The 113939-nt window shown below is 71.2% G+C and carries 102 protein-coding genes (2 of these 102 running past the window's edge); 66 read left to right on the forward strand and 36 right to left on the reverse strand.

Translation table 11 applies throughout. The features are described 5' to 3' along the window. A protein-coding gene (locus ACWC0C_RS03645; RefSeq protein ID WP_450861300.1) for a ferrochelatase crosses the window boundary here: on the forward strand, window positions 1-76 show its end. 1052 nt of this gene lie to the left of the window's left edge; 76 of the gene's 1128 nt are visible here — the last part of the coding sequence; its start codon lies off the left edge, out of view; it ends in the stop codon at window positions 74-76. A gap of 8 nt (window positions 77-84) precedes the next feature. Then, window positions 85-900: an inositol monophosphatase family protein gene (locus ACWC0C_RS03650; RefSeq protein ID WP_450861302.1), complete on the forward strand. Its 816-nt coding sequence runs from the start codon at window positions 85-87 to the stop codon at window positions 898-900. Between the two features lie 80 nt (window positions 901-980). Here the strand turns inward: ACWC0C_RS03650 and ACWC0C_RS03655 are convergent, their stop codons facing one another. Continuing rightward, window positions 981-1154: a hypothetical protein gene (locus ACWC0C_RS03655; protein WP_449200464.1), complete on the reverse strand. Its 174-nt coding sequence runs from the start codon at window positions 1152-1154 to the stop codon at window positions 981-983. Between the two features lie 415 nt (window positions 1155-1569). Between ACWC0C_RS03655 and ACWC0C_RS03660 the strand changes: the two genes are divergently transcribed. The 4 genes from ACWC0C_RS03660 to ACWC0C_RS03675 all read left to right on the forward strand — a co-directional run bounded on the left by ACWC0C_RS03660 (window position 1570) and on the right by ACWC0C_RS03675 (window position 5098). Beyond that, a complete protein-coding gene (locus tag ACWC0C_RS03660) occupies window positions 1570-2223 on the forward strand; it encodes a response regulator transcription factor (RefSeq protein WP_351208943.1) in 654 nt (217 codons plus the stop codon). Window positions 2224-2229: 6 nt separating this feature from the next. After that, on the forward strand, window positions 2230-3462 hold the full coding sequence (locus tag ACWC0C_RS03665; RefSeq protein WP_449200465.1) for a sensor histidine kinase: 1233 nt from the start codon (window positions 2230-2232) through the stop codon (window positions 3460-3462). Window positions 3463-3876: 414 nt separating this feature from the next. After that, window positions 3877-4173 (forward strand): DUF4193 domain-containing protein, encoded by a 297-nt coding sequence (locus tag ACWC0C_RS03670; protein ID WP_003997302.1) that lies wholly within the window; start codon window positions 3877-3879, stop codon window positions 4171-4173. 13 nt (window positions 4174-4186) lie between these two features. Next, entirely contained in the window at window positions 4187-5098 is a 912-nt protein-coding gene (locus tag ACWC0C_RS03675; RefSeq protein WP_450861305.1) for a hypothetical protein, read from the forward strand. Window positions 5099-5195: 97 nt separating this feature from the next. Here ACWC0C_RS03675 and ACWC0C_RS03680 read toward each other — a convergent pair whose 3' ends face one another. Then, window positions 5196-5660 (reverse strand): DUF3093 domain-containing protein, encoded by a 465-nt coding sequence (locus ACWC0C_RS03680; protein ID WP_450861307.1) that lies wholly within the window; start codon window positions 5658-5660, stop codon window positions 5196-5198. Window positions 5661-5718: 58 nt separating this feature from the next. Between ACWC0C_RS03680 and ACWC0C_RS03685 the strand changes: the two genes are divergently transcribed. The 8 genes from ACWC0C_RS03685 (at window position 5719) to ACWC0C_RS03720 (ending at window position 13110) form a co-directional block, all read left to right on the forward strand. Next, window positions 5719-6303, forward strand: a complete 585-nt coding sequence (locus ACWC0C_RS03685; protein ID WP_449200468.1) for a PaaI family thioesterase — start codon at window positions 5719-5721, stop codon at window positions 6301-6303. Continuing rightward, window positions 6300-6851: a dUTP diphosphatase gene (dut, locus tag ACWC0C_RS03690; RefSeq protein ID WP_449200469.1), complete on the forward strand. Its 552-nt coding sequence runs from the start codon at window positions 6300-6302 to the stop codon at window positions 6849-6851. The genes ACWC0C_RS03685 and dut overlap by 4 nt, the downstream gene beginning before the upstream one ends. A gap of 1 nt (window position 6852) precedes the next feature. Then, window positions 6853-7617 (forward strand): DUF3710 domain-containing protein, encoded by a 765-nt coding sequence (locus ACWC0C_RS03695; RefSeq protein ID WP_449200470.1) that lies wholly within the window; start codon window positions 6853-6855, stop codon window positions 7615-7617. A gap of 185 nt (window positions 7618-7802) precedes the next feature. Further along, window positions 7803-8498, forward strand: coding sequence for an ABC transporter ATP-binding protein (locus ACWC0C_RS03700; RefSeq protein WP_450861309.1), 696 nt, complete (start codon window positions 7803-7805; stop codon window positions 8496-8498). A gap of 124 nt (window positions 8499-8622) precedes the next feature. Beyond that, the gene (locus ACWC0C_RS03705) at window positions 8623-11178 is read left to right on the forward strand and encodes an ATP-binding protein (RefSeq protein ID WP_450861311.1); all 2556 of its coding nucleotides are present in this window, start codon (window positions 8623-8625) and stop codon (window positions 11176-11178) included. Continuing rightward, the gene (locus tag ACWC0C_RS03710) at window positions 11175-11861 is read left to right on the forward strand and encodes a response regulator (protein WP_450861312.1); all 687 of its coding nucleotides are present in this window, start codon (window positions 11175-11177) and stop codon (window positions 11859-11861) included. The genes ACWC0C_RS03705 and ACWC0C_RS03710 overlap by 4 nt, the downstream gene beginning before the upstream one ends. 94 nt (window positions 11862-11955) lie before the next feature. Beyond that, window positions 11956-12354, forward strand: a complete 399-nt coding sequence (locus tag ACWC0C_RS03715) for an OB-fold nucleic acid binding domain-containing protein (protein ID WP_076095565.1) — start codon at window positions 11956-11958, stop codon at window positions 12352-12354. A 3-nt stretch (window positions 12355-12357) separates the two neighbouring features. Next, window positions 12358-13110, forward strand: coding sequence for a DUF3159 domain-containing protein (locus tag ACWC0C_RS03720; protein WP_449202197.1), 753 nt, complete (start codon window positions 12358-12360; stop codon window positions 13108-13110). A 78-nt stretch (window positions 13111-13188) separates the two neighbouring features. Here ACWC0C_RS03720 and ACWC0C_RS03725 read toward each other — a convergent pair whose 3' ends face one another. Next, window positions 13189-13860, reverse strand: a complete 672-nt coding sequence (locus tag ACWC0C_RS03725; RefSeq protein ID WP_449202196.1) for a potassium channel family protein — start codon at window positions 13858-13860, stop codon at window positions 13189-13191. Further along, complete coding sequence (locus tag ACWC0C_RS03730; protein WP_449202195.1) at window positions 13860-14531, reverse strand: NAD-binding protein; 672 nt, start codon at window positions 14529-14531, stop codon at window positions 13860-13862. The genes ACWC0C_RS03725 and ACWC0C_RS03730 overlap by 1 nt, the downstream gene beginning before the upstream one ends. 436 nt (window positions 14532-14967) lie before the next feature. On the opposite strand from ACWC0C_RS03730, the gene ACWC0C_RS03735 reads away from it, so the two are divergent. Further along, complete coding sequence (locus ACWC0C_RS03735) at window positions 14968-17019, forward strand: APC family permease (protein ID WP_449202194.1); 2052 nt, start codon at window positions 14968-14970, stop codon at window positions 17017-17019. 100 nt (window positions 17020-17119) lie between these two features. Further along, window positions 17120-18448: a class I SAM-dependent RNA methyltransferase gene (locus ACWC0C_RS03740; RefSeq protein WP_450861313.1), complete on the forward strand. Its 1329-nt coding sequence runs from the start codon at window positions 17120-17122 to the stop codon at window positions 18446-18448. A gap of 109 nt (window positions 18449-18557) precedes the next feature. Here the strand turns inward: ACWC0C_RS03740 and ACWC0C_RS03745 are convergent, their stop codons facing one another. Beyond that, window positions 18558-19988 (reverse strand): endo-1,4-beta-xylanase, encoded by a 1431-nt coding sequence (locus ACWC0C_RS03745; protein ID WP_450861315.1) that lies wholly within the window; start codon window positions 19986-19988, stop codon window positions 18558-18560. 599 nt (window positions 19989-20587) lie between these two features. Between ACWC0C_RS03745 and ACWC0C_RS03750 the strand changes: the two genes are divergently transcribed. Next, entirely contained in the window at window positions 20588-22012 is a 1425-nt protein-coding gene (locus ACWC0C_RS03750) for a non-reducing end alpha-L-arabinofuranosidase family hydrolase (RefSeq protein WP_450861317.1), read from the forward strand. 72 nt (window positions 22013-22084) lie between these two features. Beyond that, window positions 22085-22492, forward strand: coding sequence for a CHAT domain-containing protein (locus ACWC0C_RS03755; RefSeq protein ID WP_450861713.1), 408 nt, complete (start codon window positions 22085-22087; stop codon window positions 22490-22492). Window positions 22493-22943: 451 nt separating this feature from the next. On the opposite strand, the gene ACWC0C_RS03760 is transcribed toward ACWC0C_RS03755, so the two are convergent. From ACWC0C_RS03760 to ACWC0C_RS03790, 7 genes are all read right to left on the reverse strand, one after another. Beyond that, window positions 22944-23090 carry a hypothetical protein gene (locus tag ACWC0C_RS03760; protein ID WP_450861319.1) on the reverse strand — a complete coding sequence of 49 codons (147 nt, stop codon included), beginning with the start codon at window positions 23088-23090 and terminating at the stop codon, window positions 22944-22946. A 267-nt stretch (window positions 23091-23357) separates the two neighbouring features. Then, on the reverse strand, window positions 23358-24140 hold the full coding sequence (locus ACWC0C_RS03765; protein ID WP_450861321.1) for a hypothetical protein: 783 nt from the start codon (window positions 24138-24140) through the stop codon (window positions 23358-23360). A 72-nt stretch (window positions 24141-24212) separates the two neighbouring features. Beyond that, window positions 24213-24560 carry a DoxX family protein gene (locus ACWC0C_RS03770; RefSeq protein WP_450861323.1) on the reverse strand — a complete coding sequence of 116 codons (348 nt, stop codon included), beginning with the start codon at window positions 24558-24560 and terminating at the stop codon, window positions 24213-24215. After that, window positions 24557-26593 carry an acetoacetate--CoA ligase gene (locus ACWC0C_RS03775; protein WP_450861325.1) on the reverse strand — a complete coding sequence of 679 codons (2037 nt, stop codon included), beginning with the start codon at window positions 26591-26593 and terminating at the stop codon, window positions 24557-24559. The genes ACWC0C_RS03770 and ACWC0C_RS03775 overlap by 4 nt, the downstream gene beginning before the upstream one ends. Then, window positions 26590-28215, reverse strand: coding sequence for a bifunctional 3-(3-hydroxy-phenyl)propionate/3-hydroxycinnamic acid hydroxylase MhpA (mhpA, locus tag ACWC0C_RS03780; protein ID WP_450861327.1), 1626 nt, complete (start codon window positions 28213-28215; stop codon window positions 26590-26592). The genes ACWC0C_RS03775 and mhpA overlap by 4 nt, the downstream gene beginning before the upstream one ends. Next, window positions 28212-29150 (reverse strand): fumarylacetoacetate hydrolase family protein, encoded by a 939-nt coding sequence (locus ACWC0C_RS03785; RefSeq protein WP_450861329.1) that lies wholly within the window; start codon window positions 29148-29150, stop codon window positions 28212-28214. Before ACWC0C_RS03785 ends, mhpA begins: the two co-directional genes overlap by 4 nt. Continuing rightward, a complete protein-coding gene (locus tag ACWC0C_RS03790) occupies window positions 29147-30292 on the reverse strand; it encodes a VOC family protein (RefSeq protein ID WP_450861331.1) in 1146 nt (381 codons plus the stop codon). Before ACWC0C_RS03790 ends, ACWC0C_RS03785 begins: the two co-directional genes overlap by 4 nt. A 138-nt stretch (window positions 30293-30430) precedes the next feature. On the opposite strand from ACWC0C_RS03790, the gene ACWC0C_RS03795 reads away from it, so the two are divergent. Beyond that, the gene (locus ACWC0C_RS03795; RefSeq protein ID WP_450861333.1) at window positions 30431-31069 is read left to right on the forward strand and encodes a TetR/AcrR family transcriptional regulator; all 639 of its coding nucleotides are present in this window, start codon (window positions 30431-30433) and stop codon (window positions 31067-31069) included. On the opposite strand, the gene ACWC0C_RS03800 is transcribed toward ACWC0C_RS03795, so the two are convergent. Continuing rightward, complete coding sequence (locus ACWC0C_RS03800; RefSeq protein WP_450861335.1) at window positions 31035-31397, reverse strand: hypothetical protein; 363 nt, start codon at window positions 31395-31397, stop codon at window positions 31035-31037. The two genes, ACWC0C_RS03795 and ACWC0C_RS03800, sit on opposite strands and share 35 nt — an antisense overlap. A gap of 276 nt (window positions 31398-31673) precedes the next feature. Here ACWC0C_RS03800 and ACWC0C_RS03805 point away from each other — a divergent pair, with 276 nt between their 5' ends. Then, on the forward strand, window positions 31674-32201 hold the full coding sequence (locus ACWC0C_RS03805; RefSeq protein ID WP_450861337.1) for a DUF2690 domain-containing protein: 528 nt from the start codon (window positions 31674-31676) through the stop codon (window positions 32199-32201). Here ACWC0C_RS03805 and ACWC0C_RS03810 read toward each other — a convergent pair. After that, on the reverse strand, window positions 32185-32685 hold the full coding sequence (locus ACWC0C_RS03810) for a peptidoglycan-binding domain-containing protein (RefSeq protein WP_450861339.1): 501 nt from the start codon (window positions 32683-32685) through the stop codon (window positions 32185-32187). The genes ACWC0C_RS03805 and ACWC0C_RS03810 overlap by 17 nt on opposite strands. Window positions 32686-32824: 139 nt before the next feature. Here ACWC0C_RS03810 and ACWC0C_RS03815 point away from each other — a divergent pair, with 139 nt between their 5' ends. The 4 genes from ACWC0C_RS03815 to ACWC0C_RS03830 all read left to right on the forward strand — a co-directional run bounded on the left by ACWC0C_RS03815 (window position 32825) and on the right by ACWC0C_RS03830 (window position 36703). After that, window positions 32825-33778, forward strand: coding sequence for a DUF2690 domain-containing protein (locus ACWC0C_RS03815; protein ID WP_450861341.1), 954 nt, complete (start codon window positions 32825-32827; stop codon window positions 33776-33778). Between the two features lie 847 nt (window positions 33779-34625). Next, a complete protein-coding gene (locus ACWC0C_RS03820; RefSeq protein ID WP_450861343.1) occupies window positions 34626-35777 on the forward strand; it encodes a lactate 2-monooxygenase in 1152 nt (383 codons plus the stop codon). Continuing rightward, window positions 35774-36457 (forward strand): TetR/AcrR family transcriptional regulator C-terminal domain-containing protein, encoded by a 684-nt coding sequence (locus ACWC0C_RS03825; protein WP_450861345.1) that lies wholly within the window; start codon window positions 35774-35776, stop codon window positions 36455-36457. The genes ACWC0C_RS03820 and ACWC0C_RS03825 overlap by 4 nt, the downstream gene beginning before the upstream one ends. A 54-nt stretch (window positions 36458-36511) precedes the next feature. Continuing rightward, entirely contained in the window at window positions 36512-36703 is a 192-nt protein-coding gene (locus ACWC0C_RS03830) for a hypothetical protein (protein ID WP_450861347.1), read from the forward strand. Between the two features lie 26 nt (window positions 36704-36729). Here ACWC0C_RS03830 and meaB read toward each other — a convergent pair whose 3' ends face one another. The 4 genes from meaB to ACWC0C_RS03850 form a co-directional block, all read right to left on the reverse strand. Beyond that, a complete protein-coding gene (gene meaB / locus ACWC0C_RS03835; protein WP_450861349.1) occupies window positions 36730-37734 on the reverse strand; it encodes a methylmalonyl Co-A mutase-associated GTPase MeaB in 1005 nt (334 codons plus the stop codon). Window positions 37735-37741: 7 nt separating this feature from the next. Continuing rightward, window positions 37742-39916, reverse strand: a complete 2175-nt coding sequence (gene scpA, locus ACWC0C_RS03840; protein ID WP_450861351.1) for a methylmalonyl-CoA mutase — start codon at window positions 39914-39916, stop codon at window positions 37742-37744. Next, entirely contained in the window at window positions 39916-41715 is a 1800-nt protein-coding gene (locus ACWC0C_RS03845; RefSeq protein WP_450861353.1) for a methylmalonyl-CoA mutase family protein, read from the reverse strand. Before ACWC0C_RS03845 ends, scpA begins: the two co-directional genes overlap by 1 nt. A gap of 85 nt (window positions 41716-41800) precedes the next feature. Then, the gene (locus tag ACWC0C_RS03850; RefSeq protein ID WP_450861355.1) at window positions 41801-42310 is read right to left on the reverse strand and encodes a MarR family winged helix-turn-helix transcriptional regulator; all 510 of its coding nucleotides are present in this window, start codon (window positions 42308-42310) and stop codon (window positions 41801-41803) included. A gap of 91 nt (window positions 42311-42401) precedes the next feature. On the opposite strand from ACWC0C_RS03850, the gene ACWC0C_RS03855 reads away from it, so the two are divergent. After that, on the forward strand, window positions 42402-42917 hold the full coding sequence (locus ACWC0C_RS03855) for a YceI family protein (RefSeq protein WP_450861357.1): 516 nt from the start codon (window positions 42402-42404) through the stop codon (window positions 42915-42917). 2 nt (window positions 42918-42919) lie between these two features. Here ACWC0C_RS03855 and ACWC0C_RS03860 read toward each other — a convergent pair whose 3' ends face one another. After that, complete coding sequence (locus tag ACWC0C_RS03860) at window positions 42920-44629, reverse strand: hypothetical protein (RefSeq protein WP_450861715.1); 1710 nt, start codon at window positions 44627-44629, stop codon at window positions 42920-42922. A gap of 250 nt (window positions 44630-44879) precedes the next feature. Between ACWC0C_RS03860 and ACWC0C_RS03865 the strand changes: the two genes are divergently transcribed. The 4 genes from ACWC0C_RS03865 to ACWC0C_RS03880 all read left to right on the forward strand — a co-directional run bounded on the left by ACWC0C_RS03865 (window position 44880) and on the right by ACWC0C_RS03880 (window position 47834). After that, on the forward strand, window positions 44880-45299 hold the full coding sequence (locus ACWC0C_RS03865) for a cell division protein SepF (RefSeq protein WP_449194846.1): 420 nt from the start codon (window positions 44880-44882) through the stop codon (window positions 45297-45299). A gap of 285 nt (window positions 45300-45584) precedes the next feature. Continuing rightward, window positions 45585-46763, forward strand: coding sequence for an AAA family ATPase (locus tag ACWC0C_RS03870; RefSeq protein WP_450861359.1), 1179 nt, complete (start codon window positions 45585-45587; stop codon window positions 46761-46763). After that, window positions 46715-47131: a nucleotide pyrophosphohydrolase gene (locus ACWC0C_RS03875; RefSeq protein ID WP_449194844.1), complete on the forward strand. Its 417-nt coding sequence runs from the start codon at window positions 46715-46717 to the stop codon at window positions 47129-47131. The genes ACWC0C_RS03870 and ACWC0C_RS03875 overlap by 49 nt, the downstream gene beginning before the upstream one ends. 166 nt (window positions 47132-47297) lie before the next feature. After that, window positions 47298-47834 (forward strand): DUF6099 family protein, encoded by a 537-nt coding sequence (locus tag ACWC0C_RS03880; protein ID WP_450861361.1) that lies wholly within the window; start codon window positions 47298-47300, stop codon window positions 47832-47834. Between the two features lie 61 nt (window positions 47835-47895). On the opposite strand, the gene ACWC0C_RS03885 is transcribed toward ACWC0C_RS03880, so the two are convergent. Then, window positions 47896-48042 carry a hypothetical protein gene (locus tag ACWC0C_RS03885; RefSeq protein WP_449194842.1) on the reverse strand — a complete coding sequence of 49 codons (147 nt, stop codon included), beginning with the start codon at window positions 48040-48042 and terminating at the stop codon, window positions 47896-47898. Between the two features lie 185 nt (window positions 48043-48227). Here ACWC0C_RS03885 and ACWC0C_RS03890 point away from each other — a divergent pair, with 185 nt between their 5' ends. Together ACWC0C_RS03890 and ACWC0C_RS03895 are read left to right on the forward strand one after the other, a co-directional pair. Next, entirely contained in the window at window positions 48228-49151 is a 924-nt protein-coding gene (locus ACWC0C_RS03890; protein WP_449194841.1) for an LLM class F420-dependent oxidoreductase, read from the forward strand. Between the two features lie 134 nt (window positions 49152-49285). Further along, window positions 49286-49804 carry a hypothetical protein gene (locus tag ACWC0C_RS03895; protein ID WP_450861364.1) on the forward strand — a complete coding sequence of 173 codons (519 nt, stop codon included), beginning with the start codon at window positions 49286-49288 and terminating at the stop codon, window positions 49802-49804. Here the strand turns inward: ACWC0C_RS03895 and ACWC0C_RS03900 are convergent. Further along, window positions 49755-50675, reverse strand: coding sequence for a D-alanyl-D-alanine carboxypeptidase family protein (locus ACWC0C_RS03900; RefSeq protein WP_450861366.1), 921 nt, complete (start codon window positions 50673-50675; stop codon window positions 49755-49757). The genes ACWC0C_RS03895 and ACWC0C_RS03900 overlap by 50 nt on opposite strands. 109 nt (window positions 50676-50784) lie before the next feature. Here ACWC0C_RS03900 and ACWC0C_RS03905 point away from each other — a divergent pair, with 109 nt between their 5' ends. The 10 genes from ACWC0C_RS03905 to ACWC0C_RS03950 all read left to right on the forward strand — a co-directional run bounded on the left by ACWC0C_RS03905 (window position 50785) and on the right by ACWC0C_RS03950 (window position 62337). Next, complete coding sequence (locus ACWC0C_RS03905) at window positions 50785-50997, forward strand: hypothetical protein (protein WP_450861367.1); 213 nt, start codon at window positions 50785-50787, stop codon at window positions 50995-50997. Further along, window positions 50987-51628 (forward strand): hypothetical protein, encoded by a 642-nt coding sequence (locus tag ACWC0C_RS03910; RefSeq protein WP_450861369.1) that lies wholly within the window; start codon window positions 50987-50989, stop codon window positions 51626-51628. The genes ACWC0C_RS03905 and ACWC0C_RS03910 overlap by 11 nt, the downstream gene beginning before the upstream one ends. Window positions 51629-51709: 81 nt before the next feature. Next, a complete protein-coding gene (locus ACWC0C_RS03915; protein WP_450861371.1) occupies window positions 51710-53185 on the forward strand; it encodes a 3' terminal RNA ribose 2'-O-methyltransferase Hen1 in 1476 nt (491 codons plus the stop codon). Next, window positions 53182-55725: a polynucleotide kinase-phosphatase gene (locus ACWC0C_RS03920; protein WP_450861373.1), complete on the forward strand. Its 2544-nt coding sequence runs from the start codon at window positions 53182-53184 to the stop codon at window positions 55723-55725. Before ACWC0C_RS03915 ends, ACWC0C_RS03920 begins: the two co-directional genes overlap by 4 nt. Window positions 55726-55794: 69 nt before the next feature. After that, on the forward strand, window positions 55795-55926 hold the full coding sequence (locus ACWC0C_RS03925) for a hypothetical protein (protein WP_449194835.1): 132 nt from the start codon (window positions 55795-55797) through the stop codon (window positions 55924-55926). A gap of 2 nt (window positions 55927-55928) precedes the next feature. Next, window positions 55929-57776: a RiPP maturation radical SAM C-methyltransferase gene (locus ACWC0C_RS03930; protein WP_449194834.1), complete on the forward strand. Its 1848-nt coding sequence runs from the start codon at window positions 55929-55931 to the stop codon at window positions 57774-57776. Continuing rightward, window positions 57773-58303, forward strand: a complete 531-nt coding sequence (locus ACWC0C_RS03935) for a DUF5825 family protein (protein ID WP_450861375.1) — start codon at window positions 57773-57775, stop codon at window positions 58301-58303. The genes ACWC0C_RS03930 and ACWC0C_RS03935 overlap by 4 nt, the downstream gene beginning before the upstream one ends. Window positions 58304-58398: 95 nt before the next feature. Next, the gene (locus ACWC0C_RS03940; RefSeq protein ID WP_450861377.1) at window positions 58399-59622 is read left to right on the forward strand and encodes an arginine deiminase; all 1224 of its coding nucleotides are present in this window, start codon (window positions 58399-58401) and stop codon (window positions 59620-59622) included. Window positions 59623-59719: 97 nt separating this feature from the next. Further along, the gene (argF, locus tag ACWC0C_RS03945) at window positions 59720-60748 is read left to right on the forward strand and encodes an ornithine carbamoyltransferase (RefSeq protein ID WP_449194831.1); all 1029 of its coding nucleotides are present in this window, start codon (window positions 59720-59722) and stop codon (window positions 60746-60748) included. A gap of 140 nt (window positions 60749-60888) precedes the next feature. Next, window positions 60889-62337: an amino acid permease gene (locus tag ACWC0C_RS03950; RefSeq protein ID WP_450861380.1), complete on the forward strand. Its 1449-nt coding sequence runs from the start codon at window positions 60889-60891 to the stop codon at window positions 62335-62337. Here ACWC0C_RS03950 and ACWC0C_RS03955 read toward each other — a convergent pair. After that, the gene (locus ACWC0C_RS03955; protein WP_450861381.1) at window positions 62294-62749 is read right to left on the reverse strand and encodes an ATP-binding protein; all 456 of its coding nucleotides are present in this window, start codon (window positions 62747-62749) and stop codon (window positions 62294-62296) included. The genes ACWC0C_RS03950 and ACWC0C_RS03955 overlap by 44 nt on opposite strands. A 295-nt stretch (window positions 62750-63044) precedes the next feature. Here ACWC0C_RS03955 and ACWC0C_RS03960 point away from each other — a divergent pair, with 295 nt between their 5' ends. Genes ACWC0C_RS03960 through ACWC0C_RS03970 form a run of 3 tightly spaced genes read left to right on the forward strand, consistent with a single transcriptional unit; the run spans window position 63045 to window position 66677 of the window. Next, complete coding sequence (locus tag ACWC0C_RS03960) at window positions 63045-63872, forward strand: enoyl-CoA hydratase family protein (RefSeq protein ID WP_449194828.1); 828 nt, start codon at window positions 63045-63047, stop codon at window positions 63870-63872. A gap of 6 nt (window positions 63873-63878) precedes the next feature. Beyond that, the gene (locus ACWC0C_RS03965) at window positions 63879-66146 is read left to right on the forward strand and encodes a bifunctional salicylyl-CoA 5-hydroxylase/oxidoreductase (protein ID WP_450861383.1); all 2268 of its coding nucleotides are present in this window, start codon (window positions 63879-63881) and stop codon (window positions 66144-66146) included. A gap of 30 nt (window positions 66147-66176) precedes the next feature. Further along, window positions 66177-66677 carry a hypothetical protein gene (locus ACWC0C_RS03970; RefSeq protein ID WP_449194826.1) on the forward strand — a complete coding sequence of 167 codons (501 nt, stop codon included), beginning with the start codon at window positions 66177-66179 and terminating at the stop codon, window positions 66675-66677. 10 nt (window positions 66678-66687) lie between these two features. Here ACWC0C_RS03970 and ACWC0C_RS03975 read toward each other — a convergent pair whose 3' ends face one another. Beyond that, window positions 66688-67500 (reverse strand): PaaX family transcriptional regulator, encoded by an 813-nt coding sequence (locus ACWC0C_RS03975; protein ID WP_450861385.1) that lies wholly within the window; start codon window positions 67498-67500, stop codon window positions 66688-66690. A gap of 15 nt (window positions 67501-67515) precedes the next feature. Next, window positions 67516-69108, reverse strand: a complete 1593-nt coding sequence (locus ACWC0C_RS03980) for an AMP-binding protein (RefSeq protein ID WP_450861387.1) — start codon at window positions 69106-69108, stop codon at window positions 67516-67518. A gap of 317 nt (window positions 69109-69425) precedes the next feature. Here ACWC0C_RS03980 and ACWC0C_RS03985 point away from each other — a divergent pair, with 317 nt between their 5' ends. Beyond that, entirely contained in the window at window positions 69426-70559 is a 1134-nt protein-coding gene (locus tag ACWC0C_RS03985) for an acyl-CoA dehydrogenase family protein (protein ID WP_450861389.1), read from the forward strand. Further along, entirely contained in the window at window positions 70556-70954 is a 399-nt protein-coding gene (locus ACWC0C_RS03990) for a RidA family protein (RefSeq protein ID WP_450861391.1), read from the forward strand. The genes ACWC0C_RS03985 and ACWC0C_RS03990 overlap by 4 nt, the downstream gene beginning before the upstream one ends. 68 nt (window positions 70955-71022) lie before the next feature. Here ACWC0C_RS03990 and ACWC0C_RS03995 read toward each other — a convergent pair whose 3' ends face one another. Next, complete coding sequence (locus ACWC0C_RS03995) at window positions 71023-71217, reverse strand: DUF5999 family protein (RefSeq protein ID WP_449194821.1); 195 nt, start codon at window positions 71215-71217, stop codon at window positions 71023-71025. Between the two features lie 234 nt (window positions 71218-71451). Between ACWC0C_RS03995 and ACWC0C_RS04000 the strand changes: the two genes are divergently transcribed. Further along, entirely contained in the window at window positions 71452-71877 is a 426-nt protein-coding gene (locus tag ACWC0C_RS04000) for a DUF6299 family protein (protein ID WP_449194820.1), read from the forward strand. A 126-nt stretch (window positions 71878-72003) separates the two neighbouring features. Here the strand turns inward: ACWC0C_RS04000 and ACWC0C_RS04005 are convergent, their stop codons facing one another. After that, on the reverse strand, window positions 72004-72804 hold the full coding sequence (locus ACWC0C_RS04005) for a GntR family transcriptional regulator (RefSeq protein ID WP_450861393.1): 801 nt from the start codon (window positions 72802-72804) through the stop codon (window positions 72004-72006). Between the two features lie 294 nt (window positions 72805-73098). Here ACWC0C_RS04005 and ACWC0C_RS04010 point away from each other — a divergent pair, with 294 nt between their 5' ends. The 9 genes from ACWC0C_RS04010 (at window position 73099) to ACWC0C_RS04050 (ending at window position 83166) form a co-directional block, all read left to right on the forward strand. Continuing rightward, window positions 73099-74379 (forward strand): extracellular solute-binding protein, encoded by a 1281-nt coding sequence (locus ACWC0C_RS04010; protein ID WP_450861395.1) that lies wholly within the window; start codon window positions 73099-73101, stop codon window positions 74377-74379. Window positions 74380-74460: 81 nt separating this feature from the next. Then, window positions 74461-75459, forward strand: a complete 999-nt coding sequence (locus tag ACWC0C_RS04015; protein ID WP_450861397.1) for a carbohydrate ABC transporter permease — start codon at window positions 74461-74463, stop codon at window positions 75457-75459. After that, window positions 75456-76286: a carbohydrate ABC transporter permease gene (locus ACWC0C_RS04020; protein ID WP_449194816.1), complete on the forward strand. Its 831-nt coding sequence runs from the start codon at window positions 75456-75458 to the stop codon at window positions 76284-76286. The genes ACWC0C_RS04015 and ACWC0C_RS04020 overlap by 4 nt, the downstream gene beginning before the upstream one ends. A gap of 8 nt (window positions 76287-76294) precedes the next feature. After that, window positions 76295-77806, forward strand: coding sequence for a glycoside hydrolase family 3 protein (locus tag ACWC0C_RS04025; RefSeq protein WP_450861399.1), 1512 nt, complete (start codon window positions 76295-76297; stop codon window positions 77804-77806). Window positions 77807-77903: 97 nt separating this feature from the next. Beyond that, window positions 77904-78944 (forward strand): phytanoyl-CoA dioxygenase family protein, encoded by a 1041-nt coding sequence (locus ACWC0C_RS04030; RefSeq protein ID WP_450861401.1) that lies wholly within the window; start codon window positions 77904-77906, stop codon window positions 78942-78944. Further along, window positions 78941-80230 carry a DUF6271 family protein gene (locus ACWC0C_RS04035; RefSeq protein ID WP_450861402.1) on the forward strand — a complete coding sequence of 430 codons (1290 nt, stop codon included), beginning with the start codon at window positions 78941-78943 and terminating at the stop codon, window positions 80228-80230. Before ACWC0C_RS04030 ends, ACWC0C_RS04035 begins: the two co-directional genes overlap by 4 nt. Further along, complete coding sequence (locus ACWC0C_RS04040) at window positions 80227-81495, forward strand: type III PLP-dependent enzyme (protein WP_450861404.1); 1269 nt, start codon at window positions 80227-80229, stop codon at window positions 81493-81495. The genes ACWC0C_RS04035 and ACWC0C_RS04040 overlap by 4 nt, the downstream gene beginning before the upstream one ends. A gap of 1 nt (window position 81496) precedes the next feature. After that, window positions 81497-82000, forward strand: coding sequence for a GNAT family N-acetyltransferase (locus ACWC0C_RS04045; RefSeq protein WP_450861405.1), 504 nt, complete (start codon window positions 81497-81499; stop codon window positions 81998-82000). Then, a complete protein-coding gene (locus tag ACWC0C_RS04050) occupies window positions 82000-83166 on the forward strand; it encodes an MFS transporter (protein WP_450861407.1) in 1167 nt (388 codons plus the stop codon). Before ACWC0C_RS04045 ends, ACWC0C_RS04050 begins: the two co-directional genes overlap by 1 nt. 18 nt (window positions 83167-83184) lie before the next feature. Here the strand turns inward: ACWC0C_RS04050 and ACWC0C_RS04055 are convergent, their stop codons facing one another. Both ACWC0C_RS04055 and ACWC0C_RS04060 read right to left on the reverse strand, forming a co-directional pair. Then, a complete protein-coding gene (locus ACWC0C_RS04055) occupies window positions 83185-83814 on the reverse strand; it encodes a TetR/AcrR family transcriptional regulator (RefSeq protein WP_450861408.1) in 630 nt (209 codons plus the stop codon). A gap of 138 nt (window positions 83815-83952) precedes the next feature. Then, window positions 83953-87981: a type I polyketide synthase gene (locus tag ACWC0C_RS04060; RefSeq protein ID WP_450861410.1), complete on the reverse strand. Its 4029-nt coding sequence runs from the start codon at window positions 87979-87981 to the stop codon at window positions 83953-83955. A 207-nt stretch (window positions 87982-88188) separates the two neighbouring features. Here ACWC0C_RS04060 and ACWC0C_RS04065 point away from each other — a divergent pair, with 207 nt between their 5' ends. Together ACWC0C_RS04065 and ACWC0C_RS04070 are read left to right on the forward strand one after the other, a co-directional pair. Continuing rightward, complete coding sequence (locus ACWC0C_RS04065) at window positions 88189-89391, forward strand: hypothetical protein (RefSeq protein WP_450861412.1); 1203 nt, start codon at window positions 88189-88191, stop codon at window positions 89389-89391. Window positions 89392-89525: 134 nt separating this feature from the next. Beyond that, a complete protein-coding gene (locus ACWC0C_RS04070; RefSeq protein ID WP_449194808.1) occupies window positions 89526-90365 on the forward strand; it encodes a zinc-binding dehydrogenase in 840 nt (279 codons plus the stop codon). A 74-nt stretch (window positions 90366-90439) separates the two neighbouring features. Here the strand turns inward: ACWC0C_RS04070 and ACWC0C_RS04075 are convergent, their stop codons facing one another. After that, the gene (locus ACWC0C_RS04075; protein WP_450861414.1) at window positions 90440-92038 is read right to left on the reverse strand and encodes an FAD-dependent monooxygenase; all 1599 of its coding nucleotides are present in this window, start codon (window positions 92036-92038) and stop codon (window positions 90440-90442) included. A gap of 123 nt (window positions 92039-92161) precedes the next feature. Here ACWC0C_RS04075 and ACWC0C_RS04080 point away from each other — a divergent pair, with 123 nt between their 5' ends. The 5 genes from ACWC0C_RS04080 (at window position 92162) to ACWC0C_RS04100 (ending at window position 98012) form a co-directional block, all read left to right on the forward strand. Beyond that, a complete protein-coding gene (locus tag ACWC0C_RS04080) occupies window positions 92162-93712 on the forward strand; it encodes an MFS transporter (protein WP_449194806.1) in 1551 nt (516 codons plus the stop codon). A gap of 154 nt (window positions 93713-93866) precedes the next feature. Then, window positions 93867-94934, forward strand: coding sequence for an aldo/keto reductase (locus ACWC0C_RS04085; RefSeq protein WP_450861416.1), 1068 nt, complete (start codon window positions 93867-93869; stop codon window positions 94932-94934). A 163-nt stretch (window positions 94935-95097) separates the two neighbouring features. Beyond that, window positions 95098-96174, forward strand: coding sequence for a ScbA/BarX family gamma-butyrolactone biosynthesis protein (locus ACWC0C_RS04090; protein WP_450861418.1), 1077 nt, complete (start codon window positions 95098-95100; stop codon window positions 96172-96174). Beyond that, window positions 96171-96893: an HAD family hydrolase gene (locus ACWC0C_RS04095; RefSeq protein WP_449194803.1), complete on the forward strand. Its 723-nt coding sequence runs from the start codon at window positions 96171-96173 to the stop codon at window positions 96891-96893. Before ACWC0C_RS04090 ends, ACWC0C_RS04095 begins: the two co-directional genes overlap by 4 nt. A gap of 84 nt (window positions 96894-96977) precedes the next feature. Next, window positions 96978-98012, forward strand: a complete 1035-nt coding sequence (locus ACWC0C_RS04100; RefSeq protein ID WP_450861420.1) for a 3-oxoacyl-ACP synthase III family protein — start codon at window positions 96978-96980, stop codon at window positions 98010-98012. Between the two features lie 280 nt (window positions 98013-98292). Here the strand turns inward: ACWC0C_RS04100 and ACWC0C_RS04105 are convergent, their stop codons facing one another. The 4 genes from ACWC0C_RS04105 to ACWC0C_RS04120 form a co-directional block, all read right to left on the reverse strand. Continuing rightward, a complete protein-coding gene (locus ACWC0C_RS04105; protein WP_450861422.1) occupies window positions 98293-98598 on the reverse strand; it encodes a putative quinol monooxygenase in 306 nt (101 codons plus the stop codon). 128 nt (window positions 98599-98726) lie between these two features. Next, a complete protein-coding gene (locus ACWC0C_RS04110) occupies window positions 98727-99176 on the reverse strand; it encodes a MarR family winged helix-turn-helix transcriptional regulator (RefSeq protein WP_449194800.1) in 450 nt (149 codons plus the stop codon). Window positions 99177-99222: 46 nt separating this feature from the next. Beyond that, window positions 99223-99672 (reverse strand): hypothetical protein, encoded by a 450-nt coding sequence (locus ACWC0C_RS04115; RefSeq protein WP_449194799.1) that lies wholly within the window; start codon window positions 99670-99672, stop codon window positions 99223-99225. 6 nt (window positions 99673-99678) lie between these two features. After that, on the reverse strand, window positions 99679-100713 hold the full coding sequence (locus ACWC0C_RS04120; protein ID WP_449194798.1) for an aldo/keto reductase: 1035 nt from the start codon (window positions 100711-100713) through the stop codon (window positions 99679-99681). A 203-nt stretch (window positions 100714-100916) separates the two neighbouring features. Between ACWC0C_RS04120 and ACWC0C_RS04125 the strand changes: the two genes are divergently transcribed. Beyond that, the gene (locus tag ACWC0C_RS04125; protein ID WP_450861424.1) at window positions 100917-101711 is read left to right on the forward strand and encodes a helix-turn-helix domain-containing protein; all 795 of its coding nucleotides are present in this window, start codon (window positions 100917-100919) and stop codon (window positions 101709-101711) included. 372 nt (window positions 101712-102083) lie between these two features. Here ACWC0C_RS04125 and ACWC0C_RS04130 read toward each other — a convergent pair whose 3' ends face one another. Then, on the reverse strand, window positions 102084-103613 hold the full coding sequence (locus ACWC0C_RS04130; RefSeq protein WP_450861425.1) for a helix-turn-helix domain-containing protein: 1530 nt from the start codon (window positions 103611-103613) through the stop codon (window positions 102084-102086). Between the two features lie 219 nt (window positions 103614-103832). On the opposite strand from ACWC0C_RS04130, the gene ACWC0C_RS04135 reads away from it, so the two are divergent. Further along, entirely contained in the window at window positions 103833-104522 is a 690-nt protein-coding gene (locus ACWC0C_RS04135) for a hypothetical protein (RefSeq protein ID WP_450861426.1), read from the forward strand. A gap of 221 nt (window positions 104523-104743) precedes the next feature. Then, window positions 104744-107461, forward strand: coding sequence for an aconitate hydratase AcnA (gene acnA, locus ACWC0C_RS04140; RefSeq protein WP_449194795.1), 2718 nt, complete (start codon window positions 104744-104746; stop codon window positions 107459-107461). 250 nt (window positions 107462-107711) lie between these two features. On the opposite strand, the gene ACWC0C_RS04145 is transcribed toward acnA, so the two are convergent. Beyond that, a complete protein-coding gene (locus tag ACWC0C_RS04145) occupies window positions 107712-110405 on the reverse strand; it encodes a SpoIIE family protein phosphatase (RefSeq protein ID WP_450861428.1) in 2694 nt (897 codons plus the stop codon). A 303-nt stretch (window positions 110406-110708) separates the two neighbouring features. Then, window positions 110709-113939: the 3' portion of a GH92 family glycosyl hydrolase gene (locus tag ACWC0C_RS04150; RefSeq protein ID WP_450861430.1), read on the reverse strand. 576 nt of this gene lie beyond the right edge of the window; 3231 of the gene's 3807 nt are visible here — the last part of the coding sequence; its start codon lies off the right edge, out of view; its stop codon occupies window positions 110709-110711.

The following is a 113939-nucleotide window of genomic DNA, read 5'->3' on the forward strand; positions in this document are numbered from 1 at the left end:
CCTCTGCCCTGTCGGCTGCTGCCCGGCCCGCGCCCCGCACCCGGCCGCCGCAGGCGCCGACAGCCCCTACGCGTGAGGAGACCCGTGACCGACGCCCTGCACCGGGAACTGCTGGAACTGGCCCAGGAGGCAGCCCGCCGCGCCGGAGACCTGCTGCGCGACGGCCGCCCGGCCGACCTCGCCGTGGCGAGGACCAAGTCCAGCCCGATCGACGTCGTCACCGAGATGGACATCGCCGCGGAGAAGCTGATCACCGATCTGATCTCCGGCCGGCGGCCCGACGACGGCTTCCTCGGCGAGGAGGGCGCCTCCGTCGAGGGCACCAGTGGCATCCGCTGGGTGATCGACCCGCTCGACGGCACGGTGAACTACCTGTACGGGCTGCCGACCTGGGCGGTGTCCATCGCGGCCGAGCAGGACGGCGAGACCGTCGTCGGGGTCGTCGCGGCTCCGATGCGCGGCGAGACGTACCACGCCGTGCGCGGGGGCGGCGCGTGGGCCACGGGCGCGTGGGAGGGCGAACAGGCGCTCGCCTGCCGTCCCGCGCCCCCGCTGGACCAGGCGCTGGTCTCCACCGGCTTCAATTACGTCTCCGAGGTCCGTGCCCATCAGGCGGCGGTGGCCGGCCGGCTGATCCCGCTGCTGCGGGACATCCGGCGCGGCGGGTCGGCGGCGGTCGACCTGTGCGATGTGGCCTGCGGCCGGCTCGACGGGTACTACGAGCGGGGGCTCAACGCGTGGGACTTCGGCGCGGGGGATCTCATCGCCCGGGAGGCGGGTGCGCTGGTCGGCGGGCGGCCCGGGGAGCGGCCGTCGCGGGAACTGACCGTCGCCGGGTCGCCGGGGGTGTTCGAGCCCCTTCAGCGGCTGCTGGAGGACTTCGGAGCGTGGCACGACTGAGCGCAGCCGGCCCGGCCGCTGAACGCAAAGGGACCCCGGCGCTGGATTCGCCGGGGTCCCCTCTTGCGCTGTCGGGCCGATCAGACGCGGTACGCGCCGACCTCCACACCGTGTTCGGCGGCGAGGCGTCGCAGGTCGTCGAGCTCTGCCTGCTCCACTTCGACGAGGAAGTCGTCACCCTCGTCACGAGCCCGCGACAGGTCGGACTCGGTCGTCTTTATGCGCTGCAGAAGTCCTGCGGTGAAAGCGTCCATGCTGCGCCCCCTCGTCCTGGGTCGTGGGTCGGTGGCACGGGGGTGTGCCGGTTGGGAAAGGGGCGATCACGTCTCTCACGGGTGCCCAGCGCTGCCCTGCTGGGCGGCGACGGTGCCGGACACCCGCGCCCGCTCTGCCGAAGCGGATCGCGGAGTACCGCATGGTGCTGCGGCACATGCAGAGCGTGATCGCGGGGTGTAAAGCCGTCCTCCCCCCGCTCCCTGTCCTGGAAACCTCAACCGGAGGAGAAAATCTCGTATTCCTGCCCCGGAGCGTCGGTCTGTGCGGTCCGCAACCCGCCTTACAGCCGACTTACGGCCGAAAAGGGCAGGATGGAGGTCACACCCCACGAACACCCCTGCCCGCGTGAGCCCACGGAGCGCTACGCGAGTGGACACAGGAAGGACAAGCGACGTGCGCGTACTCGTCGTCGAGGACGAGCAGCTGCTCGCCGATGCGGTGGCCACCGGACTGCGCCGGGAGGCCATGGCCGTCGACGTCGTGTACGACGGTGCGGCCGCCCTGGAGCGCATCGGCGTCAACGACTACGACGTGGTCGTCCTCGACCGCGACCTCCCGCTCGTGCACGGCGACGACGTCTGCCGCAAGATCGTCGAGCTGGGCATGCCCACGCGCGTGCTCATGCTCACGGCCTCCGGCGACGTCAGCGACCGTGTCGAGGGCCTGGAGATCGGCGCCGACGACTATCTCCCCAAGCCGTTCGCGTTCAGCGAGCTGATCGCGCGCGTGCGCGCCCTCGGCCGCCGTACGAGCGTGCCCCTGCCGCCGGTCCTGGAGCGTGCCGGCATCAAGCTGGACCCCAACCGTCGCGAGGTCTTCCGCGAGGGCAGGGAGATCCAGCTCGCGCCCAAGGAGTTCGCGGTGCTGGAGGTGCTCATGCGCAGCGAGGGCGCGGTCGTCTCGGCCGAACAGCTGCTGGAGAAGGCCTGGGACGAGAACACCGACCCGTTCACCAACGTCGTGCGGGTGACCGTGATGACCCTGCGGCGCAAGCTGGGCGAGCCGCCGGTGATCGTCACCGTCCCCGGCTCCGGCTACCGGATCTGATCCGCCATGGCCGCCACACCCGCACCGCCGCAGGCGCCCCCGAAGCCCACCTGGGACCCCGGAAGGCCGCAGCCCCCCTTCCCGTGGCTGCGCCCGACCATCCGCATACGGCTCACGCTGCTGTACGGCGGCATGTTCCTGATCGCCGGCATCCTGCTGCTGTCGATCATCTACCTGCTGGCAGCGCACGCGCTGAACGTGGGCAGTGAGCTGCCCTTCAAGATCCTTTCCGGCTCGGTGAGCAGCAGCAGCTGCAACTTCCCGTCCCAGCCGTCGGCGTCCGAGCTCAACAGCGCCATGAACGACTGCGTCAACCAGCAGCGCCAGCACGCCCTGGACGACCTGCTCAGCCGCTCGCTGCTGGCCCTGCTGGGCCTCGCCGTGATCGCCTTCGCGTTCGGTTACGCGATGGCCGGCCGGGTGCTGTTCCCGCTCGGCCGGATCACCCGCACCGCCCGCCAGGTGGCCGGCTCCGACCTGTCCCGCCGTATCGAGCTGGACGGACCGGATGACGAGCTGAAGGAGCTGGCGGACACCTTCGACGACATGCTGGAGCGGCTGCAACGGGCCTTCACCGCCCAGCAGCGCTTCGTCGGCAACGCCTCCCACGAGCTGCGCACCCCGCTCGCGATCAACAGAACGCTCCTGGAGGTCCATCTGTCGGACCCGAACGCTCCGGTGGAGCTGCAGCAGCTCGGCAAGACCCTACTGGCCACCAACGAGCGCAGTGAGCAGCTCGTCGAGGGCCTGCTGCTGCTCGCCCGCAGCGACAACCAGATCGTCGAGCGGGGGCCGGTCGACCTGGCCGAGGTCGCCACCCAGGCCGTCGACCAGGTGCATGCCGAGGCCGAGGCCAAGGGTGTGAAGATCCGCGGCGAGCGCAAGCCCGCCGTGGTGCAGGGCAACGGCGTGCTGCTGGAGCGGATCGCGCTGAACCTGGTGCAGAACGCCGTGCGGTACAACGTGGCAGAGGCGGGCTGGGTCGAGGTGAACACCGAGGTCCAGCACGGGCAGGCGGTGCTGACCGTCACGAACACCGGGCCGGTGGTGCCGGCGTACGAGATCGACAACCTCTTCGAGCCCTTCCGGAGGCTCCGCACGGAGCGCACGGGCAGCGACAAGGGGGTCGGTCTCGGCCTGTCCATCGTCCGGTCCGTGGCCCGCGCGCACGGCGGCCACATCGCGGCGCGGCCCCGCGAGGGCGGCGGCCTGGTGATGCGGGTCACCCTGCCGCTGTGATCAATAACCGGACCGCCGCAAGACGGAATCGACACACGCGGAGGGTGTTCGCTTCGCGCGGAATTTTTCAGCCGCCGAATGAGCTTCCTGTTGTGTGATCGATCACATGGGCGGATTTTCGGCCATGTACTCTCTGTGATCATGAAACATGACGGAAAGCCGGGAAAGTCCTGGTTTTCAGGGCACTTGATCACGGGAAGTACACGGTGAGGCGCCTTTGAGGTGCGGCATTCGAACCGTGTACGGTCCTCACCGCCATCCAAGCCGATCACTCTTGAGGGGTCGGGTTGGGTGTCGATTGAGTAACAGACCTTGATGTGAGGCAAAATCTCCGCCTCAGGTCGGGCACAAGTCCGGCCTCTCACGCGTTACGTGCGCTGGAGACACCGCAGACACCCAGAGGGGGAGAGCGATATGGCAACCGATTACGACACTCCACGCAAGACCGACGACGACGTCGACTCGGACAGCCTCGAAGAACTGAAGGCCCGGCGGAACGACAAGTCCACCTCGTCCGTCGACGTCGACGAGTTCGAGGCCGCCGAGGGCCTCGAGCTGCCCGGAGCCGACCTCTCGAACGAGGAGCTGGCCGTCCGGGTGCTGCCGAAGCAGCAGGACGAGTTCACCTGCATGAGCTGCTTCCTGGTGCACCACCGCAGCCAGCTGGCCCGTGAGAAGAATGGTCAGCCGATCTGCCGCGACTGCGACTGAGGACGGGTCGGCCGTGTCTGGCTCGACCCCTCCCCGGAAGCGCCGCTTCCCCCTGGGGAAAGCGGACGAAGGGCCGTTCGACGGCCCGCACGGCGCACGTGACGACGGGCGGGGCGCACCGGAAGCGGTGGCCCCGCTCGAACCGGCAGACCGGGCTGACCACCCGGCGCCGGTGCGGCAGCCCGCGCCCGTCGCCCGGCGACGGGTCGCGGTGATCCGTGACAAGGCCCGGGACCTGGCCCGGGAAGGGGCCCGCAGGGGCGGCAGCCGCGCCCGCGCGGGCCTGGCATATCTCGCGGACCGGATCATCGAGATCGCCCCGCGTATCCCCGTACGCGACCTCGCGGCCCTGCGCGCGCAGTTCCCCGGCCTCGGGCCCGAAGAGCTCGCCGACAAGCTGGTGGCGGGCGCGGCGGCCGGGACCTCCACCGTCGGAGCCGGGATCGGAGCGGCGGCGATGCTGCCGGTGCCGCCGGCCCTGCCGACCGAGCTGGCCGCGGAGATCACCGGGGTCGCCGCGATCGAGCTGAAGCTCATCGCCGAACTGCACGAGGTCTACGGCGTACGGCCCCCCGGGAACCTGAAGACCCGCAGTACCGCGTATCTGTCCTCCTGGTCGGGGGAGCGCGGCATCGACGTGATGAAGCCGTCGACGTACGACGCGGCCCTCAGCGTCCGCATGAAGCGCGAACTGCGCCAGCAGATCATGAAGCGGATGGTCCGCGACCTGCCCAACCTCATGCCGTTCATGGTGGGCGCCGCGGTCGGGGCGGTCATGAACCGCCGGGACACCAAGAGGCTCGCCGCGCGCATCCGGGACGACCTGCGCAAGATCCAGGTGCCCTGGAAGGAGCTGGACGAGCTTCCGCCGCTGGAAGAGCCGGCGGAGCCCCTGAGACTGCGCGACCTCCCCGAGGAGCTCTAGGGCCTGTCCGGCGGTTCATGCAGGAGACGCGGGGGCCTGCTCGGCTTCTCCCCCGACTTGATCCGCCGGACAGGCCCTCTAGGCACCCCGGGCGGCTCTAGGCGTGCGCCGTGCGTGCTGCCTCGATCGCCGCCGCCAGCCGCTCCGGCTCCCGCGTCGACAGGTACAGGTACGGCGTCGGGTCCTCGGGGTCGGTGACCTCCACCCGCAGCGCCGTGGGGATGTAGGCGCGCAGCAGCAGGAAGGCGCGGGTGTCGGCCTTGTACGTCCGCCAGGCGCGGGCCTCCTCCGCGTCCAGCACCTCCGACCCGCCCAGCGCCGACACCGGGATCTTCGCCTCGCCCGCGATCAGCGAGTCGCCCACGACACGGATGCGCGGGGAGCCGTACGCGCTGGCGACGACCGCCGCCGCGGCCGTACCGCCGACCAGGCCGCCGAGCAGCGGCAGGGTGCCGAACGGAAGCAGGATCAGGGCGAACGAGACGCCCACGAGAAAGCTGATCAGCCACCAGGACCGGGGGGCGGTGAGGCGTTCTTCGTAGGGGGTGGCGGAGAGCTGCATGGGGCCAAGCTTGGCACGGGATCCTGATATCTCCGACGCGCGGGTAAGGTCTGCGGCTGTGAGTGGTAGTTCCGCAAGCCTTCAGCCTCCTGCCGACGCGGTGAAACCGGTACGGCATCCCGACGCGCCCGCGCCCGGAGAACTGCTCGGCGCCCACTACGAACACTGTTTCGGGTGTGGCCCCGGGCAGCCGCACGGGCTGCACCTGGAGGCCCGCGCCGGCGAGGGCGTCTCGCTGACCGCCGAGTTCACCGTCCAGCCCGCCCACCAGGGTGCGCCGGGCCTCGCGCACGGCGGCGTACTGGCCACGGCCCTCGACGAGACCCTCGGCTCGCTGAACTGGCTGCTGCGGACCATCGCCGTCACCGGCCGGCTGCAGACCGAGTTCGTACGGCCGGTCCCGGTGGGCACCACGCTGTACCTGGAGGCCGAGGTCACCGCCGTCGACCGACGGAAGATCTACTCCACCGCCACCGCACGCATCGGCGGCCCCGACGGCCCCGTCGCTCTCCGCGCCGACGCCCTCTTCATCGAGGTCAAGGTCGACCACTTCATCGACCACGGCCGCAAGGAGGAGATCCAGGCCGCCATGAGCGACCCGAACCAGATCCGGCGCGCCCGCGCGTTCGAGGTGAACCCGTGAGCCGTAACCCCCTCGACGTGCTGATCCGGCGCATCGACCCCGATGTACCGCTTCCGGAGTACGAGCACCCCGGCGACGCCGGGGCCGATCTGCGCACCACCGAGGCGTGCGAGCTGAAGCCCGGGGAACGGGCCGTGCTGCCCACGGGTGTGTCGATCGCCCTCCCGGAGGGGTACGCGGCCTTCGTGCACCCGCGTTCCGGCCTCGCCGCCCGCTGCGGTGTCGCCCTCGTGAATGCCCCGGGGACGGTTGATGCCGGGTACCGTGGGGAGATCAAGGTGATCGTGGTGAATCTCGACCCGCGCGAGTCCGTGCGGTTCGAGCGCTTCGACCGGATTGCCCAACTGGTCGTCCAGCAGGTCGAGAGGGTCCGCTTCCAGGAGGTGGCGGAGCTTCCCGGCTCGGCGCGGGCCGAAGGGGGCTTCGGGTCCACCGGTGGCCATGCCGCGGTGGGCGACGAGAGCGGCACAAGCGGTCGGTCCGCCGAGGGCGGCCCGACGGGTGGGAATCGATACGCTTCGGTCGTATCCGACCGGGAAGGACAGTGACGTGTTCGGACGTCGCAACAAGAAGGGTGCCGCCGAGGACGCGGCCGGCGAGGCCGAGCAGGTCGTCGACAGCGTCGACACCGAGGCGGACGAAGAAGAGGAGGCCGAGCGCGAGCGCGTACGGCTGGAGCCCGGGCCCCGGCCCGACGGGCCGTGGGACAGCGGCGAGGTGCGCGACCCGGCCGAGGGCCGCGTGGACCTCGGCGGACTGTTCATCCCCGGCGTCGACGGCATGGAGCTGCGGGTCGAGGTCGCCGGTGACGCCATCGTCGCCGCGACCGTCGTACTGCGCGACAGCGCCATCCAGCTCCAGGCCTTCGCCGCGCCCAAGCGCGAGGGCATCTGGGGCGAGGTCCGCGAGGAGATCGGGTCCGGCATCACCCAGCAGGGTGGCATCGTCGACGAGGTCGAGGGCCCGCTCGGGTGGGAGCTGCGGGCGCAGGTTCCCGTGCAGCTGCCGGACGGCACCGGCGGCTTCCAGGTCGTGCGGTTCGTCGGTGTGGACGGTCCGCGCTGGTTCCTGCGCGGTGTGATCTCCGGGCAGGGTGCGGTGCAGCCGCAGGCCGCGGGGCTGCTGGAGCAGATCTTCCGGGACACGGTGGTGGTGCGCGGCGAGGGGCCGATGGCACCTCGTGACCCGATCGTCCTGAAGCTGCCCAATGACGCGCAGATGGTCCCCGAGGGCGTTCAGCAGGAGGAGGGCTCGCGCTTCTCCGGGGGGATGGGGCAGTTGCAGCGGGGGCCTGAGATCACCGAGGTCCGCTAGGCGCTCCGCTGGGTTCAGCAGTGGTACACGGGCCGTGCCTTTGAGGGGTGCGGCCCGTTCTTCTGCGGGGCCCGCCGTTGGGGAGCCTGTTCATTGCCGGGTGCGGGGCCGTTGTGGTTGCTCGCGCCGTTCCCCGCGCCCCTTGCGGGGCGCCATACTGGCGCCCTGTCGGCGGGGGAGGCGGTATGGGCGCTGCGGTGGTCACCGAGACCATGGTCAGGGTCGAGGACGTTCACAAGTCGTACGGGCGGGGGGCCGCTGCCGTGCATGCCCTGCGGGGGGTCTCGCTGGAGGTGCGGCGGGGTGAGCTCGTGGCGCTCAAGGGGCGCTCGGGGTCCGGGAAGACCACGCTGCTGAACATCGTCGGGGGGCTGGACACGCCCGACCGGGGGCGGGTCGAGGTGGACGGGCGGGAGCTCGGGGAGCTGGGGGAGGGCGAGCTGCTGCGGCTGCGGCGGGACCGGATCGGGTTCGTCTTCCAGTCCTTCGGGCTCATTCCGATCCTCACCGCGGCCGAGAACGTCGGCGTATCGCTGCGGCTGCGCCGGGCCGACCCGCGCGAGCGCGAGGAACGCGTCGACCTGCTGCTGTCCCTCGTCGGGCTGGCCGGGCACGCGGCCCAGCGGCCCGGCGAGCTGTCCGGCGGCCAGCAGCAGCGGGTCGCCATCGCCCGCGCCCTCGCCAACCGCCCGGCCCTGCTCATCGCCGACGAGCCCACCGGCCAGCTCGACGCCGAGACCGGGCACGCCGTCATGGAACTGCTGCGGGCCGTCGTCCGCAGCGAGCAGGCCACCGCGCTGCTGGCCACCCACGACACGACCCTCCTCGACCTGGCCGACCGAGTGCTGGAGCTGAGCGACGGCGAGATCGTCGAGCACTGAACCGGCCGGCTCATCAGGGTTGCGTCAAAGTTGCCCGCTGCCCGCCCCCCTGTCCCGTTTGCCGTGATTGCTGGCCGTAAGGTCGACGCTGCGTAGGCAGCAGTCACGGGAAGAGAATGGGGTCATGGCGCGCGGCAAGCTTCGGATCTACCTCGGTGCGGCACCGGGCGTGGGCAAGACCTACGCCATGCTCTCCGAGGCACATCGCCGCGTGGAACGGGGCACCGACTGTGTGGTGGCCTTCGTCGAGCACTACGACCGGCCGCGCACCCAGGTGCTGCTGCACGGCCTGGAGCAGATCCCGCGCAAGCGGCTGGAGTACCGGGACGCCGTCTTCGGCGAGATGGACGTGGACGCCGTGCTGCGCCGGGCGCCGGCCGTCGCCCTGGTGGACGAGCTCGCCCACACGAACGTCCCCGGGTCGCGCAACGCCAAGCGCTGGCAGGACGTGGCGGAGCTGCTCGCCGCCGGGATCGACGTGGTCTCCACCGTCAACATCCAGCACCTGGAGTCACTCGGTGATGTCGTCGAGTCGATCACCGGGGTGCGGCAGCGGGAGACCGTCCCCGACGAGGTCGTACGGCGGGCCGACCAGATCGAGCTGGTCGACATGTCCCCGGAGGCGCTGCGCCGCCGGATGGCGCACGGCAACATCTACCAGCCGGACAAGGTCGACGCGGCCCTGTCGAACTACTTCCGGCCCGGCAACCTCACCGCGCTGCGCGAGCTGGCCCTGCTCTGGGTGGCCGACCGGGTCGACGAGTACCTGAACGAGTACCGCAGCGAACACCGGGTCTCCAAGATCTGGGGCTCCCGCGAGCGGATCGTGGTCGGGCTGACCGGCGGACCCGAGGGGCGCACCCTGATCCGGCGTGCCGCGCGGCTCGCGGAGAAGGGCGCGGGCGGTGAGGTGCTCGCCGTGTACATAGCCCGCAGCGACGGGCTGACCTCGGCCTCCCCGAAGGAGCTGGCCGTCCAGCGCACCCTCGTGGAGGACCTGGGCGGCACCTTCCACCATGTGGTCGGCGACGACATACCGGCCGCCCTGCTGGACTTCGCACGCGGCGTGAACGCCACCCAGATCGTGCTGGGCTCCTCGCGCCGCAAGGCCTGGCAGTACGTCTTCGGGCCCGGCGTCGGCGCCACCGTCGCCCGGGACTCGGGCCCCGACCTCGACGTCCACATCGTCACCCACGAGGAGGTCGCCAAGGGCCGCGGCCTGCCCGTGGCCCGGGGCGGACGGCTCGGGCGGGCCCGGATCATCTGGGGCTGGGCGGTCGGCCTGGTGGGCCCGGCGGTGCTCGCGGTGCTGCTGAACACCATCGACCTCGGCCTCGCCAACGACATGCTGCTGTTCCTGGCGGTCACCGTCGCGGCGGCGCTGCTCGGCGGCCTGCTGCCCGCGCTGGCCTCGGCGGCCTTCGGGTCGCTGCTGCTGAACTACTTCTACACCCCGCCGCTGCATCGGCTGACCATCGCCGACCCCAAGAACATCGTCGCCATCGCGATCTTCTTCGGCGTCGGCATGTCGGTCGCCTCGGTGGTCGACCTCGCCGCCCGGCGCACCCATCAGGCCGCCCGGCTGCGCGCCGAGTCGGAGATACTCTCCTTCCTCGCCGGGAACGTGCTGCGCGGCGAGACCAGCCTGGAGGAGCTGCTGGAGCGGGTCCGGGAGACCTTCGCGATGGAGTCGGCGGCACTGCTGGAGCGGGCGGGCGACGTCGAGCCGTGGACCTGCGCCGGACGCGCCGGATTCGGGCGCCCGCTGGAGCGGCCCGAGGACGCCGACGTGGACATGCCCGTCGGCGACCACATGGCGCTCGCGCTCACCGGCCGGGTGCTGCCCGCCGAGGACCGCCGCGTGCTCGCCGCCTTCGCCGCCCAGGCCGCCGTCGCCCTGGACCGCCGGCGCCTGCAGGAGGAGGCCGACCAGGCCCGTACGCTCGCCGAGGGCAACCGCATCCGCACCGCCCTGCTGGCCGCCGTCAGCCACGACCTGCGCACCCCGCTGGCGGGCATCAAGGCCGCCGTCTCCTCGCTGCGCTCCGACGACGTGGCCTGGTCCGAGGAGGACCAGGCGGAGCTGCTGCAGGGCATCGAGGAGGGCGCGGACCGGCTCGACCACCTCGTCGGCAACCTGCTCGACATGTCCCGCCTGCAGACCGGTACGGTCACCCCGCTGATCCGCGAGATCGACGTGGACGAGGTCGTACCGATGGCTCTCGGGGGCGTCCCGGAGGACAGCGTCGAACTGGACGTGCCCGAGTCCCTGCCCATGGTCGAGGTCGACCCCGGGCTGCTGGAGCGGTCCGTGGCCAACCTGGTGGAGAACGCCGTCAAGTACAGCCCGCGCGGACGGGCCGTGCTGGTCTCGGCGAGCGCCATAGCCGACCGCGTCGAGGTGCGCGTGGTGGACCGCGGGCCGGGCGTCCCGGACGAGGCCAAGGACCGGATATTCGAGCCCTTCCAGCGGTACGGTGACGCCCCCCGCGGCGCCGGGGTGGGGCTGGGCCTCGCGGTGGCCCGGGGCTTCGCGGAGGCCATGGGCGGCACCCTCAACGCCGAGGACACGCCGGGCGGCGGGCTGACCATGGTCCTCAGCCTGCGCGCGGCAGGATCGCGTCCCGACTCCCCCGACATGGGCAGGGACCTCGCAGAACCAGAAAGGCAGACCCTATGACCCGGGTGCTCGTGGTCGACGACGAGCCGCAGATCGTGCGCGCCCTCGTGATCAACCTGAAAGCGCGCAAGTACGAGGTCGACGCGGCACCCGACGGCCGTACGGCCCTCGACCTCGCCGCCTCCCGGCACCCGGACGCGGTCGTGCTCGACCTGGGTCTGCCGGACATGGACGGCGTCGAGGTGATCAGGGGGCTGCGCGGCTGGACCCGGGTGCCCATCCTGGTGCTGTCCGCCCGGCACTCCTCCGACGAGAAGGTCGAGGCGCTCGACGCGGGCGCCGACGACTACGTCACCAAGCCCTTCGGCATGGACGAGCTGCTGGCCCGGCTGCGGGCCGCCGTACGCCGGGCCGAGCCGGTCGGCCCCGGCGAGGACGACGTGACGACCGTCGAGACCGAGGGTTTCGCCGTCGACCTGGCCGCCAAGAAGGTCAACCGCGCCGGCAAGGACGTCCGCCTCACCCCGACCGAGTGGCACCTGCTGGAGGTGCTGGTCCGCAACACCGGCCGGCTGGTCAGCCAGAAGCAGCTGCTGCAGGAGGTGTGGGGGCCGTCGTACGGGACCGAGACGAACTACCTGCGCGTGTACATGGCCCAACTGCGCCGCAAGCTGGAGACGGACCCCTCGCACCCGAAGCACTTCATCACGGAGCCGGGGATGGGCTACCGGTTCGAGAAGTGAGCCGGGCCGTGCGGTGAGCCGGGCCGTGACGTGGGCCCGGCCGTGAAGTGAGCTTGGCTACGGTGGTGTCGGTGAGCCCCGGTACGCTTCAGGTATGAGTGCTGTTCCTCGTTCCGAAAAGCCGGCCGGCCGGTTCCGGCGCATGCTCGACCGGCTCTCCTCGTCGCAGGAGGACCTGGAGTCCGAGGAGCTGCGCGAGGACGCCGAAACGGCGGGCTGTACGAAGATCGGTGACTGCCACGACCGGCAGATCGTCACTGTAACTGGTACCTTGCGCACGGTCACCCTGCGACCGCGCGCCGGGGTTCCGGCCCTGGAGGCCGAGCTGTTCGACGGCTCCGCCGCGCTGGACGTGGTGTGGCTCGGCAGGCGTTCCATCGTGGGCATAGAACCGGGGCGCAAGCTGATCGCATCGGGCCGGATCTCCATGAGCCGGGGCCGCCGGGTGCTGTTCAACCCGAAATACGAACTGCGACCCCTTGGACGGGAGTAGCCGGTGACGTCCCTCGACAAGCCGACCGAAGGCACCGACCAGAGCCCGTCGGAGGATGCCCGAGCGGTGACCGAGGCCGCGCTGTTCGAGGCGTTCGGTGGTGTCCGCGGCATGGTCGAGACGGTCGTGCCGGGCCTGCTGTTCGTCGCGATCTTCACGGTGAACAAGAACCTGCACGTGTCGGCGCTCGCCGCGCTGGCCGTCTCCCTGATCCTGGTCGTGGTCCGGCTCGCCATGAAGGACACCGTCAAGCACGCCTTCAGCGGCGTGTTCGGCGTGGCCTTCGGCGTGGTCTTCGCGATGTTCACCGGCAACGCCAAGGACTTCTACCTCCCCGGCATGATCTACACGCTGGGCCTGGCGCTGGCGTACATCGTCACGACGCTCGCCGGGGTGCCCCTGATCGGTCTCATCCTCGGCCCGGTCTTCAAGGAGAACCTCTCCTGGCGCACCCGCAACCCCGGCCGCAAGAAGGCCTACGCGAAGGCCAGTTGGGCCTGGGGCCTGATCCTGCTCGCCAAGTGCGCGATCCTCTTCCCGCTGTACTGGTGGTCCGACACCACCAAGCTCGGCTGGGTCCTGATCGCCCTGAAGATCCCGCCGTTCCTGCTGGCGGTCTGGCTCACCTGGGTCTTCCTCGCGAAGGCGCCCGCGCCGATCGACGTGTTCGCGGAGATGGAGGCGGAGGAGAAGGCGGCCGAGGAGAGGAAGGCGGCGGCTGCGGAGACGGCGGGTCGGCACCGTCGGGAGGGCTGACCGTCCCGTGCACAGGCGAAAGGGCGCCCCAGGTTTCCGGGGGCGCCCTTCTTCGGTGCCGTCAGGTGTCCGGCGCCGTCAGGTGTCTTCCCGCCGCACCGACAGCAGCTCCTCCAACTGCTCCTCGCGGGCCTGCGCCGCCACGAAGAGGAGTTCGTCGCCCGGTTCCAGGGAGTCCTCCTTGGACGGGGTCAGGACGCGGGTGCCGCGGATGATCGTGACCAGGGAGGTGTCCTCGGGCCACTGGACGTCGCCGACCTGGGTGCCGGCCAGGGCCGATTCCTCCGGCAGGGTCAGTTCGACGAGGTTGGCGTCGCCGTGGCTGAAGCGGAGCAGGCGGACCAGGTCACCGACGCTCACCGCCTCCTCGACCAGGGCGGACATCAGGCGCGGGGTGGAGACGGCCACGTCCACGCCCCAGGCCTCGTTGAACAGCCACTCGTTCTTGGGGTTGTTGACGCGGGCGACGACGCGCGGGACGCCGTACTCCGTCTTGGCGAGCAGCGAGACGACCAGGTTGACCTTGTCGTCGCCGGTCGCGGCGATGACGACGTTGCAGCGCTGGAGCGCCGCCTCGTCCAGGGACGTGATCTCGCAGGCGTCGGCCAGCAGCCACTCCGCCTGGGGCACCCGCTCCACCGAGATGGCGGTCGGGGCCTTGTCGATGAGCAGGACCTCGTGGCCGTTCTCCAGCAGCTCGCTCGCGATCGAGCGGCCGACGGCGCCGGCTCCGGCAATGGCGACCCTCATCAGTGACCGCTCTCCTCTTCCGGGCCCTGGGCGAACGCCGCCTCGACCTTCTCGACGTCGTCCGTCCGCATCATCACGTGCACGAGGTCGCCCTCCTGCAGCACCGTCTGCGAGCTCGGCAGGATCGCTTCGCCCAGGCGGGTCAGGAATGCCACGCGGACGCCCGTCTCCTCCTGCAGCTTGCTGACCTTGTGGCCGACCCACGTCGGGGAGACGTGCACCTCGGCGAGCTGCACCCCGCCGGTGGGATCGCGCCACAGCGGCTCGGCGCCCGACGGCAGCAGCCGGCGCAGCATCTGGTCGGCGGTCCAGCGGACCGTGGCCACGGTGGGGATGCCCAGGCGCTGGTAGACCTCGGCGCGGCGGGGGTCGTAGATGCGGGCGGCCACGTTCTCCACGCCGAACATCTCGCGGGCCACGCGTGCGGAGATGATGTTGGAGTTGTCACCGCTGGAGACGGCGGCGAAGGCGCCGGCCTCCTCGATGCCCGCCTCGCGCAGGGTGTCCTGGTCGAAGCCGACCCCGGTGACCCGGCGACCGCCGAATCCCGGGCCCAGTCGGCGGAAGGCGGTGGGGTCCTGGTCGATCACGGCGACCGTGTGGCCCTGTTGCTCCAGGGTCTGGGCAAGAGCGGAACCCACTCTTCCGCAGCCCATGATGACGATGTGCACGACCGTCCTTCCGGTGTCCAAAAGTTACTGCTCAGCATCAGGGTCTCAGACCGAGGCCCAAAGCTACACACGGGCGCCGGGGGGTGTGCACCCCCGTGCGCGGGTTCACCGTGATCACCCTCCGTGATCAAGCGCGTCGGCGGCTGCGGCGATCCACGTCGGCGGGCACCGGGAGGCGGGCGCCGGCGAGTGATGCTGCGCACGCTGCACAGGGTCAGGATTCCGAGGCCGAACAGGGCGAGCGTCGCCCCGATCAGCTCCGCGGTGGCGGGCATAGGACCTCCGAAGTGCGAAGACGGGCGGGGTCTGCCATCTAGGCACGGGGAGCGCACGGACCGCGGAATCCGCAGTTTCATGCGCCTCTGATTTCACTCGTGAGGCAGATCCGGGATGCCGGGTGGGCGGCTGCCAGTTCGAAGGCCTACGATCCTCTGTCGTGTCCAAACTGACCGACGTGCCCAAACGGATCCTGATCGGGCGCGCACTGCGCAGTGACCGGCTGGGCGAAACGCTCCTGCCGAAGCGCATCGCACTCCCCGTCTTCGCCTCCGACCCGCTGTCCTCCGTCGCCTACGCGCCGGGGGAGGTTCTGCTGGTTCTGTCCATCGCGGGAGTGTCGGCGTACCACTTCAGCCCCTGGATCGCCGTCGCGGTCGTGGTGCTGATGTTCACCGTCGTCGCCTCCTACCGGCAGAACGTGCATGCCTACCCGAGCGGCGGCGGTGACTACGAGGTCGCCACCACCAACCTCGGCTCCAAGGCCGGCCTGACCGTGGCCAGCGCCCTGCTCGTCGACTACGTCCTCACCGTCGCCGTCTCCATCGCCTCCGGCATCGAGAACCTCGGCTCCGCGATCCCGTTCGTGGTCGAGCACAAGGTGCTGTGTGCGGTCGTCGTGATCGTGCTGCTGACGCTGATGAACCTGCGCGGTGTGAAGGAGTCCGGCAAGCTCTTCGCGATCCCGACGTACGTGTTCGTCGGCGGCGTCTTCATCATGATCGCGTGGGGTGCCTTCCGTGGCCTGGTCCTCGGCGACACCATGCACGCCCCGACGGCCGACTACCACATCAAGGCCGAACACCAGGGCCTCGCGGGCTTCGCCCTGGTCTTCCTGCTCCTGCGGGCCTTCTCTTCGGGTTGTGCCGCGCTCACCGGCGTGGAGGCCATCTCCAACGGCGTCCCGGCCTTCCGCAAGCCCAAGTCCAAGAACGCGGCGACCACGCTCGCGCTGATGGGCGGCCTCGCCGTCACCATGTTCTGCGGGATCATCGCCCTCGCCATGTCGACCAAGGTCCGCATGGCCGAGAACCCCGCCACCGACCTGATCCACAACGGCCACCCGCTCGGCTCCGGCTACGTCCAGAACCCGGTGATCTCCCAGGTCGCCGAGGCGGTGTTCGGCAAGGGAAGCTTCCTGTTCGTCGTCCTCGCCGCCGCCACCGCCCTGGTCCTGTTCCTCGCGGCGAACACGGCGTACAACGGCTTCCCGCTGCTCGGCTCGATCCTCGCCCAGGACCGCTATCTGCCGCGCCAGCTGCACACCCGCGGCGACCGCCTGGCCTTCTCCAACGGCATCGTGCTGCTCGCGGGCGCCGCGGCCCTGCTGACGGTCATCTACGGCGCCGACTCCACGCGGCTGATCCAGCTGTACATCGTCGGCGTGTTCGTGTCCTTCACGCTCAGCCAGACCGGCATGGTCCGGCACTGGAACCGGCACCTGGCGGTCGAGGAGGACCAGGCCAAGCGCCGCCACATGATCCGCTCGCGCGCGATCAACGCGTTCGGCGCCTTCTTCACCGGCCTGGTGCTCGTCGTCGTCCTGGTCACCAAGTTCACGCACGGCGCCTGGGTGGCGCTGATGGGCATGTGCGTCTTCTACGCGACGATGACCGCGATCCGTAAGCACTACGACCGCGTCGCCGAGGAGATCGCGGCCCCCGAGGGCCCCGCCGACGACATGGTCCGCCCGTCCCGGGTCCACTCGGTCGTCCTGATCTCCAAGATCCACCGCCCCACCCTGCGCGCCCTGGCCTACGCCAAGCTGATGCGCTCGGACACCCTGGAGGCGCTCACGGTCAACGTGGACGCGGCCGAGACGAAGGCGCTGCGCGAGGAGTGGGAGCGGCGCGGCATCGAGGTACCGCTGAAGGTCCTGGACTCGCCGTACCGCGAGGTCACCCGCCCGGTGATCGAGTACGTCAAGAGCCTGCGCAAGGAGTCCCCGCGTGACGCGGTCTCGGTGATCATCCCCGAGTACGTGGTCGGCCACTGGTACGAGCATCTGCTGCACAACCAGAGCGCCCTGCGCCTGAAGGGCCGCCTGCTGTTCACGCCGGGCGTCATGGTCACCTCGGTGCCCTACCAGCTGCAGTCGTCCGAAGCGGCCAAGCAGCGGGCCCGCAAGCGGCAGGAGTGGAACGCGCCGGGCGCGGTGCGGCGCGGACCGGCCGGGGAGCGGCCCAAGCAGCCGTCGGCGACCAAGGACTGAGCCCGGGGCTCGGCCTGTGGTGAGCGGCCGGACGACAGCCACGTAGACTGGTGGGCTGTTGTCCGGCCGTTCCCCGTTCCCGATCTGGAGTCACCCCGCCATGCAGGCAGAACCGAAGAAGTCGCTGGTCGGGGAGGAGTACGAGGTCGAGATCGGCCCCGTCGCCCACGGCGGCCACTGCATCGCCCGTACGGCGGAGGGCCAGGTGCTGTTCGTCCGGCACGCGCTGCCGGGTGAGCGGGTGGTGGCGAGGGTGACCGAGGGCGAGGAGGGAGCCCGCTTCCTCCGCGCGGACGCCGTACGGATCCTGGAGGCCTCCAAGGACCGCGTCGAGGCCCCCTGCCCCTTCGCCGGCCCCGGCCGCTGTGGCGGCTGCGACTGGCAGCACGCCAAGCCGGGCGCCCAGCGCCGCCTCAAGGGCGAGGTGATCGCCGAGCAGCTCAAGCGGCTCGCGGGCCTCACCCCCGAGGAGGCCGGCTGGGACGGCACGGTGATGCCGGCCGAGGGCGACAAGCTGCCCGCGGGCCAGGTCCCGCAGTGGCGCACGCGCGTCCAGTACGCCGTGGACGCCGAGGGCCACGCGGGTCTGCGCCGCCATCGCTCGCACGAGATCGAGCGCATCGACCACTGCATGATCGCCGCGGAGGGCGTCAGCGAGCTGGGCATCGAGCGGCGGGACTGGACCGGCATGGAGTCGGTCGAGGCGATCGCGGCCACGGGCTCCCAGGACCGTCAGGTGATCCTGACCCCGCGCCCCGGCGCCCGCCTCCCCCTGGTCGAGCTGGACAAGCCGGTCTCCGTCCTCCGGGTCGACGAGAAGACCGGCGGGGTGCACCGCGTCCACGGCCGCCCCTTCGTCCGCGAACGCGCGGACGGCCGTACGCACCGGGTCGGCGGCGGCGGCTTCTGGCAGGTCCACCCGAAGGCGGCCGACACCCTGGTGACGGCGGTCATGCAGGGCCTGCTGCCCCGCAAGGGCGAGATGGCCCTGGACCTCTACTGCGGCGTCGGCCTCTTCGCCGGAGCCCTCGCCGACCGCCTCGGCGAGAAGGGCGCCGTTCTCGGCATCGAGTCCGGCAAGCGGGCCGTCGAGGACGCCCGCCACAACCTCGCCGACTTCCCCCGGGTCCGTATCGAACAGGGCAAGGTCGAGTCGGTCCTGCCGCGCACGGGCATCACCGAGGTCGACCTGATCGTCCTGGACCCGCCCCGCGCCGGCGCCGGCCGCCAGACGGTGACCCACCTCACCTCCCTGGACGCCCGCCGCATCGCGTACGTGGCCTGCGACCCCGCTGCGCTGGCTCGCGATCTGGCGTACTTCCGGGAGGGCGGGTACCGGGTGCGGACGCTTCGGGCGTTCGATCTGTTTCCGATGACGCATCACGTGGAGTGCGTGGCTATTCTTGAGCCCGCAGCAAAGGGCGTCTGACCTGCTGTTCATGCAGGTGCAGGGACCGTCAACGATGTCCTTGCGGAGGGGCGGGGGAAGCCGCACCGTGGGCTGTCACGGCTTCCCCCTTCGTTTGTGGCAGGCCCCCTCAGGTGCGGGTCCAGCGTTGGTTGTTGCCGTTCGAGCAGGAGTAGAGCTGGATCAGGGTGCCGTTGGCGGTGCCGCCCGAGACGGCGTCGAGGCAGAGGCCGGACTGGACGCCGACGATGGATCCGTCGGAGTTGAGGCGCCATTTCTGGTTGTCGCCGCCCCAGCAGCTGTAGATCTGGACTTTGGAACCGTTGCCTGTGCCGGCGGCGTCAAGGCATTTGTTGCCGTAGACCCTGAGCTCGCCGGCGTCGGTGTACGTCCACTGCTGGTTGGTGCCGCTGTGGCAGTCCCACAGCTGGAGCTGTGTGCCGTCGGTGGTGCCGGCTCCGGGCACGTCCAGGCAACGGCCCGAACCGACGCCCTTGATCTGTCCGCCATCCGCAGGGGGCGTCGTGGAGCCGCCGTTGAGTGCGTTGAGGACGGCGGTGTAGGCAGGCTTCTTGCTGCCGTCGCCGTTGAACAGCAGCGGCGTGTCCCCCGATCGCCAGGAGTCGGTGTCGCGCACACCCCAGACGGTGATGCCGAGGCAGCGCGGGACGGCCAGGCAGTCGTTGGTCACGTTGGCGTAGGTCGAGGCCGAGGCGCCCTGGATGTCGAGTTCGGTGATGGCCACGTCGACGCCGAGGGCGGCGAAATTCTGCAGGGTGGTGTGGAAGTTGCTGTTGTAGGGGCTGCCGCTGTTGAAGTGCGACTGGAACCCGACGCAGTCGATCGGCACGCCGCGCTGCTTGAAGTCCCGGACCATGGCGTACACGGCCTGGGTCTTGGCCCAGGTCCAGTTCTCGATGTTGTAGTCGTTGTAGCAGAGCTTGGCCGCCGGGTCGGCGGCGCGCGCGGTGCGGAAGGCGACCTCGATCCAGTCGTTGCCCGTGCGTTGCAGGTTGGAGTCCCGCCGACCTCCCGAATTGCCGTCGGCGAAGGCCTCGTTCACGACGTCCCACTGGGCGATCTTGCCCTTGTAGTGGCCCATGACGCCGTTGATGTGGTCGATCATCGCTTGGCGCAGTGAGCTGCCGCTGAGGCTCTGCATCCAGCCGGGCTGCTGGGAGTGCCAGGCCAGGGTGTGGCCGCGCACCTTCTTGCCGTTCTGCACCGCCCAGTTGTAGACGTGGTCGCCGGCGCTGAAGTTGAACTGGCCCCGCTGTGGTTCGGTGGCGTCTATCTTCATCTCGTTCTCGGCCGTCACCATGTTGAACTCACGGCTTGCGATCGTCGTGTACGCCGAGTCGCCCAGCCTGCCGGAGGCGATGGCGGTGCCGAAGTAGCGGCCGCTCTGTGCCGCCGCGGCGCCGAGCGTGTTCTCGGCGGCGTGTGCGGTCGGCGGTGCGGCCAGTGCGGTGACCGCACCGAGGACGCCGACGACCAGCGCCAGCAGCAGGCCGCGGATCTTCCGGCGGGTAACGGATCTGGGAAGGGCATACGAGCTCATGACTGTGCCTCCGAGGTAGAAATCGCTGATCGACTGAAGCGCAGGGGATTGCGTCGTCCGGCCGCGTCCGGCACGTCGCCCGACTGCGGGAAGAGCCAGCATGCGCTGGTGCGAACCTCACCGGAACGGAACGGGGTGGCGCAGGTGATGTGGTGCGCGGGTCTGCCGTGCAGCTGGTCGCTGATCTGCCGTGCAGCATGGATTGCCCAGGCCGATACAAGCCCGGAATCTCGAACCAGGCCCGGTTTCTCAGACAGGGATGATTGAGGCGTGACCGTGGATCGTCAATACCCTCCGCCGAAGAAATTTCCGATTGTCGGACGAAACTTTCGGTCATCCGGTAAGCGGACGACAGCCCCAGTGTTGGCGGGGTCAAGTCGCTTACGAGCCAGCCATTTGACGGTGTGGCGTCCGCTGGTCGGCGCGTGGTGGTGCGAATGTTTCGGCGTTTGAGGCGATATATGCGAGAGGTATTGACGGCGTTCACCGGTTCCCTATCATCGGGTTGCTCGATGGTTCGACCTTTGTTCGACATAACGAACATTTTTGTATGTCATGGACCCATCAACTACCGCCTACTCAGGGTCTAGGGAGTATCCATGCGCAGAGGAAGTTCCAGCCGCAGGCATCCGTCTGTGGTGCTCGCCGCCGTGGTTGCGGCCCTGGCGGCGCTGGCGGCGATACTTGTCGCCGCCCCGGCTCAGGCGGCTTCCAGCGGCGCCTTGCGCGGTGTTGGTTCCGGCCGGTGTCTCGATGTGCCGGGCGCCAGCCAGACCGACGGCACGTATCTGCAGATCTATGACTGCTGGGGCGGGACCAACCAGCAGTGGACGTTGACGGACAGCAACCAGCTCACCGTGTACGGCAACAAGTGCCTGGATGTTCCGGGCCACGCCACCGCGGCCGGTACCCGGGTGCAGATCTGGGCCTGCTCCGGCGGTGCGAACCAGCAGTGGCGGGTGAACTCCGACGGCACCGTCGTCGGCGTGGAGTCCGGGCTGTGCCTGGAGGTTACGGGCTCCGGTACGGCCAACGGCACAGCGGCGCAGATCTGGACGTGCAACGGGGGCAGCAACCAGAAGTGGACCGGCCTGTCCGGGACGACCCCACCGGGGGACGGCACGTGTGCTCTTCCGTCGACGTACCGGTGGACGTCGACGGGTGCGCTGGCGCAGCCGGCGAACGGGTGGGTCTCGCTGAAGGACTTCACCACCGTGACGTACAACGGCAGGCACCTGGTCTACGCGTCGAACGTGTCGGGGTCGTCGTACGGCTCGATGATGTTCAGGCCCTTCACGAACTGGTCGGACATGGCGTCGGCCGGCCAGACCGGGATGAGCCAGTCCGCGGTGGCTCCCACGCTGTTCTACTTCGCGCCCAAGAAGATCTGGGTGCTGGCGTACCAGTGGGGTGCATGGCCCTTCGTCTACCGCACGTCGAGCGACCCCACCAACCCCGACGGCTGGTCCGCGCCGCAGCCGCTGTTCACCGGCAGCATCCCGGGCGCCGCCCCGATCGACCAGACCCTGATCGCCGACGACCAGAACATGTACCTGTTCTTCGCCGGTGACAACGGCAAGATCTACCGGGCGAGCATGCCGATCGGGAACTTCCCGGGCAGCTTCGGCTCGTCCTACACGACGGTCATGAGCGACACCGTGAAGAACCTGTTCGAGGCGCCGCAGGTCTACAAGGTCCAGGGCCAGAACCAGTACCTCATGATCGTCGAGGCGCGGGGTGCGAACGAGCAGCGCTACTTCCGCTCGTTCACGGCCTCCAGCCTGAACGGTTCGTGGACCCCGCAGGCCGCCGGCGAGAGCAACCCCTTCGCCGGCAAGGCCAACAGCGGTGCCGGCTGGACCAACGACATCAGCCACGGCGACCTGGTACGCAACAACCCCGACCAGACCATGACCATCGACCCCTGCAACCTGCAGTTCCTCTACCAGGGCAAGTCCCCGACAGCGAGCGGCCCCTACGACCAACTGCCCTGGCGGCCGGGTCTCCTCACCCTGCAGCGCTGAACCGGCCTGTGTACCTCGCCGACGGCCGGCCTCACCCAGATCGGGCCGGCCGTCGCCTTTGCCACCCTGGGCCTGCCGTGTTTTTCCAGCGTCGACCTGATCATCCTTAACGCTTGCAGAACGGGCACGCATGAAGGCACCGGCCGTACCGTGCAGACCTTGCGCAGCATCGAGTCCGCCTTTCTCGCCCGCGGGGCAAAAGCGGTCATCTCCACTCTGTGGGAAAACACTGACCTGCAAGGCGTCGTGTTCTCCGCTGTGCTCCACGCACACCTCGGCGTCGGCGCGGACTCCCACACCGCTTACGCCGCCACCATCCGCTACCTGAGTGAACACCGGTGGCGAGTGTCCTGGGAGGCAGGTCCGGTGCGCGCCGCCGAATCAGCAATCGACGCGATGCTTCCGGACTGGCGAAGCCACTTTGATCAACAGGTCGCCGAAAGCCCGCTGTTCTGGGTTGCATTCACGTCTTTTCGATGACGTCGCACGTTGAGTGCGTGGCGATTCTGGAACCCGCTGCAAAGCGGCCCTGACCTGCAGTTTTCTCGGGTTTCTCAGGCGGGGCCGGGCGCGCTCGACCTGTTTCCCGAAGTGCATGACGTGAAGCGCGTCGTATGCCTCACGAACGACGCTGACCTGGCGTTTCATGACTTCGCGCTGGGACGATGTGTGAACGTCAGCCGGTTCGGCGCGGACGGCGGCAGGTCGTCTCGACGCTGAGATGACGCTCCTTCTGATGGGCTGTCACCTTGCGGTCGGACGCGTGGAGTGATCTTCTGCCGCCTTGGTCGCCCAGCGCCTGGCGCCCGTATCGACGTCGCCGTGTCCGCGGGCCTCATGGGGGCTTCGGTGACAAGGGCGTGTATCCGCTCGGCCTCGGCGCCTTCATGGACGGCCGTGCCGCCCTCGCGGCCGAACCGCCATTGCACCATCAGGGCGCTTCGTAGCTGTCACGTTCGTCCCGCCCCTCGTCGAAGACGAACAGTGGCTTGGTGCCGTGTGCGGGTCCTTCGGCGAGCGCGACGGCTTCTGCGAAGGCTACGAGCGGGAACGGCCGGCCCTGCGGAATGCTCAGCACCCCATCGGCGACGAGACCTGTAGATGACCGAACGGGCCTGGAGCGGGATCGTCAGCGCCGCCGGGTCGGTCTGCCGGTGGGTGGAGAGCGCGCCTCACACCACCAGCTCTCCACGCGGAGCCAGTGCCTGGGACACTTGGGAGCCGACGGCGCCCTGGCCGGTCCCGAGGCTGTGATCGGCATTGGACTCACAGGTCTGCCGAGCCCCGTGCCCCGGACCCGCTCGCTGCAGTACGAGTCTGGACAGCAGACACCCGTCACTTCACGCTACGCCCAGCTTCGGGAACGTTCTCGGCGGTGGACCACGACCACGGAGAGGATGCCCGCTGCGCCGATGCGGGACTCGGCATCAGCCGCTTGTGTCGGCGTCGCCGTCATCAGGCGGGCCCCCTGTCTCCTGCCGCCGGGAGGGGAGCCGTCCCCGTGCTCTTCCAGCAGCTCGAGGAGCGCGGCATCCGCTCTTCTCCGGTCTTCCTTCGTCAGCTCGAGCGGTGCGTTGTTGTAAACGGTGTAGTGATCTGGATCGATGATGTTGGCGGCCCTCAAGCTGAACGTCAGCAGGGGGCGCCAACCCCTGCGGTGGCCGACCCGCACCTGTATCTGGGCCTTGTAGTCACGGGCCTCCGGGAGGAATCCGGAAAACGGTGCCTCGAACTCGAGGAAGAGCTGTTGCGCTTCTCTGCCGGGCACGACGAACCCCGCCGGCAGCTTCGCCTCCTCGTCCGGCCCCGGTTGGAGCCGGGACGGGGAGGACACCCACAGGAGGGGCAGATGAGAGGCGGGCTCATCGGGGAAGGTCAGGATGAGGTCCTGCACGACGATCGGCTTGGGACCGGTGTTGTGCAGGACGAGAGGCAGTCGTAGGCGTGCCGTGGAACCGTGGACGATCGCCGCGAAGGAATGAGGTTCCCACGCCTGCAGGCGTCCCTGTCGGGCGTTGAGCCACCAGAACGACGCGACGGTGAAGAGCAGTGCGCAGGCTGACACCACACTGGCGCCGGTAAGCGATGAGGACGCGATCTGATCCGCCGCGACCGTCAGCGGAACCACAGAGTCAGTCTGCCAGCCCCGCCGTGGGCTCGCTAACAGGACGAGTGGCCGCCGACAGTCCCCCGGAACGGGTCAGAGGCCGGCGAGGAGTACGAGATACCAGGCGACCAAAGCAGTGCATGTCACCGCGGGGAGGAGCTTGGTCAGCCCGTCGCCCTTGCGTGCGTGCGTGGTCACGGCACCGGCGAGCAGCATCAGCAGTCCGATGCCGGCCAGGTCGCCGCACAGCGGTACGACTGGGCCGAGGGCCACGCCGATGGCGCCCGCCAGCTCCAGCCCGCCGATGACCCGGTAGGCCGCGGTGGTGAAGCCGGCGTGTGCGGCCAGCTCGGGCATCGGACCCAGGGCCAGGATCTTGGCCGCGCCCAGCAGGGCGAAGATCAACGCGATGAGACAGGTCAGCGAGGCGGAGAGGATCACGAGGCGCCTTCGGGGGTGTGCGGACGACGGGCCTGGCGGCGTTCGGCTCCCAGGCCGGCGAAGTGGGCGATCAGGTCGGGGTTGTCGACCGCGGAGGGGTTGAGGACCTGCTCGGCGGGTGCGCCCTGGAGGAGGCGCTTGACCGGGACCTCGAGTTTCTTGCCGGTCTTCGTGTGCGGGATGGCCGGCACGGCGAGGATCTCGTCGGGGACATGGCGGGGTGAGGCGCCGGTGCGGATCGCGTCGCGGATCTTCTCGCACAGGGACTCGTCCAGACCGACCCCGTCGGTGAGGACCACGAAGAGCGGCATCCAGTAACCGCCGTCGGGTTCCTCCGCACCGATGACGAGGGCCTCGGCGATCTCGGGGAGGCGTTCGACGATGTCGTGGATGTCGGCGCTGCCCAGCCGTACGCCGTTGCGGTTGAGCGTGGCGTCGGAGCGGCCGTGCACGATCACCGAGCCGTGACCCGTGATCGTGATCCAGTCGCCGTGCCGCCACACGCCCGGATAGGCGCTGAAGTAGGCGTCGCGGTAGCGGCTGCCGTCGGGGTCGTCCCAGAAGTACAGCGGCATGGAGGGCATCGGGCGGGTGACGACCAGTTCGCCGACCTGGTCGACGACCGGCCGTCCCGCGCCGTCGTACGCCGCGAGCGCCACGCCGAGGTTGGGGGCCGACAGTTCACCCGCCCACACCGGGGTGGTGGGGGCGCTGCCGGCGAAGCCGGAGACGACGTCCGTGCCGCCGCTGGTGGAGGCCAGCTGGACGCCTGCGCCGACGTGGTCGCGGACCCAGGGGTAGGCGGAGGCGGGCAGGGTGGAGCCGGTGCAGCCGATGACGCGGATCGCCGAAAGGTCGTGCGTGCGGGGTTCGACGCCGAGCTTGGCCATGGCCAGCAGGTACTGGGGACTGGTGCCGAAGACGGTGACCTTGTGGCGGGCCGCCAGCTCCCACAGGACGTCCGGGCGCGTCACCGGCGCGGGGCTGCCGTCGTAGGTGCAGGTGGTGGCTCCGGTCAGCAGGGTGGAGACGACGAGGTTCCACATCATCCAGTGGGTGGTGGTGTACCACAGCAGGCGGTCACCGACGCCGAGGTCGGAGTGCAGGCCGAGGGTCTTGAGGTGTTCCAGCAGGACGCCTCCGTGGCCGTGGACGATGCCTTTGGGCAGGCCGGTGGTGCCGGAGGAGAAGACGATCCACAGCGGGTGGTCGAACGGAACCGGGGTGATGGTGAGGTACTCGGTGCGGCCGGCCGCGTCCTCCCAGGGAACTGTCAGCCCCGCGGCCGGGGTCGCGGGCCACGCGAGGCCGCCCAGGTGATCCACGAGGACCGTGGCCTTGAGCGTGGGAAGGGCGGCGGCGAGGTTGAGGGAGGCGGCGCGGCGGTCGTGACGGGTGCTGTTGAAGAGGTAGCCGTCCGCCGTGATGAGCACCGTGGGTTCGAGCTGGGCGAAGCGGTCGGCGGCGGCCCTGGGCGCGTAGTCCTGGCCGCACACGGACCACACCGCGCCCAGGCTGGCGGTGGCGAGGAAGGCGATGACGGCGTGGGGGGTGTTGGGCAGGTAGCCGACCACCCGGTCGCCCTGTCCGACGCCCAGGTCGCGCAGGGTGGCCGCGACGGAGGCGACCTGGGCGCGGAGCTGCCGGCCCGTGATCTCGTAGGCGGCTCCGGTCTCGTCCAGTGCGGTGATCGCGGGGGCGTCCGGGTGCAGGTTGCGCAGTGCGTGGTGGGCGTAGTTGAGGGTGGCGCCGGGGAACCAGCGGGCGCCGGGCATGGCTTCCTCGGCCAGCACGCGCTCGTACGGAGTGGTGGTGTCGACGTCGAAGTACTCCCACACCGCTGCCCAGAACCCCTCCAGGTCGGTGACCGACCAGCGGTACAAGGCTTGGTAGTCCGTCGGGGCTTCGCCGGCCGGCGTGTCCCGGTGCTGGGCTGCCCACTGGGCGAAGTCCGCGATGCGGCTGCGGGCGGCCGTGTCCGGATCGGGGGTGAAGAAGGGTTCCGGGTACGGTGCGAGGCGCGGGGTGGTCATGATGCGGTGCTCCTCGGCAGGGGGTCGGGCCGGGCTTCGGCGGGGCGGCGGGTCGTGTGCAGCAGCGGGGCCCAGACGGTGGTGCCCGTGAAGTCGCCTGTGCCGGTTGGGACGGTGTCCATCACGACGTGGTCGGGGCGCAGCAGGACGGCGTCGGCGCGCCCGCGGGCCAGCCAGGCGGCCAAGGTGCCGTCGTCGCCCAGGTCGTCGACGTGGATCGTGAGGGCGTCCAGTGCCGTGGCCACTGCCGTCATCCGCGCTGTCGGCGGTACGGCGGTCAGGACGGCGAAAGAGTCCCCGAGGACGTCGTCGAGGCGCACTCGCCTGCCGTCGTGTCGTACCCAGGGCTGGGGGGAGAAGGTGCCGGCCAGCACGCGGCCCGTCAGCCGGGGGCGGCGCCGTACGAGTGGGCCGGCGGTCAGGGCGGGGCTGAGGTCGCGGCTCACCGCCGCGGTCACACCGGGGAGGCGGCAGGCCGCGCCCACGACGGCCCGGCGGAATGCCGCACCACGATCCTGTCCGCCGGTCATGGCCCAGCCGACGGCGACCGCGAGACGGATCATGTGACGGGCGTGCGGCTTGCGTTCGCACTCATAGGTGTCCAACAGCTCGTCGCCCGCGCCGTGTCGGAGGACGCGGGCCAGTTTCCAGGTGAGGTTGTACGCGTCGCGCAGGCCGGCGCACAGCCCCTGCCCGACGAAGGGTGGGGTGAGGTGGGCGGCGTCGCCCAGCAGGAAGACACGTCCCCGGCGCCAGCGGTCGGCGAGGCGGGCCCGGAAGGTGTACTGCGCCTGCCGGATCACCTCGAAGTCGTCGTCCTCCGACCCGTCGGACGGCAGATCCACCCAGGGGGCGACCAGCTCTCGCAGACGCTCCCGCCCCTGGGGACCGTCCAGGCGCTCGTCCTCGGACAGCCGGAACTCCCAGCGGTAGCGGTCCTCGCCGACCCGCATGTAGGTGGCCGGACGGGTGGCGCAGCAGATCTGCTCGGCGCCGTCCCAGCTGTGCACCCGGCGGCTGGTGCGCACGTCGATGACCCGCCAGCTCTCCTCGAAATGCAGGTCTTCCCATACGGCGCCGATGGCTCCGCGGGTGATGCTTCCCGCACCGTCGCAGCCGAGGACGGCATCGGCCCACAGGTACTCTTCCCCGTCACTGCCGTCGCGGCGGAAGGTCACCTGTACCGGAGCCGTGCCGTCGGCGGGCTGCGTGACGGACACCGCTTCCACGCCGCTCCACAGCTCGCACTCGGGGTGGCGTGCCAAGGCGCCGCGCAGCAGGCGTTCCAGTTCCGGCTGGTCGAACATGTTGGTCTGTGCGAAGCCGTGGTGGCCGTGCGGGGAGCGCGGGAACTCGGTGATCACGCGGCGCCGGGGATCCAGCAGCCGCAGGCCCGGTGCGGGGCGCGAGACGGCTGCGAACTCCTCTTGGATCCCGACGCTCTGCAGGATCCGGCAGATCTCGTCGTCCGCGACGACGGCGCGTGGCAGGGGGTAGATGTCCCGGTGGCGTTCGAGGAGCAGGCTGGGCACTCCGTGCTGGGCGAGCAGGAGCGCGGCGGTGACCCCGACGGGTCCGGCGCCGATGATCACCACGGGTCTGCGTGCTGCCGGGGCGCTCACCTCGCGTCCGCCACAGGGGTCCGCTGCGCGCCGAGGTCGATCCGCCCGTCCGGGGTCGCGATCGTGGCGGTGACGACGTCGCCGTCGCGCAGGTACAGGGGGTTCTTGGCCTGGCCGTTGAAGAACGCCTTCCACTTCAGCGCGGGCGGCAGCAGCGCGGCGATCTTCTCGACCGGCTTGGGCGGGGCCTTCAGGGCGGTGCCGCCAGGCGTACCGGTCAGCAGCAGGTCGCCCGGGTCGAGGGTCTGGAAGCGGGCGAGCAGGGTGAGCGCCTGCGCGGGCCGGACGATCATGTCGGCCAGGGTGCGGTCCTGACGCGTTACGCCGTTCACCGACAGCCGCAGTCGCAGGTCGATCAGACGGTCGAAGTCCTCCGGCTCCAGCAGGGCAAGGTACGGGCCTGTGGGGGTGAAGGTCGGGTAGGACTTGCTCTCGTAGAACTGGGTCTTGGTCAGCTGGACGTCGCGGGCGCTGACGTCGTTGGTGAGGACGAGCCCGGCGACGTACGAAGGAAGATCCTGCTCCTCCACCACTGTGCCCACCGGGAGCGTCGCGCCCATGACGAGGCCGAGTTCGACTTCGTAGTCGAGGAAGTTCACGTGCGTGGGGCGGACGATCGTGTCGTGCGGGCCGCTGACCGAGCCGGACGCCTTGCGGAAGAAGGTGGGCGGTATGTCGCCCGTGAAGCCCGAGTCCTTGGCGTGGCTGCGGTAGTTGACCATCTGGGCGACCACCCGGCAGGGGGTGGTGACCGGAGGCAGCGCCACCAGGTCGGCGACGGGCGTGCCGCGCTCGCCGGAGGCGGCGGCCTCCCGGACGGCGGCCCGGTCGGCGAGCAGTTCGGCGGTGGTGACCGCCTTGGTCTCGATGCGGATGGCGCGATCGTCCCGGACGGCCCACCAGCCGTCGGGGGTGCGCAGCACGTTGGTGCTCATGAGCTCATCGCTTTCATCAGGCCCAGCAGGCGTGCGGGGTCGAGTTCGTTGTCGTCGCGCAGGGCCGTCATGACCTCGCGGAGCTTGGCGGGAGAGGGGCTGGTGCCCAGGAAGTCGCGGGTGACGGGCGGACCCCACTGGGCCAGGCCGCTCGCCGACATCGGTGCCCAGCCGGGTTCGAGGTCGCAGGAGAACAGGTCGCCGTCGGCGAAGTGCTCCAGCATGAAGCGGTCGGGGTCGCGCCAGTAGTCGAAGAGCTGGCTGCCCTGGATGTGCCGGCCGATGCCCCAGCTGCGCTGGTAGCCGCGCTCGGCCAGGTACTCGCCGCCGGCGGCGATCGCGTCCAGGTCGGTGACCTGGTAGGCGGAGTGGACGTAGCCGGTGCCCGGCCCGAGGTGCAGGGCGAGGGTGTGGTGGTCCACGGGCAGGCTGCCCTGGTCGCAGCGGATGAACGCCATGGTCGGCCCGCGCCGGCGCTGTCCGTCCAGGAACAGGAAGTCGGACACGATCATGCCAAGGGTGTCCAGGTACCAGTCCAGGGTGCGGGTGAACGTCCGCGTCTCCAGCACCACATGGCCGAGGCGCTGGATGCGGGACGGCTCACGGGGCGGGCGCTGGGTGGTGTTCGTACGACGGCCTTCGATGCCGGTGTTGAGGATCAGCGGCTGCTGCCCGGGCAGCGCGGGAAGCGGTTCGGCGCAGTGCACGACCCGGACCGGGACGCCCGACGGGTCGAACAGGGCGACCGACCGGCCGCCGCCGGGGACGTCGATGTCCCGGACGGTGTGTCCGACGGCGGCGGCCAGCCGGTCGACATCGGCCCGCTCGGCCGCGCGGAACGCGAGCCCGAGGAAGCGGGAGGCGCGGCCGCGCCGGATGACCATGCACGGCGAGCCCGCGGACGTGCCGCGCAGCCACAGCTCCTGATCGGTGCGGGCGGCGATCGCGAAGCCGAAGTCGCGGGCGAACACCTCGGCCCGGTCCAGGTCCGGCTTCTCGAACTCCAGCCAGGCCAGGTCCGCCACTTTGATCACCGGATTCCGGGCTCGTCCGGGGTGTTCACCGCGTAGGGCGCCCTGCTCACTGTGGAGGTCTTGGTGGGGCGTCAGAGGACCGCCCTTGTCAACGGGGATGTGGGACATGGTGTCCTCCAAGCAACACTGCCGTAATGAGGAAATCATCAACTCTGCTGTTTCTCATCGTCAATAGGTGCAGCCCAAATAATTGATGATCTCATCAGTAATGGCAGTGTCATCGTTGCGGCGGTTACACTGGGCCGCATGCCGACGTCAGCCCCGCCCAAGAACCGCTTCGAGCGACGCCGTGCCGAGACCCGCCAGGCGCTCGTCCGCGCGGCCCGGCAGATCCTCGCGGAAACCGGGGACACGAGCGCGAGCATCCAGGTCATCGCCGAGCGCGCCGATGTCGGCTTCGGGTCCTTCTACAACCACTTCGAGTCGAAGACTGAGCTGTTCGACGCGGCGGTGACGGACGCCCTGGAGGAGTTCGGGCAGGTCATCGACGCGCGCGTGGAAGGCATCGACGACCCGGCCGAGCTGGTCGCGGCCGGCTTCCGGCTCACCGCCCGGATGGCCGACTCCCACCCGGAACTCATGCGCATCCTGCGCGACCGCGGCCTGTCCCACATCCACGCCGACCGCGGCCTCGCCCCACGCGCCCTGCGCGACCTGGAGATCGGCATCGCCTCAGGCCGTTTCACCTGCGGCAACGCCACCACCGCGTTGTCCGCCCTGGGCGGCACCCTGCTGTCCCTGGTGGCTCTGCGGCTGGACCGCCCGGACCTCGACGGCGACGAGGCCGCCTCCGACCTGGCCGAGATGGTCCTGCGCATGCTCGGCCTCGCTGCGGACGACGCCCACGAGGTCACCCGTCGGCCGCTGCCCGATCTCGCCCGATGACCTCCTGCACCTGAAGCGCGGCCCTCTGTGGTGCTACGCCGACGGCGACGAGGAACGCGGTTGCCGCAGCCTCACCAGTGGGGTCCGCCCACGGGCATGCGGCGTTCTCCTCGGCGAGGGCCAGCATCAGTGCCTCCAGCGCTTGGGCGAGGACAGGTGCGGGAAGGTGGTCCGCGAAGACGCCTTCGCGCTGACCGCGCCGTAGGGTTGCGACGGCTTCTGCGCGGGCCGGTGCCAGAGTGGTACGGATCGCGTCCTCTCCCAGGTGGCGCCGTCCCAAGGCGATGAGCACGCGGTAGTGGTCGCCCACCGTCCATGCCGCCAGCACCGTAGTTCGTGGCTGCGCTACCTCAACGGGCGGAGACTGCCCCCATGGGCGGCGGTGGCCGGGCTGGGGCGGCTGGCGCAGGCCGATGCCGAATCCCTGCGTGTGCTGTGGGAATCGGCGGCCCACGCCTGGACGGGAGAGCGCCTGGTCGATGACACTGACTCGTCACCCGCACCGGTGCGTCCGGCAGGTGACGTACGGGACCCGGATCCCCCGGACGCCGTACCCACAGGTCCCTTACCGGCTGAGGACCGGCCGTCCCCGCGTGGCTTTCGAGTGCCGCACGCGGGTGTACTGGCCGCTGTCGCCGCTTGCTCGCTGCTGGCCCCCCTGCTGCTCGCCGTGCCATGGGACAGCTGGACCAGCGGGACGGAGGCAGGCCGCCTGCCGGCCGGCGCTCCATCCGGAGCGCCGGCCTGGCCGTGGCCCTTGCACAGCGCGGCGGACGGGGCGGCCGCAGGGTGCCGGGCGGTCGGCTGCCGGGGCCTGGACCCCTACCGCGAAAGGTGTGACCGGGACGGTGTCGTCGTCCACCGGCTGCGCGCATACGGCCGCGTCCTGACGCTTCAGTACAGCCCCGCCTGCCGGGCGAGCTGGGCGGAGGTCGACACCGCGGCGGCGACGGCCGGGTTGCGGATCGCCACGACGGGCGGCGACCAGCAGACGGCCACCGACGGCGGGGCGTACACGGCGATGGTGGCGAGCGGGCCGGACGCGGCACGTGCCACGGTCGTCGTCCACGGCCGACAACTCGGCGTCGCACAGTACGACAGCTGGATCGACGCCGTCAGCGGCAGCGCGTGAGGGTGACGGCGTTCGTGCGCAGCCGATGGAACCGCCCGGCGTCATAGACCTCGTAGACGCCGTCCGGTGCCTGGCGCAACGGGAGGCCGTAGCGTTCGCCCTGGTAGACCATCCACTGGCCGACGGGGACGATACGCTCCGCTGCGGCGCCCCAGGTGGCCGGCCCGACGATCCCGTCCGCGGACAGGTGGTGATTGCTCTGCCAGACGCGGGTGGCCTCGGCCGTCGCCTGGTCGTACGTGCAGGTGACCCCGGAGCGTGCCGAGTATCCGTCGGCCCACAGCAGGCTCTGCCACAGGCCGATCAGGTCGCTGCGCCGGGTGCGGCCGACCACCAACTGCTGTGTGGCGCCTAGCTCGTCGGCGACGAGCACGCCGCCACGCCGGTCGCGGGACTGGTGGTACCGCGGGGCTCCGGACCCCGCACATACCACCGCCAGAATCACTACGCACAGCGCGGCGCGCGCCGTCGTCCCTTCGCCCATGGCACCGTCTCACCGTCGTGACGTCAAGTGCGTTTTACGCGCACCGAGTTATGCAAAACGAGCGGTTCCGCGATCGCCCGCGTAGATACAGTAGGGAGGAAGGTGATGATCCCAGAGAGCACTGGCCCGGAGGGCGTACGTGACTGACTGGAAGCCGTTACCCGGCGGCCTCGCCTCGGACGTCCGGCATCTGGTCGTCGAACTGCGGAACTTAAAGGACCACGCCGGGCTGAGTCTGGCCGTACTCGGCGGCCGCACTCCGTACAGCAAGTCCTCCTGGGAACGCTATCTGAACGGCAAGGCACTGCCACCGCAGCACGCGGTGACCTCCCTCGGAAAGCTGGCCGACGCCGATCCCGCCCGGCTCGTGGCGCTGTGGGAACTGGCGAGCACTGCTTGGCACGACCATGGAACCAGTGAAACGGACGGGGCCCGGGATGCAGCCGACGGCCACGACCGGCCGTTCGAGGAATCCGCTCCCGTAACGGAGCGCGCTCCCGCCGCACAGGCCGAAGAGCCGCCGTCCGTGAGCCGTCGGTTCGGCCGGCGGCAGCTGATCCGGACGGTGGTCGCCCTGGCCGCCGTCGTTGGCCTGTCCGTCTCCCTGTACGGCGCTTTCGGCCGGCATTCGGGCGCGCACGGCGACCGGGACGGCACCGTGGGCAAGGACGCACCGACCAGGCAACTCGACGTGAACTGCTTCGCGGACAGCTGTGCCGGAAAAAACCCCGGACAAACCGGCTGCGGTGGCGACGCCTGGACCGCTGCCCTGTACAAGGTCGCCGGGGTCTACGTGGAGCTGCGCTACAGCGATGCCTGCAAGGCCGCCTGGTCCCGTATCAGCTGGGGACACCCCGGCGACATCGCCCGGGTCGTCGGCGAGGGGGGTCGGACCTACCAGAACAAGGTCCACTACGACACCGACACCTTCAGCGCGATGGTCGCAGCGCCGAGCCCCTCAACGGCCAAGGCATGTGTTCTGCTCACCTCCGGGGTCCACGCCTGCACCTCCCCGGGCGGCACCCAGCACCTCACCGAGCCCCCGAACCCGCCCACCTCGGCCACCACCTCTGCGACGGCCGGCCCGAGGTAGGTGAGATCACCGAGCGGCCGTCGAGACAGCACTCGGGCGGACGTGATCCGCGACGCTCAGGGGGGTACGGGTCCGCGGACATCATCGGGCCCGGCGGACGCGAAACCATCGCTGGGTGGCGGTGACCAGTATCTGTGGACCAGGGCCCGCCGCCGCGAACGCGAACTGGTGACGTCCGATCTCAGGCACCGTCGCCGGACGTTGCGTATGCGCCGGCGGTCCAACTGTTCCTGGCGATCCCGGTCTGCGCGGCAGGTGCCCGCGGTGCGGACTGAACCACGTCGAAGCGAACCCGGGTCGTGGTCTACCTGTTCATGTGCGGACTCCTGCCGTGAGCGGGGGTCAAGACCGTCTGGACGCTGGGTGGCGATGCGCTCGGCGTTACAGCGCAGGGGTGGCGGGAGGCGAACGGAGGCTCTTCGGGGTTCGCGAAAGCCCTCGCATCGGTGGGCATCGACGTCACCGTCCTGGCCGCGTTGGCCGCTCTTGGTCTTCATGTTGGAGTCCGAGACGGCCCCCTGCGGCAGGCACCCACGTGTGATGCCTCCGGCAGCCAACCTGCCCTGGCCGACTGAGTGAGTAGGCGTAGCGGCAGGGGGAGTAAACGTAGCGCAGCACTTCACCGCACCCGGTGTCGTACTGCACAGGGACGTCGGGGTCCCGGTGTCGCGGTGCACAGCGAGCCGCGTCACCGCTGCTCAGCAGGCGCACAAACCTCAGGTGATCTTCGCATTCATCCGGCGCCCTTTCTGATGGAGTGTCGGTCGGGCTGCATACCCTTGCCCCATGCGTCCAGTGGACGCATAGTGGCGGCGTCAAGCTCGTCGGTCTCGTCCAAGGAGCCCCGTTGTCCCTTGCCGATTTTCAGAACGAGATCTATCTGGCCGGCCTCGGCGGGGTCGTGCCGGAGCTTCCGACCGATCTGCGTCGGCTGGAGGAGGTGGCGCGGGTGCGGCTGGCTCCGCAGGCGCACGGTTATGTCGCGGGGGCGGCGGGGGGTGAGCGGACGGCGCGGGCCAACCTCGACGCGTTCGACCAGTGGAAGATCGTGCCCCGGATGCTCCGTGACGTCGCCGAGCGCGATCTTTCGGCCACGGTCCTCGGGACGGAGATGCCCGCCCCGGTCATCCTCGGCCCGGTCGGGGTGCTGCGGATCCTCCATCCGGACGGCGAACTCGCCGTGGCCCGTGCGGCCAAGGCGCTCGGTGTGACCATGACGCTCTCGACGGCCGCCTCCACCGCCATGGAGGAGGTCGCCGCCGAGGCCGGGCCGCGCTGGTTCCAGTTGTACTGGCCGAAGGACCGCGAGCTGGCCGCCAGCTTCCTCCACCGCGCCAAGGAGTCGGGCTACAGCGCCTTGGTCGTCACCCTCGACACCTTCGCCATGGCGTGGCGGCCGCGCGACCTCGACCAGGCCTACCTGCCATTCCTCCAGGGGATCGGTGTGCAGAACTACTGGAGCGACCCGGTGTTCCACAAGGCGATCGGCGGGCCGGTCACCGACGGCAACCGCGACCGGGCCCTGCTGCACTGGGTGGCCAACTTCGGTAATCCCAGCCTGACGTGGGACGACCTGGCGTGGCTGCGGGAGGAGTGGGACGGCCCGATCGTACTCAAGGGCATCCAGCACCCCGACGACGCCCGCCGGGCCGTGGACGCGGGCATGGACGGGATCGTGGTCTCCAATCACGGCGGCCGCCAGGTGGACGGGGCGATCGCCTCCCTGGAGGCGCTGCCCGCGATCGCCTCGGAGGTCGGCTCGCAGATCACCGTCCTGTTCGACTCGGGGATCCGTTCGGGCGCCGACGTCGCCAAGGCCCTGGCCCTCGGTGCGGAGGCGGTGATGATCGGCCGTCCCTACGCCTTCGGGCTGGGCCTGGCGGGCGAGGACGGCGTACGGCATGTGCTGCGCTGCCTGATGGCCGAGCTGGACCTCACCCTCGCCCTGGCCGGCCGGCCCACGCTCGCCGACGTCGGCCGGGACCTGCTCAGCCGATGACCAAGGCGGGATCGGCGGCATGGTGGCGGGCCCGGTACGCGGCGCGGGAGCGGCAGCGGCCGCGCGCGGGCGGGCTCGAGCTGACGCGGATCACCCAGGTGGCCCTGGAGATCGTGGACGCCGAAGGGCTCGCAGCGCTCACCATGCGCAGGGTGGCCGAGGAGATGGGTGTGCGGCACACCTCGCTGTACCGGCACGTGGCCAGCAGGGACGAGTTGCTGGTGGAACTCGTCGACCATGTGCTGGGCGAGGGCGCGCCACCGGAGACCGGCAGCGGGTGGCGGGCCGGTCTGGAGGCGGGCGCGTGGGAGTTCAGACGGGTTCTGCTCGCGCATCCCGCGATCGTGCCGCTGCTGACGATGGGCCAGCTGCTGGGGCCCAACGCCCTGCGGGCCCGGGAGATCGGGCTCGGCCTGCTGATCCGGGCCGGATGGGAACCGGCGCAAGCCGTCCAGATCTATCTGACCGTCGCGCACTTCGTCATCGGCACCGCGCTGCTGGGCACCGGCGGCGCGGCGCGCGGCGTCGAGGAGCGGACCGCGATGACGGAGCTGTTCGCCGGGCTACCGCAGTACCCGGTGGTCCGGGAACTCGCCGAGCCGCTCAACCTTCCCGATGGCGACCAGGAGTTCGCCTTCGGCTTGAACGCCCTGCTGGGCGGCATCGGAGACCCCGGATGAATCGTGCCGACTGGATCGTCGGCGGCGCCACGGCCGAGCTGAACGGCGACGACCGTGCCGTGCCTGGTCGAGGCCGTCCGGGCGCGTGAGGGGATCCGCGAGATCGCGCTGGGCGCCCACGACTACGGCGTCTCCGTCGCCCAGGAGTTGCCGGCCCGTGACCCCGGCCGTATCCCCGCGCCGGGTCGTCGCCCCGCTGAACGGCGCGGCCCCTACCGGTCCTGGCCGGCCGGGACGCGACGGTGAGGGAGATCCGGGGCCTGCTTTCCGACTCAGGCCCCGGCCACGGGAGTCGTACGTTCCCCGAACGCCTCCAGAATGCGTTCCGCCGCCAGTGTCGCCGTCAGCCGGCCGTCCCTGACCTGGCGTTCGAGGTCGGGGGCGGCCTCGCGCACCGCCGGGTCGGCGTGCAGCCGGCCCAGCAGCTCGTCGCGGACCATCGCCCATGTCCAGCCGACCTGCTGATCGCGCCGCTTGGCGGTCAGCCGGCCCGTGGAGTCGAGCAGCGTACGGTGCTGTTCCAGGCGCTCCCACACCACATCGAGGCCCGCCGACTCGCGGGCGCTGCAGTGCAGCACCGGCGGGGTCCAGAACGACTCCTTGCCGTGCATCAGGCGCAGCGCGCCCGCCAGTTCACGGGCGGCGGCCCTCGCGTCGCGCTCGTGCGGGCCGTCCGCCTTGTTGACGGCGATCACGTCGGCCAGTTCCAGGACGCCCTTCTTGATGCCCTGGAGCTGGTCGCCGGTGCGGGCCAGGGTCAGCAGGAGGAAGGAGTCGACCATCTCCGCGACCGTCGTCTCCGACTGGCCCACGCCGACGGTCTCCACGAGGACCACGTCGTAGCCCGCCGCCTCCATCACCACCATCGACTCCCGGGTGGCCTTCGCGACCCCGCCCAGCGTGCCCGCGCTGGGGGAGGGGCGGACGAAGGCGTTCGGGTCGACCGCCAGGCGTTCCATGCGTGTCTTGTCGCCCAGGATCGAGCCGCCGGTGCGGGTCGAGGACGGGTCCACGGCGAGGACGGCGACCCGATGGCCCAGCGAGGTCAGCAGGGTGCCGAACGCGTCGATGAACGTCGACTTGCCGACACCCGGCACCCCGCTCACGCCGATCCGCCGCGCCCGGCCGCTGTGCGGAAGCAGCTGTGTCAGCAACTCCTGCGCCAGCGACCGGTGCCCGGGGCGGGTGGACTCGACGAGCGTGATCGCGCGGGCCACGATCGCCCGCTTTCCGTCGAGTACACCCTTCACATATGCGTCGAGATCGATCGGTGCCATCGGCGCCCTACAGCTCGTGGCCGAGGTCGGCCGACAGCCGTTTGACCAGGTCGTACGCCGCGTCCGGGATCACCGTCCCGGGCCCGAACACGGCCACGGCGCCCATCTCCAGCAGCGTCGGCACGTCCTGCGGCGGGATCACGCCGCCGACCACGACCATGATGTCCTCGCGGCCCTCCTCGGCGAGCTTCTCGCGCAGCGCCGGGACGAGGGTCAGATGGCCTGCGGCCAGCGAGGACACGCCGACCACGTGGACGTCCGCCTCGACCGCCTGACGGGCGACCTCCTCCGGGGTCTGGAACAGCGGGCCGACGTCGACGTCGAAGCCGAGGTCGGCGAACCCGGTGGCGATCACCTTCTGGCCGCGGTCGTGGCCGTCCTGGCCCATCTTGGCGACCAGGATGCGCGGGCGGCGCCCCTCGGCCTCCTCGAAGGCGTCCACCAGGGCACGGGTGCGGTCCACGGAGGGAGACTCCCCTGCTTCGTTGCGGTACACGCCGGAGATCGTACGGATCTGGCTCGCGTGCCGGCCGTACACCTTCTCCAGGGCGTCGGAGATCTCACCGACGGTCGCCTTGGCGCGGGCCGCGTGGACGGCCAGCTCCAGCAGGTTCTCCTTGCCGTCGGCGGCCCGGGTGAGCGCGTCGAGCGCGTCCCGGCAGGCCTGCTCGTCCCGCTCCGCGCGCAGCCGCCGCAGCTTCTCGATCTGCTGGGCGCGTACGGACGAGTTGTCGACCTTCAGGACCTCGATCTGCTCGTCGCTGTCCACGCGGTACTTGTTCACGCCGATCACCGGCTGGCGCCCGGAGTCGATGCGGGCCTGGGTGCGGGCGGCCGCCTCCTCCACGCGCAGCTTCGGGATGCCGGCGTCGATGGCCTGCGCCATGCCGCCGGCCTGCTCGACCTCCTGGATGTGCGCCCAGGCCTTGCGCGCGAGGTCGTACGTCAGCCGCTCGACGTACGCGCTGCCGCCCCACGGGTCGATGACCCGGGTGGTGCCCGACTCCTGCTGGATGAGCAGCTGGGTGTTGCGGGCGATGCGCGCCGAGAAGTCGGTCGGCAGGGCGAGGGCCTCGTCCAGGGCGTTGGTGTGCAGCGACTGGGTGTGGCCCTGGGTCGCCGCCATCGCCTCCACGGCCGTACGCGTGACGTTGTTGAAGACGTCCTGCGCGGTCAGCGACCAGCCCGAGGTCTGCGAATGGGTGCGCAGGGAGAGGGACTTGGTGTTCTTCGGGTCGAACTGGCTGACCAGCTTGGCCCACAGCAGCCGGGCCGCGCGCAGCTTGGCGATCTCCATGAAGAAGTTCATGCCGATCGCCCAGAAGAAGGACAGGCGCGGTGCGAACGCGTCCACGTCCAGGCCCGCCTCCCGGCCCGCCCGGATGTACTCCACGCCGTCCGCGAGGGTGTACGCCAGCTCCAGGTCGGCCGTCGCCCCGGCCTCCTGGATGTGGTAGCCGGAGATGGAGATGGAGTTGTAGCGGGGCATCCGCTGCGAGGTGTAGGCGAAGATGTCGGAGATGATCCGCATCGACGGCTTCGGCGGATAGATGTAGGTGTTGCGGACCATGAACTCCTTCAGAATGTCGTTCTGAATGGTTCCGGCCAGCTTCTCGGGCGGTACGCCCTGCTCCTCCGCCGCCACGATGTACAGCGCGAGCACCGGCAGCACGGCGCCGTTCATAGTCATCGACACCGTCATCTTGTCCAGCGGGATCCCGTCGAACAGCTGCCGCATGTCGTAGATGGAGTCGATCGCCACGCCCGCCATGCCGACGTCGCCGGTCACGCGCGGGTGGTCGCTGTCGTAGCCCCGGTGCGTGGGCAGGTCGAAGGCGACCGAGAGGCCCTTCTGGCCGGCCGCCAGGTTGCGCCGGTAGAACGCGTTGGACTCCTCGGCGGTGGAGAAGCCCGCGTACTGGCGGATCGTCCAGGGCTGGTTGACGTACATCGTCGGGTAGGGACCGCGCAGATACGGCGCCACGCCCGGGTAGGTGCCCAGGAAGTCCAGGCCCTCCAGGTCACGGCCGGTGTACAGCGGCTTGACCCCGATGCCCTCCGGGGTCTCCCACAGCGGCTCTTCGCTCCCGGTCGCCCGCCGGGCGGCCGCACGCCATTCCTCGGCACCGCCGTCGACGGCCGGCGTCCCCAGCTCGATGCCGGAGAAGTCGGGGATTCCCATCAGGACACTCCCATGCGGTCGAGGGTCGCGGACAGGACGTCGATGGCGTCGCAGCCCGCGAAGACGTACGAGTCGATGCCGGCGTACTCGCCCCGGCCCGCGAGGAACACATGGCGGGCCCCGGACGCCTTGAGGGACTCGGCGGTCTGCTCGGCCTGCTCGGCGTACAGCGCGTCGCTGGAGCACAGCACGGCCTCGGTGGCGCCGCTGTCCGCGAAGCCGCCCTCGGTGACGGGCTCGATGCCGCCCGCCTGGAAGAGGTTGGCGGCGAAGGTCGCGCGCGCGGTGTACTCGGCGGCAGAGCCCAGCGTGGCGAGGAAGACGCGGGGGCGGGCGCCGGTCGCCGCGAGGTGGGCGTCGGAGCGGGCGCGCAGCTCCTCGTACGCCTCGTCCCGGCGCACCCGGGGCAGACCACCGGACGGCGGCTCGGGCGCGGGCTCGCGCTCCACCGGCTTCTCGGCCAGCAGCGGGAACTCGCTGACACCGGTGATGGGTTCGCGCCGTTTGGCGAGCTTCTTGGAGCGCTCCGCCCACGTGGTCGCGAGGTCGGTGCGCAGCCGGCCGGAGCGCAGCACGGCCGCCTGGCCGCCGTCGCGCTCGATCGACCGGAAGAACTCCCAGGCGGCACGGGCGAGTTCGTCGGTGAGCCGCTCGACGTACCAGGAGCCACCCGCCGGGTCGATGACCCGGGCCAGGTGGGACTCCTCGATGAGGATCGTGGAGGTGTTGCGGGCGATCCGGCGGGCGAACGCGTCGGGCAGGCCGAGCGCGTGGTCGAACGGCAGCACGGTCACGGAGTCGGCGCCGCCGACGCCGGCGGCGAGCGTCGCGACGGTCGTGCGGAGCATGTTCACCCACGGGTCGCGGCGGGCCATCATCACCGACGAGGTCACCGCGTGCTGCACCTGAGCACCGGGGGCGCCGCAGACCTCGGCGACCCGGGCCCACAGCCGGCGCGCGGCGCGCAGCTTGGCGATGGTCAGGAACTGGTCGGCGGTGGCCGCGTAGCGGAACTCCAGCTGCCCGGCGGCCTGTTCGACGCCCAGCCCGGCCTCGGTGAGCTCCCGCAGATACGCCACACCGGTGGCGAGCGAGGCGCCGAGCTCCTGCGCGGCCGAGCCGCCCGCCTCGTGGTACGGCAGCGCGTCCACGGTGAGGGCGCGCAGGCCGGAGTACTGCTCGGCGCAGCGCGCGGCCAGCGCGGCGTACGGCGCGAAGTCCAGGGCGGTGCCGGTGCGTGCCTCGTACCCGAGCGGGTCGCCGCCCAGATTGCCGCGTACGGCCTTGGCGTCCACGCCCTTGTCCGTGTACAGCCGCAGCAGCGCCTCGGCGGCCTGCTCGGTGTCCCGGCCCGCGTCCAGGACGACCGGCGCCAGGTCGAGGTACACGCCCTCAAGCGCCGGGCCCAGTTCGGCGACCGGGATGCCGCCCTCGCCCAGCACCAGCCACAGCGAGGTGCCGCCGTTCTCCAGGTCGGCCAGGACGGCGTTCTCCGTGCGGGCGGTGTGCCGCTGCCGTACGTCCCAGCCGCTCAGGGTGTTGCCTTCGGGACGTCCGCCGCGCACATACGGGGCGAAGCCCGGCAGGCCGGGGTCGGGCGCGTCGTCGCGCGAGGTGTAGAGGGGCCGGGTGCGCAGCCCGTCCTCCAGCGTCGTGGACAGAGCGTCCTCAGCTGCCGTGCCCGAGACTTCCTTGCCCGACTTGCGCAGCACACCCGCGACCAGGCGTTGCCACTGCTCGTGTGTCGCGTCAGGGAACTCGGCGGCCAGTGGGAGCCCGTCGTCAGGCAGGACCGTCATGGCTCGGATGGTAGGGCAGGCCGCCAGAGCCAGGCATGACTATCGCTTGTGAGGTTTCTCCACTTGTGCTTGTGACCTGCGCCGCTCAGCCGCCGGAGGGCTCGTCCTCGGGGGCCGCAGGCTCCGGGACCAGCGCGCCCATGGCGGCGCGCTGATCGGGGCCCATGGAGTCGGCGAGGGCCTGCCGGACGGTCCCGGCGAGCAGGGCGGAGGTCTCGCCCAGCAGCTCACGCGCCTTGTCGGTGAGGGCGACCTGCACCCCGCGCTTGTCGCCGCAGACGGATGTGCGGGCGACCAGGCCGGCCCGCTGGAGGCAGGCGATCTGGTAGGTGAGCCGGGTCTTGGGGCGGCCGAGGAGATCGGCGACCTGGGTCATGCGCAGTCCGGTGCGCGGCTGCTCCGCCAGCAGGCACAGGATCAGGAACTCGTCGTGGGAGACGTCGAGGGTCTCCTTCACCACCGACCGCATCCGCTGCTCCACAGCGCCCGTCGCGGCCAGCAGGACCATCCACGCACGCAGCTCGGCGGGCAGCAGCCCGCTCCCCGCGGCGGGGCAAGTGAACTGGTCGGCCGGGTGTGCGTCGGAGGCGGACATGGATCGAGTCTACCTGTTGTCCAAATTTGGATGAGGCGCTAGCGTGGCGGCAGTCATCCAAATTTGAACCACTCGATTCGGGAGTACCGCCATGACCGTCGCCGTGCAGACAGGCACCTGGCAGCTCGACCCGGCCGCGTCCACCGTCGGCCTGCGCCACCGGACCATGTGGGGCCTGGTCACCGTGAAGGGCACGTTCACCGCCGTCACCGGCCGGGGCGAGGTACGGCCCGACGGCTCGGCCACCGGCACGGTGACCCTGGACGCCGCCTCCCTGGACACGAAGAACGCCAAGCGGGACACCCACCTGCGCTCGGCCGACTTCTTCGACACCGACAACCACCCGGAGATCACCTTCGCCGTCCGCGGCGCCGACCGCCTCGACGGCGACGGCGTACGGGTCACCGGTCAGCTGACCGTGCGGGGCACCAGCAGGCCGGTGACCTTCACCGCCCGCCTGGCCGACGCGAACGCCGAGGCGCTCGCCCTGGACGCGGAGTTCACCGTGGACCGCGAGCAGTTCGGCATGGGCTGGAACCAGCTGGGCATGATGCGCGGCCTGACCACGGTGACGGCGGGGCTGCGCTTCACCCGCGCCGCCTCCTGAGGTCAGCCGTCGGGGTCGAGCTGGGCCCGCTTCACGTCCAGCGTGGACAGCGTCTGCGGGGTCGCCGTGAACGCGCGCAGCCGCAGCCGGGTGCTCCTCTTCGTCGGCACCGGGAACTTGCCGAGCGGTGCCCTCAGTTCGATGGTCGCCGTGGTGTGGGCGGGAATCGTCGCCGGTCCGCGCACCTGCGTCCAGTACCGGGTCATGCCCTGGCCCGTGGTGATCATGTAGTGCGGGGTGAGCGCGTGGTCGCCGGTGTTGGTCACCTTCACGGTCATCGCGGTGACCGTGTGCGCGGCAGGGTGCCGGACCGCCGTGATGTCCATCCGCAGCGGCGGCCGGCCCGTCACGGCGAGGGTCGCGCTCACCAGGGCCGGCGCCACCAGCAGCACCACGGCCGCGACCAGGGCGGGCCGGCGGCGCGTGCCGGTCAGCCAGCGGGGCCGCGGCTGCCACGCGTGCGAGACGTCCGACAGCGGCACGGTGATCGCCGCCGCCAGCCACAGCGGCGTCATCATCAGGTAGTAGCCGTCCTGGGAGCGGGTCGCCAGATAGAAGGCGCACCAGGGCAGCACGGTCGCGGCCGGACCCAGCCGCCGGACGAACAGCACGAACAGGGCCAGCAGGGCCGCGGCGAGCAGCATGCTCGCGTGGCCGTACCAGTCGAGCCGGTCGCTGCCGTGGGTGAAGTACAGCGAGATGCCCACCAGGCCCTGGCCGTGCAGCACCGCGCCCTGGGTCAGCGGCAGCGCGATGCCGCCCAGCCACGGACCCGGCTCGGTCACGATGAAGTACGCGTTGATCAGCAGCCAGGTGAGGACCGCGATCCCGAGGATCCGCAGCACCACCCGCGCGGCCTCCCGCCCGCCGAGTTCACCGCGGCGCACGGCGTAGATCCCGGCCAGCAGGAACGGCGTGACGAACCAGGGGAGTTGCTGTGCCGCGCACGCGGCGCCGAGGCACGCGGCCCGCGCGATCCCGGCCGGGCCCAGCCGGCCCCCGGCACCGAGTCGCGGCCAGCGCACCACCACCGGCACCAGCAGGACCAGGCCGACGATCGCCGGATAGCCCTGACGGGCGTACATCGGCAGGAAACTGAAGCCCAGACAGACCATCGTGGCCGCGGAGCGCCAGGGGGTCGGCAGCAGCCGCCACAGCGCGACCGTGCCCACGATCAGCACGACCGTCACCGCCGCCGTCGCCGGTGCGCCGTTGTGGCCGAGCCACAGGAAGGGGGCGGTGAGCAGTGGGGTCAGTGGGGGATAGCCGTACGTGAAGTCGTAACCGCCGGTCGTCGTCGCCGTCAGGGCGACGCCCTTGAGGTGGAAGAGCCACGGCCACGGCTGGTCGTACAACTGGTTCCCGTTGACCATCTCCTTCGCGGCCTGGGTGGTGAGGACCGCCTCGTCGCCGCCGGTGTGGTTGAGCGCCCAGGCGCACAGGGTGAGGGTGATCGCCGTCACCAGCACCACCAGGTCCAGGCGGGCCAGTGAACGCGCCCGGCGGACCGTCAGGGCGAGCACGCCGGTCACCAGGATCGAGGCGTAACAGACCGAGATGGCCGCCGCCAGGGACAGCCGGTGTGTGGCCGCCTGCGTCCACACCGTGCGCGTGCCGATGAACAGGCTCACGTCGGCGAGGAGCGTCAGCACCCGATGCCACTGGGCGGGGGACTCGTGGACCTCCGCGCGGGCGACCGGGACGGCGGACACCGCCGACTGAGTCCGCCGGCCGGCTGTCACCTGCTGTGTTTCTGCCAAGTGCACGGGAGTGGACGCTAATGGCAGCCGATGAACGGCACGCGGCGGCATGTGAAGAGTCCGGTATGAGCGAGGTAAGAAGCGGGCGTATTCGTACATGTGCCGCAGGTTGCCCCCGGGTGGCGTGACACCCGATCGGTCGCGCAGTGTGTCGTTGTTGGGCCGAACGGGTGACTTGGCGTAAGAATTGGCTGGTGCAGGCATGGAGTGCGAGTCAGGTCGGGGGGAGCCGGTGAACCGTTACGACGTCACCGATGAACAGTGGGAGGGGCTCGCCCAGGTCGTGCCGCTACGGGGCCGGGACGCCTGGCCGTCCGCGGTGAACCACCGCTCGCTGCCGGACGCCGAGACCGAGACCCGGCGCCGGTTCGTGGTCCTGCGGGTCAACGTCTTCGCGGACGCCCGCGAGGTCGCCGAGACCCTGATGGCCGGCGCGCCGGTGCTGCTCGACCTGACCGGCGCGGAGACCGAGGTCGCCAAGCGCGTCCTCGACTTCAGCACGGGCGTGGTCTTCGGCCTGGGCAGCGGAATGCACCGCGTCGACCGCAACGTGTTCCTCCTCACCCCACCCGGCACGGAGGTCAGCGGGCTGATGGACGGGGTGGGGGTGTCGGGGGGCTGAGGGATCCCTCTGCCTCCTGCCTCCTGCCTCCGGCGGTTGGCGGATGCCTCCGGTGGTGGGGCGCCGTGCGTGTGGTGACGGACGGGTGCCTTCGGCGGTGCGCAGCGCGTTTGGCTTGTTCGGGTCTGACCAGCCGTTGGCGCGGTCGCCGGTCGCTCGCAGGCAGTCGGCGGCCTGTCCCTCGGCCCGTTCTGGCCCGCCCCCGCAGGGTGGTCGTCCCCCGATCGGAGGAACGCGGGGAGGGTAAAACGGTTCGTCGGTGTGGGGGAGTTCTACCGTCCGGGCATGGTCGTGCCCTCCGTGTCCGCCGTGACCGTCCCCGCGCAGTCCCGTCAGTCGCCCGAGTCCACCGATGTGCGTGCCCGGATCACCGAGTTGCGGCTGTCGGCCTTCGCGGGGCATCGGCGGGCCGGGTTTCCGCTGGGGCCCGTCACCCTGTTCGCGGGGCCCAGCGGAGCGGGGAAGACGACCGCGCTCGCGGCGTACGAGGCGCTCGCCCGGCTCGGCGGCGGAGCCTCGCTCGTAGAGGCGTTCCCGGATCCCCTCGCCTGTGTGCCGCGGCGGGCGCGCCCCGACGCCGGAGGCCGGCGCGGTTTCCGGATCGGCTGTACGGCCCACGGCGCCGAGGGGCCGGTCCGGCTCGACGTCGCCGTACAGGCCGAACCGGACCTCAGGATCGTGGGGGAGCGGCTGACCGCGGGTGGGGTCGTCCTGCTGGAGACCGCGCTGCGCGACCCCGGGCGCCGTACCGTCCAGGCCGCCTGGCACACCGCCGGCTCCGCCCCGGTGACCCGCGCCCCGCTCCCCGACGACCGCCTCGGCACCGCCCTGCTGCCGCTGCGCGTGGCCGGCAAGACGGACGGGCAGCGCCACGTGCTCGCCGCGGCGGAGCAGATGGTGGTCGCCCTGCGCTCCGTGTTTCCCTGCGATCCCCGCCCCGAGTGCATGCGCACCCCCGTCCCCCTCGGCTCCGGCCGGCTGCTGCCCGGCTGCGACAACCTCGCCGACGTGCTGTGGCGCACCCGCGCCGAGTGCGGCCGTCGGCACGCCCAGCTGGTCGAGGCGCTGCGCGCGGGCTGTGCGGGTCCGGTGACCGATCTCATCGCCGAGCCGCTGCCGGACGGCACGGTACGGGCGGTGCTGGACCACGGCGACGGCTTCCGCACCGAACTGGCCCGGCTCGGCGACGGCGAACTCCGCCATCTCGCGCTGACACTCGTGCTGCTGACCGGGCCCGGCGTGCTGGACGTGGACGCCCCGGGCGAGGTGCCCGACGCCCTGCGCACCCTGACCGTCCTCGTCGACGGCTTCGACCGCTGCCTCGACCCGTCCCAGCGCCGGGAACTGCTGGGCACGGCGGTCCGGATGGGCGAGCGCGGGCACATCCGGTGCGTGGGCGCGGTGAGCGACGCCTCATGGGCCGTCGGGACGGAGGGCGTCACGGTGGTACACCTGGACGCGTGACGGAACACCCCCTCGACCTGGCCGGACTCCAGCGCAGGCTCGCCGAGTTCGCGGCCGCGCGCAACTGGCAGCCCTACCACACCCCCAAGAACCTCGTCGCCGCGCTGAGCGTGGAGGCCTCCGAACTGGTCGAGATCTTCCAGTGGTTGACCCCGGAGGAGTCCGCGCGGGTGATGGACGACCCCGGCACCGCGCACCGGGTCGCCGACGAGGTCGCCGACGTCCTCGCCTATCTCCTCCAGTTCTGCGCGGCTGTGGACATCGACCCGCTGGCCGCTCTGGCCGCCAAGATCGACCGCAACGAGCGGCGCTTCCCGGTGCCGGGGGCGCAGGGCGGGGCCGAGCGCCGCCAACTGCCGGAGGACTGAACTCCGGTATCACTCTCCGGAGTCAATTCACCCGCCGAATCCGAATTGTTGTCCACAGATTTCCGTTTACCTCTGGCTTTTCGTCTCAAGCACCTTCACTCTGGGTAGTGGACAAGGGAGTTCAAGAGGGCGTGCGACGGAGCACGCGGAAGGACGGGGGCGACGCATGGATGCGGTACGGCTCATTCTCACGAGCAGGCGTGCGCTGGCGGGCGGCGCCGACGCGGGCGAGATCATGACGGAGGTCTGGCAGGCGCAGGCCCTGGCCCAGGCGATCGGCAGCCGGCTCGCGGTCTCCGGCCCGCCGGAGCTGCGCGGCGAGGCGCTCGGCCTGACCGAACTGGCGGGCCGGGGCTGCGGGGTCCTGGACCCGCCCGAACTCGACCTGGGCGACCTGCGCGCCGCCCAGCTCACCGAGCTGGACGACGCCCGCGAGACGCTGCTCTGCCTGGGCGGTCTGCTCGGCGAGGTCGGCATAGCCCTGGTCGGCATGGCCAGCGCCGCCGACGACGAGACGACGTACTGGCAGTGCATGGAGGCCATCGACGCGGCCGACGAGTCCCGCGACCGCGTCCTGGAGATGCTGCGCAAACTGGCGGCGCGGGAGGAGACGCTACGGGAGGACGACACCCAGAACAGTCAGAGCAGTCAGAGCAGTCAGAAATGCCCGAAAGGCAACCAGAGCAGCCCGTCCGGCGTATGAGGACAAGGCCGTTGGGGCCGACAGCGGAGTCCGGGGGTGCCAGCCCCCCCAGTACAGCGCCTCAGCGCAGGTCGGCTTCCTCGGCGCCGCTCTGACCGGCGTGCAGATCCGCCAACTCCGACAGATCCGCGTTCAGCGCCGCCATCAGCTCTTCCATCTGCTCCAGCAGTCCCTTCGGCTTACCGGCGGAGCCACTCTCTTCGGACATGACGGCCTCCTCGGCGCGGTGCGCCGGACGGTCCGGCTCCGACGGCCCAACGATCACCACCGGGGCCGGTCACTGGCCCGCGCGGCGCCCGGCGCGCCGGGCAGGCGATTTTCACCCGACCGTGGACGGCCGTGCCCGGCGGTACCGGAGAGGTTGACGTGGTGGGTGGCGTGCAGGATGGATGTATGGACCTTCGAATCTTCACCGAGCCCCAGCAGGGGGCCACCTACGACACCTTGCTCACCGTGGCGAAGGCCACCGAAGACCTCGGCTTCGACGCCTTCTTCCGCTCCGACCACTACCTCCGCATGGGCGGCGCGGACGGCCTGCCCGGTCCCACGGACGCCTGGATCACCCTGGCCGGCCTGGCCCGCGAGACCAAGCGCATCCGCCTGGGCACGCTGATGACGGCAGGAACCTTCCGCCTGCCCGGCGTGCTCGCCATCCAGGTCGCCCAGGTCGACCAGATGTCCGGCGGCCGGGTGGAGCTGGGCCTCGGCGCGGGCTGGTTCGAGGAGGAGCACAGGGCCTACGGCATCCCGTTCCCGAAGGAGAAGTTCGCGCGGCTGGAGGAGCAGCTCGCGATCGTCACCGGGCTGTGGGCGACCGATGCCGGCAAGACCTTCGACTTCCACGGCACGTACTACGACCTGACCGACTCGCCGGCACTGCCCAAGCCGGCCCAGAAGAAGGTCCCGGTCCTCATCGGCGGCCACGGCGCGACCCGGACCCCACGGCTGGCCGCCCGGTACGCGGACGAGTTCAACATCCCCTTCGCCTCCGTCGAGGACAGCGAGCGGCAGTTCGGCCGGGTGCGTGCCGCCGCCGAGGAGGCCGGCCGCGGCGCGGACGCGCTGACGTACTCCAACGCGCTCGTGGTCTGCGTCGGCCGGGACGACCGGGAGGTCGCCCGGCGCGCGGCCGCGATCGGCCGCGAGGTGGACGAGCTGAAGGCCAACGGCCTGGCCGGCTCCCCGGCCGAGGTCGTCGACAAGATCGGGCGGTACGCCGGCATCGGCTCCCGGCGGATCTATCTGCAGGTGCTGGACCTCGACGACCTGGACCACCTGGAGCTGATCTCGGCCCAGGTCCAGTCGCAGCTGCCGTAACACCGTCCGGACCGCCCCCTCCGCCACGCACCGGCGCAGGGGGCCACGGCGACGTTCGACCGGCCGGGCCCGGCGTCCTGGACATCATCGCCGAGTCGGCCCGCCGTGCCGGCCGCCCAGCCGGGGCGGCGGCCGTGCTGCCGAGCGAGCCGACGGCGATCGTGACCGGCGAGGAGGTTCTGCGGCACGTCCCGGGGGCCCCGCGGCCGCAGGCGGTCGTCGCCCCGCCCGATGCTGCCGTCGTCCCCTACCACCCCTACCACCCCGACCCGCCGGCCGCCGGATCGTTCGGCGCCGCCGACGAGACGTGGGGATGCCGCGGGCACGGCCAGGGCTGGTTCTACACCGGCCCGGTCCACGTCGAGGACGTACCGGACGGCCGCCTCTGCCCCCAGCCACGCCGGTGCTGCGCCGAATGGGGCTCGGAGCCCGGTGCGACCGAGGAGTTCCTCGCGGCGCTCGACAAGGAGGGCCGGCCGACCCCGTACCGCTTCCACTGCCGCGACTGCGGGACCCATCTCACCGAGGCGGACTTCGCCCGAGCCCGAGGGCGAACGGCCGCCGCCGCGGCACGGCGGCGGCCTCCGGGACCTCGGCCGGGCCTCAGCCGCGCTGCGCGAAGCCGTAGTCGAGGATCTTCGTGGCGTCCTTGAAGCGCTGGTCCGCCGACGTGTCGGCGAGCACCGTGCCGACGACCGTGCGGCCGCCCCGGGTCGCCGCGAACACCAGGCAGAACTGCGCCTCCGGCCCGGAGCCGGTCTTCACGCCGATCGCGCCCCGGTAGGTGCCGAGCAGTGTGTTGCTGTTCTTCCACGGGTCCATCGCGTGCGTGCCGCCGCCCGGCCGGTAGGACTGCATGTCCTTGTACAGCGGGGTGCCCACGACCGTCTTGAACGTCTTGTTCTTCAGCGCGGTCGCGGCCAGCTTCGTCAGGTCACGCGGCGAGGCGTAGTTGTCGCCGTTGGAGATCCCGTCGAAGGAGTCGAAGTGGGTGTTGGTCAAGCCCAGTTCGCGTGCCTTGCCGTTCATCTTGGCGATGAACGACTTGGTCCGCTGGGCCGTCGTCGACCCGGTGCCGTAGGTGTCCGCGAGCGCGTAGGCCGCGTCGCAGCCCGAGGGCAGCAGCAGCCCGTACAGCAGGTCGCTCACCTTCATCGAGTCGCCGAGGATCAGGCGGGCGCTCGAATAGCGCAGGTTGCCCGGGTGGGCGGGGTCGATGACGTAGTCGGTGTACTCCTTCTTGATCTTCACCTTCCTGCCGAGGTCGAGGTGCGGCTGGGACAGCACCACGAGCGCCGTCATGATCTTCGTCGTGGACCCGGTCCGGAGCTGTCCGTCCGGCGCCTTGCCGAACAGCGTCTTGCCCGTGGCCGGGTTCATCGCGTACGCGCCCTGGGCCGACACCTGCGGTGCCGTGGCCGCCTGGGCGGGAGCGGCCGCGAGGACGCCCGTGCTCAGGACGGCACCCGCCAGTGCCGCGACGACGGTTCTCCTGCGGGCGCGGACTCCGTGGCCGTAGGCCATGGTTCCCCCTTCAGTCAGTGGTCAGTTGACGGTGACACTCCATCAGGTCCGTGCCGCCGGGGCCATGGTGGAGATCACAGGAGGTTTCCGTGGACCTCCTGTGTTCTCCTTGTGCCGGAAGCGTGGGCTCCATCACGGCGCCCGTGATCCGGACCCCGCCTCGGACGGCGCAAAGGCCGTCAGCAGGGCGCAGTGGATCCTCGGCAAGCAGTGCATGGTCCGGCTGGGTTTCGACGGGTTCGCCGCACTCGACACCAGGGGCGTCGAGTCGACCTACCCGGTCCGGCAGGGCACGCTCACGGGGGGCGGGCATGCCCGGTGACGACAGCCCGTACGGCGTGACCGACCCCGACCTGGCGTCCGAGCACGGCTACCACAACCGCACCCCGGACTCCGGCGCCCAGCCCCAGCAGTGGCCCGCCGACCAGTACGCCGCCCTCACCGGCACCTTCGAGTCCAAAGACAGCCACTTCGCTCACGGGCACCGCATCCCCGAGGGCGGCTGCCTGGGACAGGCCACTCGGACGATCTACGGCGAGCCGCCCAAGGCGACGAAGGTCAACGGCGTGAAGCTGTCCGGCTATTACTCCATGGCCCTGGAGCTGTGGTACGAGTCCCACAAGAAGGCCGGCGAGGACCCGGCCTGGAAGAAGGCCGACCGCGACTGGTCGGCCTGCATGAAGAAGAAGGGCTTCCACTACCCGGACCCGGACAAGGCGTCCACGGACGTCGACTGGTTCCGCGGCGACAAGCCGTCGGACAAGGAGAAGAAGACCGCCTCCGCCGACGCCCGGTGCAAGCTCGACACCGGCTACGTCCCGGCCGTGCACGCCGTCGAAGCGCGCACGCAGAAGTCCGTCATCAGCGAGAACAAGGAGAAGCTGGACGCGACGCGGGCGGCGGACGAGCGGGCGGTGCGGAAAGCACGGACGATCAACGGCCACGCGTCATGACACACACCCAGGGGCGCAACACCACAAAGACGCGGGAAAAACAGGTGGTCAGCGCGCCCTGATACCGGAAGACTCGGATGTGTGTTCCTGACGATCTCCACGCGCGGCGACGCCGCCCACCCGGCCACCGACCTCGGGTACCTGCTGCACAAGCACCCCGACAAGGCGCAGAAGTTCTCCACGTCCTACGGTACGGCGCACGTCTTCTACCCCGAGGCGGACGAACGGCGCTGCACGGCCGCGCTGCTGCTGGAGATCGACACGCTCGCGCTGGTCCGGCGGGGCAAGGGAAAGGGCCGCGGCGGCGCGCCCGACGCGGCACTCGCCCAGTACGTCAACGACCGCCCGTACGCGGCCTCCTCGCTGCTCGCGGTCGCACTGAGCGGCGTCTTCTCCAGCGCCCTGCGCGGGGTGTGCACCGCCCGCCCCGAGCGTGCCGCCACCCCGCTGCCCCTGCACATCGAGGTGCCCGCCCTGCCCGCCCGCGGCGGCCCGGACCTCGTACGCCGGCTGTTCGAGCCGCTCGGCTGGACGGTGAGCGCCGATCCCGTCCCGCTCGATGCCGAGTTCCCGCAGTGGGGCGACTCGCGGTACGTCCGCCTCGTCCTGGAGGCGGAGACACTGACCCTCGCCGAGGCGCTGCGCCATCTGTACGTCCTGCTGCCGGTCCTCGACGACGCCAAGCACTACTGGGTCTCCTCCGACGAGGTCGACAAGCTGCTGCGGGCCGGCGAGGGCTGGCTGCCCGGCCACCCGGAGCAGAAGCTGATCACCAGCCGGTATCTCTCCCGGCGCTGGTCGCTGACCCGGCAGGCGATGGAACGGCTCGAACTGGTGCGGCTCGCCGAGGCCGACGACAGCGAGGTCGAGGAGATCGACAACGCGGTCCCGGAGGACACCGGGGAGACGGAGGCGGAGGAGAAGCCGACCCCGCTCGCCGCGCAGCGGCGGGAGGCGATCCTCACCGCCCTGCACGGATCCGGTGCCGCCCGGGTGCTCGACCTGGGCTGCGGACAGGGCCAGTTGGTGCAGGCGCTGCTCAAGGACGTCCGGTTCACCGAGATCGTCGGTGTCGACGTGTCCGTGCGGGCGCTCACCATCGCCTCCCGCCGGCTGAAGCTGGACCGCATGGGCGAGCGGCAGGCCTCGCGCGTCAAGCTCTTCCAGGGTTCGCTCGCCTACACCGACAACCGGCTCAAGGGCTATGACGCGGCCGTGCTCAGCGAGGTGATCGAGCACCTCGACCTGCCCCGGCTGCCCGCCCTGGAGTACGCCGTGTTCGGGCACGCCCGCCCGCGCACGGTCCTCGTGACCACCCCGAACGTCGAGTACAACGTCCGCTGGGAGTCCCTGCCCGCAGGACACGTCCGGCACGGCGACCACCGCTTCGAGTGGACCCGCGAGGAGTTCCGCACCTGGGCGCAGGCGGTCGCCGAACGGCACGGGTACGACGTGGAGTTCGTACCCGTCGGGCCGGACGACCCCGAGGTCGGGCCGCCCACCCAGATGGCCGTGTTCCACCGTGACGACACCGAGAAGGAGGCGAAGGCAGCATGACCGAGACGCAGAACAAGGGACGGACGCTCCCCGTCACCGACCTCTCCCTCGTCGTCCTCGTCGGCGCCTCCGGCTCCGGCAAGTCCACGTTCGCGCGCCGGCACTTCAAGCCGACCGAGGTGATCTCCTCGGACTTCTGCCGCGGCCTCGTCTCCGACGACGAGAACGACCAGAGCGCGACCCGGGACGCCTTCGACGTCCTGCACTACATCGCCGGCAAGCGGCTGGCCGCCGGCCGCCGCACCGTCGTCGACGCCACCAGCGTGCAGCAGGACGCCCGGCGCCAGCTGATCGAGCTGGCCAGGAAGCACGACGTGCTGCCCATCGCCATCGTGCTGGACATCCCGGAGGAGGTGTGCGCCGAGCGCAACGCGGCCCGCACCGACCGTGCCGACATGCCCCGCCGGGTCATCCAGCGGCACATCCGCGAACTGCGCCGGTCCCTCAGGCACCTGGAGCGCGAGGGCTTCCGCAAGGTGCACGTCCTGCGCGGCGTCGAGGAGGCCGAGCACGCCACCGTCGTCACCGAGAAGCGCTTCAACGACCTGACCCACCTCACCGGCCCGTTCGACATCATCGGCGACATCCACGGCTGCTCCGCCGAGTTGGAGTCGCTGCTCGCCAAGCTGGGCTACACGGACGGCGTGCACCCCGAGGGCCGTACCGCCGTGTTCGTCGGCGACCTCGTCGACCGCGGCCCGGACACCCCGGGCGTGCTGCGCCGGGTGATGTCGATGGTCGAGTCGGGCGACGCGCTGTGCGTGCCGGGCAACCACGAGAACAAGTACGGCCGTTACCTCAAGGGCCGCAAGGTCCAGCACACCCACGGGCTCGCCGAGACCATCGAGCAGATGGAGGACGAGAGCGAGGAGTTCAAGGCCCGGGTCCGCACGTTCCTCGAAGGACTCGTCAGCCACTACGTCCTCGACGGCGGCAGGCTGGTCGTGTGCCACGCCGGCCTGCCCGAGAAGTACCACGGCCGCACCTCCGGCCGGGTCCGCTCGCACGCCCTGTACGGCGACACCACCGGCGAGACCGACGAGTTCGGGCTGCCGGTGCGCTACCCCTGGGCGGAGGACTACCGGGGCCGCGCGGCGGTGGTCTACGGCCACACCCCGGTCCCGGAGGCGACCTGGCTCAACAACACCATCTGCCTGGACACGGGCGCGGTCTTCGGCGGCAAGCTGACCGCGCTGCGCTGGCCGGAGCGCGAGCTGGTCGACGTGCCGGCCGAGCAGGTCTGGTACGAGCCGGCGCGCCCGCTGCACTCCGAGGCACCCGGTGGCCAGGACGGCCGGCCGCTGGGTCTGGCGGACGTGTACGGCCGCAGGGCCGTGGAGACCCGGCACGCCGGCATGGTGGCGGTCCGTGAGGAGAACGCGGCGGCGGCCCTGGAGGTCATGAGCCGCTTCGCCATCGACCCGCGCCTGCTGCCCTACCTGCCGCCGACCATGGCACCGACGGCGACCTCGCAGGTGGAAGGCTACTTGGAGCACCCGGCCGAGGCGTTCGCGCAGTACGCGGCGGACGGGGTCGAGCGGGTCGTGTGCGAGGAAAAGCACATGGGCTCGCGGGCGGTGGCCCTGGTGTGCCGGGACGCGGCGGCGGCGCGCAAGCGCTTCGGAGTGCAGGGGCCGACGGGCTCCCTCTACACCCGTACCGGCCGGCCGTTCTTCGACGACGAGAAGGTGACCGAGGAGATCCTCAGCCGCCTCCGCGCGGCGGTCACGGACGCCGGTCTGTGGGACGAACTGGCCACGGACTGGCTGCTGCTGGACGCCGAGCTGATGCCCTGGTCGCTGAAGGCCTCGGGCCTGCTGCGCAGCCAGTACGCGGCCGTCGGCGCCGCGTCCGGCGCGGTGTTCCCGGGCACGCTGGCCGCGCTGGAAGCCGCCTCGGCCAGGGGCGTCGACCTCACCGGCCTGCTGGACCGGCAGCGCGAACGCGCCGCCGACGCGACCGCGTTCACCACGGCCTACCGCCGCTACTGCTGGACCACGGACGGCCTGGACGGCGTACGCCTGGCCCCCTTCCAGCTGCTGGCCGTCCAGGGCCGCAGCCTCGCCGCGCTGCCGCACGACGAGCAACTGGCCCTGATCGACCGGCTGGTGGAGCACGACGGCACCGGACTGCTGCAGACCACCCGGCGGCTGTACGTCGACACCGGCGAGGCGGAGTCGGTGCGCGCGGGAGTCGACTGGTGGCTGGAGATGACCGGCCGCGGCGGCGAGGGCATGGTCGTCAAGCCGGTCGGCGCGCTGGTCCGCAACCGGGACGGCCGGCTGGTGCAGCCCGGCATCAAGTGCCGCGGCCGTGAGTACCTGCGGATCATCTACGGTCCCGAGTACACCCGCCCGGACAACCTGGCCAGGCTCCGCCGGCGCTTCCTGAACCACAAGCGCTCGCTCGCCCTGCGCGAGTACGCCCTGGGCCTGGAGGCCCTGGACCGGCTCGCCGACGGTGAACCGCTGTGGCGGGTGCACGAGGCGGTGTTCGGGGTACTGGCCCTGGAGTCGGAGCCGGTGGACCCGCGGCTGTAGGCGCGATCCGGCCATCCGTCACAGAACACCCTTGTGTCGCACACACACCTGTCCATATGGTGGACGGCCGTGCGGCACAGGGGTGTTCGTGCGTCGGAAGGGGAGCGGCGGGCAATGGAGATCAAGAAGGTCGTGGTGCGCGAGGAGCAGCAGAGCACCGGGCGGCGGCCGGCGATCCTGGAGAAGCGGCCGACCCGCTGAGCATGCGCGTTCACCTGGTCACGATGCCCTGGCATCCGCTCGACCTTCCGTCCCTGCAACTCGGCCTGCTGAACCGGCTGGTCCGGCGGGCCCGCCCCGAGGCGGAGGTGACGGAGTTCCACGGGTCGCTGCGCTGGGCGGAGTTCCTGCTGGCGGAGTCCGGGGGGCGGCTGCGGCCGGGTGACTATGTCTCGGTCGGCAGCGATGCCATCTTCCACGGCCTCGGCGACTGGGTCTTCTCCGGTGTCCTGTACGACGATCCGGGCTGGGGTCTGGCCCGGCTGCGGGACTACGCCGCCGACCGGGACGTCCTCATCGACACGGCCGTCGCCATGCGGCCGTACGCCGCCGCCTTCGTCGCCGCCTGTGCCGACGAGGTACTGGCGGCCGGGCCGGACGTCGTCGGGTTCACCACCACCTTCATGCAGAACGTCGCCTCTCTCGCGCTCGCCCGCGAACTCAAGCGAAGACGCCCGGAATCGACGGTCGTCTTCGGCGGCAGCAACTGCGACGGGCCGATGGGGCACGCCCTGCACCGCAACCACCCCTTCGTCGACCACGTCGTCCGCGGCGAGGCCGAGCACGCCTTCCCGGCCCTGTTACGACACCTGGCCGAGGGCACCGACCCCGTGGACGTGCCGGACCTGTGCTGGTGGGACGGCCCGGTGTCCCGCGCCAACCCCGCGACCCGGCGGACCGTGGCCCCCGCCGACATCCCCTCGCCCGACTACGACCAGTGGCAGGCCGCGCTGGACGCCTCCCCGGTCCGCGAGTACGTCCATCCGAAGCTCGTCGTGGAGGGCGCCCGCGGCTGCTGGTGGGGCGAGAAGCACCACTGCACCTTCTGCGGGCTCAACGGCTCCGCCATGACCTTCCGGGCCAAACCCGGGGAGCGGCTGTGGGCGGAGATCGACCGGCTGGTGCGCCGGCACCGCATCCTCGACATCGTCACCGTCGACAACATCATCGACATGGCCTACTTCCGCGACTTCCTGCCCCGCGTGGCCGACAGCGGCTGGGACCTGCGGCTGCACTACGAGGTCAAGTCCAACCTCACCCCGGCACAGCTGCGGCTCCTCGGCGAGTCCGGCACCGTGCACATCCAGCCCGGCATCGAGAGCCTGGGCAGCCGGGTGCTGGACCTGATGGACAAGGGCGTCACCGGCGCCCGTAACGTCCGCACCCTGCGCGAGTGCGAGAACCACGCGCTGACCTGCTCCTGGAACCTCCTCTACGGCTTCCCCGGCGAGACGGCCGAGGACTACACGCCGGTGCTCGACCAGCTCCCCGCGCTGGTCCACCTCCAGCCGCCGAGCGGCGCCCACCGCATCCAGCTGGAACGGTTCAGCCCGCACTTCACCGACCCGGACCTCGGCTTCGGCAAGCGCCGCCCGGCCCGGATGTACCAGCACGTCTACGAGCTGCCCGAGGACGAACTCGCCGATCTCGTCTATCTGTTCGACACCGAGGACGCCGGGATCGCGGGCACGGTCGAGCGGCGCCTGCAGGACGCCGTCGCCGCGTGGCGGGCCGGGCACGCGCACTCACGGCTGCTGTTCGAGGAGGACGGCGAGGGGCTGCTGGTGCACGACCGGCGGCACGGCCGGCCGGCGGCCACCCACCGGTTCACCGGCTGGCACGCCGAGGCCCTGCGCCGCCTGGAGGACGGCCGGACCGTACCGGCGCTGCACCGGCTGCTGACCGCGGACGGTACCGGGCCGAGCGTGGACGCCGTGACGGAGTGGATCCAACAGGCCCTCGAACTCGGTCTGTTGTTCCGTGACGGAGCCACCTGGGTGTCCCTGCCGACCTGGGGCGAGCCGGTCCGACTGCCCGAGGGTGCCGTATGAGCCCGCTGTCCGCCACCGTGCCGTACCGGCTCACCGGGCGGCGGGTCGAGGCGGCCGAGCCGCTGGACCTGAGCGGGGCGGGCCGTGGGACGGCGGAGGCGGTGGGGTTCCTGCGCGAGGCCCAGAGCCACGGCCTGCGGGTGACCTGGCGGGCCACGGGCAGCCCGTCGTACGACACCGCTGCCCTGCGCCATCTGCCGCCTCCCATCGAACTCCCGGGTGAGGGGGCGGAGTTGGCGGCCTGGCGGGCCGGACACAGGCACGGCACCCTCTACCACCGCCGCGGGCCCGGGTTCGTGACGGTCCTGGACCGCAGGGTGCGGGGCACGGCCGTACGGCTCACCCTCGACCACCCCGAACTCCTCGCCGCCTTCCTCCGGCTCCAGGAACCCGCGCCGCTCGACGCGACCGACCGGGAGGCCGTGGACCTCCTCGTCGCCGAGCGGCTGGTGCTGGCCACCGGAGGCTGGGCCGTGGCCCTGCCCCCGCGCATCCGCCGCTGGCCGGTCCCCTGCACCGCGATCTGATGAGCCTCTCGTTCTCGTCAGTGTGACGAAAGCAGGAAGGGTCGGAAACGGTCAACAGGGGCGTGAAGACGGGCGGCTACGGCCAGGATGGATGCATGGCATACCACGTCGACTCCGAGGCCGGGCGACTGCGCCGGGTGATCCTGCACCGGCCCGACCTGGAGCTCAAAAGGCTCACCCCCAGCAACAAGGACGCCCTCCTCTTCGATGACGTGCTGTGGGTGCGCCGGGCGCGCGCCGAGCACGACGGGTTCGCCGACGTCCTGTGCGACCGCGGCGTCGAGGTCCACCTCTTCGGCGACCTGCTCGCGGAGGCGCTGGAGATCCCGGCCGCGCGGGCGCTCGTCCTGGACCGGGTCTTCGACGAGAAGGAGTACGGCCCGCTCGCCACCGACCACCTCCGGGCCGCCTTCGAGTCCCTGCCCGCGCGCGAGCTGACCGAGGCCCTGGTCGGCGGGATGACCAAGCGGGAGTTCCTGCAGGCGCACGAGGAGCCGATCTCCGTGCGCTTCCACGCGATGGACCTCGACGACTTCCTCCTCGACCCGCTACCCAACCACCTCTTCACTCGCGACACCTCCGCCTGGATCTACGACGGTGTCTCCATCAACGCCATGCGCTGGCCTGCGCGGCAGCGCGAGACCGTCCACTTCGAGGCGATCTACCGGCACCACCCGCTCTTTTGCGGCGAGGCCTTTCACCTCTGGTCCGAGGGGCAGGTCGACTACCCGTCCACCATCGAGGGCGGGGACGTCCTGGTCATCGGCAACGGCGCCGTGCTCATCGGCATGAGTGAGCGCACCACCCCGCAGGCCGTGGAGATGCTCGCGCACAAGCTGTTCGCCGCCGGGTCGGCGCGCACGATCGTCGCGCTCGACATGCCCAAGAAGCGCGCCCTCATGCACCTCGACACCGTGATGACCATGGTCGACGGTGATGTCTTCACGCAGTACGCCGGCCTCGGCATGCTCCGCTCCTACACCATCGAGCCGGGCGCCGCCGAGAAGGAGCTGAAGGTCACCGACCATCCGCCGGAGCACATGCACCGGGCGATCGCCGCCGCCCTCGGGCTGAGCGAGATCCGCGTCCTGACCGCCACCCAGGACGTGCACGCCGCCGAACGCGAGCAGTGGGACGACGGCTGCAACGTGCTCGCCGTCGAGCCCGGCGTCGTCGTCGCCTACGAGCGCAACTCGACCACCAACACGCATCTGCGCAAGCAGGGCATCGAGGTCATCGAGATCCCGGGCAGCGAGCTGGGCCGGGGCCGGGGCGGGCCCCGGTGCATGAGCTGCCCGGTCGAGCGGGATCCGGTATGACGAGTGTGACCGAGCGGACTCGGGGAGGCTGTATATAAATGCCATCAGTCGTATAGAGTTCCAGTACCCCCTGTTTCCGTATCCCTGGAGCGCCCCCATGGCGACAGTCCCGACCGCCCTCGCCGGCCGCCACTTCCTCAAGGAGCTGGACTTCACCGACGAGGAGTTCCGCGGCCTGGTCGAGCTGGCGGCCGAGCTGAAGGCCGCCAAGAAGGCGGGGGCCGAGACGCAGTACCTGCGCGGCAAGAACATCGCGCTCGTCTTCGAGAAGACCTCGACGCGCACCCGCTGCGCGTTCGAGGTCGCCGCCGCGGACCAGGGCGCCCACACGACCTACCTCGACCCGGCCGGCTCGCAGATCGGGCACAAGGAGTCCGTGAAGGACACCGCCCGGGTCCTCGGCCGGATGTTCGACGCCATCGAGTACCGCGGACACGGCCAGGGCGTCGTCGAGGAGCTGGCCGCGCACGCCGGCGTCCCCGTCTACAACGGCCTCACCGACGAGTGGCACCCCACCCAGATGCTCGCCGACGTGCTCACCATGACCGAGCACACCGACAAGCCGCTGGCCCAGGTCGCCTACGCCTACCTCGGTGACGCCCGGTACAACATGGGCAACTCCTACCTCGTCACCGGCGCCCTGCTCGGCATGGACGTCCGGATCGTCGCGCCCCGGCTGCTGTGGCCGGACGAGACGATCATCCAGGTGGCCCGGCAGCTCGCCGGCGCCTCCGGTGCCCGGATCACGCTCACCGACGACGTGAAGGAGGGCGTGCGCGGCGCCGACTTCATCGCCACCGACGTGTGGGTGTCGATGGGCGAGCCCAAGGAGGTCTGGGACGAGCGCATCGCGCTGCTCGGTCCGTACGCCGTGACCATGGACGTGCTGCGCGCCACCGGCAACCCGGACGTGAAGTTCCTGCACTGCCTGCCCGCATTCCACGACCTCGGCACCGCCGTCGGCCGCGAGATCCACGAGCGGCACGGACTGACCGAGCTGGAGGTCACCGACGAGGTGTTCGAGTCCGAGCACTCCGTCGTCTTCGACGAGGCGGAGAACCGGATGCACACGATCAAGGCGGTCCTCGTCGCCACCCTGGCGGGTGCGTCACACAGCGTTGCCTGACCGGCCCCACCAGGCCTTATCCTGACCGGCGGCCCGGAACCACCCCACCCGGTGCCGCCGCCGCGACCCCACCCGGTCGCCGCACCACCAGGACGACCCAAGACGGTCGCCCGCACCACCGAGAAACGAGCACCACCCGCATGCCCGCTCCCCGCATCAAGTCCCCGCACCTGCTGGTCGCCGAATCCGGCGCCGACCGCGAGGGACACGGCCTGAAGCGCACGATGGGCCTCTTCCAGCTCATCTGCTTCGGCGTCGGCGCCATCGTCGGCACCGGCATCTTCGTCGGCCTCTCCGACTCCGTCGCCCAGGCCGGTCCGGCCGTCGTCGTGTCGTTCATCCTCGCCGCGATCACCTGCGTCTTCACCGCCTTCTCCTTCGCGGAGCTGGGCGGCGCGATCCCGGTCTCCGGCTCCTCGTACTCCTTCGCCTACGCCAGCCTCGGCGAGTCCACCGCCTTCCTGGTCGGCTGGTGCCTGCTGCTGGAGTACGGCATCTCCATCTCGGCCGTCGCCGTCGGCTGGAGCCAGTACGTCAACGAGCTGCTGCACAGCCTCACCGGCGTCCAGCTCCCGGCTGCGCTGTCGGCGGGGCCGGGCGACGGTGGGATCATCAACCTCCCCGCCGTGATCGTCATCGCCATGGCCTCGGTGCTGCTGGTGCGCGGGGTGCGCGAGAGCGCCCGGGCGACGGCCGCCATGGCCGCCGTGAAGCTGGTCATCCTGCTGGCCTTCTGCGCCATCGGCTACAGCGCCTTCAAGCACGGCAACCTCACCCCGTTCTCCCCGGCCGGCCTCGGCGGCATCGGCGCGGGCACCACCGCCGCGTTCTTCTCCTACATCGGCTTCGACGCCATCACCACGGCTGGCGAGGAGGCGAAGAACCCGCGCCGGGACATCCCGGTCGCGATCATGGTCTGCATGGGCCTGGTGACCCTGCTGTACTGCGCGGTCGCGGTCGCCGCGATCGGCGCCATCGGCGGCAAGCAGGTCGCCGGGCGCCCCGCCGCGCTGTCGTACGTCGTCAACGAGGTCACCGGCTCGGCCGTCGGCGGGGGAGTGATCGCCTTCGGCGCGGTCGTCGCCATCGCCTCGGTCGTCCTCGCGGTGATGTACGGCCAGACCCGCATCCTGATGTCGATGTCCCGGGACGGCCTGATCCCGCGCGTCTTCGAGAAGGTGAACCCGAAGACCTCCACCCCGGTGGCCGGCACCCTGATCGTCGCCGTCGTCTTCGCCGTCCCGGCGGCCTTCGCCTCCCTCGACGCCGTGATGAACCTGTGCACCATCGGCACGCTCGCCATCATGGCCGTCGTCAACATCGTGGTGATCGCCCTGCGCCGCCGCGAACCGGGCCTCACCCGCAGCTTCCGGGTGCCGCTCTACCCCGTGGGCCCGCTGCTCGGCGTCGCCTTCTGCCTGTACCTGATGTACGAGACCGGCTGGCAGACCTGGCTGCAGTTCGCCGTGTTCCTCGCGGTGGGCCTGCTGATCTACGCCGGCTACGGCCGCCGGCACTCCACGCTGGCCACGGCGGCCCCCGAGGTCACGCCGAGCGCCGCCGCTGAGCGGGAACCGCAGGCAGTCTGAACCACACCGCCTTGCCCGACGGGGTGGGGCGGTGCCCGCAGGACGAGCTGAGGGTGCGGATCAGCAGCAGCCCGCGCCCGCCCTCCTGCCAGACGTCGGGCTCCTCGATCACCGGCCGGGTCAGATGGCCGGGCGGCGCCGGGTCCGCGTCGTGCACCTCGACCTGGCAGCCACCCGGCAACAGCTCCACCACCAGCTCTATCGGCCCGCGCCCCGCGGTGTGCTCCACCGCGTTGGCCACCAGCTCCGCCGTGAGCAGTTCCGCGGTGTCGCTGTCGGCCGGGTGCTCCACCTCGGCGAGGGCCGTACGCACCAGGGCACGCGCCACGGGCACCGCCGCGGCGGTGTGGGGCAGCGCGATGCGCCAGGAGGCCGATTCGGCGGGGCGTTCGTGCAAGGCGAGTCCGTTCATGGAGCAGGCTGTCCTGCTTTCGACTGAAGGAATGGTACGGGCCCCGGCCACAGCGGCCGTCGACGGGCTTCGCCCGGGACGTTCGCCCCGGTACCGGGCGGCTTACCCCGGTGAACGGCCCGCCTCGCACGTCCGCGCCCACTGTTACGGCGCTGTCGAGGACCGGTGACGCACGTGACCGGACCCGGCCAATCGGCGGCCGTGTGTCGCGTACTCGTGACGACGGTCACAAACAAGTGATAACTTCATGGGGCAGCGCAACGTACGGCACCGCCGCCCAAGGAGGCCGCACGTCATGAGTCCCTTCACCGGCTCCGCCGCCCGCACCTTCGACTGGGAGCATCTGCGGGTCCAGCTCGCCGACGGGGTCGCCACCGTCACCCTCACCCGCCCCGAGAAACTCAACGCGCTCACCTTCGGCGCCTACGCCGACCTGCGCGATCTGCTGGCCGAGCTGTCCCGGGAGCGCGCCGTACGCGCCCTGGTGCTGGCCGGCGAGGGGCGGGGCTTCTGCTCCGGCGGCGACGTCGACGAGATCATCGGCGCCACCCTCGCCATGGACACCGCCCAGCTGCTCGACTTCAACCGGATGACCGGCCAGGTCGTACGGGCGATCCGCGAGTGTCCGTTCCCCGTGATCGCAGCCGTCCACGGAGTGGCGGCCGGCGCCGGAGCGGTTCTGGCGCTGGCGGCCGACTTCCGCGTGGCGGACCCCACCGCCCGCTTCGCCTTCCTCTTCACCCGCGTCGGCCTGTCCGGCGGCGACATGGGCGCCGCCTACCTGCTGCCCCGGGTCGTCGGCCTCGGCCACGCCACCCGCCTGCTCATGCTGGGCGAACCGGTCCGGGCCCCCGAGGCCGAACGCATCGGCCTGATCAGCGAACTGACGGACGAGGGCCGGGCCGACGAGGCCGCTCATGCGCTGGCCCGCCGCCTGGCCGGCGGCCCGGCACTGGCGCACGCCCAGACGAAGGCCCTGCTCACGGCCGAGCTGGACATGCCCCTGGCGGCCTCGATCGAACTGGACGCCTCGACCCAGGCCCTGCTGATGAACGGCGAGGACTACGCCGAGTTCCACGCGGCCTTCACGGAGAAGCGCCCGCCGAAATGGCGGGGGAGGTGAGCCTTCATGCGCGTGGCGATCATCGGCGGAGGCCCCGGTGGCCTGTACGCGGCGGCGTTGCTCAAGCGGCTCGATCCCGCCCGTGAGGTCACCGTCTGGGAGCGCAACGCCCCGGACGTCACCTTCGGCTTCGGAGTCGTCCTCTCCGACGAGACCCTCGGCGGCATCGAACACGCCGATCCCGTCGTCTACGAGGCGCTGCGGCAGCACTTCGTCCGCTGGGACGACATCGACATCGTCCACCGGGGTGTCACGCACCGCTCGGGCGGCCACGGATTCGCCGCCCTCGGCCGGCGCCGCCTCCTGGAGGTCCTGCACGAGCGCTGCCGCTCCCTCGGCGTGACCATCCACTTCCGCACCGAGGCCCCGCACCCGGACACGCTCTCCCGGGACCACGACCTCGTCATCGCCGCCGACGGTGTGCGCAGCACCACCCGGGAGACCTACGCCCATGTGTTCCGCCCCCAGCTGACCGAACACCGCTGCCGCTACATCTGGCTCGCTGCCGACTTCGCCTTCGACGCCTTCCGCTTCGAGATCGCCGAGACCGAACACGGCGTCATGCAACTGCACGGCTACCCGTACGCGGCCGACGCCTCCACGGTGATCGTCGAGATGCGCGAGGAGGTCTGGAAAGCGGCGGGATTCGACGACGCCACCCCGGCGGAATCCATCGAACGCTGCGCCAAGATCTTCGCCGAAGCCCTCCGCGGCCGCCCCCTGCACTCCAACAACTCCACGTGGACGACCTTCCGTACGGTGGTCGACGACCGCTGGTCGCACGGCAACGTCGTCCTCCTCGGCGACGCCGCGCACACCGTCCACTTCTCCATCGGCTCCGGCACCAAACTCGCCGTCGAGGACGCCCTCGCCCTCGCCGCCTGCCTCCGGGAACAGCCCGACGTACCCAGCGCGTTGGCGGCCTACGAGGAGGAGCGCAAGCCGGTCGTCGCCTCCACCCAGCGGGCCGCCCGGGCCAGCCTCGAATGGTTCGAGGATCTCCCCCTCCACCTCGGTCAGCGGCCCCGCCAGTTCGCCTTCAACCTGCTCACCCGCAGCCGCCGCGTCACGCACGACAACCTCCGGCTGCGCGACGCCCACTTCACCGAGGCGGTCGAGCGCGAGTTCGGCTGTCCGGCCGGCACACCGCCGATGTTCACCCCGTTCCGGCTGCGCGGTCTGACCCTGCGCAACCGGGTCGTGGTGTCACCCATGGACATGTACTCCGCCACCGACGGCGTACCCGGCGACTTCCACCTCGTCCACCTCGGCGCCCGCGCCCTCGGCGGGGCCGGTCTGGTCATGACCGAGATGGTGTGCGTGAGCGAGGAGGGCCGCATCACGCCGGGCTGTGCCGGGCTCTACACCGGCCGGCAGGCCGAGGCGTGGCGGCGCGTCACCGACTTCGTGCACGGCCAGGCGCCCGGCACCGCGATCGGCGTCCAGCTCGGCCACTCCGGCCGCAAGGGCTCCACGAAGCTGATGTGGGAGGGCATGGACGAGCCGCTGCCCCACGGCAACTGGCCCCTCGCCGCCGCCTCCCCGCTGCCGTACAAGCCGGGCAGCCAGATCCCGCGCCAGCTCTCCCGGGCTCAGCTCACCGACATCCGCGAGCAGTTCACGGCCGCCGCCTGGCGGGCCGCCCGGGCCGGGTTCGACCTGCTGGAGCTGCACTGCGCCCACGGCTATCTGCTCTCCGGCTTCCTCTCCCCACTCACCAACCGGCGCACCGACGCCTACGGCGGCTCGCCGGAGCGCCGGCTGAGGTTCCCGCTGGAGGTCTTCGACGCCGTACGCGCGGTGTGGCCGGCCGAGCGGCCCATGACGGTCCGCATCTCGGCCACGGACTGGGCGGAGGGCGGTACGACCGCCGAGGACGCGGTCGGGATCGCCCGCGCCTTCGCCGCGCACGGGGCCGACGCGATCGACGTCTCCACCGGGCAGGTCGTGGCCGAGGAACGGCCGGAGTTCGGGCGGTCGTACCAGACGCCGTTCGCCGACCGGATCCGGCACGAGGTGGGCGTCCCGGTGATCGCCGTCGGCGCGATCTCGTCCTGGGACGACGTCAACTCGCTGCTCCTGGCCGGGCGTACGGACCTGTGCGCGCTGGGCCGCCCGCACCTGTACGACCCGCACTGGACCCTGCACGCGGCGGCCGAGCAGGGGTACGAGGGGCCGGGTGTCGTCTGGCCGGTGCCCTACCGGGCGGGCAGCCGGCGCCCGCAGACCGGGCGCACGGACGCCCCGAAGCCGCGGCTGTCGCTCGGCGGCTGAGATGTCAGTGCCGTCTGCTGTACTCGGCATGTGAGCGTGATTTTCGAGTACTTCTGGGTTGCCGACCGGGATGCGGCGGTGGAGTGGGCGATAGGGCCGGGCGGGGACTGGCTCGCCGAGCGGCCGGGCGACGGGGCGGGTGTGGACCGGTTCGACGTGAAGAGCGTCGACGCCCACGTGGTGCTGGGCCAGTTGGTCGCGTTCGCCGAGGGCAGGCCGTTCGACAGCGGAACCGGACCGCTGCTGGTGTGGCCGGACCCGGACGGGGTGCCGCGCCCCCATGAGAGGCATCCCCTGGTCGGGACCGCCTGGGACACCGGGCTGATCCTCGAGGAGATACCGGAGAGCTGGCGGGACACGCTCGCCGGGGTCGTGGAGGACGCCGTGCCGATGCTCGCGCTCCAGTGGTGCGACATCGCGGAGATGCGCTGGGACTACGAGGAAGCGGCGGAATGCACGCGCACGTTCGTCGCTCTGGCCCGCCGCGCCAGGGCGGCCGGGGCTCAGCTGTACTGCAGGTTCTGCGCCTGACCCGGCTGCCTCACACCCCCACGAAGCGTGCCCCGGCGTCCCGCAGCTTCCTGTGCAGCCCCTGGAACACCTCCGCCGAGCGCACGCCCGGCCAGCCCCTGGGGAGCAGGTGGGTGGGCAGGCCCGGGTCGGTGTAGGGCAGGTGGCGCCAGGAGTCGAGGGCGAGGAGATAGTCCCGGTAGGCCTCGTCGGGCGGGGTGCCCGGCCGGTGCTCCCAGGCGCGCAGCACCGGGGCGTGCGCGTCCAGGAAGCGCTCGTGCTCCTTGGCGATCGCGGCCAGGTCCCACCAGCGGGCGACCGCCTCGGCCGTCGGTGCGAAGCCCAGGTGCTCCCCGCGGAAGAAATCGACGTACGGATCCAGGTGCAGCCGGCGCAGGGTGTGCTCCGTCTCCTCGTACAGCCGGGCCGGGGCGATCCACACACCCGGTGCCGCCGTGCCGAAGCCCAGGCTCGCCAGCCGGGAGCGCAGCACATGCCGCTTCTGCCGCTCCGACTCGGGCACGGAGAACACCGCGAGCAGCCAGCCCGCGTCCGCCACGGGTGTGGTCGCGTAGATGCGCCGGTCGCCGTCCTCCATCAACTGGCGCGCCTCCGGCGAGAGTTCGTAGCCCGCTGCGCCCTGCTCCGTGCGGGCCGGCAGCAGCAGGCCGCGGCGTTTGAGCCGGGACACCGAGGAACGGACGGAGGGCGCGTCCACGCCGACCGCGGCCAGGAGCCGGATCAGCTCGGCGACGGGCACCGGGCCGGGCATGAAGCGACCGTACGCGCCGTAGAGCGTGACGATGAGGGACCTGGGGGCGTGCTGCTCGGACACGTTGATCATTTTAGGTCGTCGGCGTCACTGCCGGTCACCTTCGGTGCGCAGGCGGAACCGCTGGAGTTTGCCGGTGGCGGTGCGGGGGAGGGCGTCGAGGAAGACGAACTCGCGGGGGCATTTGTAGGGCGCGAGTTCGGACTTGAGGAAGGCGCGCAGGGCCTCCGGGTCGCGCGGGGCGCCGTCGCGCAGCACGGCGTAGGCGACCACCACCTGTCCGCGGGCCTCGTCCGGGCGGCCGACGACCGCCGTCTCCACCACGTCCGGGTGGCGCAGCAGCGCGTCCTCCACCTCCGGTCCGGCGATGTTGTACCCGGCGGAGATGATCATGTCGTCGGCGCGGGCCACATAGCGGAAGTAGCCGTCGGGCTCGCGGACGTAGGTGTCGCCGGTGATGTTCCAGCCGCCGCGCACGTACTGCCGTTGCCGCGGGTCGGCGAGATAGCGGCAGCCCACCGGACCGCGCACGGCGAGCAGACCGGGCTCGCCGTCGGGCACCGGCGTGCCGTGCGCGTCCTGCACCCGCGCCTGCCAGCCCGGTACCGGAACGCCCGTGGTGCCCGGCCGGATGTGCTCGTCGGCTGCGGAGACGAAGATGTGCAGCAGCTCGGTCGCGCCGATGCCGTTGATGACGCGCAGTCCGGTGCGCTCGTGCCAGGCCCGCCAGGTGGCCGCGGGCAGGTTCTCGCCGGCCGACACACAGCGCCGTAGCGACGAGACGTCGTGGCCGTCGAGCTGCTCCAGCATGGCGCGGTAGGCGGTCGGGGCGGTGAACAGGACCGAGACACGGTGGCCGGCGATCGCGGGGAGCAGCTGGCGGGGGCCGGCCTGTTCCAGGAGCAGGGAGCTGGCGCCGGCCCGCATCGGGAAGATCACCAGGCCGCCCAGGCCGAAGGTGAAGCCGAGCGGGGGAGAGCCGGTGAAGACGTCGTCCGCGCGGGGGCGCAGCACATGCCGCGAGAAGGTGTCCGCGATCGCCAGCACGTCCCGGTGGACGTGCATGCACCCCTTCGGACGGCCCGTGGTGCCCGAGGTGAACGCGATCAGGGCCACGTCGTCGGCCGCGGTGTCGACCGCCGGGTACGGCGTGCCGGGGCCGGGGCGGTGCAGGAGGTCGTCCGGGCCGTCACCGCCGTACGTCGTGATCCGCAGCCCGGGTACGTCGGCCTTCGCCAGGTCCTCCACCGACCGGATGTCGCACAGCGCGTGCCGCACCAGGGCGATCTCGCACATGGTGGCCAGCTCCTGCGCGCGCTGCTGGGCGAGCACGGTGACCGCGATCGCGCCCGCCTTCAGCACGGCCAGCCAGCAGGCGGCGAGCCAGGGTGTGGTTGGGCCGCGCAGCAGCACCCGGTTGCCCGGGACCACGCCCAGGTCGCCGGTGAGTATGTGCGCGATCCGGTCGACGCGCGCACGCAGTTCGCCGTACGTCCAGGTGGGCCCGTCCGGGGTGTGGAAGACCGGCCGGTCCGGGTCGGCGTGCGCCAGGAGTTCGGCGGCACAGTTCAGCCGGTCGGGGTAGTGCAGCTCCGGGAGGTCGAACCGCAGCTCGGGCCATTCCTCCGGCGGCGGCAGATGATCGCGCGCGAAGCTGTCGACATGGGCCGAGCGATGCATGGCGGTTCGCCCCCTTGCCGTGACAAACGTCGAGACGGGCGTCGTGGTGGGCACCGGCGTCCTGGCGGGCTCGCGATTCGAGCGTATCGTGTTGGTGACGGCAGTCAAGCTTGCGCGATAACGTCGGTAGGAGTGGAGTCGGGAGCGGGCCAAAGGGGATGCCCGGGCGATGACGACTGGGCAGAGCCGTGATGGCGAGTGGGGGCGGGGCTGTGGTGGTCTCGTCCCGGATGACAGTGGGGCGGAGCCGCGGTGGTTCCGGCCCGGACCGCGAACGGGAAGGGTCAGGGTGGCCCGGACCGGAGGGAGGACCGGCAGTGCCCGCATTCTCGCTCGAACCGCAACAGACCGCCTGGTGTGCCGAGTTGCGCGCGATGGCCGCCGAACGGCTGCGGCCGCTCGCCGACAAGGGTGAGCCGGGGCACGTCAACCGGCCGCTCCTCGCCGAGCTCGGCCGACTCGGGCTGCCGGCGCGGCTGTTCGGCTCCGGGGCGCTGGAGCTGTGCCTGATGCGGGAGTCGCTCGCCCAGGCCTGTACCAAGGCCGAGACCGCCCTCGCCCTGCAAGGCCTGGGCGCCCACCCGGTGCACGCCCACGGCAGCCCCGCCCAGCGCGAGCGCTGGCTGCCCCGGGTCGCCGACGGCAGCGCGGTCGCCGCCTTCGCGCTGAGCGAGCCGGGGGCCGGTTCGGACGCGGCCGCGCTGTCCCTCGCGGCCGAGCCCGACGGGAGCGGCGGCTGGCGGCTCACCGGCGCCAAGTGCTGGATCTCCAACGCCCCCGAGGCCGACTTCTACACCGTCTTCGCCCGCACCACACCCGGCGCCGGCGCCCGGGGCGTGACCGCCTTCCTCGTCCCCGCCGACCGGCCCGGCCTGACCGGCAGCGCACTGGAGATGCTCTCGCCGCACCCCATCGGTGCCCTGGACTTCGACGCCGTACCGGTCACCGCCGCCGACGTGCTCGGCGAGCCGGACCGCGGCTTCGCCGTCGCCATGGGCACCCTCAACCTCTTCCGCCCCAGCGTCGGCGCCTTCGCCGTCGGCATGGCCCAGGCCGCGCTCGACGCGACGGTCCGGCACACCCGTCACAGGGAGGCCTTCAACGGCACGCTGCGGGACCTTCAGGCCGTCTCCCACCAGGTCGCCGAGATGGCCCTGCGCACCGAGGCGGCCCGGCTGATGGTGTACGCGGCGGCCACGGCGTACGACCGGGGCGCCGCCGACGTGCCCGGGCGTGCCGCGATGGCCAAGCTGCTGGCCACCGAGACCGCGCAGTACGTCGTCGACACCGCCGTCCAGCTGCACGGCGCCCGCGCCCTGCGCCGCGGCCACCTCCTCGAACACCTCTACCGCGAGGTGCGCGCCCCGCGCATCTACGAGGGCGCGAGCGAGGTCCAACGGGGCATCATCGCCAAGGAGTTGTACGCCACGGCGGACAAGGAGGACCGGTGACCACCGAGCGCGTCAACCCGCCCGGGCTGTCCCCGCCCACGGGCTTCTCGCACGCCGTCGTCGCCTCCGGCTCCCGCGTGGTGTTCCTCGCGGGCCAGACCGCCCTCGACGCCGACGGCAAGGTCACCGGCGACACGCTGCCCGAGCAGTTCGAGCGCGCCCTCGGCAACCTCCTCGCGGCCCTGCGCGCGGCCGGCGGCACCCCCGCCGACCTGGCCCGCGTCACCGTCTACGCCACGGACGTCGCCGCGTACCGCGCCCACGCCGGACAACTGGGCCGGATCTGGCGGGACTTGGCGGGCCGGGACTATCCGGCAATGGCCGTCGTCCAGGTCGTACGGCTGTGGGACGAGCAGGCGCTGGTGGAGCTGGACGGCTTCGCGGTGCTGCCGTAGCCGGCCGTGTCGCCGGAGCCTGCCGGCCGTATTGCCGTAGCCGGCGGAGTGAGCCGTGGCGCAGCCGTTCAGGCTGCGACGGCCGGCCGCTCCGCCGGGACCCGGCACGGCGGGACCACGCTGCCGTCCGGGTGCAGTTCGCCGCTGTCGTCGAAGACGATCGAGCCGTCGCACAGCAAGGTCCAGCCCTGCTCGGGGTGGGCGGCCACCGGGTGCCGCCGGCCGGGACCGGACGCGGGGCACGAGGACCGGTTGGAGCACATGGCGCACCTCCACATCGGGGTGTGAGGGGCCGGCGGATGCGGCCGCCGCCCGTCATGCATAGACCATGCTCTCCTCGTGAACGTCCCGGAACCGTGTGCCGTGAAGCGTGACAACACCCGGACAACTCCCGGACGGTTCCATGACGCGCCACCGTTGGAGTGACGATCACACCCGGCGGCGCGACCGCCCGGTACCAGTGGAACCCACGACCCCACGGAACCGGGAGGTATCCCATGCCCGTACGCCCCGCCCTCGCCACGGCCCTCGCGGCCGCCGCCCTGCTGTGTGCCGCCGTCGGCCCGGCCGTCGCCGACCAGTCCGAGACCGTGACCGTCGATCCGAACGGCCGTATCGACGAGGACGGCACCATCACCCTCTCCGGCACCTACCGCTGCAGCTCCGCCACCGGCCTCGCCTTCGTCAGCTCCTCGATCAGCCAGGGCGACCGCAACGTCGTGTACCCCATCGGCGGCACCACCGCCCAGTGCGACGGCGCCGAGCACCGGTGGGAGAACTCCGGCACGATCTCGCAGAAGACCCTCAAGGCCGGCAAGGCCCACGTACAGGCCACGGTCACGGAACTGCGCGCCGGTGGACTCCTGCTGCTGCCGGCCTTTCACGCCGTCGAGGAGCAGGACGTCAAGCTCACCAAGGAGTGACGCAGCCCGCCGCGCCGAGCGACCCGGCACACCCTCCGGTGCCGGGCAGCCCGGCACCGGAGGAGGAGGGTTCCGTACCGGTTCCGGCGGGCCGGCCGCGGCCGAGCGGCGGCACCGGCCGGGAGTTCAGGCGCGGTCCGGTCCGTCCAGGTCCGGAGGAGTCCCGCCCCGCCGGACCACCGGGGCGCCCACCACCGGGGTGCCCGGCCGGCGCAGGGCGGCCACGAACTTGTAGCGCGAACCCCGGTAGACCGAGCGCACCCACTCCACCGGTGTGCCCTCCGCGTCCCGTGAGTGCCGGGACAGCAGCAGCATCGGCAGCCCCACGTCGGTGGCGAGCAGCTGTGCCTCGCGCGGGGTCGACAGCGAGGTCTCGATGGTCTCGTCGGCCTCCGCGAGATGGACGCCGTACACCTCGGCGAGCGCCGTGTACAGCGACGGATAGGTGGCCAGGGACGAGCGCAGGCCGGGAAAGCGGCGCGCGGACAGGTGGGTCGTCTCGATCGCCATGGGATCGCCGCTGGCCAGCCGCAGCCGCTCGATGCGCAGCACCCGTTCGCCGATCCGGATGCCGAGCAGGCCCGCGAGCCGCTCGTCGGCCGGCACCTCCCCGATGTCCAGCACCTGCGAGGCGGGCGTGAGGCCCTGTGCCCGCATGTCCTCGGTGTGCGAGGTGAGCTGGAGCGTGCGGTACAGCTTGGGCTGGGCGACGAAGGTGCCCTTGCCCTGGATCCGGTCGAGCCGGCCCTCGCCCACGAGTTCCGTGAGCGCCTGCCGGACGGTGGTCCGGGAGGTGTCGAACCGGACGGCGAGCAGCCGCTCGGCCGGCATGGCCGAGCCGGGCTGCAGCTCCTCGGCCATGGCGAGCAGTCGCTGTTTGATCCGGTAGTACTTCGGCACGCGCGCGCTGCTGACGTCGGTGGTCATGCCTGCCTTCCCGGCTGTATGAGGTGACCTCCCGTTATAGCGACCCGTCACCCATTGGTCTAGTCCAACTCGCCAAGCCCGGAAAAAAGAGGACGGATGCCCTCCGGTGACGTTCTCGTAACGGCCGGAATCGGCTTCCAGGGCCACCCTTGACACTCCGAAAGGTCTAGGCCAAGCTCCACCGTACTGGTCTACACCATTAGTGGCCAGGTCCCGAGCCCTACGTGCAACAGCGTCGTACGCAGGTCACCGCCGAGGGCGTGGGGGGTTAGTGGCATCCCTGAGGAGGGTGGCGTGAAGCGCAAGCTCGCTGCCGCGATCGTGATCGCGGGCATGATGGTCTCCGTTGCGGCGTGTGGCGGAAACGACGGCAAGGACAGCGGCAAGGACGCGGGACCGGACAGCTGGAAGGGCCAGACGCTGACGGTCTGGACCATGGACGGCTCCGCGCCGCCGCAGTGGAGCAAGGACGTCCAGGCCGCCTTCGAGAAGAAGACCGGCGCCAAGCTGAAGTTCGAGACCCAGAAGTGGGACGGGATCCAGCAGAAGATCACCACCGCCCTCTCCGAGGACAACCCGCCGGACGTCCTGGAGGTCGGCAACACCCAGACCCCCGCCTACGCGGCCACCGGCGGCCTCGCCGACCTCGCCGACGTCAAGAAGGAGATCGGCGCCGACTGGACGCCGTCGGTCTCCCAGTCCTCCGTGTACGAGGGCAAGCAGTACGCCGCCCCCTGGTACTTCGCCAACCGTGTCGTCATCTACAACAAGGCCATCTGGGCCAAGGCCGGCATCAAGTCCGCCCCGAAGACCCGCGACGAGTTCTTCAAGGACCTGGACACCATCGGCAAGAAGACCGACGCCGAGCCCCTCTACCTGCCCGGCCAGAACTGGTACTTCCTCGACGGCCTGATCATCGGCCAGGGCGGCGACCTGGTGAAGAAGCAGGGCGACAAGTACGTCTCCAACCTCGCCGACCCGAAGGTCGCCGCCGCCATGGAGACCTACAAGAAGTACGCCTCCTACTCCAAGGCCCCCAAGGACAAGGACGAGGCCACCCCGCAGCAGGCCCAGGTCTTCGCCAAGGGCAAGACCGGCGCGTTCATCGGCATGGGCTGGGAGGCCGCCACCGCCATCCAGGCCAACAAGTCCATCGAGAAGGACCTCGGCTACTTCACCATCCCGGGCGCCACCGCCGACAAGCCCGAGGGTGTCTTCCTCGGCGGCTCCAACCTGGCCGTCGCCCAGAACAGCAAGAAGCAGTCGCTGGCCAAGGAGTTCCTGAAGATCGCCCTGTCCGACCAGTACGAGGGCGAACTGGCCAAGCTCAGCGGCATCGTCCCGAACAAGATGTCCCTGGAGAGCAACGTCAAGGGCAACCCCGCCGCCGAGGCCGCCGCGCCCGCCGCCGCGGGCGGTGGCACCACCCCGCTGATCCCCGCGTGGGCCGCGGTGGAGAACACCCCGAACCCGATCAAGTCCTACATGACCTCCGTGCTCAACGGTAAGTCCCCGGCGGACGCAGCCAAGGACGTCGAGGGCGAGATCAACAAGCGGCTGGCCCAGCAGAACTGATGACCCGCCGGGGGCGCCCGTCGTGCGCCCCCGGCCCGGTCGTCCGTACGGCCGGTTCGGCCATGGAAGAGATGGCAACTCATGTCAGTGCAGACCCAAGGCACGGACACGGCCGGGGAGCCCGCTGTCCGCAAGGCCCGGATACCAGGGCCGCCGCGGGGTGCGGATGGTGACTCCGGGTCCCCCTCCCGCCGCGGTGCCGCCGCCCCCTACCTGCTCCTGCTGCCCGCGCTGCTGGCCACCGTGGTCCTGCTCGGCTGGCCCCTGGTCAAGAACGGCATGCTGTCGTTCCAGAACCTCAACCCGCGGCAGCTCATCCAGCACCTCACCGAGTGGAACGGCGTCGAGAACTACCGGCAGGTGCTGTCCGAGCCGGAGTTCTGGCACGTCGTCGAGCGCACGGTCTTCTTCACCGCCGCCAACGTCGTGCTCATCATGGTGCTCGGTGCCCTGATCGGGCTGCTGCTGGCCCGGCTCGGCAAGCGGATGCGGCTGCTGCTCATGGTGGGCCTCGTCCTGGCCTGGGCGATGCCCTACGTCGCCGCCACCACCGTCTACCAGTGGCTGTTCGCCCAGCGCTTCGGCGTCGTCAACTGGGTCCTGGACAAGCTCGGCTGGCACTCCATGGCCGACTACAACTGGCTGGGCAGCCAGTTCTCCACGTTCTCGGTGGTCGTCCTGCTGATCGTGTGGCAGTCCGTCCCCTTCGTGGCGATCAACCTGTACGCCGCCACCACCACGATCCCCAAGGAGCTGTACGAGGCCGCGTCCCTGGACGGCGCCGGCGCCTGGCAGAGCTTCACCTCGGTGACCCTGCCGTTCCTGCGGCCCTTCCTGTACGCCACGACCTTCCTCGAGGTCATCTGGGTCTTCAAGGCGTTCACGCAGATCTTCGCGATCAACCAGGGCGGCCCGGACCGCCTCACCGAGACCCTGCCGATCTACGCCTACGTCGAGGGCGTCGGCAACCAGCACTTCGGAGTCGGCGCGGCGATCTCCTTCCTGACCATCCTGGTGCTGCTCGTCATCACCTCGTACTACCTGCGCATGGTGCTCAAGCAAGAGGAGGACGAGCTGTGAAGCGCTCGCTCTTCGGCCGTATCTGGCCCAACGCGACCGCCGTCATCCTCTTCGCCGGCTTCGTGTTCCCCGTCTACTGGATGTTCGCCACGGCCTTCAAGCCGACCGGCGACATCATCGCCGAGAACCCGGTGTGGTTCCCGACGAACGTCACCCTCGGCCACTTCAAGAAGGCGATCCACGCCGACCACTTCTGGACCCTGGTCGCCAACTCCGTCACCGTCACGGTCCTGTCGGTCGTCTTCTCGCTGGTCATCGCCCTGCTCGCCGCCTTCGCGCTCGCCCGGATGCGGTTCAGGGGCCGGCGCGGGCTCATCGTGACGTTCATGCTGGCGCAGATGGCCCCCTGGGAGGTCATGATCATCGCCATCTACATGATCGTCCGCGACAACGACATGCTGGACAGCCTGGTCCCGCTCACCGTCTTCTACACGATGATGGTGCTGCCGCTGACCGTCCTGACGCTGCGCGGCTATGTGGCCGCCGTACCCAAGGACCTGGAGGAGGCGGCCATGGTCGACGGCTGCACCCGCTTCCAGGCCTTCGTCCGGGTCATCTTCCCGCTGCTGGCCCCCGGCCTCATGGCCACCTCGCTGTTCGGGTTCATCACCGCCTGGAACGAGTTCCCCCTCGTCCTGATCCTCAACAAGGACATCGAGAAGCAGACGCTGCCGCTGTGGCTCTCGCAGTTCCAGACCGCCTTCGGCGACGACTGGGGCGCCACGATGGCCGCCTCGTCCCTGTTCGCGCTGCCCATCCTGATCCTCTTCATCTTCCTGCAACGCAAGGCTGTCAGCGGTCTGACCGACGGCGCCGTGAAGGGATGACCCGGCCGATGACCACATTCGCCACCACTGGGTCCGACAGCGGCTCCGCCGCGGGCGACACCCTCACCCGGGACGCCCTCGCGGTCCTCCAGCCGGGGTTCGACGGCACCACCGCGCCCGACTGGGTGCGCCGCCGCCTCGGCGAGGGCCTCGCCTCCGTCGCCCTGTTCGGCCGCAACGTCGTCACCGAGGAGCAAGTCACCGCGCTCACCGCGCAGTTGAGGTCGGAGCGGGACGACCTGCTCGTCGCCATCGACGAGGAGAGCGGCGATGTCACCCGCCTCGACGTGCGCACTGGCTCCTCCTTCCCCGGCAACCACGCCCTCGGCGCCGTCGACGACCCCGGCCTCACCCGGGCCGTCTCCCGCGAGCTGGGCCGGCGCCTGGCCTCCTGCGGCGTCAACTTCGACTGGGCGCCGTCCGCGGACGTCAACGCCAACCCCGACAACCCGGTCATCGGCGTGCGCTCCTTCGGCGCGAGCACCGACCTGGTCGCCCGGCACACCGCCGCCTGGGTCGAGGGCCTGCAGTCCACCGGCGTCGCCGCCTGCACCAAGCACTTCCCGGGCCACGGCGACACCAACGTCGACTCCCACCACGCCGTACCCCGCATCGACGTCGACGCCGCCACCCTCCACGAGCGCGAACTGCCCCCGTTCCGCGCGGCCATCGCCGCAGGCACCCGGGCCATCATGAGCGCGCACATCCTCGTCCCCGCCCTCGACCCCGACCGGCCGGGCACCCTCTCCCGCCGCATCCTCACCGAGCTGCTGCGCGAGGAACTCGGCTACCAGGGCCTGATCGTCACCGACGGCATGGAGATGCGCGCGATCTCCGGCACCTACGGCCTGGAGCACGGCGTGGTCCTCGCGATCGCGGCCGGCGCCGACGCCATCTGTGTCGGCGGCGGACTGTGCGACGAGGACACCGTGCTGAACCTCAGGGACGCGCTCGTGGCCGCCGTACGCTCCGGCGAACTGCCCGAGGAACGGCTAGCCGACGCCGCCGCCCGGGTGCGCGACCTGGCCGGGTGGACGGTCCGGGCCGCGAGCGGCGCGGCGAACACCGAGCCGAACCCCGAGATCGGCCTGGTCGCGGCCCGCCGCGCGCTGCGCGTGACCCGCGCCGGCGCCGCCGCAGCGCTGAACGCACCTGTGTACGTCGCCCAGTTCGAACCGGCCCGCAACATCGCCGTCGGCGACCAGACCCCCTGGGGTGTGGCCGCCGAGCTGCAGCGGCTGCTGCCCGGCACCGACTCCGGCTCCTTCACCGGTGAGGGTGCCGGCTCGGAGGCCCTGGTGGCGGCCGACGGCCGCCGCATCGTCGCCGTGGTCCGCGACGAACACCGGCACGAGTGGATGCGCTCCGCCCTCGACACCCTGCTCGCCGCCCGCCCCGACACCGTCGTCGTGGAGATGGGCCTGCCGCAGGCCGCCCCGCGCGGTGCCCTGCACATCGCCACCTATGGCGCCGCCCGGGTCTGCGGTGTGGCGGCGGCGGAGGCCGTCGTCGCGGGCTGACCCCACGGGAACACGGGCCGCCCGCCGGAGCGGGCGGCCCGCTTGATCTTGCTCTTTTCCCGGATCCCAACCGCACCTTGTGTTCCAGAGGAATCGCATGCAAACGCCCCACCTCCACCCCCACCTCCACCGAGCCGCCTCCGCGCGCCCCTACTTCAGCGCCGACGGCGAGACCTACCTCACGCCCACCCCACTGCGCCACATCGAGAAGTCCCAGCCCCTCAGGGTGCTCTCGGAAGAGGACTTCGCCTTCTGGCAGACGTACGGCTATGTCGTCGTCCGCGAGGCCATCACCCCCGGCGAGGCCAAGCAACTCCTCGACTTCGCCTGGCAGTTCCAGGGCCTCGACCCGGACAAGCCCGACACCTGGTACGACGAGCCGGAGTTCCGCTCCGAACTCGACCGGCACCTCTTCATCTACGGGTTCGTCGAGGCCTACCACCACCAGCTCATCTGGGACAGCCGCCAGACCCGGCGGGTCCACGACGCGTTCGTGGACGTGTGGGACTGCGAGGAGCTGTGGGTCACCCTGGACCGGCTGGGCCTCAACCCGCCCAACATGCGCACCCGTTCGCGCTCCCTGATCGAGCCCACCGACGAGGGCTTCGACATCGAACTGCACTGGGACGTCGACACCACCCTCGCCGTGCTCCCGCAGCGCGTCCAGGGCATCATCGCCCTGGGCGACACCCGGCCCGAACTCGGCGGCTTCCAGTGCGCCCCGGAACTCTTCCGCCGCTTCGAGGAGTGGCGCGTGGCCCAGCCGGCCGGCCGCGACCCGGTCCGGCCCGGGACCGACCGCGCCGAGTTCCCCGTGGTCCGCCCCGACCTCCAGGCCGGCGACCTGCTCATCTTCAACGGGCTGCTGGCGCACGGCGTGGCACCGAACCTCTCTGACAACGCTGTCCGAGCCGTCCAGTACCTGTCGATGATGCCCGCCCTGGAGGAGCACACGGCGCTGCGCGACTCCCGGATCGAGTCCTGGCGCACCCTCGCGACCCCCACCTGGAACGCCACCCTCCTCGGCGACGCCCGCGAGCCGGAGGCCCACCGCTACGGGCCCGCCACACTCACCCCGCTCGGCAGAAGGCTGCTCGGACTGGACTCCTGGACCACCGCCGCGGAAGAGGCCCCGTGAACCGCATCTGCCTCTGCCTGCCCACCAACCGGCCCTGCTCCGCCACCATCACCGCCCTCGGCGCCGAGGCCGCCTACGCCGCCCGCCACTTCGACGCCGACGTCCAGCTGCTCGTCCTCGACTCCTCCGGCGACCGAACCCGCGCCGAGCACGCCCGGGCCGTAGCCGCCCTGCCCCCAGCACCCCACGTCACCGTCCACCACCTCGACGAGGACGCCCAGCGCGCCTTCCTGCGCCGGACCATCGACCGGGCCGGCCTGCCCGCCCCCGACCGCCTCCTGCGCCTGATGCTCCCGCCCGCCGTGTCCTACGGCGCCTGCACCAACCGCGCCTTCCTGCTGGCCGCCGCCCTCGGCTGCGACTCGCTGCACCGCAGGGACTCCGACAGCACCTACCAACTCCACGCCGGACAGCCGGTGTTCCCCGTCCACCACGAACTGCCCTGGCTGGGCAGGACCGCCGCCGAGGCCACGGCCGCCGGTCTGCGCACCGACCTCGACCGGACACGGCTGCGCCGCCCGGTGTCCCTCGCCGGAGCCTCCTTCATCGGTGAACTCTCCGTCGACATCGGGGAGATACGGCGGCTGGACGAGGGGATCTACCACGACGTCGTCGGCCTCTGGGCGCCCGGCGGCTGGCCGGAGGAGCGCAAACGGGAGCTGGTCGAGGAGTCCTTCACCGGCGCGGGCACGGCACCCTTCACCGGCGACCGGGCGACGCTCACCGTGGTCGATCCCATGCGCGTCGACATGTGCAACATCGCCTTCGACCGCGCGGTCTACGAACGGATCCCGCTGCCACCCGCCACCGACACCATCGGCAGCGACTACTTCCTCCTCCACGTGGTCCACGACGCCGGCCTCCCCGGCATCCTGCACAACCGCCACATCGAGAACTTCCACACCCCCGAACGCCGCACCGACACCGGCTTCCCGGCCTACCAGCGCCGGTTCGTGAAGTTCCTGCTGTCGATGCTCTACTTCCACGACGTCTACGACCGGATGGCCGCGGAAGGCGCGGGGCTCCTGGATGAGCGGGATCAGGTGCGGGCCGACCGGATCGTGGAGTTCCTGCGCGAGAGCACAGCCCTGGACCGCGCCGAGAACGTCTGGCGCCTGGACCGGATCGACACCGCGTATCGCAAGCTCGGCGGCCGGTACGCGACGTTTGCGGAGCAACTGACCTTAGGACGGGCGCGGTTGATGGACCAGGCGGAGCGGGACATGGCGGAGTTCGCTCACCTGATCGAGGCCTGGCCGGCACTGATCGAAGCAGCCCGCACATGAGCGCCCCACAGGGGCGCGGGGCCCTGTCTGATATGCGGCTACCGCCGCGCGGGCGCGATCAACCACGACGAAGCCGCAGCAGACCACTCGGCGAACCCCTCGCCCCCCAACTTGCCGCAGCCGAATCCGACCGCATCATCTACGACCTGACCGGCATAGAGCACCAATACGACACGCTTCTGGGCGAGCTGCCCGGCATCGACATCCGCTTCGCACTCAAGGCCTGCCCCGTGGACGAAGTCCTGCGCTGCCTGACCGCCAGAGGCACCGGGTTCGACGCGGCAAGCCCCGCCGAAATCACCCAGGCCCTCCACGCCGGCGCGCAGCCGAACCGCATCCACTACGGCAACACCATCAAGTCCGACCACGACATCTCCCAAGCCCACCGCCTAGGTGTCCGCACGTTCGCCACAGACAGCATCGAAGACGTCACCGCCATCGCCGCACACGCCCCAGGGGCACGGGTGTTCTGCCGCCTGGCCACCGGAGGTGACGGCGCCCTGTGGGGCCTGAACCGCAAGTTCGGCTGCGCCCCCGACCACGCCGTCCGGGTGCTGGCCACGGCCCGCGCGGCCGGTCTCACCCCGGCCGGCCTGTCCGTGCACGTCGGTTCCCAGCAGATGACCGGCGAGGGCTGGCAGCAGGCCCTCGACACCCTCGCCGGGACACTGACGGCGCTGGCCGGGCGGGGGATCGTACTCGACCACGTCAACCTCGGCGGCGGCCTGCCCGCGCTCGGCTACCAGGACCGCCACGGCAACCCCCTCGACCCGCCCCTGGACAAGATCTTCACCGTGCTCCGCGAGGGCATGGACCACCTGCGCGACCTCACCTCCTCGCCGCTCGACTTCGTCATGGAACCCGGCCGCCACCTGGTGGCCGACCACGGCGCCGTCCGCGCCCACGTCTCCCGCCTGACCCGGCGCCGGCAGCCGGACGGGACCGAGGCCCACTGGCTCTATCTGAGCTGCGGCAAGTTCAACGGACTTTATGAAATGGACCAGTTGACGCACCGGATGGTCTTCCCGGACCACCCCGGCACAGAGGAGTACATCCCCGCGATCGTCGCCGGCCCCACCTGTGACAGCGACGACGCCTACGGCGACGGGCGGCACCCGGTGCTGGTGCCGCGGTCCGTCACCTCCGGGGAGCCGGTCTGGATCCTGTCCGCCGGTGCCTACGCCACCAGCTACATGACCCAGGGGTTCAACGGCATCAGCCCGCTGCCGTGCGTCTGCGTACGCGGCCAGGAAGGACAGCACTGACATGACACACCTCATACGGGGCATCACCGAGGCCGACTGGCCCCAGGTCGTGGCCCTGGAGGCGGAGGCGTACGCGGACACCTCGCTCACGGAGGGCGAGGCCGCGCTGCGCTCCCGGGCCGCGGCGGGCACCTGCTTCGTCCTGGACCTCGACGGCCGGATCGCGGGCTACGTACTGGCCCTGCCCTACCCCAGATTCAGCTACCCCGACCTGTCCCGGCCCGACAAGACCCCCCACTGCTCCGCCAACCTGCACCTGCACGACCTCCTCGTCACCGCGCCCCTGCGGCGCAGAGGCCTCGGCACCCGTATGGCCCGCCACCTGACGGGCATGGCCCGCACCCGCGGTTTCCGGACCATGTCCCTGATCGCGGTCGCCGGCAAGGAACCCTTCTGGCGGGCCAACGGTTACCGCGCCCACCCCGAGGCGCGCCTCCCCGCCGCTTACGGCCCCCGCGCGGTGTACATGTCGGCGCAGCTCACCGCCGTACGGAAGGCGAGCTGATGGGCGCACCCTCGTTCCAGCGCGCCAAGTGGTCGATCGCCGCGCTCTTCTGCTTCCTCGGCTTCCAGTACGGCACCTGGGTCTCCCGCCTCCCCGCCCTGAAGACCCGGCTGGACCTGGGCGCCGGGGAGGTGGGCCTGCTGCTGATGGCCTGCGGGGCCGGTGCCGCGGCCTCCTTCCCGCTCGTCGCCGTCCTGATGCGCCGCCTCGGCTCGCGGCGCCTGTCCCAGGCCTCCGCCCTGTGCCTCGTCGCCGTACTGCCCGCCCTGTCCGCCGTACCGGACTACCCCCTCGCGCTCGCGGCCACCTGCGCCGACGGAATCGCGGTCGGCTGTCTCAACGTCGCCATGAACGCCCAGGGCGCGGCACTGGAGAAGACATACGACCGCACCGCCATGTCCCAGCTGCACGCCACGTTCAGCGCCGGCCTGCTCGCCGCCGCCCTGCTGACCTCCGGTGTGACCACCCTGACCGCGTCCGTCCCGGCGCACTTCACCGTCGCCGGGGCCCTGTTGCTGCTCCTGCCGGCCGGCGCCCGCTCCGGCCTGCTGACCCATACGGAACCGCAGGCCCCGGGCGAGCCGAAGCGGAACCGGCGCCTGACCCGCCCGTCCCGGCCGACCCTGCTGATGGGCTGCGCGATGGCCTTCGGCACGATCACCGAGGGCGCGATGAACGACTGGTCGACGCTCTATCTGAAGGACGTCGTCAGGGCGTCGGCGACGGTGGCGCCGCTGGGCATCGCGGTCGTCTCCGTGATGATGCTGCTGGCCCGGGTGTTCGCCGACGGCTGGCGCACCCGCTGGGGCGACGGGCGGGTGGTCCGGGCCGGCAGCGCGGTGGCCGCCGCCGGCCTGGCCCTCGCCCTGCCGGCCGGCGGGGTGGTCCCGACGCTCCTGGGCTTCGCCTGCGTCGGCCTCGGTGCGGCCGCCGTCACCCCCTGCGTGTACGTCGCGGCCGCAGGTCACGGCTCCGACGCCCTCGCGCTGGTCGCCGCGATGGGCACCACGGGCCTGCTGGCCGGGCCCGCCCTGATCGGCTTCGTCGCGAGCGCGACGAACCTGACCCTGGGCATGGCCACGATCGCCGTCTCGGCCCTCGTCGTCACCCTGGCCGCGACGTGGATTCCCTGGCGGGTCCGGGTGCCGGCGTCCGCCGCGGGCTGACCCGCCCCGGACCGGTCCTCAGCGCGCCGTCGTGTCCCCGGCCAGGACCCCTTCGAGAACCGTGGTGCACGCGGCGTGCAGTTCCGCCTCCAGGTCCATCCCGGCGTCCGGCTGTGCCCACCGGAAGAGCGCGCCGAGATAGACGTCGCGCAGGATGAATCCCACGAGCCGGGCGTCGACCGCGGGGCGGATCTCGCCGCGGTCCTGTCCGGCCTCCACGAAGGCGGCGAACGTGTCGCTCACATACGGCTGTTCGTGCAGCGGGAAGCCCGCCTTCACCCAGGCGGTCAGCAGCGCGCGCGTCTGGTCGGCGTCGCGCAGGCTGATGTCGGCGAGGATGCTCATACAGCGCAGCAGCGCATGGGCGGTGCTCTCCTCGCCGTCCGGCCTGAGGCCCTCGGCGGCGAGCCCGCCGTGCAGGAGCTCGCGGCGGGTCTCCCCCCAGGCCGCGATGACGTCCTCCTTGCGCTGGAAGTGGTTGAAGAACGTGCCACGCGCGACGTCCGCGGCCTCCGTGATCTCGTCGACCGTGGTCTGCTCGTAGCCCTGTCGCGTGAACAGCTCCAGTGCGGAGTCGTAGATGCGGCTGCGGATGCGCAGCTTGTTGCGTTCGCGGCGGCCCGGGGCCACCGACTGCCTCTCTGTCATGTTCGCTCCTGTCACCGGCGTGGCCCCCGTCGGGGAGGGCCGGCCAGGGCCCTCCGCTTTACATGTATCACGATCTATCAATGAGTCATAGTTCATGTTTCCATGGGGGCGGCCTCCGGGAGAGGCCGCCCCCACCGCTCAGCAGGCCGCCGCCAGCCCCTGCGCCAGCGCGTGCAGGGTGCTGTCGCCGAGCAGCCGGGCCAGGGGCATGTCCTGTCCCAGCTCGTCCCGGACGCGGCTGCGCACCTGCGCGGCCGACAGCGAGTCGACGCCGTAGTCGCACAGCCGCCGACGGGTGTCGATGCGTGCCGGACGGGTGCCGACCACCCCCGCGACGATCTCGACGAACCGGGTGGCCGCATCGGCGCGTCCGGAGTCCGCCTCGGTGCGCACGGGCTCCTCGGCGGGGGCCGGTACCGCGCGGAGTGCGCGGGTGGAGCCCGGCGCGGGCGGAGCCGCCGCACCGGTCCGGACCGGCGCCGCCCCGGTCACCCGCACCGCCCGGCGCAGCCGCTGCGCGAGCAGCCCGGGGAGCCGGGTCAGCTCGCCGGTCCCGACGGAACGCAGCGTCCGTACCGACCCGGCGACCAGCGCCTCGGCCGACCGGCGCAGCTCCCACAGCGGGCGCACGGTGGCCGGTCCGGCCGGTGCCGCGCCGAGGCGGCACAGCCGGATCCCCTGGAATTCGGCGAGCGGCCGCCCGTCCGGGTCCAGGACGACCACGTCGGCGCGCGCCGGGGCTCCGCCCCGCTCGGTCCGGAACGTGGCGTGCACCCAGCACTCCGGTGCGAGCGCGTCGCGGAACCGCGCCCGGTCCAGGCCGGTCACCCGGTATCCGGTGTGCGCCGGCACCGATCCGGGGATCGCGGCGAGCAGCGGCAGCAGGCAGGCCTCCCAGGCGGCGGGCCCGGAGATCACGGGGCGGTGCAGCTGCGCCACGGCCTCCCCGTCCCGGCGCCACAGGTGGCGTACGGCGACCAGCGCCGGACTCGGCTCGTAGCCGCGGGTGGCGAGCCCGGCCAGGAACTCGTCCCGGGTGCGGTGCGTACGGCAGCGGTCGAGCGCGGTGTCGAGCCGTTCCCGCCAGGCCGGGGCGGCCCCCGCCGTCGCCCCCGTCCCGGACTCCGTACGGTCCGCGCCGCTGCGCACGGTCGCCGTGAGGCAGAGCGTCCGCGCCGTCCCCGCACCGGCGTACACCTCGGCGGCGAGCGTCCCGCCCCGTGCCTCGGTGTGCACGCGCAGCGCCAGCTCCGCGTGTCCGGTGGGTATCTCGACCAGCTCGTCCGACAGGCGGACGTCCTCGATGGTGACGGCACCGGGATCCGTGGCGGCCGTAGCCGAGGCGACCGCCTCGTGCAGGACGGCCAGATGCACCGCGGGCGGCACGGGAGCCAGCCCGCCGATCCGCACGAACGCCTCGCGCAGGTCGGCGCGGACGTCGGTGGCGGACCGCAGGGGCGCCGGGGGCGGCGGGGCGAGGGGGCGCCGCAGCGGTTCGATGTCCCAGGGGCGGGCGGGCAGCGGGACCCGGCGGACCTCGCCGCGGAACCAGCGCTCCCAGTCGACCCGGCCGCCGTACGCGAAGAAGGCGCCGAGTGACCGGGCGAGCGTCAGGGGTCCGTCCGGGCGGCGGCGGTGCGTGGAGGCGACCACGGTGGGCGCACAGCCGGCTTCCCGCAGGGTGTCGCCGATCGCGCTCTGCAGCAGCGGGTGCGGGCTGATCTCCACGAAGACCGGCGTGTCCTCCTTGGCCAGGTGGCGTATCGCGTCGTGGAAGAGGACCGGCTCGCGCAGGTTGTCCATCCAGTACCGGGCGTCGAGCTCCGGGCCGGTCAGCAGGGCACCGGTCACGGTGGACAGGATCGGGACCTCTGCCTGACGGGGCGTCACATCGGCCAGTAACCGCAGGAGTTCCTCGCGCAGCGGTTCCATGGCGGGGGAGTGGGAGGCGACGTTGACCTGGACCAGGCGGTGGAAGACCTCGCGCCGCTCCAGCCGCGCGGCGATGCGCCGCAGGGCGTCGGTGTCACCGGCCAGGACGCAGGAGCGCGGCGCGTTCTCCGCGGCGACGCACACGGCGCCGCCGTCCTCCGCGATCGCGTCCCGGGCCTGCTGCGGGGAGAGTTCCACGGCCAGCATCGCGCCCCGGCCGGTGACGCTCTGCATCAGCGTGCTGCGACGGCAGATCACGGCCGCCGCGGCGGCCGGGGTGAGTCCGCCCGCGACGGCGGCCGCCGCGGTCTCGCCCATGCTGTGCCCGACGCAGACGTCCGGGTCGACGCCCATGTCGCGCCACAGGGCGGCGAGCGCGACCTGCATGGACCACAGCACCGGCTGCACGGTGGCGACATCGTCGGGGAAGTCGCCGGTGGCGCAGGCCAGCGTCCGCAGCACGGACCGGCCCGTCTCCGCTCGCACCAGCGCGTCGCACTCGGTCAGCGCCCGGGCGAAGGCGGGGCTCGCGGCCCGCAGGGAGCGTTCCATGCCGGTCCACTGGGAGCCCTGGCCGGGGAAGACGAAGGCCGTCGGGCGGGGGCCGCCGAAGCCGGCCTCGCCCATGCCGCCGTGGTCGGTCGGGCGGTCCTCGGCGAGCGCGCGCAGCACCTCGGCCAGTTCGTTGTGGTCGGCGCCGACGGCCCACAGCCGGTAGGGGTGGGCCTGCCGCTTCAGCGCCGCCGTGGCACACACGTCCCACAGCGGCAGGGTGCGCCCGGCGCCGTCCGCGCCGAGGAAGTCGGCGTGGTCCGCCGCCGTGCGCCGCAGCGCGGTGGGCGAGTGGGCGCTCAGCACCAGCAGGTGGGCGGGGCGGCCGGCGGGCAGCTCGGTCGGGCCGTGTGCCGTCACGGCGGGCGGCGCGGGCGCGGCGGCGACCACCACATGGGCGTTGGTGCCGGACAGGCCGAAGGAGCTCACCCCGGCCAGGGCGCGCTCACCACCGGTCTCCAGCCGCCGGTTGGCCGTCACCACCTCCACCGGGCAGTCGTCCTCGGTGAGCAGCGGCTGGGGGTCCCGCAGATGCAGGGAGGCAGGGACGAGCCCGTGGCGGACGACGAGGAGCGCCTTGATGAGACCGGCCACGCCCGCGGCCGCCTCGGTGTGCCCGATGTTGGACTTGACCGAACCGACGGGCAGCCGCCGGCGCACCGGCCCGTCCTCGCGCAGGACCTGGGTGAGCGCGCGCAGCTCGACGGTGTCCCCGACAGGGGTGCCGGTGCCGTGGGCCTCGACGTAGTGGAGCTGGGAGGCGCTCACGCCCGCCGACCGCAGGGCCTCGCGGAGCATGGCCGCCTGGCCGTCGACGGCCGGTTTGATCAGCGAGCCGCCGGCCCGGCCGTCGTTGGTGACGGAGCTGCCCAGCAGGACGCCGAGCACCGGGTCGCCGGCCTCCTCGGCGTCCCGCAGCCGCTTGAGGACCACGACGCCGACGCCTTCGCTGCGGACGAACCCGTCGGCGTCGCTGTCGCCGAACTTGCACCGGCCGTCCGGCGAGAGCATGCCGCCCTGCGAGAAGGCGACGGCGTCCCGCGGCGAGAGGATGATGTTCGCGCCGCCGGCGATGGCCAGATCGGTCTCGCCGGACAGCAGGCTCTGGCGCGCCATGTGGACCGCGGCCAGGGACGAGGAGCAGGCGGTGTCCACGGTCATGCTGGGACCGCGCAGGTCGAGGTCGTAGGAGATGCGTCCGGCGGCCATGGCGCGGAAGTGGCTCCCGGTGGCTTCGCGCAGGGTGTGCGCGGCCAGGCTGTCCTCACCGGCCGGCCGGCCCGCGTAGTCCGCCGTGGCCTGGCCGATGAAGACCCCGGCCGTGCTGCCCCGTATGTCGGGTGCGGGGATGCCCGCGGCGTCGAGGGCCTCCCGGACCACCATCAGCAGCAGCCGGTGCTGCGGGTCCATGGTGAGGGCCTCGGCCGGGGAGATGCCGAAGAAACCCGGGTCGAACCCGAACGGGTCCGGCACGAAGCCGCCGTGCCGGGAGACCGTACGACCGGGGGTGCGCGCGGCCGGGGCGTAGTGGGCTGAGACGTCGAAGCGTTCCGGTGGGATCGGCGTCACCGCGTCGACGTTGCCGACCAGTCCTGCCCAGAACTCCTCGATGTTCCGGGCCTGCGGAAAGCGGCACCCCATCCCTATGACGGCTATCGGCGTTTCCGTGCGCTCTGCACCCATCAAGAAATCCCCCTCGCGTGTGGGTGGTGAGTGTCACGTCCTTCTTGATCGATCGTAGTCTAAACATGTACTCAAGCTCAAGCATCTTCTAGGATGCATGAAATACGTGGTCTCCGATACAAAAAAAGACTCTAGACCAAATCAGGACTCTGGTTTAGTGTGGCGGTACGGCGGCTGCCGTACCTGAGCAAGGAGGGGTGAGCTCTGTTGGATCACCACACGCCGGGGGTCACAGCCGTGCGGGAGGCGGCGGACACGGACACGCTGGCCTTACTGCTCCGCCGCGCCGCACGGCTGCCGCACCTGGCATCCCGGTACGCCCCCTTTCTGGGCGAAGGGGCGGCGCCGGCGCTGACGGACCTGCCGGTGATGACACGGGAAGACCTCGCGCGGGCCACCGAGGAGGCGCTGAGCCGGCCGGACGGCGCGGGTCCGGCGCTGCTGTGGGCGGACGGGGGCACGCTAGCCGATCCGGCCCTGACCCTGCTGCCCGCGGACATGTTCGCGCCGGACGTGCGCACGGTGTGGAACCCGTTGCGTCCGGCCGACGTCCTGGCCAATCTCCATCCGCCGGGCCGCCTCAGCCAGGACCACTACTTCTGCAACCATCTCGCCGCGGAGTCCGGCGCGACCGCACTGGCCCTCGGCCGGCTGCCCGACGGGGGCCACGAGGACTGGCTGGACCTCCTCGCCAGGCTCGGCGTCACCGCGGTGGCGGCCCCGCCGGAGGCCATGCAGCGGCTGCTCTCCGGCACCGCGGCCGGTCGCCCGGTGCCCTGGCTGCGCACCCTGCTGCTGGGCGGGGCGACCCACGACACCACTCCGGACTGGCTGATCGCCGAGCGTTTCCCGTACACGGAGGTCTGGCGCCTGTACGGGACACCGAGCACCGGGGCGATCGGCCACCGCGGCCCGCAGTGTCTGCTGGACGTCTACCACCCGCTCCCGCATCAGCACGTGGAGTTCGCCGACGGACGGCTGCTGGTGACCTCGATGCACCCGGCCCGCAACCCGCCGCTGATCCGTTACCGGACCCCGGACCGCGGCGAGCCGGCCACCTGCACCTGCGGGCTGCCGGGCCCGGCCCTGCGGGTCTTCGGGAGTGCGGCGCCGTACGCCCGCCTCAACGGCCGGGCCGTGTCCGCCCAGGAGCTGGTCTGCCTGGCGGTGGCCACGGGAGAGGTCACCGCCGCGCAGGTCGCGGTGGGCCGGGAGGAACGGCTGCAGCTGCGCGTTCGGTTGGCGCCCGGCGTCCCCGACGACCACCACACCCACGCCTGGATCAGGTTCCGGGTGCTGGAGGGCCATCTGACGCTGGCCGCGTGCGTCGACGAACGGCCGGACGCGTTCGAGGTGGTGGCGGTGGAGGAACTCGACGGCACCGCCGTGCTGGTCACCGAGGACGCGTGAGCCGGCGTACCGCCGTAAGACCCCCTGCGGGAACCCACGCACGACCCACGCACCACCCACGCAGGACTCATCGCAGGACTCATTGCAGAACTCACGCAGAACTCATGCAGGACTCATGCAGGAAAGGACCCTTCATGACCGAGCAGTTCACGTTCCGGCAGACCCTCGCGGCCCAGAGCGCCGCCACGCCGCAGGCCGACGACGAGATCCTCGTCGCGGTGCGGGCGGTGGCCCCGGAACACGACGAGATGATCAAGGCGGAGCCGCTGCCCGAGGGCTGGCTGCGGGGATGGGACGTCGCCGGGGTGGTGCTGCGCGGCGCCCCCGAGGGCTTCAGCCCGCTGCCCGGTGACCGGATCGTGGGCGTGGCGTCGGCCGGCACGTGGTCGCCGTGCATGGCGATCCCGTCCGAGTACGCCGTGGTCCTGCCCGACCACGTCAGCTTCGAGCAGGCGGCCGCGCTGCGGGTCGCGGTGCTGACCGCGCTGCGCCTGGTCCGGGGCGCCGGGACCGTCTCCGGCCGCAGGGTCATGGTGACCGGGGCCGACCGCGGTATCGGCCGCCTGCTGGTGGAGCTGGCCGCCGCGCTGGGCGCCGAGGTGACCGGCGTGGTCCACGACCCGGCGCGCGGTGCCGAGGTGGCGGAGCTGGGCGCGAGCCGGGTGCTGGACGACCTGGACGGTGTCACCGACACCTTCGACGTGCTCTACGAGGCCGCCTCCGGTGACCTGATGGCGGCGGGCCGGGGGCTGCTCGTGCCGGGCGGCTCGGTCTTCCTGTACGAGTCCTTCGCCGCGCACGGTGCCGACATCGGCTTCTTCCGCTTCTTCGGCGGTCCCGAGCAGGCCGGTCTGCGCCACTTCGTCTTCCGCACGGCCACCCCCGAGGACCTCGAACTGGCCCAGGTTCTCGACCTGCTGACGACGGGTGAGATCTCGCTGGGCCTCGGGGAGCCGGCCGAGCAGGTCGCCTGACCGGCGGGCCGTCCGGAGACGAGGAAGGGGGGTGCGGCCCGCGGGCCGCACCCCCTTCCCGCTGTTCCGGCGGGTCAGCGGGCGCCGAGCCACTCGGTCAGCTCGGAGCGCAGCCGCCCCAGGTCACCCTGGTGACCGTGGGCGGCGATATGGCCGTCGGGCCGCACCAGGTAGTAGCCCTGTGCACCGCAGCCCGTGGAGATCCGCGCGGAGACGGCGGCCAGCGACACGGTCGCCACCTCGGGCCAGGGCGCCGTCACCCCGGCCACCTGCTCGCCCCAGGTCGTGCCGGCGTCGCGGCCGACGACGGCCAGCGTCCAGTCGTGCGGCCGTTCGGCGGGGCCCGCGAAGCCGTGCGGAACGGCCAGTTCACGGGGGAAGACCGCGCCCACGGTCAGGCCCCCGGGCAGCCGGGAGCGCAGCCGGCAGGCGGAGCGGGAGCCGGGGACCTGGGTGGGGCGGGTCGCGGGGTAGGACAGCCGGCGGCCCGCCATCACGGGCGCGTACAGCCGGAACAGCCCGGTGCGCCCGGCGGCCCGGAAGGCCGCGTCCCGTGCCACCACCGCCGAGGGCCGGCGCACCAGCCAGCCGCGCGTCTGGATGTCGGTGTCCCGCACGACGCGCCGCGCCACCGCCGAGCGTTCCGGCCCGTAGGTCGCGAGCAGGGAGGACGGTGCCTGACCCCGGATCACCGCGGCCAGCTTCCAGGCGAGGTTGTGGGCGTCCTGCATCCCGGTGTTGAGCCCCTGACCGCCCGCGGGGCTGTGCACATGGGCGGCGTCCCCGGCGATGAAGACCCGGCCGAGCTGGAACTCGCCTGCGTGCCGGGCGTGGATGCGGAACTCCGACACCCACACGGGCTCGGTGATCCTGACGCCCCGGGGACCGCGCTCGTCGACGATCCGCTGCATGTTCTCCACGCTGACCCGTTCCCCGGGGGGCAGGCTGCAGAAGAACCGGAAGACCCCGTCCGGCAGCGCCACGACCACCAGGGCGCCGGAGGGGGACTGGTAGTACAGCGCCTGATCGGCCGGGAGCCGGCCCTTGATCCGGGCGTCGACGAGGGCGAAGGCGCTCTCGTAGGTGGATCCGGTGAATCCGCTGCCCAGTTGGGCGCGTACGGCGCTGCCGGCGCCGTCGGCCCCGACGAGGAAGGGCACCCGGGCGCGCTCGACACGGCCGTCGGAGTGCTCCAGCACGGCGGTCACCGGCTCGGTGCCGTCGATGCGGCCGGAGAAGTCCAGGCCTTCCAGGGTGAGCAGGCGGACCCCGCGCTCGACCTTGCCGCCCAGCTGCTCCAGCCGGGCGCGCAGGATGCGTTCCGTCTCGTTCTGCGGCAGGCAGACGGGGCTGAGGTGCTGGGGGAAGTGGAAAGCGGCCAGCCGACGGCGCTCGGAGAAGTAGCTGAAGGCGTTGATCTGGATGCCGGCGTCGCGCAGTTCCGGCAGGACCCCGAGGTCCTCGAAGAGGTCGATGCTGCGCGACCAGACCAGCAGCGCCTTGGGGAAGGGCGAGGGTTCGGGGGCGCGGTCGACGACGCGGACCCGTATCCCGCGCCGCAGCAGTTCGCAGGCCGTGATCATCCCGGTGGGCCCGGCGCCCACGATCAGCACCTCGTCCTGCTCGTACGCCGGCTTCTCCGGTTCCCTGCTCCCCGGTTCCCTGCTCGTCATGGTTCCTCCGTTGTCATGTTGGCGATGAATCTCAGATTGACGATGACCATCAGACGTCTTACAGTCCTCCTGTATCTTATAGCCGTACGCGGCGGACGAGAAGAAGCCGAGGAAAGAGGGGACATGACCACGCAGACCGAGACCCGGCCTCTGGTGCCGGAGAGTCGGGACGGCACGGGCTCGAGCGTCGTGATGATCGCGGTCGCCCTGGCCAGCGTGCTGCTCCCGCTGGCGGTCACCGCACCAGCGGTGGCCATGCCCGACCTCACCGTCGACCTCGACGCCGGTGTCGCGGCGGGGCAGTGGGTGCAGAACGCCTACGGTGTGACCTTCGCGGCGTGCATGCTGGCGGCCGGCTCGCTGGCCGACCAGTTCGGCCGGCGCCGTGTCCTGGCCGTCGGCACGATCGTGTTCAGCGCCATGTCGGCCGTGGCGGCACTCTCCACGGACATCGTCGTCCTGGACATCGCCCGGGCCCTGCAGGGCATCGGCGCCGCCGGAGTCCTCACCAGCGGCGCGGCCATCCTGGCGGCCTCGTTCTCCGGCCGGCGGCGCACCCAGGCCTTCGGCGTCCTCGGCGCCTCCTTCGGCGCCGGTCTCGCGGTGGGGCCGGTGCTCGGCGGCGCCCTGGTCCACCTGGCGGGCTGGCGCGCGGTGTTCTGGCTGAACGTGGTGCTCGGCGCCGTGGCCCTCGCCCTGATGTCCCGGATCAGGGAATCCAGGGACCCGAACGCCACCCGCGTCGACGTGGCCGGACTCATCACCTTCAGCGGCAGCCTGTTCCTGCTCGCGCTCGCCTTCGTGGAGGGCGGCGAGCGCGGCTGGGGGGACCCGGTCACCCTGGGCTCGCTGGCCGGCTTCCTCCTGTTCATGGCCGCGTTCGTCGTGGTCGAACAGCGCGTCGCCCGGCCCATGTTCGACCTGTCGCTGTTCCGCAACCCGACGTTCGTGGTGGTGGTGTGCCAGCCGTTCACCATCACCTTCGGCTTCGTCGTGCTGATCAACTTCCTGCCGCCCTTCTTCACGGGCGTCGGCGGCCGGTCCAGCACCGAGTCGGGCCTCCTGCTGCTGCCCCTGATGCTGCCCGTCTTCGCGCTGCCCCTGCTGATCGGCCGGCTGGTCGCCGACCGCGTCTCGCCGCGGGTGCTGCTCACGGCCAGCTCCGTGCTGATCGCCATCGGCTCGCTCTGGCTGGTCGTCCTCGAACCCGGGCAGTCCCCGGCCGCCGTGGTGGGCCCGCTGCTCGTCTTCGGCCTGGGCGTCGGCTCGGCCTTCGGCGCCATGGACAACGCCGCGGTCAGCGTCGTACCCGTGGAACGGGCCGGCATGGCCTCCGGCATCTTCAACACGATGCGCATCACCGGTGAGACGGTCGCCATCGCCGCCGGCGGCGGCTTCCTGGCCTCCTACACGCGCGGCGAACTGACGGACCGTGCCCCGCAGTTCACCGGGCAGGCCGCCCGCCTGGCCGGCGAGGCCACCCAGGGCCGCATCGACTCCGCGCTGTCCGCCGTCGCACCCGCCCGGCGCCCGGAGGCACTCGACGCGGTCGCCCGCAGCCTGACCTCGGGCATGCACGTGGCCTTCGTCTTCCTGGCGGTGCTCGCGGCGGCCGGCGCGCTCGTCACCTACCTGGTCGTCAAGGACCGCCACCTCGCGGACGCGACGGGCTGACCAGTCGCCACCGCCCCCTCAAGCCGGGAGCGTCCGGTAACCCCCCGTCCCGGGCGCTCCCTCCCCGGGCCCTCGGGCCCCGCACACCACCCGCGCCGCGGACAGCGCCGTCCGCGCGATCGCACCACCCGCAATCAACCGAAAGCAGGAGAGAATGCGTTACCGCTACCTGGGCGACACCGGACTGTCCGTCTCCGAGCTGTGCTTCGGCGCCATGACCTTCGGCGGCGGCGCCAGCTTCCTCGGCGCCGCCGACCGCAACTGGTCGGAGTTCGGCACCGTCGACGACCAGAACGTGGCGCGGATGATGGACCAGGCCCTGGACGCCGGCATCAACTTCTTCGACACCGCCGACGTCTACAAGAACGGCATGGGCGAGGAGTTCTTCGGCCGCACGCTGAAGAACGTTCGCGACCGCGTCATCATCGGCACCAAGGGCCGCTGGCGGATCACCGACGACCCCAACGACATCGGCGCCACCCGCCACCACCTGTACGCGGCCGTCGAGGCGAGCCTGCGCCGCCTGGACACCGACTACATCGACCTGTACCACATCCACGGCTTCGACCCGCGCACCTCGCTGGACGAGACCCTGCGCGTCCTCGACGACCTGGTCCGGGCCGGCAAGATCCGCTACATCGGCGTCTCCAACTTCGCCGGCTGGCAGCTGATGAAGGCGCTGTCGGTCTCCGACCGCCGCAACCTCAGCCGCTTCGTGTGCTACCAGGGCTACTACAACATCGGCTGCCGCGACCTCGAGCGCGAGATCGTCCCGCTCGCCGTCGACCAGAACGTCGGCATCACCGCCTGGTCGCCGCTGGCCGGCGGCTTCCTCACCGGCAAGTACCGCCGGGGCGAGGGCCGTCCCGACGGCAGCCGGCTCGCGCAGCGCACCCCCGCCGAGTCCGCTCCGCTCACCGACGAGAACCAGGCCTACGACATCGTCGACGAGATGGCGCGGATAGCCGAGGAGCGCGGTGCGAGCGTCGCCCAGGTCGCCCTGAACTGGGTGCTCGCCAAGCCGGCCATCACCTCCGCGGTCGTCGGCGCCACCAAGCCGCACCAGCTCCAGGACAACCTCCAGGCGATGGAGTGGGCCCTCACCGAGGACGAGCTGGCCCGCTTGGACAAGGTCAGCGAGACCACCGCGCCGTACCCGTACTGGCACATCGGCACCGTCGGCGCGGACCGCAAGCTCCCGGGCGACGTGTACCCGGCCTGACGCGCGCAGCGGTCCCATCCGGCGAGTACCGCGCACCCGGCACCACCGCGGAGGGACGACTCGTGCAGTCGTCCCTCCGCCCGCGTGGTGCCGCCCCGAAGCCCGCAACGACCAGCACGACACAGAGCAGGAAGCACCATCCGCGACAGAAAGACAGGAATCCATGACGACTGCCCCCGACATAGCGACCCAGGGCATGCCGGCCCTGGACTACACCCGCACCGTGGACCGCTCGCTGGTCCACCGGGACGCCCTGGGCGAGGTGTTCCTCACCGACCTGCAGCCCGTCGATGACGAGCACTACGCGGCCGCAGCCCAACTGCCCCGCTCCCACGCCTACTACGGCGACCACCTGCTGCGCCCCGCCGGCTACGACCCGCTGCTCATCCTGGAGACGTGCCGCCAGGCCGCGCTCGCCGGCGCCCACCGGTTCTTCGGGGTGCCCGCCGACAACAAGTTCATCCTCACGCACCTGAGCCTGCGGCTGGACCACCCGGCCACGCTCGTCGTGGGGGCCTCCCCGCTCTCCCTGGCGATGGCGGTGCGGATCACCAGCCGCAAGGAGCGCGAAGGACGGGTCACCGGTCTCGACTACGTGCTCGCGCTGACCACCGCCGACGGCCGTGCCGTGGGCGAGGCCGCCGTCGGGCTGCGCTTCAAGACCCCCACCGGATATCTCACCCTGCGGCTGAACAACCGGGACGGACTGGCGCTGCCGTCCTCCGCGACGTACCCCGTCAGCACGCCGGGGACGCCGGTGCCGCCGCACCTGGTCGGCCGCGCCAACCCGGACAACGTCGTCCTCGTGGACGCCGCCGTCACCGACCGCGTGGCCCAGGCGCTGCTGCGCATCCCCGCGCACCACGCCAGTCTGTTCGACCACCCGCAGGACCATCTGCCCGGCATGGTCATCGCCGAGGGCGCCCGCCAGCTGGCCCTGCTCGCCGCCCAGGACGTCCAGGGCATCGCCACGGCGAAGACGCTCGTCACCGATCTGGACGTGCGGTTCACCCGGTTCGGCGAGCTGGAGGACGAAACCGTGCTCACCGCCTGGGTCGACGACCTCGCCGAGCCGGCGCCGACCGCCGGCTCCGTGACCCTCTACACCCTGGCCGGCGCACTGCCGGCCGAGCGGGAACCGGCAACGGCGGGCCCCTTGCACACCGTGCGGGTCGAGGCCACCCAGAAGGGCGAGCCGCTGTGTGTCTTCTCCTTCGCGCTCAGCCGGATGCCGTCGTGACCGGCCGGACAGGTCCGGGAGGACCGACCACGACCACGACCGAGGCGACCCGGACGGCCGTGTTCTCCGACGTGGACGAGACGCTCATCCGCGTCAAGAGCATGTTCCGCTTCCTGGAGTTCCACCTGCGCTCGCGCGGCGAGCCGGAGAGCACGTACCAGAAGCTGGCGGGCGAGCTGCAGGCCGCGGCCCTGCGGGGGGCGCCGCGCAGCGAGGTCAACCGCCGCTACTACGGCTTCTACCGCGGGGAGAGCGCCCGCGCTCTCGCCGAGACGGGACGGCGCTGGTACCTCGCCGAATGGCGTGACAACCCCGACGGGCTGTTCGTGCCGCCGGTGGAGGAGGAACTCCGGCGCCTGCACAAGGAGGGACAGCTGCTCGTGCTGGTCTCCGGGTCCTTCTTCGCCTGTCTCGATCCGGTCGCCGAGGACGTCGGCGCGGACCATGTGCTGGCCACCCGCCCGGTGATCCGGCGCGGGGACCTCACCGGCGAGGTGCTGCTGCCGCTGATCGGCGCCGCCAAGGGCCGGGCCGTGCGCGTCGCGGGCGCCGTGGCGGGCGTCGATCTGGCGCGCAGCTCCGCGTACGGCGATCACATCAGCGACGTGCCCATGCTGGAGGCCGTCGGCCGTCCGGTGGTCGTCGGCGACGACGGGGAACTGGCCGCCCACGCGCGCAGGAACGGCTGGGCGCGGCTGCTCACGGGCGCGCCGCGGTGAGGGCCGCCGCGGCTGTCGGGGGCGGCATCCGGGCACACCGGCGGGCCGCACTCGGCGGGCCGTCATGACAGGGGAGGGAATCTGATGACACACATCGGGATCGTGGCGACCGGCTCGTACCTGCCCACGACGGTCGTCACCAACGAGGAGATCGCCCGCGGCGCGGGCGTGACGGACGAGTGGATCGTCCGCAAGACCGGCATACGCGAGCGGCGCCGGGCCGACGACCGGGACGCCACCTCGGACCTGGCGGCACGCGCCGCACGGGCCGCGCTCGAACAGGCCGGGGTCGGCGCGGACGAGGTCGCGTACATCGTGCTCGCCACGTCCACACCGGACCACCCGCAGCCGGCCACCGCGAGCATCGTCCAGCACCTGATCGGCGCGGAGAACGCCGCCGCGTTCGACATCAACGCGGTGTGCAGCGGCTTCGTGTACGCCCTCGCGGTCGCCGAGCGGCTGCTGCGCACGGCCGGTGACGGCCGCTACGCGCTCGTCGTCGGCGCCGACATCTACTCGCGGATCCTGGACTATTCCGACCGCAAGACCGCCATCCTCTTCGGCGACGGCGCCGGAGCCGTCCTGCTGGGCGCGGTGCCGGACCACTCCGGGATCCGCGACACCCTGCTGCTCACCCGTGGCGACCAGTACCGGCTGATCAGCGTGCCGGCCGGGGGCAGCCGGATGCCGGCCGACGAACGCACCCTGCGGGAGGGCGGGCACTTCTTCCGGATGGACGGCCGTGGTGTCCGGTCGTTCGTGCAGGAGCACCTGCCCGGTGCGCTGCACGAGCTGCTGGCCCGGGCCGGGGTGCGCCGTGAGGAGGTGGCCCACTTCGTGCCGCACCAGGCCAACGGCGTGATGCTGGGCGAGGTGTGGCCGGAGATCGGGCTGCCGGCGGCGACCATGCACCTGGCGCTGGAACGGTTCGGCAACACCGGCTCGGCCTCCGTGCCCGTGACGCTCGACCTCGCGCACCGGCAGGGCGCTTTCGGTGACGGCGACACGGTGCTGATGGCCGGCTTCGGCGGCGGGATGACCGTGGGCGCGGTGCTCGCCCACTGGGGACCCACCACCCATGCCCGACGGGCGGAGTCCGCACTGGCGGCCGCACGGTGAGCGCCTGGACGGCACATCGGCGGGCGGGACTGCGGCAGGCGGCCGAACTGTCCCTGCAGCAACGGCTGCTGGGTGCCGCTCCCGGTGCGGCGGCCCCGCCACGGGCTGCCGTTCGGCATCCTGCACGACTGCTCCTCCCGAATCCTCAGCTCTATTACAATGATAAGGGATCTTATAGTCACAAGGAAGGGTAAAGAGAGGGCAGCGCCGGGTAAGTTCCGGACAGATGGATGAAGGGGCGGCGGGCCAGGCCCGCCGCCCCTTCGTCGTGCCGCGCGTATCAGCCGGCCGCGGGGTCCGGCACCCGGGTGCCGCGCACCAGCCAGGTCGGGCCCTCGGCCCAGTCGCCCACGGCCGCGAAGAACCGGGCGAAGTGCTCGCCGGCGCAGTGCGCCTCGAAGGCCGTCTCGTCGTCGTAGGCCTCGTACAGGTAGAAGCGGTCCGGGTCCTCGGCGTCGGCGATCAGGTCGAACGCCCGGGTGCCCGGTTCGTCGGCGAGCGAGCGGCGGCCGTCCTCCAGTGCGGCGGCGACGAACTCCGCCCGGCGCTCGGCCGGAACGGTGAAGGACACGGCAACGGTGTACATGAAACTCCTTCGGGACCGTGAGGGTCCGGCCGGCGGGCTTGCGTGCGCACGGCCGGTGAAACGAAACGCCCCGGGCAGGGCCCGGGGCGTTTCGCGAGGGTGGAGGGGGTGTGCCGGGACGGCGCGCGTCACTTCTTCGCGCTGTCCGGCTTCCACCCCGACAACTGCTCGGAACAGCGCTGGAGCTGGGCGAAGAAGAGCCGGGCCTCCTCCGGCGTGAAGCAGTCGTCCAGGAGCGTCTCCACCTGGGCGACCGCGGCGTCGGCCCGCCGCAGCAGGGCGCTCCCGCTGCGGGTCAGGCGCGCCTCGAGGATGTGGCTGTGGATGGGATGCGGCCGCCGCTCCACGAGGCCGCGCCCTTCCAGGGTCGACAGCACCGACGACATGGTCTGCGGTGTGACCATGCCGCGCCGGGCCAGAGCCGCACCGGACAGGCCCGGCTCCAGCGACAGGGCGAGCAGTACGTTGTACTGCGGCACATTGATCTTGAAGGGGCGCAGCGCCGCATGCTTGGCGGCGGTCACTTCCTGCTCCACGCGCTTGATGCGGTGCCCGATACGCTCTTCTGCCGTCCCCATGGGGGACAGCATAGTCGCAGGTTCCTGATGGGGATACGGCATCTGCTCACCATTCTGCCTCAGATGCCCGAGCGGCCGGATCCCCCGACGGCCGACGCCAGGCGAAACAAAGATCCTCGCCGGAATCCGGGCGCGCCACGACCAGGCGCAGGGCGAAGGCCAGCGCCTCCTGGACGAGGGCGCGCCGCAGGGCCCGGTCGTACTCGTGCTCCCACTGGTGCACGGCGTGTTCGAGCGACACCGGCACCCGGTTGTGGCTCGGGTACCCGAGCCGGTCCAGGAGCCGCTGGGCCTTCGCCATCCGCGCCAGGGTCCCCGGGGTCCACATCCGTGCCAGCACCGCCCGGCCCACCTGCCCTTCCAGGGCGTCCGCGGGAACGGGCGGACGACAGAGGGCCGGACAGCGGTACCCGGGGGACGGCGCCGGCACGTGGCGCAGCGGTTCACCGCAGCCGGCGCACCAGACCATCCCGTCCAGGACGGCGGGCTCCGGCATCCCCGGTCACCCCTGGTTCCGCCGGCGCAGTGCCGGGTCCGCCAGGTGCGGCGGGGTGTAGTCGGCGTCGGCCGGGTTGAGATCGGTGCCGGGCGGCACCAGTTCGTCGATACGGTCCAGCACGGAGCCGTCCAGGGTCACGTCCGCCGCGGCCAGCAGGTCGGTGAGCTGCTCGACGGTCCGCGGGCCGATGATCGCGCTGTCGACGGCCCGGTGCGCGAGGACGAAGCCCAGCGCGAGATGGGTCAGCGGCAGCCCGGCCTCCTCGGCGAGCTTGACCAGCTCCTCGACGACCTCGTACTTGCGGACGTTGCCCGGAAGCGTCTGGTCGAACTTGTGGGCGATCAGGTCCCGGCGGAAGTCGTTGAGGACCAGCGGCGCCTCCCGCCGGTACCGGCCGGCCAGCCAGCCGCTGGCCAGCGGGCTCCAGGTCAGCACGCCCACACCGTGGCGCTCGGCGGTGGGCAGCACGCCCCGCTCGATGCCGCGCATGAAGATCGAGTACGGCGGCTGTTCCGTGTGGAAGGGCACGTGGCCGCGCCGCTCGGCGATCCACCGCGACTCCACGAGCTGTTCGGCAGGGAAGTCGGAACTGCCGATGGCGAGGACCTTGCCCTCGCGGACCAGGTCGGACAGGACGGACAGCGTCTCGTCCAGATCGGTCGTCGGGTCCGGCCGGTGGATCTGGTAGAGGTCGATCCGGTCGGTGTCCAGGCGCCGCAGGCTGTCCTCGACCGCGCGCCGGATCCAACGGCGGGAGTTTCCGCGCCGGTTGGGGTCGTCGCCCATCGGGAAGTGCACCTTGGTCGCGAGTACCACGTCGTCCCGACGGCCCTTCAGGGCCCTGCCCACGATCTGCTCGGACTCGCCCGCCGAGTACATGTCCGCCGTGTCGACGAAGTTGACACCGGCGTCCAGCGCGGTGTGCACGAGGCGTACGGCGTCGTCGTGGTCCTTGTTGCCCCACGCTCCGAGCATCATCGTGCCCAGAGCGACGCGGCTGACCGTGATGCCCGTCCGCCCGAGGGTGGTGTAGCGCACGGAGGTTCCTTTCGTCAGATGTGCGTTCCTCTCCATCCTGCGTGCCGTGCGGCACGTTTCCAGGCCCGGTGTGTCCTGCCTTCACGCCGTCCGGCGGACCCGCTTTCCGGGGGTTCCGCCTTCCTGGTACCGGCGGTACCAGGCAAGGGGTACGATACGCGATAGGTATTCGATGTCTGATAGTTGTTAGGTGTCTGGGAGTCATGGGATCCGACCTGGGAAACTTCCTCCGCACCCGGCGAGCCGCGCTCACCCCGGGCGACATGGGTCTGGCCGCGGGCCCGGCCAGACGCCGGGTGCGGGGGCTGCGCCGCGAGGAACTGGCCCTGCTGGCGGGCATCAGCGTCGACTACTACGTCCGGCTGGAGCAGGGCCGTACCCGCAATGTGTCGGACGCCGTGATCGACTCGGTCGCCGACGCGCTCCGCCTGGACCCGGACGAACGCTCCTATTTACGGCACCTGGTGCGCCCGCCGCGCCGCAACCCCGAGCGGGCCGCCCCGCAGCGGGTCCGCCCCGGGCTGCGGCGGCTGATGGAGCAGCTGCACGACGCGCCGGCCGTCGTCCTGGGCCGCCGCCTGGACGTCCTGGCCTGGAACGGGGCCGCGGCCGCCGTACTGGACGACTTCGCGGCCCGGCCGGTCGAGGCGCGCAACTTCGCCCGGCTCGTCTTCGCACCGGACCACGACGGTGGCAGCCGCCCCCGCTTCGACGACGCGACGGCCGAGGAGGTGGTCAGCGCGCTGCGGGTGTCGGCGGCACGGCATCCCGGCGACCCGGACCTGGCCGCCCTCGTCGACGAACTCGGCCGGGACAGCGGCCGGTTCCGCCGGCTGTGGTCGAGCGGCACGGTCCGCCGCAGGCCGCACGGGCCGCGCACCGTCCACCATCCCGAGCGCGGGGCGCTCACCATGCGCCTGGAGACGCTGACCCTGCCGGACGACCCCGACCAGACGCTGCTCACCTACACGAACGAGCCTGACACAGAAGATATGTGACGTCTCATCACAGGCTGGCGCTGGACCGAGACGGCAAGGCGTACGTCGGCCAGAGCGACGGCACCACCCTGTACGAGCGGCCGACTCTACGAGGTCGGCCTGGCCGACGGCGCCCAGCGCGTGGTGGCCACCGGCCTCGGCCACCCCTTCCCAACGCGCCGCCCAGGCCCTGGGCGGCATCGGCAAAGTCGTAGCGTAAGCGGCACCGCCGGACGGGTCGTCCCAGGGCCCCGCCCCGGGCGACCCGTCACCGCACCCACCGCGCAATCGGCCAGTGCGCCCAGCAGCGTGGCAACGCGCCGCGCTGATCGGGCTCCCGGAGGCAGAGGCGCCGGCCGGAAACGGCCCGCGGTGCCGCGCGCCCACCGGCGGTCAGATGTCCCGGAAGATCTCGATCTGCGCCCCGATCGAGTTCAGGCGCTCGGCGAGGTCCTCGTAACCCCGGTTGATGACGTACACGTTGCGCAGCACCGACGTGTCCTCGGCCGCCATCATCGCCAGCAGCACGACCACCGCGGGGCGCAGGGCCGGCGGGCACATCATCTCGGCGGCGCGCCAGCGGGTCGGGCCCTCGACCAGTACCCGGTGCGGGTCCAGGAGCTGGAGGCGGCCGCCGAGGCGGTTGAGGTCGGTGAGGTAGATCGCGCGGTTGTCGTAGACCCAGTCGTGGATGAGGGTCTTGCCCTGCGCGACGGCCGCGATCGCCGCGAAGAACGGGACGTTGTCGATGTTCAGGCCCGGGAAGGGCATGGGGTGGATCTTGTCGATGGGCGCCTCCAGCTTGGAGGGGCGGACGGTCAGGTCCACCAGCCGCGTACGGCCGTTGTCCGCGAAGTACTCGGGGCTGCGGTCGTGGTCGAGGCCCATCTCCTCCAGGACCGCCAGCTCGATCTCCAGGAACTCGATGGGGACGCGGCGGACCGTCAGTTCCGACTCCGTGACGACCGCGGCGGCCAGCAGGCTCATCGCCTCGACCGGGTCCTCGGAGGGGGAGTAGTCCACGTCGACGTCGATGTTCGGCACGCCGTGCACGGTCAGCGTGGTGGTGCCGATGCCCTCGACCTTGACGCCCAGGGCCTCCAGGAAGAAGCACAGGTCCTGGACCATGTAGTTGGAGGAGGCGTTGCGGATGACCGTCACGCCGTCGTGCCGGGCGGCGGCCAGCAGCGCGTTCTCGGTCACGGTGTCGCCGCGCTCGGTCAGCACGATCGGCCGGTCCGGGCGGACCGCGCGGTCGACCTGCGCGTGGTACTGGCCCTCGGTGGCCGCGATGTCCAGGCCGAACCGGCGCAGCGCGATCATGTGCGGCTCGATGGTCCGGGTGCCGAGGTCGCAGCCGCCGGCGTAGGGCAGCTTGAAGTGGTCCATGCGGTGCAGCAGCGGGCCGAAGAACATGATGATCGAGCGGGTGCGCACGGCGGCCTCCGCGTCGATCGCCGCCATCTCCAGCTCGGCCGGCGGCACCAGTTCCAGGTCGACGCCGTCGTTGATCCAGCGGGTGCGCACGCCGATGGAGTTGAGCACCTCCAGCAGGCGGTAGACCTCCTCGATCCGCGCGACCCGGCGCAGCACCGTGCGCCCCTTGTTGAGCAGCGAGGCGCACAGCAGGGCGACGCAGGCGTTCTTGCTGGTCTTGACGTCGATGGCACCGGACAGCCGACGGCCGCCGACGACTCGCAGATGCATCGGCCCCGCGTAACCCAGCGACACGATCTCGCTGTCCAGGGCCTCACCGATGCGGGCGATCATCTCAAGGCTGATGTTCTGGTTCCCGCGCTCGATGCGGTTGACCGCGCTCTGGCTGGTGCCGAGCGCCTCCGCGAGCTGCGTCTGTGTCCAGCCCCGGTGCTGCCGGGCGTCACGGATGAGCTTGCCGATGCGTACGAGGTAGTCGTCTGCCATGGGGTTGAGGTTATCTCAGATATGAGATGGGGCTCGTTGGGGGGTCCATTCGGGTGACGGGCGTGACGATCCATCAGTGCCGCCTGGGGCAGCGGCGGCAGGCCACTCGTGGAGATCCGGGCAAATCACCCTAAGTCGCATGACACTCGGTTACCCGGGCAACCCCGGCTCACGCGTGCCCCTCTCTGTCCCTGAAGGGGGATACACGTGGGGATACACATGAGGACCAGGATGCGCCGCCACCTCGTCGCCGGGCTGCTCGTCGGCTGCTGCTCGCTCGTCTCCTGCGGCACGCAGCGCGCGGACGCGGCGCGGGAGGGCTCACCGTCACCGCGGGCGACCGTGGTCGACAAGACATGCGATGTCGAGAGCGCCCCGGAGGACACGAGCGACGATCAGCAGCTCCCGGACACGACGACCGACGACCAGGGGCTCCCCGACACCACGAGCGACGACCAGGAGCTTCCGGACACGACGTCCGACGATCAGGAGCTTCCGGACACGACGTCCGACGATCAGGAGCTTCCGGACACGACGTCCGACGACCAGGGGCTCCCCGACACCACCACCGACGACCAGGGGTCGTCCGCTGGGGGTTCCACGGACGCGCCGGGGGTCGGTCCGCACCGCTGGTTCCCGATGACACGCGAATTCCGCGCGTACCTGACGACGAGTGCGCCGAAGGGGGACGCCGCCGTAGCCGCCCATGTCACAAGGGTCTGTATCCGTACGCCCGACGACAGCGGCCGCACGGAGGCCGATGTGTGGGTCGACTACGGCGTGTGGCAGGACGCCGAGCTGGAACGCGCCGCCAAGGCGTTCGCCCACTGGCGGCAGTCCGTGTACGGCGACCACGGCCACGTCACCGCCCTGGCCCCCGCCAAGATGAACGCCGATCTGGGCTGGTAGCCGCCTGGAACCGGCCCGGAGTGCGCGCCGGGCCGGGTCGGACATGACCATCCAGCCCCCATGTACTAGAGTTATCTCGACATCGAGATATCTGCCGAGGCGCACCGTAGTCGCCGCACCGGGTAAGGGTGACCTAACTTAGCCTTACCTTACTGGATTGGCCAAGTAGGCGTGGCGGCACGATTGACGGTGGTACGCGCACATCAATGAAGGAGACTGTCGTGTCGGCGAACAGCTTCGACGCCCGCAGCACGCTGCAGGTGGGCGACGAGTCGTACGAGATCTTCCGGCTGGACAAGGTGGAGGGCTCGGCCCGCCTGCCGTACAGCCTCAAGGTCCTGCTGGAGAACCTGCTCCGCACGGAGGACGGCGCGAACATCACCGCCGACCACATCCGTGCCCTCGGCAGCTGGGACTCCCAGGCCCAGCCCAGCCAGGAGATCCAGTTCACGCCGGCCCGCGTGATCATGCAGGACTTCACCGGCGTGCCCTGTGTCGTGGACCTCGCGACCATGCGTGAGGCCGTGAAGGAGCTCGGCGGCGACCCCGCCAAGATCAACCCGCTGGCCCCGGCCGAGCTGGTCATCGACCACTCCGTCATCGCCGACAAGTTCGGCACCAACGACGCCTTCAAGCAGAACGTCGAGCTGGAGTACGGCCGCAACAAGGAGCGCTACCAGTTCCTGCGCTGGGGCCAGACCGCCTTCGACGAGTTCAAGGTCGTCCCGCCGGGCACCGGCATCGTCCACCAGGTCAACATCGAGCACCTGGCCCGTGTCGTGATGGTCCGCGACGGCAAGGCCTACCCGGACACCCTGGTCGGCACCGACTCGCACACCACCATGGTCAACGGCCTCGGCGTCCTCGGCTGGGGCGTCGGCGGCATCGAGGCCGAGGCCGCCATGCTCGGCCAGCCGGTCTCCATGCTCATCCCGCGCGTCGTCGGCTTCAAGCTCACCGGCGAGCTGCAGCCCGGCACCACCGCCACCGACCTCGTGCTCACCATCACCGAGATGCTCCGCAAGCACGGTGTGGTCGGCAAGTTCGTCGAGTTCTACGGCGAGGGTGTGGCGGCCACGAGCCTCGCCAACCGCGCCACCATCGGCAACATGTCGCCGGAGTTCGGCTCCACCGCCGCGATCTTCCCGATCGACGACGAGACCCTGAACTACCTGCGCCTGACCGGCCGCTCCGACCAGCAGGTCGCGCTCGTCGAGGCCTACGCCAAGCAGCAGGGCCTCTGGCTGGACCCGAAGGCCGAGCCGGACTTCTCCGAGAAGCTCGAGCTGGACCTGTCCACGGTCGTCCCGTCCATCGCCGGCCCGAAGCGCCCGCAGGACCGCATCGTCCTCGCCAACGCGGCCGAGCAGTTCAAGCTGGACGTCCGCAACTACGTCGACGACGCCGACGAGGCGGGCAAGGAGTCCTTCCCGGCCTCCGACGCCCCGGCCGTCCACCCCAACGGCTTCCCGTCCAACCCGGTTCCGGTCACCGCCCCCGACGGCACGACCTACGAGCTGGACCACGGTGCGGTGACGGTCGCGGCCATCACCTCCTGCACCAACACCTCCAACCCGTACGTCATGATCGGCGCCGCCCTGGTCGCCAAGAAGGCGGTCGAGAAGGGCCTGACCCGCAAGCCGTGGGTCAAGTCCACCCTCGCCCCGGGTTCGAAGGTCGTCACCGACTACTTCGAGAAGTCCGGCCTCACCCCGTACCTGGACAAGCTGGGCTTCAACCTGGTCGGTTACGGCTGCACCACCTGCATCGGCAACTCCGGCCCGCTGCCGGAGGAGGTCTCCAAGGCCGTCAACGACCACGACCTCGCCGTCACCTCGGTCCTCTCCGGCAACCGGAACTTCGAGGGCCGGATCAACCCCGACGTCAAGATGAACTACCTGGCCTCCCCGCCGCTGGTCGTCGCCTACGCCATCGCGGGCTCCATGAAGGTGGACATCACCCGTGACGCCCTGGGCACCGACCAGGACGGCAACCCGGTCTACCTGAAGGACATCTGGCCGACCGAGGCCGAGGTCAACGACGTCGTCGCCAACGCCATCGGCGAGGACATGTTCGCGAAGTCGTACCAGGACGTCTTCGCGGGCGACGCCCAGTGGCAGTCGCTCCCGGTCCCGACCGGCAACACCTTCGAGTGGGACGCCGAGTCCACCTACGTCCGCAAGCCCCCGTACTTCGAGGGCATGGGCATGGAGCCGGCCCCGGTCGAGGACATCGCCGGCGCCCGCGTGCTCGCCAAGCTCGGCGACTCGGTCACCACCGACCACATCTCCCCGGCCGGTGCCATCAAGGCCGACACCCCGGCCGGCCAGTACCTCACCGAGCACGGTGTGGAGCGCCGCGACTTCAACAGCTACGGTTCGCGCCGCGGCAACCACGAGGTCATGATCCGCGGTACGTTCGCCAACATCCGCCTGCGCAACCAGATCGCGCCGGGCACCGAGGGCGGCTACACGCGTGACTTCACGCAGGAGGGCGGCCCGGTCGCCTTCATCTACGACGCCTCGCAGAACTACCAGGCCGCCGGCACCCCGCTGGTCGTCCTGGCCGGCAAGGAGTACGGCTCCGGCTCGTCCCGCGACTGGGCCGCCAAGGGCACCGCGCTGCTCGGCGTCAAGGCCGTCATCGCCGAGTCGTACGAGCGCATCCACCGCTCGAACCTCATCGGCATGGGCGTCCTGCCGCTGCAGTTCCCGGAGGGCGCCTCCGCCCAGTCCCTCGGTCTGAGCGGCGAGGAGACCTTCTCCATCTCCGGCGTCACCGAGCTGAACGACGGCACCACGCCGCGCACGGTCAAGGTCACCACCGACACCGGTGTCGAGTTCGACGCGGTCGTCCGCATCGACACCCCCGGTGAGGCCGACTACTACCGCAACGGCGGCATCATGCAGTACGTGCTGCGCAACCTGATCCGCAAGTAAGCGGCAGAGCGGGCCAGGAGGGCCGCATCCCCGACGCCGGGGATGCGGCCCTCCGCCGTACCCGGCGGCCCCGGCCAGGTCATCGCCCCGGCTCAGGTGGAACACAGCCTTCCCTCAGCGGACCGGTGCAGCATTGCCACATGCCGGCCGCTCGGTAGGTTTGCTTTGCCCCGCCGACCCGCCTGCCCACGACCCCGCACCGGCCTTCCCGGCCGCTCGGCAGCTCCGCCTGACCCCCCGCCGGTCCGGCTCAGTCCGCGAGGAGCGCACCGAGGTCCGGCACCGCCAGCTCGGCCCAGATCACCTTGCCCTGTGGGGTGTACCGGGTGCCCCAGCGTTCGGCCACCTGTGAGACCAGGAACAGGCCCCGTCCGCCCTCGTCGGTCGTCGCCGCGTACCGCAGATGCGGCGAGGTGCTGCTGCCGTCGGCCACCTCGCAGATCAGCGTGCGATCGTGGATCAGCCGCACATGGATCGGCTCGGAGCCGTAGCGGATGGCATTGGTGATCAGCTCGCTCAGCACCAGTTCCATACCGAAGCCGAGCTCGGACAGACCCCACTCCGCCAGCTTCTCGGACACCGCGGCCCGCATACCCGAGACGGCGGCCGGGTCGTCCGGTACGTCCCAGTCGGCGACCCGTTCGGCCGGCAGCGCCCGGGTGCGCGCGATGAGCAGGGCGACGTCGTCCGCGGGACGCTCGGGCAGCAGATCCTCCAGCACCGCCCGGCAGCTCTCCTCCGGCGGCCGGTCGGGGTGACCCGCCAGCGACCGGCGCAGCAGCTCCATCCCCTCGTCCAGATCGCGTGAGCGGTCCTCGACGAGACCGTCCGTGTACAGCGCGAGCTGGCTGCCCTCCGCCAGCTCGAACTCGGCCGACTGGAACGGCATGCCGCCCAGGCCCAGCGGCGGCCCGACCGGCACATCGGGGAAGCTGACACTGCCGTCCGGCTCGACCAGCGCGGGCGCGAGATGCCCGGCCCGCGCCATCACACAGCGGCGCGTCACCGGGTCGTAGATCGCATACACGCAGGTGGCGCCCACGATCTCACCGGCCGTCTCGGGGCAGGCCTCGTCCTGGTCGATGCGGCCGACCAGGTCGTCCAGGTGGCTGAGCAGTTCGTCGGGCGGCAGGTCGAGGGTGGAGAAGTTATGCACCGCGGTCCGCAGCCGGCCCATCGTCGCGGCGGCGTGCAGACCGTGCCCGACCACATCGCCGACGGCCAGCGCCACCCGGCTCCCCGGCAGCGGGATCACGTCGAACCAGTCGCCGCTCACGCCCGACTGGGCGGGCAGATAGCGGTAGGCCACGTCCAGGGCGCTCTGCGCGGGCAGCGCCCTCGGCAGCAGGCTGCGCTGGAGGGTCACGGCCAGGGCGTGCTCGCGGGTGTACCGGCGGGCGTTGTCGATGCTGACCGCGGCGCGGGCCACCAGCTCCTCCGCCAGCGACAGGTCCTCCGTGTCGAAGGGCTCCCGTTTGGAACGCCAGAAGTTGGCCATGCCCAGCACGCTGCCCCGGGCCTGGATGGGGGCGGCGATGAGCGAGTGGATGCCGTAGTCCAGGATCTGCCGGGCGCGCTGCGGATCCTGCGCCGTCCAGTCGTCGACGGCCGACAGATCGGTCACCAGCTCGGAGCGGCCGGCGCGGTAGCCGCGGGCCTGCGGGGTGGACGGCAGGAAGTTGATCAGCCGGCCCTTCTCGTACAGGGGGTGGTCGTCCCGGATGCCGCTGACCGCGACGCGCCGCATGTCCGTCGCCGTGGGAGCCGGTTCCTCGCCGTGCAGCACGGCGTCGGCCACGTCCAGGGTGACGAAGTCGGCGAAGCGGGGTACGGCGACCCGCGCCAGTTCGTCGGCCGTCTGGACCACGTCGAGGCTGCTGCCGATGCCCAGACCCGCGTCGTACAGCAGCTCCAGTCGTTCCCGCGTGACCTCCGCCCGGCCGGAGAGGGCTTCGAGCTCGGTGCAGTCGCGGAGCGTCACCACGGTGCCGCTGGGGCCTCCCGCGCAGTCCGTCGGCCGCTGGTTGACCGCCAGCAGCCGGCCCCCGGCGAAGTGCACCTCGTCGGAGGCGTCACGCCCGGAGACGAGCAGGTCCACCGTCGCGGGATCGAGACCCGACAGCTCCCGCACATAGCGCCCCTCCGCATCGGAGGGCAGCTCCAGCAGCCGGCCGGCCTCGTCGTTGACCAGCACCAGCCGCCCGTCGTCATCGACGATGAGCACGCCCTCACGCACCGAGTGCAGCACGGTGTCGTGGTGCTCGTACATGCGGGTCATCTCGTCCGGCGCCAGGCTGTGCGTCTGCCGCCGTAGCCGCCGGCCCACCAGCGCCGTACCACCGGTCGACACCACCAGCGCTCCGGCCCCGGCGGCCAGGATGATCGGCAGCTGACGGTTGACCTCGCTGGTCACGTTCTTCACCTTGAGCCCGGCGGAGACGAGGGCGATGACCTTGCCGTGGTCGTCGTAGATGGGCACGGTCGCCTGTACCTCGTGGCCGAGCGGACCGTGGACCTCCTCGGTGTAGACCTTCCCGGCCAGTGAGGGGCCGATCTGGCCCACGAACCGGTGCCCGATCTTGCTCGGCAGGGGGTGGGTGTAGCGGATGCCCTTGGTGTTCATGACCACGATGAAGTCGACGCCCGCGGACTTGCGTCCCGCCTCCGTCAGGGGCTGGAGCACCTTGGACGGATCGGGGGTGTGCAGCGCCTGCACCACGCCGGGGGAGTGCGCGAAGGTCTGGGCGACGGCGATGGACCGGCGCCTGGCCTCGGTGCTGGTGTCGTGTTCCGACTGCAGGACGAGAGCGATGACGCCGCAGACCACGAGCAGCACCACCAGTGCCACCTGCAGAAGGAAGACCTGCCCGGCAACACTGCGCGGGCTCCGCCCGGCCTTGAAGCGCCATGAGATTCGCCTGAATCGGGCGAATGCCTCCGACATGCGGCATTTGTAGCACTGGCTATGCCCCGCTGCCTATGGCCGGTCCGACAAGCGGACACATTTTCGTCGCCTCATGAGCCACGTGGGGAAACTCTCGCCCCTCGGGTCACGGTGGCGGCGGGAATTGTGTCCGCCTGTCGCCCGGTGGCTCTGGCGGACCCGGTGGTTTGCGCACCGGGTCCGCGAGCCGGGCGGGTGCTCACCCGGTCGAGCCACGCCAAGTATGTTGACATCGTTGTCGGTTTTCCCGGCGTGTGGCGGCCGCCCCTCGCGAGAGGGACGGCCGCTTGTCCCGGGTGCGCGTCAGGCCAGCAGTTCCACCTCCGCCAGTGTGGACTCGCCGTCCAGGACCAGCCGGTACTTGGTGTACCTGCCCGGCGTGGCGATCGTGAACGCCCGGGTCTGCCGGTCCCAGGCGAACGTCTCACCGGAGCGGTGGTCCAGGGTCTGCCAGGTGCTGCCGTCGGCCGACCCCTGGAGGGTCCAGCCGTTCGGCGCCCTGGTGTGGTCCGCCGACGAGGTCAGCGTGTACTGGACGGGCTTCACCGCTTTGTCCACCGGCAGGTCCACCGAGGTGACCGTGGCGTCCGTCGCCGACGTGTTGTCGAACAGCGGACCGTCCCCCTTCAGCACGTCCGACCGGGGCGCCGGCACCTTGTCGTCCTGGGTGACGGAGACCGCGGCCGCGTCCTTGCCCGTGCCCCACGTCGACGGCTCGGCGCCCATGCGGAACTCCAGCACCCCGCCCTTGGACAGCAGCGAGTGGGGGAGCGAAGTGGAGTTCCAGGCCCGGCCGCCGAACGTCACGCCCTGGATGTAGACGTTCTTCGCGCTGTTCTGCGGGGCCTTCACCACCAGGTCCCGGCCGTTCTCCAGGTGCACGGTGACCTTCTTGAACAGCGGGGAGCCGATGGAGTACTCGCCGCTGCCCATCACCAGCGGGTAGAAGCCGAGCGCGGAGAAGAGGTACCAGCCCGACTGCTCCCCGTTGTCCTCGTCACCGTGGTAGCCCTGCCCGATCTCGCTGCCCGCATAGAGCCGGGAGAGGATCTCGCGGACCGCCGCCTGCGTCTTCCAGGGCTCGGCGGCCGCGTCGTACATGTACGACACATGGTGCGCGACCTGGTTGGACTGCCCGAGCATGCCCATCCGGACGTCCCGTGCCTCGGTCATCTCGTGGATGACGCCGCCGTAGGAACCGACGAAGTCCGGCGAGGCCGTCTCGGGAGTGGAGAAGAACTCGTCCAGCTTCTCGGCGAGGGCTTGCCGGCCGCCGTAGAGGTTGGCCAGGCCCCGGCTGTCCTGCGGGACGCTGAAGGCGTAACCCCAGCCGTTGGTCTCCGTGTAGTCGTACCCCCACACACGCGGGTCGTACCGCGCGGAGTCGACACGCCAGTCGCCCTGGGCGTCACGGCCCTGGAAGAAGCCCCCCGCCTTGGAGTCGAACAGGTTCACATAGTCCCGGGCGCGGTTGAGGAAGTACGCGGACTCGTCCTTGTAGTGCTTCTCGCCCGTCTTCTTGTACAGGGCCTCGCCCATCTTCGCGATGCCGTAGTCGTTGACATATCCCTCCATGGCCCAGGACAGGCCCTCGGAGGTGGCGGTGCTGGTGTAGCCGAGGAACGGCGAGGCGCTCATGCCCTTGCGCCCCACGCCCGACATCGGCGGGACGACGGTCGCGTTCTTCAGGGCCGCGTCGTAGGCCGCCTTCGCATCGAACCGCACGCCCTTGACGTACGCGTCGGCGAACGCCACGTCCGAGGAGGTGCCGGTCATCAGGTCCGCGTAACCGGGGGAGGACCAGCGGGAGGTCCAGCCGCCGTCCTTGTACTGCTGCACGAAACCGTCCACCATCTCGCCCGCCTGAGACGGCGTCAGGAAGGAGTACGCCGGCCACGTCGTCCGATAGGTGTCCCAGAATCCGTTGTTGACGTACACCTTGCCGTCGACGATCTTCGCACCGGTGTGCGTCGGGGTGTCCTGGCTCGGCATGGGGGAGAAGGGCGAGGCGTACTGGTCCTTGTCACCCACCCTCTCGAAGCCCGAGTTCGGGTACAGGTACAGCCGGTACATGCTGGAGTACAGCGTGGTCAGCTGGTCCGGGGTCGCGCCCTCCACCTCGACCTTGCCGAGCAGGTTGTCCCAGGTGCGCTGCGCCCGGTCCTTGACCGTGTCGAAGGAGGTGCCGTCCGGGATCTCCTGGCGCAGGTTGTCCTTCGCCTGGTCGACGCTGATCAGCGAGGTCGCCAGGCGCAGCGTGACGGTGTGGTCGGCGCCCGCGTCGAACCGCAGGTACCCCTTCACCCCGCTCGATCCGCCGTCGGTCACCGCCTTGTCGAACGTGCCGTACACGAACAGCCGGGTCGCACCGGTCGACAGGCCCGACTTCACGTCCGAGTAGCCGGTGACGGTGCCGTTCTCCTTGTCGAGGGTCAGGCCCGCCTGCTCGGTGACGTTGTCGAACAGCACGCTCGCGTCGTCGCCGGGGTAGGTGAAGCGCAGCGCCGCCGCGTGGTCGGTCGGGGTCATCTCCGCCTTGAGACCGTTCTCGAAACGGACCCCGTAGTAATACGGCCGCGCGGTCTCGTTCTCGTGCCGGAACGGCAGCTCGCGCGCCTCGCGGCCGGTGTCCGGAGTGCCGGACGCGGCCGACGGCATCACCTGGAAGGTCTGCCGGTCGCCCATCCACGGGCTCGGCTCATGGCTCGCGCTGAACGCCTGGATGGTCGGCAGGTTGTCGTCGTTGTTCGCACGTGCGTACTCGTACAGCCAGCTCAGCGACGACGCGTTGGTCACCGGCGTCCAGAAGTTGAAACCGTGCGGCAGGGCCGTCGCCGGGAAGTTGTTGCCGCGCGAGAAACTGCCGCTGGAGTTGGTGCCGCGCGTGGTGAGCGCGTAGTCCGACAGATGCGCCTTCGGTTGCTCGGGCGGTACGGGCTTCAGCGCCACGTCGTCGATCCAGCCCCGGAACTTCGCCGGACCGTCGGGGGAGTCGTACGCCACCAGGATCCGGTCGACCGTCTTGCCGGCCGCCACCGAGCCGATCCGCGCGACCACGTTGTTCCACTGGTTGACGTACAGCGACTTCGACGCGCCCTGGCCGCGCGGCGACAGCGGGAATCCACGCTGGTCCAGCGCGCCCAGGTCGCTCAGGTAGGTGCCGTCGGTGAAGGCCAGGTCGAGGGAGACGTTCGTGGCGTCGTAGTCCCGGTCGCCGTCGGCCATCTGCGGGAAGATCCGGTACGACAGCTGGGTGTCGCCGCCGACCTTCACGTTCACGTCGAAGACCTTGTTGTACGAGTAGGCCCGGCCGCCCGCCGTGTGCCGCCCGGCGTAGCGCAGCGCCCTCCGTCCGGTGAACCCGGCCCGTGCCTTGGCCGTCGGCGAGCCGGTCGGGCCCTTGTCGACCAGCGTCAGCATGTCCTGTGGCACCGGGCCGCCCCCGCCGCCGGTGGAGAACTGCACATCGGCCAGCTGCAGGATGTCGGACGCGCCGTCGTTCCTCGTGACCTCCAGCCGGAAGTGCTGGTACTC

Source organism: Streptomyces sp. NPDC001709, assembly GCF_053596375.1.

Excerpts from the sequence above, each read along its gene's own strand:
- ACWC0C_RS03655 (WP_449200464.1), bottom strand. The coding sequence starts at position 1,154 with ATGGACGCTTTCACCGCAGGACTTCTGCAGCGCATAAAGACGACCGAG.
- ACWC0C_RS03665 (WP_449200465.1), top strand. The coding sequence starts at position 2,230 with ATGGCCGCCACACCCGCACCGCCGCAGGCGCCCCCGAAGCCCACCTGG.
- ACWC0C_RS03670 (WP_003997302.1), top strand. The coding sequence starts at position 3,877 with ATGGCAACCGATTACGACACTCCACGCAAGACCGACGACGACGTCGAC.
- ACWC0C_RS03680 (WP_450861307.1), bottom strand. The coding sequence starts at position 5,660 with ATGCAGCTCTCCGCCACCCCCTACGAAGAACGCCTCACCGCCCCCCGG.
- ACWC0C_RS03700 (WP_450861309.1), top strand. The coding sequence starts at position 7,803 with ATGGGCGCTGCGGTGGTCACCGAGACCATGGTCAGGGTCGAGGACGTT.
- ACWC0C_RS03705 (WP_450861311.1), top strand. The coding sequence starts at position 8,623 with ATGGCGCGCGGCAAGCTTCGGATCTACCTCGGTGCGGCACCGGGCGTG.
- ACWC0C_RS03710 (WP_450861312.1), top strand. The coding sequence starts at position 11,175 with ATGACCCGGGTGCTCGTGGTCGACGACGAGCCGCAGATCGTGCGCGCC.
- ACWC0C_RS03715 (WP_076095565.1), top strand. The coding sequence starts at position 11,956 with ATGAGTGCTGTTCCTCGTTCCGAAAAGCCGGCCGGCCGGTTCCGGCGC.
- ACWC0C_RS03725 (WP_449202196.1), bottom strand. The coding sequence starts at position 13,860 with ATGAGGGTCGCCATTGCCGGAGCCGGCGCCGTCGGCCGCTCGATCGCG.
- ACWC0C_RS03740 (WP_450861313.1), top strand. The coding sequence starts at position 17,120 with ATGCAGGCAGAACCGAAGAAGTCGCTGGTCGGGGAGGAGTACGAGGTC.
- ACWC0C_RS03745 (WP_450861315.1), bottom strand. The coding sequence starts at position 19,988 with ATGAGCTCGTATGCCCTTCCCAGATCCGTTACCCGCCGGAAGATCCGC.
- ACWC0C_RS03750 (WP_450861317.1), top strand. The coding sequence starts at position 20,588 with ATGCGCAGAGGAAGTTCCAGCCGCAGGCATCCGTCTGTGGTGCTCGCC.
- ACWC0C_RS03775 (WP_450861325.1), bottom strand. The coding sequence starts at position 26,593 with ATGACCACCCCGCGCCTCGCACCGTACCCGGAACCCTTCTTCACCCCC.
- ACWC0C_RS03785 (WP_450861329.1), bottom strand. The coding sequence starts at position 29,150 with ATGAGCACCAACGTGCTGCGCACCCCCGACGGCTGGTGGGCCGTCCGG.
- ACWC0C_RS03790 (WP_450861331.1), bottom strand. The coding sequence starts at position 30,292 with ATGTCCCACATCCCCGTTGACAAGGGCGGTCCTCTGACGCCCCACCAA.
- ACWC0C_RS03795 (WP_450861333.1), top strand. The coding sequence starts at position 30,431 with ATGCCGACGTCAGCCCCGCCCAAGAACCGCTTCGAGCGACGCCGTGCC.
- ACWC0C_RS03810 (WP_450861339.1), bottom strand. The coding sequence starts at position 32,685 with ATGGGCGAAGGGACGACGGCGCGCGCCGCGCTGTGCGTAGTGATTCTG.
- ACWC0C_RS03825 (WP_450861345.1), top strand. The coding sequence starts at position 35,774 with ATGACCAAGGCGGGATCGGCGGCATGGTGGCGGGCCCGGTACGCGGCG.
- meaB (WP_450861349.1), bottom strand. The coding sequence starts at position 37,734 with ATGGCACCGATCGATCTCGACGCATATGTGAAGGGTGTACTCGACGGA.
- scpA (WP_450861351.1), bottom strand. The coding sequence starts at position 39,916 with ATGGGAATCCCCGACTTCTCCGGCATCGAGCTGGGGACGCCGGCCGTC.
- ACWC0C_RS03845 (WP_450861353.1), bottom strand. The coding sequence starts at position 41,715 with ATGACGGTCCTGCCTGACGACGGGCTCCCACTGGCCGCCGAGTTCCCT.
- ACWC0C_RS03850 (WP_450861355.1), bottom strand. The coding sequence starts at position 42,310 with ATGTCCGCCTCCGACGCACACCCGGCCGACCAGTTCACTTGCCCCGCC.
- ACWC0C_RS03855 (WP_450861357.1), top strand. The coding sequence starts at position 42,402 with ATGACCGTCGCCGTGCAGACAGGCACCTGGCAGCTCGACCCGGCCGCG.
- ACWC0C_RS03865 (WP_449194846.1), top strand. The coding sequence starts at position 44,880 with ATGGAGTGCGAGTCAGGTCGGGGGGAGCCGGTGAACCGTTACGACGTC.
- ACWC0C_RS03870 (WP_450861359.1), top strand. The coding sequence starts at position 45,585 with ATGGTCGTGCCCTCCGTGTCCGCCGTGACCGTCCCCGCGCAGTCCCGT.
- ACWC0C_RS03875 (WP_449194844.1), top strand. The coding sequence starts at position 46,715 with ATGGGCCGTCGGGACGGAGGGCGTCACGGTGGTACACCTGGACGCGTG.
- ACWC0C_RS03880 (WP_450861361.1), top strand. The coding sequence starts at position 47,298 with ATGGATGCGGTACGGCTCATTCTCACGAGCAGGCGTGCGCTGGCGGGC.
- ACWC0C_RS03885 (WP_449194842.1), bottom strand. The coding sequence starts at position 48,042 with ATGTCCGAAGAGAGTGGCTCCGCCGGTAAGCCGAAGGGACTGCTGGAG.
- ACWC0C_RS03890 (WP_449194841.1), top strand. The coding sequence starts at position 48,228 with ATGGACCTTCGAATCTTCACCGAGCCCCAGCAGGGGGCCACCTACGAC.
- ACWC0C_RS03900 (WP_450861366.1), bottom strand. The coding sequence starts at position 50,675 with ATGGCCTACGGCCACGGAGTCCGCGCCCGCAGGAGAACCGTCGTCGCG.
- ACWC0C_RS03910 (WP_450861369.1), top strand. The coding sequence starts at position 50,987 with ATGCCCGGTGACGACAGCCCGTACGGCGTGACCGACCCCGACCTGGCG.
- ACWC0C_RS03920 (WP_450861373.1), top strand. The coding sequence starts at position 53,182 with ATGACCGAGACGCAGAACAAGGGACGGACGCTCCCCGTCACCGACCTC.
- ACWC0C_RS03930 (WP_449194834.1), top strand. The coding sequence starts at position 55,929 with ATGCGCGTTCACCTGGTCACGATGCCCTGGCATCCGCTCGACCTTCCG.
- ACWC0C_RS03935 (WP_450861375.1), top strand. The coding sequence starts at position 57,773 with ATGAGCCCGCTGTCCGCCACCGTGCCGTACCGGCTCACCGGGCGGCGG.
- ACWC0C_RS03940 (WP_450861377.1), top strand. The coding sequence starts at position 58,399 with ATGGCATACCACGTCGACTCCGAGGCCGGGCGACTGCGCCGGGTGATC.
- argF (WP_449194831.1), top strand. The coding sequence starts at position 59,720 with ATGGCGACAGTCCCGACCGCCCTCGCCGGCCGCCACTTCCTCAAGGAG.
- ACWC0C_RS03950 (WP_450861380.1), top strand. The coding sequence starts at position 60,889 with ATGCCCGCTCCCCGCATCAAGTCCCCGCACCTGCTGGTCGCCGAATCC.
- ACWC0C_RS03955 (WP_450861381.1), bottom strand. The coding sequence starts at position 62,749 with ATGAACGGACTCGCCTTGCACGAACGCCCCGCCGAATCGGCCTCCTGG.
- ACWC0C_RS03960 (WP_449194828.1), top strand. The coding sequence starts at position 63,045 with ATGAGTCCCTTCACCGGCTCCGCCGCCCGCACCTTCGACTGGGAGCAT.
- ACWC0C_RS03965 (WP_450861383.1), top strand. The coding sequence starts at position 63,879 with ATGCGCGTGGCGATCATCGGCGGAGGCCCCGGTGGCCTGTACGCGGCG.
- ACWC0C_RS03975 (WP_450861385.1), bottom strand. The coding sequence starts at position 67,500 with ATGATCAACGTGTCCGAGCAGCACGCCCCCAGGTCCCTCATCGTCACG.
- ACWC0C_RS03980 (WP_450861387.1), bottom strand. The coding sequence starts at position 69,108 with ATGCATCGCTCGGCCCATGTCGACAGCTTCGCGCGCGATCATCTGCCG.
- ACWC0C_RS03995 (WP_449194821.1), bottom strand. The coding sequence starts at position 71,217 with ATGTGCTCCAACCGGTCCTCGTGCCCCGCGTCCGGTCCCGGCCGGCGG.
- ACWC0C_RS04000 (WP_449194820.1), top strand. The coding sequence starts at position 71,452 with ATGCCCGTACGCCCCGCCCTCGCCACGGCCCTCGCGGCCGCCGCCCTG.
- ACWC0C_RS04005 (WP_450861393.1), bottom strand. The coding sequence starts at position 72,804 with ATGACCACCGACGTCAGCAGCGCGCGCGTGCCGAAGTACTACCGGATC.
- ACWC0C_RS04015 (WP_450861397.1), top strand. The coding sequence starts at position 74,461 with ATGTCAGTGCAGACCCAAGGCACGGACACGGCCGGGGAGCCCGCTGTC.
- ACWC0C_RS04025 (WP_450861399.1), top strand. The coding sequence starts at position 76,295 with ATGACCACATTCGCCACCACTGGGTCCGACAGCGGCTCCGCCGCGGGC.
- ACWC0C_RS04030 (WP_450861401.1), top strand. The coding sequence starts at position 77,904 with ATGCAAACGCCCCACCTCCACCCCCACCTCCACCGAGCCGCCTCCGCG.
- ACWC0C_RS04040 (WP_450861404.1), top strand. The coding sequence starts at position 80,227 with ATGAGCGCCCCACAGGGGCGCGGGGCCCTGTCTGATATGCGGCTACCG.
- ACWC0C_RS04045 (WP_450861405.1), top strand. The coding sequence starts at position 81,497 with ATGACACACCTCATACGGGGCATCACCGAGGCCGACTGGCCCCAGGTC.
- ACWC0C_RS04050 (WP_450861407.1), top strand. The coding sequence starts at position 82,000 with ATGGGCGCACCCTCGTTCCAGCGCGCCAAGTGGTCGATCGCCGCGCTC.
- ACWC0C_RS04055 (WP_450861408.1), bottom strand. The coding sequence starts at position 83,814 with ATGACAGAGAGGCAGTCGGTGGCCCCGGGCCGCCGCGAACGCAACAAG.
- ACWC0C_RS04060 (WP_450861410.1), bottom strand. The coding sequence starts at position 87,981 with ATGGGTGCAGAGCGCACGGAAACGCCGATAGCCGTCATAGGGATGGGG.
- ACWC0C_RS04070 (WP_449194808.1), top strand. The coding sequence starts at position 89,526 with ATGACCGAGCAGTTCACGTTCCGGCAGACCCTCGCGGCCCAGAGCGCC.
- ACWC0C_RS04075 (WP_450861414.1), bottom strand. The coding sequence starts at position 92,038 with ATGACGAGCAGGGAACCGGGGAGCAGGGAACCGGAGAAGCCGGCGTAC.
- ACWC0C_RS04080 (WP_449194806.1), top strand. The coding sequence starts at position 92,162 with ATGACCACGCAGACCGAGACCCGGCCTCTGGTGCCGGAGAGTCGGGAC.
- ACWC0C_RS04085 (WP_450861416.1), top strand. The coding sequence starts at position 93,867 with ATGCGTTACCGCTACCTGGGCGACACCGGACTGTCCGTCTCCGAGCTG.
- ACWC0C_RS04090 (WP_450861418.1), top strand. The coding sequence starts at position 95,098 with ATGACGACTGCCCCCGACATAGCGACCCAGGGCATGCCGGCCCTGGAC.
- ACWC0C_RS04100 (WP_450861420.1), top strand. The coding sequence starts at position 96,978 with ATGACACACATCGGGATCGTGGCGACCGGCTCGTACCTGCCCACGACG.
- ACWC0C_RS04105 (WP_450861422.1), bottom strand. The coding sequence starts at position 98,598 with ATGTACACCGTTGCCGTGTCCTTCACCGTTCCGGCCGAGCGCCGGGCG.
- ACWC0C_RS04110 (WP_449194800.1), bottom strand. The coding sequence starts at position 99,176 with ATGGGGACGGCAGAAGAGCGTATCGGGCACCGCATCAAGCGCGTGGAG.
- ACWC0C_RS04115 (WP_449194799.1), bottom strand. The coding sequence starts at position 99,672 with ATGCCGGAGCCCGCCGTCCTGGACGGGATGGTCTGGTGCGCCGGCTGC.
- ACWC0C_RS04125 (WP_450861424.1), top strand. The coding sequence starts at position 100,917 with ATGGGATCCGACCTGGGAAACTTCCTCCGCACCCGGCGAGCCGCGCTC.
- ACWC0C_RS04130 (WP_450861425.1), bottom strand. The coding sequence starts at position 103,613 with ATGGCAGACGACTACCTCGTACGCATCGGCAAGCTCATCCGTGACGCC.
- ACWC0C_RS04135 (WP_450861426.1), top strand. The coding sequence starts at position 103,833 with ATGAGGACCAGGATGCGCCGCCACCTCGTCGCCGGGCTGCTCGTCGGC.
- ACWC0C_RS04145 (WP_450861428.1), bottom strand. The coding sequence starts at position 110,405 with ATGTCGGAGGCATTCGCCCGATTCAGGCGAATCTCATGGCGCTTCAAG.